Source organism: Natrinema sp. 74 (assembly GCF_046097095.1).
Classification (GTDB): domain Archaea; phylum Halobacteriota; class Halobacteria; order Halobacteriales; family Natrialbaceae; genus Natrinema.
In genome coordinates this window covers 1-112843 of the sequence record NZ_CP175698.1, presented here as the reverse complement: position 1 = coordinate 112843, position 112843 = coordinate 1, and the positions used below count along the sequence as shown (strand labels likewise).

Genomic DNA, 112843 nt, shown 5'->3' with positions numbered 1-112843 from the left:
CAGTATACGCGAGACCGAGCGGGTGAGCGAACACGGAGCCGCGACTGCCGTCGCTCGAGTGTGCGACTGCTCCCTAACCAGGCGACCGTCGATAAAAAGCCGAGATTGACAGCTCGTCGCTTAGACGGCGTGTGGCGTTACTCGAAGTGGCCGAGGCACTTCTGGTATTCCTCTTCGGCCGTCTCCCAGTTGACGACGTCGAAGAAGGCGTCGATGAACTCGCCGCGGTCCGGACCGTAGTCGTAGTAGTAGGAGTGCTCCCAGACGTCAAGCGCGAGGACGGGATGAGCCCCCCAGAGCGCGCCCTGGTCGTGCTTGTCGACCGCGAGGTTGCGTAGTTGCTTTGCGACCGGGTCGTATACCAGTAGTGCCCAACCGCCGGCGGCACCGGCAGCGGCCTCGAACTCGCCCTTCCAGCCCTCGTAGGAGCCGAAGTCCTCCTCGATGCGGTCGGCGAGGTCGCCCTCGGGTTCGCCGCCGCCGTTGGGGGACATGTTCTCCCAGAACAGCGTGTGGAGATAGTGGCCACAGCCGTTGTGGGTGACGTTGTTGAGGGCACCCGGCGTCGAGCCGAAGTCTCCATTCTCGCGGTTCTCCGCGAGGGTCTCCTCGGCGGCGTTGAGGCCGTTGACGTACCCTTGATGGTGGGTGTCGTGGTGCCAGGTCAGTACCTGCTCGGAAATCGACGGTTCGAGCGCGTCGTAATCGTACGGGAGTGGTGGAAGTTCGTGGTCAGCCATAGTATGCACCTCACTGTGTGTATCGGTATCTCGCTTGTTAAGTTTTGAGGAGTGAGACGATATCACACCTCACAAATTTGATATCGTCCTTTCGTGCGGTTTACCGACACGTCAGTGGACCTAACCACGAACTGCGTGTTAAACCTTTCAGCACGCTCAATACCTCCCGTCCTACTCCCGGTGGTCGCGGATTCGCCGAATTACGCGATCTCCTTGTGATAGGCGTGCTCGAGCCACTCCTCAAGCGACGGCTGGCTCCAGTATCGCACCGTCTCGCTTCGCCGGTCGTGTTCCAGCAGTCCCGCATCCTCGAGTTTCGGCAGGTGAATGTGCTGGAGTTCCGTCTGCACCTCCGACTCCCGCTCTGCTGGGTCTCGGTCGCCGTCCGAGCCGAGAGTCGTCGTCTCGTTCGCCTCCGTCGTGTCGGCCGTTCGCTCGAGGGCGAGCACGTTTTCGGTGAGGTTCTCGATCGATGCGACGCCGTCGGATTGCTCGTTGAGATAGTAAAGCGCGTACCGTCGACGACTGTTCGAAAGCAGTTCGAAAACGAGATCCAGCGACGGCGTCACCTCCGCTGTCAGCGCTGTCGTCTCTCCCTTCGTTTCACGCATCCGCGAACCACCTACCGTGTGTTACCATTCGAAACCACCATCACTCCATTCTACAGCCGACACATTAGATGTTACGTCTACCGGGAAACGAACCTGTGTTATATTCGTGATTATTTATCGAGAGTATAAGGCAGAAATAGCGCGTTTTACGACGGTACGGGGCCGAAAACGAATAGTGCTACTAACTACTGTCACCAGATATGAACGAGGATAACGACGTTGTAACACGCTGCGATCACTAACGCTACGCCCGGAAATCGAAATGCAGACTTTTCATCAGCTCTGTCTGAGTGAATATTTCATCATGCGAAATCGCTACCTCCCCCTCGTTAGACCGTCGCACGGTCGATCGATACCGCTCGTGACCGTCGTTTGACCCTCTCTCGGCAGACCGAAGCGATGTGTTCTCGATGGGCGAGAGCAACGGCTGTTAACCGAAAAACGAAATTCGCTCGAAGAAAGCAGTACAGAGCTGCCAATGACGCTACGTGAACCGTCGAGCCGGTCCGAACGTTACTCGTAGAGCCACTTGGCGTCGTGTTGCTCGTAGTCGATGAGCTCGTCCTCGTCAAAGTGGATCGCGATCTCGCGTTCGTTTGCGCCCTCGTCCTCGTGGTCGGCGGCGTGAACCACGTTCCGACCGAGGTCGAGTGCGTAATCGCCCCGAATCGTTCCGGGCGCGGCCTCGAGCGGATCGGTCTCGCCGATCATCTGGCGGACCTGTCGGGTCGCGTCCTGGCCCTCCCAGACCATCGGGACGACCGGTCCCGAGGTGATGAAGTCGACGAGGTCGTCGTAGAACGGCTTATCCTCGTGCTCGCTGTAGTGTTCCTCTGCCCGCTCGCGGGGCATGTTCTCGACCTTGATGCCGACGAGCTTGAGCCCGCGGTCTTCGAGTCGGGAGACGACCTCGCCCACGAGTCCGCGCGCGAAGGCGTCGGGCTTGACCATCACGAAGGTGCGTTCGTGATCGCTCATGCTTCCTCGGCCTCGGTTTCCTCGGTCTCGTCGACGGTTTCGTCCCCGGCGGGCACGTCTTCCTCGTCCTCATCGACGGCGTCGGCCTGGTCGCCCTCCTCGGTGGCGGCCGTGTCGGCCTGTGCGGGACCTTTCCCGCGACGACCTTCTTCGGTCCACTCGAGGTCGCGCGGTTCGCGCCCGAGTTTGAAGTTTTTCTCCGCCTTCGAGTCGACGAAGTGGAGTACGGTGCCGTCGTTCTGGACGTACATGATGCCCGTACCGGGCTCGATCTCTTCGCCCGTGTAGTCGCAGGTTCGTTTCTCGACCATTATTGTCCACCGATGGAGTCGGCCTCGCGGGCGGTCTCGCGAAGTTGGAGGACGTCCCCTTCGCGGACCGGCCCGAGGCAGTTCCGGGTGATGATGCGTCCCTGGTTCTCGCCCTCCTGAATTCGACACTTGACCTGCATGGCTTCGCCGTGCATGCCGGTCTTGCCGACGATCTCGATGACCTCGGCGGGCGTGGATCCAGTTTCTTCCTCTTCAGCACTCATCTCTGATCACCTCAGTCGAGGTCCTCGACCTTGTCGGCGATGTCCTCGATGTCGTCTCCCGCCTCGCCGGCGTCGACGATCGCCGCGGCGGCCGAGCCGACCTCGAGGCCGGCGGCGTGGCCGACATCGTCCTGGGTCTCGATGAAAACGACAGGAATGCCCTTCTCGTCGGCGAGCTCCGGGAGATGCATCACGATCTCCTCGGGCGAGACGTCTTCAGCGACGTAGACGAGTTCGGCGTTGCCGCGCTCGATGGCTTTCGTCGTTTCGTTGGTTCCTTTCTTTACGCGTCCGGTGTCTCGTGCGACCTCGAGCGCCTCGAGGGCGTCGTCGGCGAGGTCGGCTGGGATGTCGGTTGTGACGTATACTGACATTGGTTGTTCACCTCTCCTACGCGTGGGCTCGCGCTCCCCTGCCGTCCGGGCGCTGGAACCCGGGCCGGGTCGTTCCGGCGGAAGTCCTGTGAGGCTAGGAGCATCATCAACCCCGCGTAGGGTGTACACCCGAATAACGCTGCCCCCCTTAAAAGCGTGTTCAAACGATCGCAGGCGTGCAATCGGTCCACACAGGGTTTCGGATTGGGGCTCGAGGGAGTTTACGAGAGAACCCGAAGCAGCGCCAAAATGACAATCGGGCACACGAGGAGGAAGAAAAGCGCGCCGAAAACCGGGATCCATGCCGGGAGAACAGCGAGAGCGAGTATCGCAACGCCGACAGTCAGGAGCCCGATAATGATGTTGAGACGAAGCAGTATCGCTTCATCGGTCATTACGACCTGATTTGGATGAATACTAAAAAGAGTTTGTGATAATATATCGTTACCGCGTCGCGAGTCGATCGCTGAGCCGTCGAGTGATTCCTCGGTCAACGTACCGATGAACGGCCGTTTCGAGGAGAACTGCGACGGCGAGAACGGTTCCGGTCGTGAGCGTGAGGAGTCCGCCGCCGAAGACACAGCCCGCCGTACCCGCGTACAGCGAGTGTAGACTCGCCGTTGCGATCCATAGTGTTAGCGCGCCAAACAGCCCGACGAGTATCGAACCGATGGTGACCCCGTTACGGACTACGCCGAGAAGCGCCACGAGTCCGAGCACCCCCGGAACGACGAGTTCGGGATCGACCGGCATCGGCCCGATCGTCGGCCACGCGGGATACGGCTGCGGGAGTTGCGCAGCCATCGTGCCGACTATCAGGAGGACGAGCACTGCAAGCGTGACCGCAAGCGCTCTGAGCGCCGCTCCCATTACTGGTTATTCTTTTCACACTATCGCGGTAAGTATCGTTCGGTCGCACTATCCACGTTCCCAACATACGGGATCGCGGTTCCGTTGCCAGCCGAATTCGTTTTCCCGGTCGTACCCGAGCTATGGCCCCTCGAGCCACCAACGTATTTCCTGCCCCGATAGAATAGCGACGTATGAACGGGATCGAGGGGAGCGATCGCGAGCAGCCGGGAGACGATCCGTTGACGAGACTCCGTGAGAACGCGACCGGGATCGCATCGATGCTCGTGACGGCGATCTGGCTCGGCGCGATGTTCACGGGACAGGAGTGGTGGCTTGCAGCGCTGCTCGTCGGCTACATCGCCGTCGTGCCGCTGGTTGCGCTCCTGTTCGGCGACGAGGAGGATCGCCGTGAGTGGGTCGACGACTACACGCCCGGCGAGACGGTCTCGGACAGAGACACAGACGCCGAGCCCACCGGGAGGGACGCCGACCGTGACGCCCGCGACGCCCTCGAGACGCTCCGTGAACGCTATGCTGCGGGCGAACTGACCGACGAGCAGTTCGAGCGAAAACTCGAGCGCCTGCTCGACACAGAGACGCTCGAGGATGCTGAAGCGCGGACTCAACGCGGGAAGCGGGCCGAACGAGACCGGGAGACGGACCGCGAGCACGAATACGAACGGTGAGCCCGCTCGTGGCCACTCGAGAGCGGGTGAGCCGATTCAGTCGTCGGTCGGCTTGGTCTCCTCCGACCGGTCTGATCGCTCGACCGCCGACGCGTCCGGCCAGGTGACGCTCCCGAGGAAAGGGATGCCGATCTGCTCGGCGGCCCGGGCGATCATGTGCGAGCCGGTCGGCACCGTCAGGAAGAGGAAGACGATCCCGATGAGTGCTGTCAGTCCCTCGGATCCGGGACCGAACTCGACGAAGCCGGCCAAGAAGATCGCGGCGGTGCCAAGCGTCGTCGGCTTGCTCGTGGCGTGCATCCGGTTGTAGACGTTCGGCAGGCGAAGCAGGCCGATCGTCCCGACTGTCAGGAAGAACGCGCCGACGGCGATGAGCGCGACGATGACGATATCGTGGATCATTCGATCACCTCGCCTTCGGTGACGAACTTGGCGACCGCGACCGTCGCGATGAAGCCGATAATCGCGAGCACGAGGCTCACGGTGACGAACAGCCCGCGGCCGGTCAGCAGTGCGAACAGCACGGCGATCGCAACGACGTTCGTCGCAATGGCGTCGAGTGCGACCACCCGGTCGGGGTTGGTCGGGCCGCGGATCACGCGGTAGCTACAGAGGACACAGAGTCCGCTGACGAGGACCAGCGCCGCGCGGATCGTCGTCTCGAGAAACGCCGGGGTCGCCTCAGTCATCGTCCTTCCCTCCGTCCCGACGGTTGGTAGTACTGTCTCTTTCTCCGCCGGAGACGACGATCTCCGGCGGCGGATCGGACGGCGAGGCGTCCTCGTCGAACAGCCCGAGGGCGTAGTCCTCCCAGGTGCGGATGGGTTCGGCGATCGCCTCGGGATCGCGGCCGTTGACGCCGTGGACGTACAGCGCGTTGGTCTCTGAGTCGTAGTCCAGCGTCACCGTCCCGGGCGTGATCGTGATGCTGTTGGCGATAACGGTGATCGCCACGTCGGACTCGACCCGGAGCGGCACCAGAATGACTTCGGGCTCGATCGGCATCCCGGGCGAGAGCACCCGGTAGGCGACGTCGATGTTCGCCCGCAGGAGCTCCCACGCGAAGGCTCGGAGGTAGAGCCCGGCGTAGGGCAACGACCGAACTCCGCGCCCGAGGTCGATGCGTTCGGCGTAGAGCCGCCGGAAGATGAACGCGACCGGCAGGCCCACGAGCAGCCCCGCGAGGAAGCCGCCGACGAGTGACGACACAGTGAGCGGTAACCCGCGGACGAACACCCACAGCGTCGCGAAGACGACGCCGACGACCGGCCACGTTTTCACCTCCATCAGTGGCCACCTCCGCTCGTGCCGGCGTCGGCCACCTCGCCCGGTTCGATTGGATCGACGGCCTCGACGTACGCCTCAGTGTCGAGCGCGGCCTCGGCGGCGGCCGTCGCGAACTCGTAGACGGGGTCGAAGCCGACGCCGACGGCGAGGATCGTCGCTGCGAGGACGACGAGGACTCCAACCTGCACGCGGTCGATCGCCGCCGCTTCCACGGCGGGCGTCTGAGCACCCCAGAAGCTTCGGTTCCACAGCCGAGTCGCGTAGGCGATCGTCAGCAGCGAGCCGACGAGCAGGAGGACGATCACGGGGCCGGCCTCCGCTCGAGCCGCGGCGTCGAAGACGAGCAGTTTGCCGAAAAAGCCCGACAGCGGCGGGATGCCGACGAGTGCGAGCGAGGCGACGAACACCGTGATCGCCAACGGTGGCGACCGCTTTGCGAGCCCGCCGAGGTCGTCGAAGCTGCTCGTCCCCGTCGCCGACCGGACCGTGCCGACCGCGAGGAAGAGCAGTCCCTTCGCCAGCGTGTGGTTGAGCGCGTACACCAGCGCGGCGACGATGGCGAGCTGGCGCAGGTCCGGGCCGGTGACCGTCGCGCCGATCGCGACGGGGACGGCGATGAAGCCGACCTGCCCGATGCTCGAGTAGGCGAACACGCCCTCGAGCGAGTCGCGCCCGACGGCTCCGATCCCGCCAAGGAGGATGCTGGCTCCGGCCATGACGAACAGCGCCGCGCCGACGAAGGCAAGCGGCGAGTCGATAACGATGCCGGTGGCCGGGATCGCCAGCTCGACCGCGACCTCCGCGCCCGCGAAGACGGTAAATGAGAGCCGGATGATCGCATAGATGCCGACCTTCTTGGTCGCGCCAGCGAGCAGCGCGGCGATCTGGGGCGGTGCGGCCCGGTAGGCGGTCGGAATCCAGAATTGGAAGGGAACGAGCCCGGCCTTGATCGCGAACACCGAGAGGAGCAGGCCGAACAGACCGATCACCGGGGCTGGATCGAGACCGTACGCGGCCGGTTCGGCCAGCCGCTGTGCGAGATCGGCCATGTTGAGCGTCCCGGTCGTCGCGTAGATGCCGCCGACGCCGAGCAGGAAGACGGCGCTTGCCAGCAGATTGAGCGAGACGTACCAGAACGCGGCGCGAGTGTGCTGGGGACCGCCGCTGTAGGCGACGAAGACGTAGCTGGCCATCAGCATCACCTCGAACCAGACGAAGAGGTTGAATAGGTCGCCGGTGAGGAACGCGCCGGTGACGCCCAGCACGAGGAAATGAAAGAGCGGGAAGTAGTAGCTACGCCCCTCGCCGCCGGGGAGGTGTCTGGTCGAGAAGACCAGTGACGCCACTCCCAAGACGGCGATCATGGTCAGCATGAACGCCGAGAGGCCGTCGGCGACGAGCGTGATGCCGAAGGGAGCCGGCCAGCCGCCCACCTGGTAGGTTGCGATCCCCGGCGCGTCCGGTGCGAGAACGACGTACCAGTCGATGGCCGCCACCGCGACCGCGTAGGCCGCGCCGCCTCCGAGGCTCACCGCCGCTCGAGCGCGGGGGCGGCGGCCGAGCAGCAGCGTCGCGACGGCCGTCACGATGATGACCAGCATCGGCGCGATCACCAGTTGCGAGCCCGTGCCCAGCGGTGGTGACGGCCCGGCCGTCACCGTCGATCACCCGCCGTTTCCACCGTTGTGGTCCGTCGCCGTGGCTTCGTTGTCATTCTCGGTCACCTAACGCCGACACGTCGAGCGTGTCGTGTTCTTCGTAGACTCGGTACGACAGCACGAGCGCGAACGCGGTCATGCCGAAACCGATGACGATGGCGGTCAACACCAGCGCCTGTACAACCGGATCGGCCGTCGTCGGGACGTGCTCACCGTGGCCGGCCAGGATTGGCACCGACTCCGCCGTCGCCGGGGCGATGCCCCCCATCGCCAGCAGGTAGAGGTTCGCGGCCTGGCTGACGATCGCCAGCCCCCAGACGACGCGGATCAGGTCCCGTCGCAACAACAGGAAGGTGCCGAGAGCAAACAGCGCGCCGACCGTCGCTGCGAGGACGACCGCCGTCATTCGGCACCCACCACCGAGAGAATCGTGAGGACGCCGCCGACCACGACGCAGTAGACGCCGAAGTCAAACGCAAGCGCGCTGGCCACCTCGAGGTGGTGATAGATCGGAATTCCCTCGAGCGTCTCGTGGGTCTGTGCGAGGAACGCCTGCCCGAAGACGAGCGGTGCGAGTCCGCTCGCGACCGCGATCGCGAAGCCGTAGGCGAACAGCCGGCGGTAGGCGACGACGACGCGGTCCCGCGAGGGCTCCTTCCCAGGATCGACGTCCCGACCGAGAATCCCGCGCTCGAGGAAGTCGAGTCCGTAGGCCATGTAGACGATCGCAAAGGCCGTCGTCGTGAGGACGCCGCCGATGAAGCCGCCGCCGGGGAGGTTGTGGCCCTCGATGAACAGCGAGATCGCGACGACCAGAATAATTGGAACGATCGCCCGCGCGGTCGTGCGCATGATGACCGTCGTCACTGCTCATCACCTCGGTCGTTGTCGGTGCCTTCCGCGTTTCCGCCGTCGGCGTGCGTGCCGATCGACTCATCCTTGGTCACCTCGTCGTCGAGCAGTTCGTCGCCGGCCCGGGTATCGATCAGGTCGCTGTCGCCGCGGCCGCGCATGACGATCAGCGTCAGAATCGAAATCGCGGCCAGCGCGATCACGACGAGTTCGCCTAGCGTGTCGAAACCCCGGAAGTCGACGAGGGTCACGTTGACGATGTTTGTCCCGCCGCCCTCGGGGACCGCCCGCTCGGCGAAATACCGTGCGATGTCGGTCGGACCGGTAGGCCGTGCACTGGTCGTAACCAGCACCGTGACGAACGCCGTCGCGCCGACGGCCAGCGAGAGGACGACGTCGCGGACGCTCCGTCTGAGCCCGATCGCGGCCCCGTCGGGAATTTCCTCGATTACCAGCAGGAAGATCACGAGCACCAGCGTCTCGACGACCAGCTGGGTCAACGCGAGGTCGGGCGCGCTCGCGAGGATGTAAAAGATGGCGATCATGAACCCGAGAATCGAAAGCGTGAGCACGCCCGCGACGTGGGAATCAGCCAGGACGACGGCGAGTGCGCCCACGACCGCGACGAGCAACACGAGCGCGATCGACGGCGTGGCTTCGAGCCCCAGTTCGACCGGCTCGAGGGCTCCGGCGGCGAGGAAGCCGACCAGTGCGAGCGCACAGGTCGCGCCGAGCGTCCACGTCGCGTACGTCCGGAGCAGCCCGTTGTGGACGCGACCGGCGACCCACCGTCCTTCGATAGAGAGACTGCTGACGAGGGCGTCGTACCACCAGTTCGCGCCGATCGGCGGCGCTCGCCGCGGAATCGCGCCAATGGCATCGTGGAGCCGCTCGTAGAACGGGAACGCGGCGACCCCGGCGACGATTGTCACCGCACTCATTCCCACCGGCGTCGAGTACGACGTCGGGAGGCCGACGTGCATCTCGTGGGGGTCGACCGCCGTCGCCTCGAGGCCGGGCTGGACGACGAGGTCGACGGCGAACTGGGGGCTGACGCTGACGGCCGCGGCCAGCAGTGCCAGCAGGGCCGGCGGAACGAGCAGGGTGACGGGCGGGCTGTGGACGTGGCCGAGTTCGTCGGGCCGATCGCCGAAGAACAGGGCGAGAAAGCGCAGCGAGTAGAGGACGGTGAAGATGCTGCCGAAGACGGCGACGGCGGGGTAGAGCCAGCCGAGGGCACCGATCTCGTGGTGGTGGCTCGCCTCGACGGCGGCCTCGTAGAGGAGTTCCTTCGAGTAGAAGCCGTTGAAGGGCGGGATGCCGGCCATGCTGAGCGCGACGACCGTCGTGATCGCCGCGGTCACGGGCAGGTCGCGTCGGAGCCCGCCGAGTTTCGCAATCTCGCGGGTGCCCGCCTCGTGGGCGATGATCCCCGCGACGAGGAAGAGCGCGGCCTTGAACAGCGCGTGATTGAGGAGGTGAAAGACGCCGGTCTCCGCGCCGTAAACCGAGGTAAAGCCGAAGCCGGCGATCATCAGCCCGAGGTGACTCGCCGTCGAGTACGCGAGCAGTTCCTTGATGTCCGTCGCCGCGACGGCGAGCATCGCACAGATCGTCATCGTGGCCAGTCCGAGCGTCGCAAAGAGGAGGAGCCACTCTTCGCCGCCGAGCATCGGACGGACGCGCCCGACGAAGTAAACGCCGACCTTGACCATCGTCGCGGAGTGGAGAAACGCCGAAACCGGCGTCGGGGCCGCCATCGCGTTGGGCAACCAGAAATGCAGCGGCACCTGCGCCGACTTGGTCGCCGCACCGACCGCGAGCAATCCGAGCACCGGGAGGAACAGCCCCCGGTCGCGCAAGACCGCCTGCATCGCCTCGGGATGCTCGAGCATCGCGGCGAGGTCGAAAGCAGCGGCCGGACCGAGGACGTCACCGGCGACGACCGACAACAAGAGGAGCCCGACGAGCAAGAAGAGACCGCCGCCGACGGTGACGAGCATGGCCATTCGGGCGGCGTACTGCGAAGAGTCGTCGGCGGTGTAGTGACCGATCAGGACGAACGAACAGAGGCTCGTGAGCTCCCAGAAGAGGAAGATCGCGATCAGGTCGGCGGCGAGTGCAACGCCGACGATCGAGCCCATAAATGCGAGCAAAGCGGCGTAGTACCTGACGAGACCAGATTGGCCGTACATGTACGCGGGCGAGTAGGCAAAAACGAGCGCGCCGATCCCACAGGCGAGCAGCGCGAACAGCAGCGCCCAGCCGTCCACGTAGAACCGGAGCGCGATGTCGAGCGAGGGGACCCACTGGAGCGCGACGGTCCCCTCGGCTCCGTACTGGGTCGCGAGTAGGCCGAACGACGCCAGCGCGACGACGGATCCAGCGAACCCGGTCTCCTCGCCGAGGACGCGAAAGATAAGCGGCGTGAACGCTGCGACGACGAACGGGAGCGCGACCGCGGCGACAACCATCGCCTGGTCGGGAGACATTTAGTACGCCGAGGGTAGGGCGAGACCACCCTTAAACGATTACCTTTCGGATGGCAGAAACGTGTGGAATGCGGCGGGATCGGTCGCTCGCACGACGGGGACGCGACGGTCGTCCGCGAGTCCGACACGCTTATTCGCGAACGGCGACGAATCACGCACAGTGAGTACCGAGACGCCCGAACCGACCGAAACCGAAGCGTTCGAGCGGGTCTGCGAGACGCTCGTCGACCGGATCCTCGCCGGTGAGATCGAGCGCGACGAGGTCGAGAAAGCCAAGCTCGAGGCCTGTTCGGAACACTCAGCGCCCAAGGTGCCGAAGAACTCCGAGCTGCTGGATTATGCGCCCGAAGAGCACCGCGAGACTCTCGAGACGGTGCTTCGGCGCAAACCGGTTCGGACGGCCTCCGGCGTCTCGCCGGTCGCGATCATGACCTCGCCCGAGCGGTGTCCCCACGGGAAGTGTCTCTACTGTCCCGGCGGCCCCGACTCTGAGTTCTCGTCGTCACAGAGCTACACGGGCGAAGAGCCCGCCGCCGCCCGCGGCGTCCAGAACGATTACGACCCGTACGGGCAGGTGACGCTCCGGCTCGAGCAATTGCGCCAGATCGGCCACCCGGTCGACAAGGTCGAACTCATCCTGATGGGTGGGACGATGACCGCCCGCAGCCACGACTATCAGGAGTGGTTCGTCAAGCGCGCCCTCGAGGCGATGAACGACTTCGACGTCGACAAAGAGCCCGAGCCGGCCGAGGGAGTGAGCTTCGCGCAGGATCCCGACGAGTACGACTGGAAGTACCTCGAGGACGTTATCGCGGAAAACGAGACCGCGGACGTCCGCAACATCGGGACGACCTTCGAGACCAAGCCCGACTGGTGTGACCCTGAACAAATCGACCGGATGCTCGACCTCGGCGGGACGAAAGTCGAGGTCGGCGTCCAGACCACCTACGAGCGCATCAACCGCGAGATGCACCGCGGCCACGGCGTCCATGAGTCAATCGAGGCGAACCAGCGACTGCGGGATTCGGCGTTCAAGGTCGGCTTCCACATGATGCCGGGTCAGCCGGGCATGTCGGCGGAGATGTGTCTCGAGGACTTCCGGCGGCTCTTCGAGCAGGAGCAGTGGAAACCCGACTACCTGAAGATCTACCCGACGCTCGTTGTGCGGGGGACCGCGACCTACGACTGGTGGCATAAAGATGAGTACGAACCGCTGAGCAACGACGAGGCCGCCGAGTTGATTGCCGAGATCAAGGACATGATCCCCCGCTATACGCGGCTCCAGCGCGTCCAGCGTGACATCCCGGCGGACTTTATCGACGCCGGCGTCTGGAAGTCGAACCTACGCCAGCTCGCTCGTCAGCGGATGGACGAGCACGGCTGGTCGTGTGACTGCATCCGCTGTCGTGAGGCCGGCATGAACGACGAGGAGCCCGAGAACATCGAACTCGACGTGATGACCTACGACGCCTGCGGCGGCACCGAACACTTCATCTCGTTCGAGGACTTCGATCGGGACCTGCTCGTCGGCTTCTGCCGACTCCGGTTCCCGAACGATCCCGTCCGACCGGAACTCGAGAACGCGGCGCTGGTTCGCGAACTCCACGTCTACGGCTCAGAGGTCGCAGTCGGCGGTGAGGGTGAGACGGACCAGCATCAGCATCAGGGCTACGGCCGTCGCCTGATGGACCGCGCCGAGGACCTCGCCGCCGACGCCGGCTACGACAAGCTGAGCGTCATTTCGGGAATCGGCGCTCGAGAGTATTACCGGACCAAGCTCGGGTACCACCAGGACGGTCCCTACGTCAGCAAGCGGCTGTGAGCGCGCCGTCGGCGTGCGTTGTTCGATCGGTCACCCTCTTAGCGGCGGTTCTTCTGCCCCGTTCGGCGGACGGCGAGTAATATTCTGGCACAATTGCAAAAATTTATATCATTGGCAACGGTAATTCCGTGTGCCGACGAACGTCGGCACCGTTGTCACGTTCCCCACCACGACAGCGGCAGACCGCACCACCGCTCGAGCGCGCCGATTCCCGCTCGCCCGTTCCCCTGGGGCGATCACGGTGCGCTCGGTGCCGGACCCCTTTTGCGAGCCGATCGCCGTCGCGATAGCGATAGGTCCGTGTTTATCTGGACTCGGATTCGGTAGTCGATGCGGCATGACGGTTCTCACTGACCGGCGGCTCGACTTCGGTAGCCGCCGACGAGTTCGTACGCAAGAAGCGCGACAAACAGTCCGAGGATGAGCACCTTGACGATCAGTCGCTCGCGGCCGGTACCGGTGACAGTGATCGAACTCAGCAGAACGGTACTGTCGCGAACGAGCCGTTCGCGTCAGTCGATCGTGACCTCAAGCTCGAGCAGTCCGAGGTGGGAGGGCGCGCGGCCGCCGTTCGTGCGGAACTCTTGGGGTGTCGAGCCGATAACCTCGTAGAACTCGGCCTGGTCGTTCGGCACCAGAACGTTGCCGTCGTCGCGTTTGAGAAACGCGGGCGCGTTCGTTCCCTCGATGAACTCGAGTTGGTCTTCCCACTCCTCGTCGGCGTAGATGAAGGTGCCAAAGGAGAACCGGCCCGCGGCGAGCGCATCGTGCTTTTTGAGGAACGCTCCTGCCTCTTCGGCGTTGAACTCCTCGTCGCTCACCCAGGCGACGGCCGCGATGCCCTCGGCCTGAAGGAGGTAGAAGTCCCAGGACAGCGTCGCGTCGAACACCGCCCAGGTACTGCGCGGGCCGATGGTGTTGACCTCGGCGCTAAAGGTGGGGACGACCGCCGATCCCTCTTGCTCCGGGACGAAAGCCACGTCGTAGCCCGGGACGCGGATCCCCCGATCGTGGTAGACGACGCCGTCGAGGTCGATATCGGCGTCGATCCGGTCCACGATGCTTCGGACGGTCGCCCCGCCCTCGTCCCGGAGGTGCTCGAGGAAGTCCGGGAACTTCGTGACGTCCGTCCACGTCGGTCCATCACCGGCGCTCATGCGTCTCGATCACCCCGCTCTCGAGTGGGTCCACCGACAACGTCGTGCATGTGTGACGGTGGGTGCCGACGCGGATTAGGCCTTCCGACTCGGCCGACGGGCTGGAGTGCTTGCCATCGTCTCCCAGCGCGGAGACGGCGGTGGCGGCGGAGCGACACGCCTTTTTGACCGGACCGGCCAGTTCCGGTATGGATCCAAAGCGGGAACTCACCAGCGTCGACCTCGCCGCCCTCGTCGGGGAACTCGGGGCCTACGAGGGGGCGAAAGTCGACAAAGCCTACCTCTACGGCGACGATCTCGTCCGGCTCAAGATGCGGGACTTCGACCGGGGACGCATCGAACTTGTTCTCGAGGTCGGCGAGATCAAGCGAGCGCACACGGTCGCCCCCGAGCGAGTCCCGGACGCTCCCGGCCGGCCGCCGCAGTTCGCGATGATGCTTCGCAACCGGCTCTCCGGCGCGGACTTCGCCGGCGTCTCCCAGTACGAGTTCGACCGCATCCTCGAGTTCGTTTTCGAACGCGAGGACGGGACGACCCGGATCATCGTCGAACTGTTCGGTCAGGGCAACGTCGCCGTCACCGACGGCGAGTACGAGGTAATCGACTGCCTTGAGACCGTCCGGTTGAAGTCCAGAACGGTCGTTCCGGGGTCGCGTTACGAGTTCCCCGACACCCGGACGAATCCGCTTTCGATCTCCCGCGAGGCGTTCGACCGCGAGATGGACGATTCCGACACCGACGTCGTCCGAACGTTGGCGACACAGCTCAACTTCGGTGGCCTCTACGCCGAGGAGCTGTGTACCCGCGCCGGCGTCGAGAAGGGCCTAGATATCGCCGACGCCGACGAGTCTGTCTACGATCGCATCTACGAGGCCATCGAACGGCTCGCACTCGACATCCGGAACGGGAACTTCGAGCCGCGGCTTTACTTCGAGCGCGACGATTCGGACGGCAACGAGAGCGAGTCAAGCGACGGGGCAGACGGGGCCGACGCCGGAGAGGGCCGCGTCGTCGACGTGACCCCGTTCCCGCTCGAGGAACACGCCGACTTCGACGGCGAGCCCTACGACGCCTTCCTGGCCGCGCTGGACGACTACTTCTTTCGACTGGAACTCGAGGACGAGGAAGAAGTCGACCCCGCGGAGCAGCGACCCGACTTCGAGTCGGAGATCGCCAAACACGAGCGCATCATCGAGCAACAGCAGGGGGCGATCGAGGGATTCGAGCAGGAGGCCGACTCGTTGCGCGAGCAGGCCGAGTCGCTGTACGCCGAGTACGGGCTAGTCGACGAGATCATCTCGACGATTCAGGGGGCCCGCGAGGAGGACCGCTCCTGGGACGAGATCGAGGAGCGCTTCGAAGAGGGTGCCGACCGGGGGATCGAGGCCGCCCAGGCGGTCGTCGACGTCGACGGCAGCGAGGGGACGGTCACCGTCGAGATCGACGGCGAACGGATCGATCTCGTCGCCCGGCAGGGCGTCGAGCAGAACGCCGACCGGCTCTACACCGAGGCCAAGCGCGTCGAAGAGAAGAAAGAGGGCGCACTGGCGGCAATCGAGGACACTCGCGAGGACTTAGCGGACGCCAAGCGCCGCCGCGACGAGTGGGAAGCCGGCGACAACGAGTCGGCTGACGACGAGGGTGACGAGGAAGAGACGCAGCGCGACTGGCTCGCCGACCCCTCGATCCCCATCCGCGAGAACGAGCCCTGGTTCGACCGCTTCCGCTGGTTCCACACCAGCGACGGCTACCTCGTGATCGGCGGACGCAACGCCGACCAGAACGAGGAACTGGTCAAGAAATACCTCGAGCCTGGCGACAAAGTCCTCCACACGCAGGCCCACGGCGGCCCCGTCACCGTGTTGAAGGCGACCGATCCCAGCGAGGCCTCCTCGAGCGACATCGAACTCCCCGACTCGAGCATCGAGGAGGCCGCCCAGTTCGCCGTCTCCTACTCGTCGGTCTGGAAGGACGGCCGCTACGCGGGCGACGTCTACGCTGTCGACTCGGACCAGGTCACGAAGACCCCCGAGAGCGGCGAGTACTTGGAGAAGGGCGGGTTCGCAATCCGGGGCGACCGGACCTACTACCGCGATACGCCAGTCGGCGCGGCCGTCGGCATCCAGTGTGAGCCGTACACGCGGGTGATCGGCGGCCCGCCGTCGGCCATCGAAGACCGCGCCGAGACGACGATCGCACTCGAGCCGGGCCGGTACGCCCAGGCCGACGCGGCCAAGCGGCTCTACCGACAGTTCCGCGAACGGTTCGCAGACGAGACATTCGTCCGCAAAATCGCCAGCCCAGACCGGATCCAGCACTTCATGCCGCCGGGCGGGAGCCGAATCAAAGGGGACTGAGGCGACCCGGTCCGGCGGTTCCGACACGCCATATCCGGGCCAACGCCCAACCCTCGGGAGCGGTCTAGAGGCCCCGATGTCACTATTCGCGACACTCGCGCCGGCCGCGCTCGGCGTCCCGTCGACGGGGCCGGGCATCGTCGCCGCGGTCATCGTCGTCGCACTCGCTCTCATCATCGGCTTCATCGCGTTCCTGGCGTTTAGCCCCGGCACGCAACCGGCTCCGGTAGAAGGGACCAAGCCGTTCTCGAGCGAACCGACTGAGACGGACGAGACGGAGTCGGAACGCGAACCGACCGAGACGGACACCGGATCCGAAAGCGAGGCCCGATCCGGATCGCGATCCGAAACGGGGTAAGCCGGCCCACTGCGGTCACCACGAGTCTTACGAGCGGCCGCTCCGCCCTCGAGCGGAGGCTGCACTCGCCGGCCCCACGACTACGCGGTCGACCGTGGACGCGACGACTATGGCAGACATCGATACAGACACCGACTCGGAACCGGAACTCGGCACTGCGACCATCGTCTACGAGACGCCCGGCGAGAACGACGAGCGCGTTACCGTCGATAACGATCGACTCGCGTATTTTCAGGACCACTGGCTGTTTGCCTACGGGACCGACGACGACGGTAACGACGTCGTTCGACGGGTCCCGAAAGAGCGCGTCCACTACGTCGAACGGTCCGTCGAAGCGATCGAGGAGACGTTCGAGTCCGGCCTCGAGAAGGCGAAAGACAAGCTCGACGATATCCGGGGGTGACCGGGATGGAGTATCGTCACAACGGCGGCCCCCATTTGCACGAGCGCCGCGTCCTCACTCCGATTCCTCGGCCTCTACGGACTCGCCCGGCCACCCGCTCGAGAGACCGGGCGAGTCGTCCCGATTGCCGAACGGCACGGACTGGCCGTCCTCGAGCGCGTCGAGACATTGTTCGACGGTATACGTCCGGTCGCCGTCCGTGCAGGGCGCGACGCACTCGAGGTCGTCGTCCTCGTAGACGGCGACACAGACGACCGGGACCCGAATCTCCTCCGCCGTTGCGCCGCGACCGAACCTCGAGGCCGTCTCGCGGCGTTCGAACGCCGGGCGAAGGGTGTACCCCTCGCGGTCGGCCCAGGACTGGAACGCGTCGACCGTGACCGAAACCGACCGGCCGGAGTCGCTGAGGGACTCGATCGCGGGACACACCGACCCCCACGTTTTGATTCGCACGTCGGTATGGCCGTCCCGCTGCTCGAGACGGCGCGATCGCGCGACGGTCTCGCCGAGGGTATCGACCACGTCCGGTGACGCGCACTGTCGAAGAAAGACTTCTACCCGGACCGTTTGCGGTGAGTCGGTGGCTGAGTCCGTCATTGTACGTAGCGGACGGATGCGTCTCCGCGCGCAACCGTACTCGTCGCGGCCACTCTCACTCTCATAAAACTAGCACCGTGTAAGCGGTCTCGACTCTCGCTCAAGCGGGACGGTCGTCTCGCTTCGGGCGCGGGAATCGAGTGCTGTTAGCCGACCGCGTGTCGCGGCCGGCTCCGAATGCGGTCCGTCACTCGTCGGCGGGGGTCGTGTCCGGACCACTCCGTCGGCGAGAGCCCGCCGATGCGTCGGTATCGCCGCCGTCGTATCCCGTTGTGGTCGTACTGCGCTCGGCGGTGTCGTAGGAGGAGCCGAGCGCGATCAGGAACCCGACCATCGCGGTCACGAGGGCGACGCTTCCGATCGCGACGCTCCCGATTGCGGCCACCGTCCCTGAGAGGACTTCGCCGGCGGTCAACAGCGAAACCGCCGTCACGGCCGCGATCAGCGCGAGGAGCCTGCCCAACCGACCGGCGTCGAACCCGTGGAACGTCTTCTCACCGGTGGTGTCCAGCAACACCGGGATGATTCCGTTGTACGAGTCATCGGTTCGCGCGTTCCCAAGCGAGTGGATCGATTGCGTGATCCACGCGCCGGCCGTGAAATTGAGGAGCGCGACGAACGAGAGCAGGCCGATCTGCCCGTCGACGAACAGTCCTGTCAAGAGCGCACCCGCGAACGTAATCGCCATGATGGCGTGCGTCACCAGCGAACGGACGCCGAAGTCTTCGAAGCGGGTAGTATAGTTCTGTTCCATACCGTTAGTAGGGCAGGACCGGTAATCCGCATCGTCCCTAACTATGTTGCGCGTGAGCTATTGGCAGACGTTTACTCCCCGCTGACGGTCGTCTCGATCGCCGCGGATCGCGTTCCGCGACGGTGAGACGGTCGGCCGACTGGTCGCCGCTACCGATCGCAGTCCACTTACCGCCGCCCCGCGAACCGCCGGCCATGCAGATCAAAGACCGGGAGCAGGTCGAGGGCGGCCGCGAACGGGTGACCGTCGTCCCCGAGAGCGTCGACGACCTCTGGCACCTGCAGTACGTCCTCGAGCCCGGCGACCGCGTCGCGGGCGATACGACCCGGCGGATCCAGCGCAACGACGACCAGATGCGCGACACCGGCGGCGAGCGCGAGCACATGTGGGTCGCGATCGCCGTCGACGATATCGAGTTTCACAAGTTCGCCAACCGGCTGCGAGTCGGCGGCGAGATCGTCGCCTGCTCGCGCGAGGATCAACTCGACTTTCACCACACGTTAAACGTCGAGGCCCGCGACGAGATCTCGATCGAGAAGCGGTTCAAGCCCGATCAGGAGGCCCGCCTCGAGGAGGCCGAAGAAGCGACAGAGAACCCGGACGTGGCGATCGCGACGGTCGAGGAAGGGGAAGCCCACGTCCACACGGTCGCTCAGTACGGCACCGAGGAGCGGGCGACGATCACCGGCCCGACGGGCAAGGGCGAGTACGCCCGCGAGCGATCGGAACTGTTCTCGGAACTCGGCGACGTGCTCAAACGCCTCGAGGTCGATGCGATCATTCTCGCCGGCCCCGGATTCACGAAGCAAGACGCCTACAAACACCTCGAGCAGAACGAGCCCGAGGTCGCCGACCTGATCACGATGGTCGACACGGCGGCCGTCGGCGACCGTGGTGTCCACGAAGTGCTCAAACGCGGTGCCGTCGCGGACGTCCAAGAAGAGACGCGAATCGAGAGCGAGGCCGAGTACATCGACGAACTCACCCGCCGCATCGCCGAGGGTGCCAAGGCGGCCTACGGGCCCGAACAGGTCCAGCAGGCCGCCGAGTTCGGTGCGATCGAGCGGTTGCTCGTCCTCGACGACCGGCTCCGACAGGAGCGCGGTCCCGACGGCGAATGGGCGATCGACGTCGACGGGATCGTCCGTACGACCGAACAGAAAGGCGGCGAGGTGACGGTCTTCTCGAGCGAGTTTCCGCCCGGCCAGCAACTCGCCAATCTCGGCGGCATCGCGGCGCTGTTGCGATACCGCCTCGAGTGAGCCGCGAGCGCGGGTCAGTCGACCTCGACTCGTAGCTCGTCGCTGGCCTCGATGAGCTGGATCAGGACGGAGGCGAACACCGAGCCCGCGCTCCAGATCGCGGTCTCACCGTCTTCACCGCCGAGAACGCTTAGGAGGATGGTGGCGTCGTCTACGAGGACGATCCGTCCCGGTCGCTGATCGTCCGTTCGGTCTCCCGGCGGACTCACGACGCTGACGTCCTCGACGTCGGCGAGCCGGTCGCGGATCGCGTCCGTTCTGCTGACGACGATCACCGAGACGCCGGCCGCCGCGCGTTCCGCGAGAACCCGTTCGACCGAGTCCGAGACGAGTTCCGGGAGCCGTGTTCCGAAGACGATTCGCTCTTCGGCCTGCGAGAGAATGTCGACAGCGCGATCGTCGACGCGGTCGCGGCCGCGAACCGTCCAGATGTCTTCCCGCGTTTCCTCGCCCGCGGGTTCGTTTTTGACTGTTTCGACGTAGTCGAACGCCCGGTCCTGTTCACGCTCGAACCGGTCTCGAAGCGTCTCGCGCGCCTCGTCGACGCTGACCGGCCGGTACCGGATCGGGTTCGACTGCTGGACCTCGAGCAGGCCGTGCTCCTCGAGGCTCTCGGCGACGCTGTAAACCTGCGAGCGGGGCACGTCGGTGACGTCGGCGACGTCGCGGGCCGTCCCCGCGCCGAGGCGGTGGAGCGCGATGAACACCTTGGCCTCGTAGCTAGTGAGCCCGAGCCCCTCGAAGGCGTCGACGGCCGCGTTCTCGTCGTCGGTCACTCTTCGTCACCACCCTGCGAGGAGTCGTCGCCGGCCGTCGCCGGTGTGCCGCCGTCGCTGGCGGTCGGCGTAGGCTGGCCCAGCCCCGACGGATCGAAGGAAACGTCCGGGCCGAAGTACCGGGTCCACAGCACCAGCAGCGCCGGCAAGACGACGACGCTCGCGAAGAACGCGTACGTGATCGTCAGCGCGGTGATGATGCCGAACTGCTGGAGCGCCGGCAGGATCGCGAAGGCGAGGACGCCGAAGCCGCCAATAGTCGTCGCCGCGCTGCCCAGTAGCGCCCCGCCGGTGCCGGTCACCGTGGTCCGCAGCGCCGACCAGACGTTGCCCTGACGCTCTAACTCGAGCGAGTAGCGGTCGCTGATGTGGATGCTGTAGGCGACGCCGAGCCCGACGGTGAGGCTCGTGATCATCCCCGTGAGCACGTTAAAGGGCATGTCGATGAGGTACATCGTTCCCAAGATCCAGCTAACCGCGAACGCGACCGGTAGCAGGGTCACGACGCCCAACGTCGCGCTACTTCCCGTTAGCCGGTAGGCGAGTGTGAGGAAGAGGAAGACGGCCACGAGCGTGATCAGCAGGCTCTCGATGACCGTATCGAGCAGGTCCTGCTCGACGATGTGGCTGACAATCGGCTGTCCGGTTGCGATGGCGCTCCATTGGTCGCCGCTGCCGTCCTCGATCGTGCTCGCGATCGCGCGCATCTCCTCGGTCGTCTCGCTGTTCGAGACGTCACCCTTCACGGCGAGGACCAGTCGTGCGGAGTCATAGGAACCGTCCTCGGTCCGGTGGATCACCTGGCTCGCGGCCTCTCTGTTGACGTCGAACAACTGATCGTACAGCGCCGAGACGTTCTGTTCCGGAACGCCGTCGTCGTCGGTGTCGGCCGCGGTGAACGACTCGTTGAAGGACTCGTTTTGCGCGGCGACCGTCCGCATCGTCGACAGCGGGTCCTGTACGTCGGCCTCGCCAGTCGCGAGCGGGTAGGCGATACTGCTGTTCGTCGCCTCGGCCTGTGCGGTATCGATCCGCTCGAGTAACTCGGGGTTCGAGACGTTCCCGTCGATGAGGATCTGCGCCTGACTGTCCTCGCGTTGGAAATTCTCGTTGACGTACTCGAGGTTTTGCTTCATCGTGTATTCGCCGGGCTGGAAGGGCTCGGGAAGACTCTGCGTCCATTCGGGCGGGCTGTCGGCGATGAAGTCCTTCTGCTGGAAGCTGGTGTCGACCTGCGTCGCGCCGTACACGCCGCCTGCCGAGAGGAGCAGTGCGCCGATGAGGACGACGATCGGGGCCTTCCGGGCGGCGACCGAACCGACCGCGAGCACGTCGCTAAAGCGACCGTCGCCGGTCCCGAACGCGCGCTTCTGCCGATCGAAGCCGTGGGACTCGAGGAACTCGTCGACCTCGATCTTGGCGGCGGGGATCAACGCGCCGAAGACGATCAGCGCGGCGACGATGCCGACGGAGCTGACGATCCCGAACTGTCGAATCGGGCCGATCGGGCTAACGAGGTTCGAGAGGAAGCCGATGACGGTCGTGGCCGTCACCCAGACGAGTGCGACGCCGACGCCGGCGAGCGCGGTCGTCATCGAGCCGCGGACGCTGTCGGTCGTTCCGTCTTCCTCGCGCTGTTCGCGGTGGCGCATGAAGACGTGGATCGCGTAGTCGATCGAGAGTCCGATCAACAAGACCGGGACCGCGACGAACATCTGATTGAACGCGATCCCTGCCCACCCCATGAAGCCGAACGTCCAGACGAGGACGGCGACGATGCCGACGACCCCGAGGACGATGTCGAGCAGATCGCGGTAGGCGACGATCAGCGCGACGATAACGAACAACAGCGCGAGCGGGCCGACGATAGCGAGGCTGTCGCCCATCGACCGCTGGATCTCGTCGGTGATGACGCCGCCGCCGAAGACGAGATACTCCTGATCCTGATCGTTCGCGAGCTCCTCGATGGCGAGTTGGCTCTCGACGATGGTGTCGCTGACGGCCCCGCCCATCCCACCCATCCCGTCGGTGGTGGTCGATTGGACGATCGACGTCATCCGCGCATCGGCCGTCGTATTGCCGGGTTCGTACGAGGATGGCATCAGCGCGATCGCGAAGTTATCGTCGGAGCTGTTCCCCGACAACGTCTGCGTGAGCGTTCGCTCGTACTCCGTTGTGTTCAAGTTCTCGAGTGCGGCGATCTGGTCCTTGAGCGGCGGTCGCTCCGCGCTCTGCAGTGCCGCGTACTCTGACTCGAGGACACCGTACGTTCCGGCCCTGTACACGCCCTGTAGCTGCGAGGAGAGTTCCTGATACTCTGGCTCCGCTCGGGGGTTGTCGGACTGCGAGCGAATCTCGTATCGCTGTGATTCGATCGTTCGCGCTTGCTGGACCGCCGTGCGGTACTGTGCGGTCTGGTTGGCGGTGAGGTCGGCCGTCGCGTTCTCGACGACCGCGTCGAACCGAGCCTCGAGCGCGGCCGAGCGCTGTCGGTATTCGGACTCGCTCACCGAGCCGTTGTCGGAGGACGCGTTTAACTGCGCGTACCGGCGCTGGAGCCCGACCGTCCGATTGAGGCCGTCGCTGAGATCCGATCGAGTTTCGTTCAGTTCGGCGGCCTGTTCGCTTCTAATCGCCGAAATCGCGATGATATTTTCGACGCCGGTGATCGACTGGTTCTCGACCAACGTCGAATTGATCGTCTCGTTCGCTCGTAGCTCCTGTTGGAACTCGAGCGAGGAAATCAGCGATTCCTTCGTGAGCACGTTGTCGCCGCGCGTGATCAGCTGTACGCTGGTCGTGTTCTCCTGTTGTTCGCTCGTGAAGTTCCCGTTGATTCGGTCCAAGGCCTTCGCTTCCGACGATTCGCTCTCGAACTGGGAGAGCGAAGAGTCGTTATCGACGTTGGGCATTCCGGCCCCGACGACCACCGTCGAGAGCAGAAGAACGACGAGAACGATTCGCGTGTGCGTCGTGATTCCGTCGGCGAGTCGGTCCGGAATACTCATCCGATCACCTCACGGATAGCTGGAGAGGATTCGCTCGAAACCATTCTGTTGTTACGATCCTACAAACTCGGTGGTATAAACGTGTTCGGTATTTATGTCGAACCATCGAAACTACGAGATAGGCGTACTGACGGCTCGAGAGGTAGATTTCGGTCCTCGAGCGCTCGGATGTTCGTCGAAACCGAACCGCGGCGTCGGCAGGACTTGACCAGGTCGCGACTCAGGACGCTATTCGATCGAAACGGTCTGGAGGTCCGCGGCGAATCGAACGTCGCCGTCGTAGTGGGCCCCGATCGACTCGAGCATCTCGTCGTGGCGGCCCTCAGTGTGGGGATAGAGGTGGGTGAGGTAGACCCGGCCGATCTCTCGGCCGGCGAGTTCACGACCGAGCGCGTCGGGCGTCGGGTGGTTCGAGACATCGACGTCGTCGGGGAACGAACAGTCGTGAGCGAGAATCGCCGAGCCCTCGGCGAAGTTCGCCAGCCCCGCGAAGGCCTCACTGTCGCCACTGAAGGTAAAGCGATCGTCGAAGCGGTAGGCCAGACAGGGTACCGAGTGACGGGTCTCGTACGCCGAGACGTCAAACCCCGCGACGGAGAATTCGCCGGGGACCACCTCCCGGACCTGCAGTTCGAGTTTCTCTCGCATGTACTCGTAGACATCGAGCAGGTCGTCGACCAGCGCCTTGGTCCCTTGCGGACCGACGATCTCGAGGTGGTCTTCGCCAGCGAGCCACCGGGCCTTCATGAGCGGAAGTAGATCGGCCACGTGATCGAGGTGGTGGTGAGTCAGGAGGACCGTCGAGACGTGCTCGTATCCGACGCCGGACTGCTGAAGCCGCTGGAGTGCGCCGGCTCCGCAGTCGACCAGCAGCGTCCGTCCGCCGTCTCGGACGAGAATCCCCGCCTGAAACCGCTCTCCAGTGGGCATGGCGCTGCCCGTCCCCAGAAACGTCACTCGCATACGCAGATGTGGAACGCCCGCCCCGATAAGGATACCTCTCGTTTGCCGGGGAGCGGTCCGTCCATCCGTCGCCGGTCGCACCAACACCGACAGTCGGACGCACCCGCCTCGAGCGCCGTGTAGCGGCGGAAACTTTCAAGCAGGTGGACACTCCACCGTAGAGTATCGTTTCGATGGCATCGCATCTAATCGCTCTCGGGGGAGTCCGCCACCGGCACGGCGGCGTCGATCCGGCCGCCGTGACTCCGATAGGTCTCCGTCCAACTGGCCGCCGGTGACCGCATGCTCGGCTGCCTCGAGGACTCGTTCCCGCCGGCGGTCACGAAGACGACGCTATACCGCATCGCCGGCTGGCTGCTGCGGGCGTACGTCGCCGGATTGGCGATTCTCGGCGTCTACAGTCTCCTGTGGGTGCTTGAGATCGCCGGCGTGTTCCCCAGTCGCTGGCTGTCGACGGCCTGGATCGGAATCGCCGCGATGGGGTCGATCTTCCTCGTCCTGTCGTTCCCACTTTACTACGCCGCTCGATCGACCGAACGGTGAGCGCTCGCGTTCGGGAGACGGCGAGTACGTCCCGTAATCTCGGTCACACGTGTCGGAAGGCTTTCGGCGTCGGCTCCCGTTTCGCTATAGCGAATCGTATGGCGCGGAGCTTCATCGCCGAACTGCTCATCTCCCATCCCGACCTTCCGTTAGCCCCGACCATTCGAGCGGTTCCGAGCGTGACGATCGAAGTGGAAGCGCAGCCGCTGACGGCGACGACCGACGAGGACAGGCCGACGATCTTTTTCACCCTGATGGACGCGGCCGAGCGCTGCGACCGGGACTTCGAATCGGCACTGTCTCGCGATCGCACGGTAGACGACTGGACAGTCGTCCTCGAGCTGGCGGACTGTCGAACCTACAAGATTCGGCTCGGCCAGAACGCGAAAGTCACGTCGCCGAAGATAACGGGGCTCGGCGTCCGAATTCTCTCGATTCGAAACGCCGCGGATGACTGGCGACTCCGACTGCAAGCGCCGGACAAGGAGAGCCTCGGTGCGTACTGGCGGTACTGCCGCGACGAGGACATCCAGTTCACCCTCGAGAAGCTGTACAGCAGTCGGGCGCAAGCGCGACCCGCCGAGGATCGTCGCATCGAGGCGCGGCTCACCGATCGCCAGCGAGAAGTCGCCCGCACCGCGACTCGAATGGGGTACTACGAGTCCGACGGCGCGAGCGCCAAAGCGGTCGCCACCGAACTCGACATTTCGCGCTCGACGCTGTCGACGCATCTCCGCCGGATCGCGGCGAAACTCTTCCGAGAGACGTTCGGAGAGTGATGCGGTAACCGGTATCGCCGCCGATGAAACGCCACACCCGATATAAACGGCCGAAGAATACGACGGTAGACTTGAGGGCGTCCCGGCGGACGACCCACTGATGGAAGACGTGACCGCCTCAGTTACCGGTTCACCGCCTGCGATGAAACCGAGTCTCGAGGTCGTCGAACGCGTCGCCGAACTCGAGGACACGGACCCGGCGGCGCTAACGCCGCCGCTGTACACCGCCGTCGATCCGGACGCGCTCGATTCGCTCTGTCACCGACCGACCGTCGGAACGCAGCGGTCGGCGGGGCGAGTGTCGTTTACGTACTGTGGATACGAGGTCACCGTCAGCGGCGATGGCGACGTCTCCGTCTCGGAGCCGCGCTGAACGCCCAGCTTCCGCGAATCGGAATCCGCGCGACGGACATCGACCCTCCATCTCGTCTTTCGGGGTAACACGAGGATGGCGAACGGATCGGCGGATTTATCGCGCCACCGAACTGACCGGCGAGCAAACGCATGACGGTCGTTCTCGCCGGCATCGGCGCTGACAGCACCAATCTCGGCGCGCTGGCACCGCTGTACGACAACGGACGGTTCGAGTACGTGCCCATTCCCGAGAAGACCCGGGAAACGACCGAGGCCGAAACGCTCGGCTCGTGGGAGTTGCGGGCCGGCGACGGCGTTGCCGCGGAGCTGACGACGCGGATCACTCCCCAACCCGTTCACGACGGGACCGAAACCGTCACCGGCGACGCTCTCGCATCCTGGCCCCTCCATCGCGACCCGAACTTCGAGGCGCTGACCTACGGCGAACACCGAACGAGCGGCTACGTCTCACGGCTGTGCGCGCTCGAGCCGGGAGACATCGTCGGCTTCTACGCCGGCCTGCGTCGACCCGGCGGGGAACGCGCCCACCGCTATCTGATCGGCTACTTCACCGTCGACGACGTGGTCGTCGTCGGTCCCAAGACGCCTCCCGACGAGTTGGACGCGGTCCTCGCTTCACACCCGAACAACGCCCACGCAAAACGCGCCCGAGAGGGTGGGCTCTATCTCGAGAAGCAAGTCGTGATCGTCGACGGTCGCGAACCCGGCGGGCTGTTCGAGCGCGATCCGATTCGGCTCAGCGATTACTACGTCAAGGCGGGCAACGAGCGGCCGCAGTACTACTTGCGCGACGAGATTCGGTCGGCGTGGAACGTTCGGGCCGGCGGTGCGAACATGATGTTTAAACCGGCCTACCGCTGTGACCTCTCGGACGCCGAGTTTCGGGACTCGGTCGGCGTTCCGGGCGAGCGATCAGCGGACGATGCGTGCGTTCTGTGACCGTTAGTCGTCTACCCGCTCGAGGCAGTCAATGATCGGCTCGAGGTCGTCGAAGTTAGGGCCGGGTGTGACTTCGGCTTCGGATTCGTCGTAGTCAACGACGCCGTGCTCGGCGAGTCGGGGGAGGTGATTGTGGTGTAACGCGATCGCGGCTGTGCGCGTCCCGGCGGCATCATCGAGATCGGTTTCGCGATCGGCCGCCGTGAGATAGCGACTCAGGTCGTGCGCGGTCGTTCGGTCGACCGTTCGAAGACGAGCGAGCACTGTTCGCCGCGTCTCGCTCGCGAGGAGGGACGCGATCGTCTCGAACTCGAGAGTCTCCAACCGGTGCCGTGACATGTCCCTTCGTCGATCGCCGACCGACACGGACATTACGCCTAACTAGTTGGGCGATCCCGTCCGCCGCGTTCGATCGCTACCTCGCCCGGCAACCGAAGCCACCCCCGTCAGTTATCGGCGTTTCGGCCCGAAAGTTGATACGTTCCGAATTCGAGCGTCAAGTTAGTAACCACTATGGTCGACAGATCGGTGATCAGGCGATCACCGGCCGCCGTCGCCGCGAGCTACGCGGTGATCGGAATGGTCTGGGTCCTCGGGTCAGATGCGTTCGTCTACGCAGCTATCGAAACCCTGGGACTGGCCGTCTCCGTCGAAATTCTCAAAGGCTGTCTGTTCGTCGCCGGCACGTCGTTCGTCCTCTACGGGCTGCTGTCGTACGGCCAACAGGATATAGAGCGGACGAACGACCGGCTCGATCGGGCGCTCCAACAGACGAGCATCCTCCAGCGGATCATCCGTCATAACCTTCGTAACACGTGTAACATCATCCGCGGCAACGCCGAACTGCTCGCCGATAACGCCGCCGGTGACCGCGACAAGCGCGTCGAGACGATCACGCAGCAGACGGAACGGCTCGTGGAACTGAGCGAGAAGACCCATCTGCTTCGGGACGTCGTTCTCGACGACTCACACGTCGTCCAGCGGCTCGATCTCTCCCGGCTCCTCGAGCTCCGCGTCGAGGCGGCGCGAAACCGGTACCCGTCCGCGACGATACGCACCGACGTGCCCGATGCGATCGTCCGCGAAACCGACCCGCGCCTCGAGACGGCCGTCGACGAACTCCTCGAGAACGCGATCGAACACGACGACACGCCCGAGCCGGTCGTCGAAGTGACAATGGATGCAGAGCCGGACGGACCCGCGACGATCGGAGTTAGCGACACGGGACCGGGACTGCCCGACATCGAGCGCACCGTCTTCGAGAAGGGGATCGAAACGCCGCTGTCGCACTCGGAGGGCGTCGGGCTCTGGATCACACAGACGATCGTCGTCCAACTCGATGGATCGATTACGATCGAGGACAACGAGCCGCGAGGGACGACGGTCCGACTGACGGTCCCGTAGCCGAGTGCGATCCGGCGGTTCCGCTTCGAGCGGTTTCATATGTCGATACGTCAAAGGGAGTGTCAGTGACGGATTCCGACGATCCGACGCCGCGCCACGACCGCGTCGAACGACACGCGACGCCCGGGCCGCGTAACTCGCTGGCTCACTGGACGACCGCCCGCCGCCCCCTGCGGGTCGCGATCAACTACGTCGTTGTCTGGCTCGTCCGACTCTCGCCCAGCCTCCGGCTTAAGCGCTGGCTCCTCCGACGAATCGGCGTCACGGTCGGCGAGGGCGTCTCCTGGGGACTCGAGGCCACGCCGGACGTCTTCTGGCCCGACCTGATCACCGTGCGAGCGGACGCGATCGTCGGCTACGACGCGACGATCCTCTGCCACGAGTTCCTGCAAGACGAGTACCGGACCGGCGAGGTTGTCGTCGGCGAGCGGGCGATGATCGGCGCGGGCGCGATCGTCTTGCCCGGCGTCGAGATCGGCGAGAATGCTCGTATCGCGGCGAACTCGCTCGTCACTCGCGACGTTCCCCCCGAAACGACCGTCGCCGGCGTGCCGGCGGAACCGATGGGCGAAACGGCCGACGATCCGAACGATAGCGAGTCCAGCGACGACGGCGGAGACTGAGCACCGACGTAGGACGGCGACGCCATCGTGAAGAGAGCGTGGCCGACACGTCAAAGCGCCGCCGCTCGAGGGCGATCGAACCGACGAAAACCGAACCGACCACGAAACCGACTACAGCGACGACCAGGACTTCCGGGCGTCGTTCCAGGAGGTGATGTCGGCGATCCAGCGGGCGGCGATCATCTTCTTTAGGTTCTGGGCCGGGAAGCCGCCGAAGGTGTCGACGGGCAGCGAGATGCCAAAGGCGGGCTTGACGTCGTGGGCGACGGCCTTCTCGCCGACGGAGATGACGGTTCCTTTGTCCTCGTGCTCCCAGGTCTTCAGCGGCCGGTTCTCGATCGCACGGGCGATGTTCTCGCCGGCCACGTCCGCGGCCTGCCAGGCGGCCTGGGCCGTCGGCGGCGCGGGCTGGTCGCCCTGATCGATGATCGCGGAGTCACCGATCGCGAACACGCGCTCGTCGGAGGTCTGGAAGTTCGCCTCGGCGGTGAGCCGGTTGTGCTCGTTCTCGAGGTCGGTGCCGTCGAAGGCGTCCCGACCCGTGATGCCGCCGGTCCAGACGAGCACGTCGTGGTCGAGGGGCTCGCCCTCGTCGAACTCGATGTGATCCTCGGTGGCTTCGGTGATCGGGTCGTCCGTGTGGATGCGAACGCCGGCCTCCTCGAGGAGGTCGCGAAGCGCCTGCTGAATCTCGGGGTCGTTGCCGGGGAAGATCTCCTCGAGCGCCTCGACGAGGTGGATCTCGATGGGCGCGCGGTGGTTGTCGCGGAATTCGGCGATCTCGCCGGCGGTCTGGATGCCCGAGAGACCGGCACCACCGATGACGACCTGTGCGGGATCGCCGCGGGTCGCCTCCTGCCCAGCCTCGGTAACGGCCTCGTGGATCTCGAGAGCATCGTCTAAGCTCTTGAGCGTCAGCGAGTGCTCCTCGAGGCCGGGGATGCCGTAATAGGCGGTCTGGCTGCCCAGACCGACAAGGACGTAATCGTAGTCGACGTCGTCGCCCTCGGCGAGTTCGACGGTCTGATCGTCGGTATCGAGGTCGGTGACCTCGTCCCGGATGAACCGGGTCGAGGGGTCTGCGATCCGGTCGACCGGGAAGGTGATATCCGAGCGAACGTCCGGGTTCCGGATGACGCGGTGGGACTCGTGGAGCACGAGGTGATAGTCGACGTCGGCGATCCAGGTTAGCCGGGCGTTACCCCCCAGTTCCGACTGGAGTTTGGTGATCGCACCGGTACCGGCGTATCCAGCACCGAGCACGACGACGTTCTCAGTCATACGCCACAGTGAGAAACACTATGATACAAAGGTGTTGAAACGAGTATCTGTATGCTCGATGTTGTCATACCTCTATTTCCACTGCGTTCACAGCTCCCGGCGAGTCGACTCAACTCGCTCGTTCGTTCATACAGTCCACTAGAAGGCAGTTCCAGCGTTCCAACGACCCGCTTTTCGGGGGATGCCGGTGCCCAGTTACAGTAGACCGTCTCAGAGGATGCGCTTGCCGAACGCGCTCGCGGTCAGTTCCGCCGCCAGCGTCGCCGTTTCGTTTGCCTCGTCCAAAATCGGATTCACCTCGACCACGTCCATCGAACGAAGAAACTCAGCGGACTCGTTGCGCTTAGAGAGCGCCTCGAGCGCGGCGTGGGCCTCGCGGTACGTGACACCGCCGCGGACGGGGGTGCCGACACCAGGTGCTGCCTTGGGGTCGAGCCAGTCCAGATCGAGGCTGACGTGGACACCGTCGGTGCCGTCGGTCGCGACCGCGAGCGCGTCTTCGACGACCGCGGAGATTCCCCGTCGATCGATGTCGGACATGGTGAAGGCGGTCATATCGCTGTCGCGAATCAGTTCGCGTTCGCGCTCGTCGATGCTCCGGAGGCCGATGTAGGCGATCGACGACTCCCGAAGGCCCGGCGCGGGTGCCCACGACAGGTCGCCGAACGCACCGCGACCCAGGGCCGCGGCCAGGGGCATCCCGTGGACGTTGCCGCTGGGTGAGGTCGCCGGCGTGTTGCAGTCGGCGTGGGCGTCGAACCAGATTACACCGAGGTCGGCCTCGCGCGCCGAGCCGTTGAGCGATCCGATCGCGACCGAGTGGTCACCGCCCAGCACGAGCGGGAACTCCCCGTCGGCGAGCGTCGTCGCAACCCGATCGCTCACCCGAGTGCAGACGCCCTCGATCTCTCGGAGGAACTTCGCGCTGCCACCGATCGGCTGCTCGGCGTCCGGGTCACGCTCTTCCGCTCGCGGCATCGAGAGATCGCCGTCGTCGATCGGCTCGACGCCCGCTCGCTCGAGGCCGTCGGCCAGATCGGCGTATCGGATCGCCGACGGTCCCATATCGACGCCACGACGGTTCGCTCCGTAGTCCATCGGGGCACCGATGATTCTGACGGTCCGTCCCATACCCGAGGTACGCCGCCGACCCGTTTGGTCGTGGCGATCGGCCGCTCCGACGCGGCGATAGGTTTAGGGTTAGACGACTCTAAACCCGTCACAGAATGATGCTGAGCGACGTGATGGAAGACTACCTCAAAGCCATCTATCAGCTCCAGCGCGGGACCGACGATCGGATCAAGACCTCCGAGATCGCCGCCGAGCTGGACGTCACGTCGCCGACGGTCACCAGTATGCTCGACAAGCTCGAGGAGCGCGAACTCGTCGACCGCGAGAAGTACCGCGGGGTGACCCTGACCGACGAGGGCGAGACCGTCGCCCTCGAAATCGTTCGCCACCACCGGCTGCTCGAGGCCTACCTCACCGAACACTTAGACTACGACTGGTCGGAGGTCCACGCCGAGGCCGACCGGCTCGAACACCACATCAGCGAGAACTTCGAAGCCCGCGTCGCCGACGCTCTCAGCGAGCCGACGGTCGATCCCCACGGCTCGCCGATCCCCAGTGCCGACCTCGAGCCGCCGGAGCGACCCGCCGGCGAGGCCATCACCGAGTTCGAAGAGGGAACCGTCGTCACCGTCGCCGAGGTCGCCGACCGCGACCCCGAGGTGCTCTCCTATCTCGCCGAACACGGCGTCGAACCCGGCGTCGAACTCGAGATCCTCGAAATCGCTCCCTTCGGCATGGTGACGGCGCGCTCGAGCGAGGCCGACGAGCCGGTGTCGCTGCCCGAGTCCGTCGCCCACCACGTCCGGGTCGCCTCGCCCGCGGAAGCGAAACCGTAGCGGCGACCGAAACGTGAACCGCGGCTACGTTCCGACGAGTCGGTCGCCCACATACCCCGCCGATATCCAACGGACGCGAAGGGTTCTCGGGTGAACGACGCGAACCGCCGTCTCGTTCTCCCACCAAGCGACACATTCTCGAGGGAACGTCCGGCTCACCCGCCGGGTTTAAGGAACGCAACTACGAATATATCACTATGTCATCCATCGAACTCACCCCCAGCCAGAAGAAAATCCTTCGCGCACTGACGAATCTCCACAAGGAGTCCGAAGACGCCATCAAAGGCGAAGACATCGCCGAGCAGGTCGACCGTAATCCGGGAACAATTCGCAACCAGATGCAGAGTCTCAAAGCCCTTCAGCTGGTAGAGGGAGTACCGGGGCCGAAAGGCGGCTACAAACCCACGGCCTCCGCCTACGAGGCCCTCGAGATCCAGCAGATGGACGAGCCCGCGGCCGTGCCCATGCAACACGAGGGCGAACCCGTCGACGATACTATCATCGAAGAGATCGATCTCTCGAGCGTCCACCACCCCGAGCTCTGTCGCGCGGAGATCCATATTCAGGGCACCCTAAGCGACATCCACGAGGACGATGACGTCACCGTCGGCCCAACGCCGCTCTCGAAACTCGTTATCGAGGGCACCGTCGACGGCAAAGACGACACGAACAACATCCTCATCCTACGGATCGACGACATGACCGCACCGGCCGAAAAACCGGCTCACTGACGGCCGTCGCGCACTGCTCTCGGACGCTCTGCGCTCTGTTCTCGCTTTCGGCCGAAACACTCCTCGAGTCCGTCGCTTTTCGAACGTCGAACGCAGGTCTTACTCGGCCGCGTCGTCGCCCTCGGCGGCGTCGGCCGCCGCTGCCGGAATGACGTCGACGCTCGCGACCGCGTCGCCGTCGTCGACGGCCATCGCGATCACGCCCATCGTGTTCCGGCCGACGGTCGAGATCTCGTCGACTCGGGTGCGGACGATCTGCCCACGCTCGCTCATCAGTACGAGCTGGTCGTCCGCGGCGACCGCCTTGACGGCCGTTACCGGCCCGTTTCGATCGCCCGTCTTGATGTCGATCAGCCCCTTTCCGTACCGGGACTGCGTGCGGTATTCGGAGAGCAACGTTCGCTTCCCGTAGCCGTTCTCCGTAACCGTCAGCAGCGCACGGTCGTCGGCCTCGTCGGTCGCGACCAGCCCGGCGACCGCGTCGTCGCCCTCGAGTTTGATCCCGTTGACACCGCGGGCGTTGCGGCCCATCGGCCGGACCTCATCTTCGTCGAAGCGGATCGTCATGCCGCCCTCGGTCGCGACGACGAGATCCTGCGAGCCGTCGGTGACCTCGACGTCGACCAGTTCGTCGCCCTCCTCTAGGTCGGCGGCGATGATCCCCGTCGAGAGGATATTGTCGAACTCCTCGCCGGCGGTGCGCTTGACGTAGCCGTGGCGAGTGGCCATCGTCACGAACTCGTCGTCACCGAAGGCGTCGGTGTCGACGATGGCCGTGATGTCCTCGCCGGGCTCGAGATCGAGGATGTTGACCGCGGATTTGCCCCGTGCAGTGCGGCCCATCTCCGGGATCTCGTAGGTCTTGAGGCGGTAGACCTCGCCCTGATTCGTGAAACAGAGCAGGTAGTCGTGGGTGTTAGCGCGAAACACCGTCGCGACGCGGTCGTCTTCCTTGACGTCCGCGCCGATGATGCCCTTGCCGCCGCGACCCTGGGGATCGAACGCGTCGATCGGCATCCGCTTGACGTAGTCGTCCTCGGTCATGACGACGAACACCTCCTCCTCGGGGATGAGGTCCTCGTGGGTGACCGTCCCCTGATCCTCGATGATCGAGGTCCGGCGCTCGTCGTCGTACTCGGCTTTGATCTCGCGGAGTTCCTCCTTGATGACCGAGAGTAGCTCTTCTTCGCTCTCTAAGATCTCCGTGAGCCGCTCGATCTCGGCCTGGACCTCTTCGTACTCGTCTTCGATCTCGGCGGCTTCCATCGAGGTGAGGCTGCCGAGTTGCATCCGGACGATGTGATCTGCCTGATCCTGTGAGAAGTCGTAGGCCTCCCGTAGCGCTTCCTTTGCGGCCGACCGGTCCTCGCTGTCGCGGATCAGTTCGACGACGTCGTCGGCGTTCTCGACGGCCGTCAGCCGTCCCTCGAGGATGTGGGCCCGGTCTTCTGCCTCGGCGAGGTCGTACTCGCTGCGCCGCCGGACGACCTCGCGGCGATGAGAGACGTACTCCTCTAAGGTCTCCTTGAGCGAGAGTACTTGGGGCTGGCCGTCGACCAGCGCGAGGTTGATGACGCCGAAGGTGCGCTCTAAGTGATTCTCGAGCAGTTTGTTTTTGACGACCTCGGCGTTCGCGCCGCGTTTGAGTTCGATGACGATGCGGACGCCGTCGCGGTCGGACTCGTCGCGCAGATCTGAGATGCCTTCGATTTCGCCATCGTTGACGTCCTCGGCGATGCGTTCGACGAGGCGGGCCTTGTTGGCCTGGTAAGGGAGTTCGGTGATGACGATCCGCTCGCGGCTGTTTTTCCACGCTTCGACCTCGAACTCGGCGCGGACGCGGATGCGGCCGCGGCCGGTCTTGTACGCCGAGTAGATGGCGTCGCGACCGACGATGTTCGCGCCGGTGGGGAAATCGGGACCCTTGACGTGTTCCATCAGATCGTCGACGGTCGCGTCGGGATCGTCGATCAGTTCGATCGTCGCGTCGATCACCTCGCCGAGGTTGTGCGGCGGGATGTTCGTCGACATCCCGACCGCGATCCCCGAGGAGCCGTTCACCAGCAGGTTCGGGAACGCCGCGGGCAGCACGTCGGGTTCCTGCAGGCGGTCGTCGTAGTTCGAGGAGAAGTCGACCGTGTCCTTCTCGATGTCCTCGAGCAGTTCCTCGGAGATGGGGGACATCCGCGCCTCCGTGTACCGCTGTGCGGCGGCCGGATCGCCGTCCATCGAGCCGAAGTTCCCCTGCCCGTCTACGAGGGGATACCGCATCGAGAAGTCCTGGGCCATCCGGACCAGGGTGTCGTAGATCGCGCTGTCGCCGTGGGGGTGGTAGTCACCCATCGTCTCCCCGACGATCGAGGAGGACTTGCGGTGGCTACTCCCGGAGGAGACGCCCATTTCGTGCATCGCATAGAGGATGCGTCGGTGGACGGGCTTGAGCCCGTCTTCGACGCGCGGGAGCGCGCGCCCGGCGATGACACTCATTGCGTAGTCGATGTAGCTTTGCTCCATCTCGTCTTCGATACGGACGTTTTCGACCGATCTGGCCTCTACGTCCGTCGGATCTGGTACGTCTGAACTCATTCGTTCATTTCGTTTGGTAAGTTAGTTGTCGCGGTTCGGTTGACAAGCACTGCATCCGTGAGCGAGTTCGCGACGCGAACTCGCGAGCAGGCCGACGACTGACCCGCAGGGGAGGGAGGAGTGCTTTTGATCGAAATTTTGCCGAGGGCGCGGCAGAGCCACGTCCGCAGAGCAAAATTTCGTTAGATATCGATCCATTCGGCTTCGGGCGCGTGGTCCTTGATGAACTGCTTGCGGGGTTCGACGGCGTCGCCCATCAGGACGGAGAACATCTTATCCGCCGCGGCCGCATCCTCGATGGTGATCTGTTTCAAGATGCGGTTGTCGGGGTTCATCGTCGTCTCCCAGAGCTGTTCGGGGTTCATCTCGCCTAAGCCCTTGAATCGCTGGACCTGCGTCGGGTTCCCGTCGCAGGTCTCCCGGACGATCTCGTCGCGCTCGGCGTCGGTCATCGCGTCGTAGGTCTCGCCGCGATAGCGGATGCGATAGAGCGGGGGCTGGGTCGCGTAGACGTAGCCGCCCTCGAGCAGCGGGCGCATGTGGCGGTAGAAGAACGTCAACAGCAGCGTCCGGATGTGCGCGCCGTCGACGTCGGCGTCGGTCGCCATGATGATCTTCTTGTAGCGGACGTCGTCGACGTCGAACTCGTCGCCGATCCCCGCGCCGATGGCGGTGATCATGTTCCGGATCTCGTCGTTCTCCAAGATGCGATCGAGCCGGTGTTTCTCGACGTTGAGGATCTTCCCCTTGATCGGGAGGACGGCCTGGAACTCGGGATTGCGGGCCTGTTTGGCGCTGCCGCCTGCAGAGTCACCCTCCGCGATGAACAGTTCGGCTTTCTCGGGGTCTTTGGTCTGGCAGTCGGCCAGTTTCCCGGGGAGCGAGGTCGACTCGAGGGCGGACTTCCGGCGGGTGAGTTCCTCGGCTTTCTGGGCGGCCATGCGGGCCTTCGCGGCCTCGACGGCCTTCATCACGATCGCCTGCGCGGTATCTGGGTGTTCCTCGAAGTACGTTCCGAGCCCCTCGTGCATGGCGCTCTCGACGATGCCTCGTACTTCGGAGTTGCCGAGTTTCGTCTTCGTCTGGCCCTCGAACTGCGGGTCGGGGTGTTTGACAGAGATGACTGCCGTCAGCCCCTCACGGATGTCCTCGCCCTTGAGGTTGTCCTCGAGGTCCGAGAGCAGGTCGTTTTCGTTGGCGTAGTCGTTGACCGTCCGAGTGAGTGCGGTCTTGAACCCGGTGAGATGGGTCCCGCCCTCGCGGGTGTTGATGTTGTTCGCGAAGGCGTGGATCGAGCCCTGCAGTTCCTCGGTGGCCTGCATTGCGACCTCGACCTGGATGTTTTGCTCTTCGTCCTCGAAGTAGATCACCTCCTCGTGCATTGCCGAGCGCGTCTCGTTGAGATACGTGACGAACTCGCGGATGCCGCCTTCGTACGCGTAGGTGTCGGTGACGGGACCCTCCTCGTCGCCCGCGTCCTGGCGCTCGTCGCGGAGCGTGATGCGGACGCCGGAGTTGAGGAAGGCCAGTTCGCGGAGCCGGTTCGCGAGCGTCGAGAACGAGAACTCGCCGGTCTCGAAGATGCCGGTGTCGGGCCAGAACCTGACCTCGGTGCCCGTCTCCTCGTCGGGCTCCATGTCGCGGACCCGCTCCATGTCGCCGACAGGTTCGCCCCCCTCGAAGGCGTGGCGGAAGACGCCGTCGTCGCGTTTGACCTCCGCCTCGAGCCGCTCGGAGAGGGCGTTGACGACGGAGACGCCGACGCCGTGGAGGCCGCCGGAGACCTGATACGACTTGTTGTCGAACTTGCCGCCGGCGTGGAGGACCGTGAGGATGACCTCGAGCGCGGGGCGGTCGTACTCCTCGTGTGTATCGACGGGGATGCCACGGCCGTCGTCCGCGACGGTGATCGACCCGTCGTCGTTGATCGAGACGGTGATCTCGTCACAGTAGCCAGCCAGTGCCTCGTCGATCGAGTTGTCCACCACTTCGTAGACCAGATGGTGGAGACCTCGAGAATCGGTAGAGCCGATGTACATCGCCGGCCGCTTTCGCACAGCCTCCAGGCCCTCGAGGACCTGAATTTGTCCGGCGCCGTACTCGCTTTCCTGGGACATGTAAAACCTGCTTTCGGCTAGCAGTCCACCACTAATAAAAGTCACGTGTACGCGCGCGAGCGCGAGCTGACTCGGTCCAGACCGAGTTGCTGGATCGCAGAGACGACCCGCGTTTACAAGAGGTCGTCGAACGACTCGTGGCCCTGAATCTCGACGCCTTCCCCTGTGACCTCGGCGAGAAAGACGCCGTTACCGGAGCCGGTGTCGCGCTCGACGGCGCTCTTGACCGCGCGGGCCGCCGCCGACCGCGCGTCGGACAGCGTGAGACCCTCCTCGTACTCGTTCTCGAGGACGCCGTAGGCGAGTTGCATCCCGGAGCCGGTGACGGTGTAGTCGTCCGCCATGACGCCGCCGGCGGGGTCGATGCTGTAGACGTGGCTTCCTTCCTCGTCAACGCCGCCGAGAATCGGGTTGATCGCCCGGAACGGACCGCCGCGGGCGAAGTTGCCGGCAAGCGTCGCGAGCGCGTCAATGTTCATGGTCTCGTCGCGTCGAGACTCGTAGAGGTTGACCTCGGCGCGCAGCGTCTGGATGAACGACTGTGCGCCGCCGACCGAGCCGACGAGCGTGAGCGCGCCGGTGGGGTGGATCTGCTCGACCTTCTGGACGTTCTTGTTCGAGACGAACCGCCCGCCGAGGCTGGCGCGCATGTCCGTCGCGATGACGACGCCCTCGTCGGTCGTGATACCGACGGTGGTCGTCCCGGTCTTGTTCACGGTATCGTCGTGTTCGCCGGCGTGCTGGCCGTTGTCGGGAAGCGAGCCCAACTCAGGCTCGTACGGCGACGGGCCGCCGTCGCCCTGCGGGGCCGACGGGTTCCAGTTACTCATCGGTCTCCTCCGCGTCGAGGTCGCCGATGATCGACTCGAGGCGGTCCTCGTCGACCGAACGGAACGACTCGTCGTCGGTCGTGATCGTCGCGACGTCGATGTCTTCGGCGGCGACGACGCCGTCTTCGGGCTCGCTGAGCGCGCGGACGGCGAGTTCGATCCCGCCGTCGATATCGAGGTCCTCGCGGTAGTGCTCCTCGAGGTACCCCTGGATGGTGTCGCGGTCGCCGCCGACGGCGGCCGCCTGCCACTCGTAGTCCGTCCCCGAGGGGTCGGTCTCGAAGAGACGGGGTTCGCCGTTCTCGACGCCACCGACGAGGAGGGCGACGCCGAACGGGCGTGCGCCGCCGGTCTGGGTGTACTCCTGAATGTGATCGGTGACCGAACGCGTCAGCGTCTCGACGCCAATCTCCTGGCCGTAGCGGAGCTGCTCGCCCTGTGCACGACGGCGGGCGAGATCGATTAGCTGGCGCGCGTCGGCGACGTGGCCGGCACTGGCGATGCCGACGTGATCGTCGGCTTTGTGAATCTTCTCGACGCTCGAGCGCTCCATGAGCGGCGAACTGACCTGCCGATTCGCGGCGAGAACGACGCCGTCGGGCGTGCGGAGACCGACGCTCGCGGTTCCGCGCTTGACGGCCTCGCGGGCGTACTCGACCTGATAGAGGCGTCCGTCCGGGGAGAAGATGGTGATCCCCCGGTCGTAGGCCTGCTGTTGGGATTGTCCTTGCATTGATTTCAGCCTTCACCTCGGGTAAGGGATAGAAATATATAGGCCTTCTTCTGAAGGCAACGTCGTCGGACAGTCTCGGCGTGTCGCTGCTGGTAGTGAAACGCCGTCTGCCATCTCAAGCTTTCCGCTCAACCGAGTCGCCGCCGTTCGTTCTGGTACGGCATTCCGAACTCCAGTATACGGATGTGTTCGCGTCGAACGAACCCCCCTCGAGTGACGCGCCGGCCGCAGTCTCGAGGGGCGAACCATCCGTGGCTGTGGGAGCTACCAGCATATGGACGACTACAGTATTTCGACGGCCGGTCGTGTTGAATTGGCAAGTGACTCAGTTAGTCAGGGTGGATCCGATGCCCTCCTCGTAGCGAACGGTTCCAGCACCGATTTCGCCGTGCGTTCGGGTCTTCGCCCTGATACGGCCACTCAGAGAGGTCCACGTGGTGAGAGCGCATGAGCAGACAATCGGCGTCGGCGTCGACGTCCACGTCGGCGGTCGTCGACGCGGTACCCGGCGGTGAGGCGATCCACGGGGCGCTCTACAGATACGGGCTGGGCGTGCTATTCGCCGCGAACGTCTTCGGAGCGGGATCGGTCTACATCCTCGCAGATACGGGGGCAAACTTCGCGTTCTCCCTGCTGTGGGTGTTGCCGCTCGCATTCCTCGTCGACATCGCGCTCCACGATATGAGCGCGCGCCTCGCCGTCGCCGACGAGCCCCTGGCGGACTACATCGCCGACGCGCTCCCGATCGGTGGCTCGACGCTGTTGATCGGTATCTCATTGATGTCCGGGCTCTGGGCCGTCTCGAACTACGCGGTCGCGGGCGCGGCACTGGCCTGGTTGATCCCCGGCCTCGACAACGTCCTCGTCGGGATCGTCCTTGCGGCGGGAATCGGCATCGCGATCGTTCAGATGAAGGTCTACGACCGGATCGAAGCGGCGATCGCTGCGATGGTATTCGCCGTGTTCAGTTCCTACGGCCTGTTGCTGCTCGGCCTCGACGTGCCCTGGCAGTCGGTCGCCGCCGGTCTGCAGCCGGTCTTGCAGACCGAAATCGGCTACCTCACCGCGGTCATCGCCCTGCTCGGAACGACGGTCTACTGGCCGAACTTCTTCATCCAGTCGAGCATCCAACCGACGAAGGAGTGGACCGACATCTGGGAATACCGCCGAGACAATGCGGCCGGGATTGCCACGACGCTCGTCATCGGCAGTTTCGTGATGATCGTCTCCGCGGTCACGCTCTCCGGCGGCGAGATGTCGCTGACGACCCCCGGCGAACCGCTCGCGACGATCCTCGGCGAGTACGCGCTCGTCGTGTTCATCCTCGCGGCCTTCCTCGCCTCGATCTCCTCGGCCACCGGGACGCTGTTCGGGGCCGGTTTCATGATCCCGCAGGCGCTCGGGCGGGACACGGTCTTCGGCGACACCGCCTTCCGGCGAACCGTCGTGGCGCTGATCGTCCTCGCGGCGGTCACCGCACTCCCGATGCTCAGATACACCGGCTTTGGCCCCGTCGAGATGGCGATCGTCATGCCGGCCGTCAACGGCGCGGTCGGCCTGCCGGTCACCGTCTTCGCGCTCATCGGCGCGGTCAACCGGTTCCGCGACGTCGACTGGTACGAGAACGTCGCGTTCGTCGCCGCGGGGATCGTCCTGCTCGTCGGCAGTCTCCTGACCGTCCGGTCGCTGTATGAGACGATCCTGAACATCCTCTGACGGCTCGAGCACTCGCTCGCTCCTATCGACCTCGGCGGAATCTCCGTGCCAATCGCGCTGCATTCGCTACCGTTTCCGGCGAGGCGACCACCGGCGAGAACCACACGATCGCGGTCGTTCTCGACATCGCGAGCGGAGGTCCCCGTCGGCGCTCGCCCTGATCTCAGTCACCGCGGTCTGGTACCAGCCCGCGGACCGAGCCGCCGGCAGCGAACAGTCGAGACCACACCCTGCACTGACGGGCAGGGAACTCTTGCGCTCAAGGGGCTGACCTCGAGACGAGAGACGATGAGCGAGTACGACGGGACCGACAACCCCGATACCCCCTGGCGGGAAGACGGCACGAGCGAGGAAGACAACCGCGGCGACGAGGCGATGACCGGCCGCGACAGGATCGCGTTCGAGCCGAACCCGGGCGAGCGCGGCAAGCGGCGTTCGGCGGCCGTGGGACTGCTCGGGCTCGCGTTGCTCGCCGCGGCCGTCGTCTTCGATCCGGTCGCGAGCCAGTTCTGGAACGACGTGCTGATCGGCGTGACCCTGGTCACCGCGGGTGCGTACAACTACGACCGGCGGTCGAACGCGGAACTCGGGAGCCTCGGCGTCGCGATCCTCGTCGCCCTCCTGGGGCTCTGGCTGGTCGCGTCGCCGTTCCTGTTCGGCGAGGACGCCGGCGTCGGAGCGGCGACTGGCCTCGGTTTCTGGACCGAAATCATCGCCGGACTGCTCGCGCTCGGTCTGGGGACCGACAGCGCCGTCAGGATCCGCAGTCGTCGCCGGGACGCGAGCGTTCGGGACACGGCGGTCTGAGCCGCCCGGCGCTCGGAGCGGCCGGGTATCCTCCCGTCGTTCTCGAGATGGCAGCTTCCGGCAGAACCCCCATTGTGCGCGTCCCGATAGGGTGAAGCGATGCTTCCGCTCGTCATGATGGCGCTCGCTGTTGCCGGTGGTGTGGTGGTACTCGAGTATGGGTCCCATCGAGCGCTCGAACGGATCCCCTCCGTGGCGACCGAGGAGTTCCCCGAGATCGATCGAGAGTTACTGGGGAAGTTCAGCAGCTTCGATCCCGAGCTCGGCTGGGTGCCCCAGCCGAACCGGGAGAAACAGAAGGATACGGGCGACCACCTGCCGGGCGAAGAGGTCCGAACCACGGTCACGTACTCGACTGACGAGTACGCGAGCCGGGTCTGTCCCGCGAAGGAGCGGGCCGAGAGCGCCGACGTCACGGTCTCGACGTACGGCGACTCCTACTGTTTCTGCCGGGAGGTCGACGACGACGAGACGTTCCAAAACTACCTCGCGAAGGACCTCGACACCCACGTCGCCAACTACGGCGGCGGCAACTATGGCCTCGATCAGGCGCTCATGCGACTCAAGCGTACGTACCCCGAGGACCCGACCGATCACGTCTTCATGGTCGTCACCGCTTCCTCGATCGCACGCATCTTGAGCGTCTGGAAACACTACCAGGAGTTCGGCAACATCTTGGCGGTCAAACCCCGCTACGTCCTCGAGGATGGCGAACTCGAACGCGTCGAGAGCCCCGTCGACGAGAAGGACGAATTGCTCGACCTTGAGTCGAAGGCCGACTTCCTCCGGACGTACGACTTCCACTACGAGCACTGGTTCACGCCCCACTTCGCGACACGGCCGTACACGGCGGACTTCCTCGAGAAGAACGAACACCTCCGGTACGCCGGGTACACGGCCGGAAAGGAACTCGAGCGCCGGATGGGACGGTCGATTCCGGGGATCGACTTCGATCAGGCCCAGACGCGGTCTGCGTTGCGGCTGGAACAGCCCCGTGTGCGGTACCACGAGCGGTTGTTCGAGACGCACGAACCCCTCTTCGATGCGCTCATCCAGGAGTTCGTCGACTACGCCGACGAGCAGGACTTCGAGCCGGTGTTCGTGATGGTCCAACAGCTCCGGTACGCGAAATACGAGTCCGAACACGGCCCGATTTACGGCGACCTGATCGACCGACTGGACGATCGGTACGACGACCTGACGACGGTCGACATGGCGCGACACCTCTCTCCCGACGACGGCGACGTCGAGTCGCTGTACGTCGAGCGCGGTGAGGGCGGCCACTACAGCCCCGAGACCAACGCGGCGATCGCGGACGTGTTGGCGGATGTCATCGAGGCGCGAGCGGTCGCGCGATGAAGCTGCTCTACCTCGTCGTCGGCATCGCGCTGCTGGTCGGCGGGGTCGTCGACATCCTCTGGACGACGCTCTGGGTCGACGGCGGCTCGGGGCCGTTCTCGGGCCGACTCACCACCGCCGTCTGGAAAGGGCTCCGGAAGGCGACCCGGGATCACAACAAGTCGCTCAGTCTCGCCGGCCCGCTCACCCTCACGCTGACGCTTGCGATGTGGATCGCGTTCATCTGGGTCGGCTGGACGCTCATTTTCTCGAGCGTTCCGAACGCCGTCGTCAATACGCGAACCGGCGGCCCGGCGGACTGGTGGGGCCGATTCTACTACGTCGCCTACACCATGTTCACCGACGGCAACGGCGACTACACCCCGCTGTACGGTGGCGATGTCTGGGAAGTCATCAGCGGGTTCACGACGGCCTCGGGCATGGCCTTCGTCACCCTCGGCGTCTCGTACGTGCTGACCGTTCTCGGGGCCGTCTCCGACAAACGCGCCTTCGCCAGTTCCGTCACGGGACTGGGCCGTCGGAGCGAGGCGTTCGTCCGAGCCGGCTGGAACGGCGAGAACTTCGACGGCCTCGAGCGGACGCTCGAGTCCCTCGGCTCCGATCTCAGTCTGCTCGCCGAACAGCACAAGTCCTACCCAATCTTGCACTACTACCACAGCGAGCAGGGTGAACGGGCGTCGGCCGTGGCCGTGCCCATCCTCGACGAATCGATCTTGCTCTTTCGACACGCCGTGCCGGACGAGCACGCCCCCGATCCCGCGATCGTCGAGACCGTCCGCGCGAGCAGCGAGAGCTTCCTCGAGACGCTCGACGAGTCGTTCATCGAGCCCGAGCCCGCGGTCCCCCGGTCGCCGAATCTCGAGCGACTCCGCGAGGACGACATCCCGACCGTCTCCGACCGGGAGTTCGCCGAGGCCCTCGCCGAGGAGACCGATCGCCGCCGTCGCCTGCTCGGCGTGGTCGAAGCCGACGCGTGGGAGTGGCCGCCGCTCGAGGAGTGAGCCGGCCTGCTATTCATGGCGCTTCGCAACGGGAATCCCCCTATGGAGGAGTACGACTTCATCGTGATCGGTTCCGGCTCCGGGCTCGACGTGGCGAACGTGGCGGCGAATCAGGGGCTCTCGGTCGCAGTCGTCGAGAAAGGGCGACTTGGCGGCACCTGCCTCAACCGCGGCTGTATTCCCTCGAAAGACCTCCTCTATCACGCCCACGTCATGGAGACGGTCGAGCACGCCGACGAGTTCGGAATCGACGCGTCGGTCAACGACGTGGCGTTCGCCGACATCGTCCGCGAGGTGAACGACGACGTCCACGGGAGCTCGGACTCGATCCAACGCGGCCTCCGCACGTCGGACGCCATCGACCTGTACGAGGCCGAGGCCCGGTTCGTCGACGACCGGACGCTCGAGCTCTCCGACAGCGCGGCCGACGGCGAGCAGTTGCGCGGGGAAACCGTCCTCGTCGCGGCGGGGACGCGACCGGCGATTCCCCCGATTGACGGGCTCGAGACCGTCGAGTACCTCACCAGCAAAGAGGCATTACAGCTCGAGACGCGGCCGGATCACCTGCTCATCGTCGGCGGTGGCTACATCGCCGCCGAACTGGCGCAGTTCTTCGGCGCGTTCGGCAGCGAGGTTTCGATCGTCGGCCGCCGACCGAGGCTACTGCCCGACGCCGACGAGGAGGTGGCCGCGGCGTTCACGGAGCGGTACGCCGACCGGTTCGACGTCTACACCGGATACGAGGCCGCCAGCGTCTCGGTCGCGGACGGGTCGCTCACCGTCGAAGCACGCCCCTTCATGTACGGAGAGGGGAGCGAGGCGAACACCGACGGCGGTGAGGCGACCGCGGCCGAAGCGCCCGTTACCGTCACCGGCGACGAACTGCTCGTCGCGGTCGGCCGCGTTCCGAACACCGACGCACTGAACGTCGAGGCCGCAGGTATCGAGACGGACGCGGACGGATTCGTCGAGACCGACGAGTATCTGCGAACGACCGCCGAAGGCGTCTGGGCCCTCGGCGATATCGTCGGCGAGTACCTGCTGAAGCACAACGCCAACCACGAGGCACAGACCGTCGCCCGGAATCTCTTCGGCGAAGCCCTCGAGCCGGTCGATTACTCGGCGATGCCCTTCGCCGTCTTCGGCTCCCCGGAGGTTGCCGGCGTCGGACTGACCGAGCAGGAATTGCGCGCGATGGATCGCGAGTACGCCAAACGCACCTACCGGTACGAGGAGACGGCCCGCGGCAGCGCGATGCACGCGGAGGGATTCGTCAAACCGCTCATCGACCTCGAGGGTGAACTCCTCGGCTGTCACATCATCGGTCCGGAGGCGTCGAATCTGATCGAAGAGGTGGTCGTCGCGATGACGGCCGGCACCGGGACGGTCCACGACATCCGGGACTCGGTCCACATCCACCCCGCGCTCTCGGAGGTCGTCCAGCGCGCGTTCACCGGACAGTTCACGCGCGGCGGTGGCCACGGGCACGAACACGGCCATACGCACGACCACAGCCACGGCGACGGTCGTGATCACGACCACGATCACAGTCATAACCATGATCACGATCACGACCACTGAGCGCCGCCCGACCTCGTCGCGCTGTCTCGTTCGCCGGATCCGCACACACCGCACACGACCGCCGTCGCCTTTTGCGGCCCTGACCCTCATTTCCGGTCGCAATGGTAAACGCAGCAGTCGTTATTTTGGCAGGCACCGAATCGCACAGCGACCTCGGCCGGCTCGTCAACGGCCTCGAGGCGGCGCGGAGTTCGACGAGAACCCCGACGACGAACTGGAACTGATCTTCGACGGCGCGGGCACGCAGTGGATCCCAGAACTCGAGGACGAAGAGCACGATTACCACGAGCTCTACCAGTCGGTCAGCGATGACGCGGCCGCCTGTGAGCACTGCTCGAACGCGTTCGGGGTCAGCGACGCCGTCGGCGACGCCGGCGTGGTCACCGTCGACGAGAACGACGGCCATCCGAGCATCCGCTCGCTGGTCGACGACGACTACGAGATCATCACGTTCTGACGCGACGGTTGCGTCGCGGTCGCCGGCCGTCGGCGTCGGGCCGCTTAGCGACGGCCACTTTATTCACTTTCACTTTGGTAGCGCACACCTTTTAGCCCCGCCGTTAGTACAGGGTGACGATGACGTCGTTCCAGTCGACACTCGGTGACGAGCCGGGGATCGCCGAGGAGCTGGCCGAAAGCCAGCAGTCGATCTCCATCGCCGAGTTCTTCGAGAAGAACAAGCACATGCTCGGCTTCGACAGCGGCGCTCGAGGCCTCGTCACGGCCGTCAAGGAGGCCGTCGACAACGCCTTAGACGCCGCCGAGGAGGCGGGCATTCTCCCGGATATCTATGTCGAGATTCAGGAGGCCGGCGACTACTACCGGCTGATCGTCGAGGACAACGGACCCGGGTTGACGAAGGAATCGCTGCCGAAAGTCTTCGGGAAGCTGCTCTATGGCTCTCGCTTCCACGCGCGCGAACAGTCCCGCGGCCAACAGGGGATCGGCATCTCCGCCGCCGTTCTCTACTCGCAACTGACGAGCGGCAAACCCGCCAAGATCACCAGCCGTACCCAGGGCTCGAGCGAGGCGGAGTACTTCGAGCTCATCGTCGACACCGACGAGAACGAGCCCGAGATCAGCGTCGAGGAGACGACCACCTGGGACCGCCCCCACGGGACGCGCATCGAACTCGAGATGGAGGCGAACATGCGTGCCCGCCAGCAACTCCACGACTACATCAAGCACACGGCGGTCGTCAACCCCCACGCCCGCCTCGAGTTGCGCGAGCCAAACGAGCACTTCAAGTTCGAGCGCGCGACCGACCAGCTCCCGGAGGAGACCGAGGAGATCCGGCCCCACCCCCACGGCGTGGAACTCGGCACAGTGATGAAGATGCTCACGGCGACGGACTCACAGACCGTCTCCGGGTTCGTTCAGGAGGAGTTCACTCGCGTCGGAAAGAAGACGGCAGATTCGATCATCGACGCGTTCCGCGACCGCCACTACGGCCGCGAGATGCGCTGGCGACCGCCTGCGAGCCACGAGAGCGCGGATGTCGAGGCCGCGGCCGAGGCCGCCACGGCGAACAAGGGAGCCGACGCGACCAGCGCCTTCGCCGAGGCCATCGCCGACGCGGTCGACGACTACGACCGCATCGCCCACCACGAACTGCTCGCGGCCGTCGACGCGGCCGCCGACGAGGTCGAAGCCGACCACGGAACGACGTTCGGCGACACCGTCCGCGAGAACGCCGTCGAAGCCGTCTGGCTCGAGTTGATCGATGCCGCCGACGCGGAACTCGAGGCCGCCGTGGACGCAACCGACGAGACCGGCGAGGACGCCGACTCGCGGCTCACCACCGACCTCTACGACCTCGCCGACGACGCGACGAGCACCCGCAAGGACGACGAGACCATCCACGCCTTCGCCGACCGGCTCGCGGCCAAGTTCGAGGACGAACGCGCGGCCGAGAACGTCCGCCACCGACTCACGCGCGCCCGGCTTCGGGAGTTCGTCGACCGGGCGGCCGACCTCACCGAGGAGTACGACGACGTCTCCTTCGGCGAGACGGCCCGCGAGAACGTCCTCGAGGCCGTCTGGAACGTGATGGCGACCGTCCCCGACGACCCGCCGCTCGTCCGCGAACTCAACGGCGACCGCGACGCCACCAGCGATCTCGTCGACGCCATGCGCGCGACCGACATCATGGCACCGCCGACGCGGTGTCTCTCCCCCATCTCGGAGGACCTCATCACCGCCGGTCTCGAGAAGGAGTTCGACGCCGACTTCTACGCCTCCGCGACCCGCGACGCCGACGTTTCCGGCGGCGATCCGTTCATCGTCGAGGCCGGCATCGCCTACGGCGGTGACCTCGAGGCGGAGGGGACCGGCGAAGTCATGCGCTTTGCGAACCGCGTTCCACTCGTCTACCAGCGCGGAGCCTGTGCGACGACGGACGTGGTCAAGACGATCGGCTGGCGCAACTACGGGCTCGACCAGCCCGGCGGCTCCGGCCTGCCGAACGGGCCGGTCGTGATCATGGTCCACGTCGCCTCGACGAACGTCCCCTTCACCAGCGAATCGAAAGACGCCATCGCGAACGTCCCGGAGATCGAAGACGAGATCGAACTCGCCATCCGGGAGGCCGCCCGCGACCTCAAGAGCTATCTCAACAAGCGCCGGTCGATGCAACAGCGCCGGAAGAAACAGAACGTCCTCGGGAAGATCCTCCCGGAGATGGCCACGAAGGTCGCCGAGGTTACCGGCCGCGACGAGCCCGACATCGACGACGCGATCGCCCGTATCATGAACAACATCCTCGTCGAACGCCAGGTCGAGGCAAACGGCGACGGGACGGCCGTCTCGCTCGTCGTCGAGAACAACTCGAGTACGAACGAGTCCCTCGAGATTACCGACATCGTCTCTGCCGAACCGACCGGTCTCTCGGACGGCGCGACCGTCGTCGAGATGGACGGCGAGTGGTTCGTCAAGTGGGAACCCGAGATCGGGAGCGACGGCGAGGCGACCCTCGAGTATGAGGTACCGGACGACGCGACGTTCGATCTGGACGTCAAAGGCGTCGAGGGCGAGAAACTTACGGTGTCATCATGAGCGTGCGAATGATTGCTCGTGATGAGCGAAGCGAAATCACGGTGACTGACCAATGAGCGCAGACGATACCCAACAGGCCAGAGAGCAGTTGCTCGATCTCGCGGCGCAGTTCTACGACCAGTTCGAACTGGGCGAGATCCCCCACATGTCCGTGCCGACGCGGACGAAGAACAACATCGAGTACGACGAGGAAAAAGACGTCTGGGTCTACGGCGACCGCGAGTCGACCCGGTCTGCCAACTCCGTCCGCGGGGCGCGCAAGCTCCTGAAGGCGGTCTACACCATCGAGTTCCTCGCCGACCAACTCGAGGAGGATCGCTCGTCGACCCTTCGTGAACTCTACTACCTCTCGGAGAGCTGGGACAACGACGAGGCCCAGTTTTCGGATCAGGACGAGTCCAACAGCATGGTCGAAGACTTGGAGATCGTCTCGGGGGTCACCCGCGAGGACTTCCACATGCGCCCGGAGGAGTCCGGCGCGACAATCATGGGGCCGCTACATCTGCGAGAACAGACCCGCCGCGGCGAGCGCGAGATCCACTGTCAGGAGGATGTCGGCGAGGGCGGCTACCAGATCCCGAACAACCCCGATACGATCGACTTTCTGGACTGCGACGCCGACTTCATCCTCGCGGTGGAGACCGGTGGGATGCGCGACCGGTTAGTCGAGAACGGCTTCGACGACGAGTACAACGCCCTGATCGTCCACCTCAAGGGCCAGCCTGCGCGGGCGACCCGACGGATCACCAAACGGCTGCACGACGAACTCGACCTTCCGGTGACCGTCTTTACGGACGGCGACCCGTGGTCGTACCGCATCTTCGGCTCCGTCGCCTACGGCTCGATCAAGTCCGCCCACCTTTCGGAGTACCTCGCGACGCCCGAAGCGCAGTTCATCGGCATCCAGCCCGCCGACATCGTCGAGTACGAACTGCCGACAGACCCGCTCTCGGACTCGGACACCAACGCCTTAGAGAGTGAACTCGAGGACCCGCGCTTCCAGACCGACTACTGGGAGGAACAGATCGAACTGCAACTCGATATCGAAAAGAAGTCCGAACAGCAGTCGCTGGCGTCTCACGGCCTCGATTTCGTGACGGACACCTACCTCCCCGAACGACTCAGTGAGATGGGCGTCCTCTAACCCGGTCGGAACGAGTTGCCCCGCCTCGAGACGGCCGTCGGAACCGCCACGGCCGCGAACGCCCGCGTTAGACGTAAATTGGACCAAACCGAGAGGTTAGCCGATTACGCCGAGCCGGACGGCCGCCCCCATTGCGCCGAACAGCAACACGAGCGCGAGGCTGACGACGTAGTAGGCGTGCCAGGCCCGCGACGGGCGGAACGGTTCGGGCAGATTCTTCTCGACGACGTACCAGTTGGCCGGATAGAAGAAGATCTCGGTGACGGCGAGTACCGCAGCGACGAAGAGCAACAGCGTCACCGGCACTTCGCCGAGCGCGACGACCATCGCGCTGCTGACCGCGACGACGCCGAGGACGACCAGCTTCCGTATCCGCTCGCTGTCGATGTCGTCGTTCTCGAGCGCCATCGGCAGGATGTCACCGGTGGCTCGCGCGGCACCGTCGAGCAGCGTGATGACAGTGGAGTACAGCGCTGCGAAGCCACCGAGCAGCATGGCATAGTACGACCAGTCGCCGAACGACTCGCTCAGGATCGATCCGATCGCGACAGCGAGATTCGCGTTCGTCGGCGGGTTCGGATAGAGCACGTTCGAGGCGAGTACCACCATCGCGACGATCAGCAGGAAGCTGAAGACGTAGCCGATGTTGAAGTCGCGGCGACCGGTTCGGATCCACGCGCGGATGTACTCGTGGTGTTTCGGGTCGTCCGGGTCGAGCCCCCGCTCCTCGAGTTCGCTCGCGCCCTCGCCTTTCGCCATGCTCCAGCTCCCGATCAGGATGCTCGTGCTGAAGCCGGTCGGGGCGAAGCCCGCGGCCGCGGCGAACAGGCCGATGAACGCTGGGCCGGTCAGATCCGGCACCGCAAACAGCGTCCCGGCGACGACCTCGCCCGACGGCGGGCCGACGATTACACCTAGAAGGACGAGCACGCCCAGCGCCACGGTGAAGCCGACTAAGATCGTCTCGAGCAGGCTGTAGCGCGAGACGATGACGAGCAGCCCCGCCCCGCCGATGAACGTGACGTACGCCGTGGTGGCGGTGAACCAGCCGGGGGTTAATGCGGCGACGAACGCCGCGGTGCTCATGCCGACGCTGGCGGTGATGAACGTGTACATTCCCGTAAACACGAGGACGGTCACCCACAGCGCCCAGTTCTTCGGCCCGGGGAGTTGATCGTACGCCTCGATCGGGTTCGCGCCGGCACCGTAGTTGTACCGGATCCCCAGCTCCCAGGCCCCGTACTTCGCGGCGTAGATGAGCCCGAACATCCAGATCGCGACGAGCCCGAAGGTCCCGCCGAGGGTCGGTGCCAGCACGATGTGGCTGCCGCCGATACTGATCAACGCCCACAGCATCGACGGCCCGAAGTGCTCCTTGAAGAACCCGAGCCAGCCCCGCTCGGGGTACTCGAGGTCCGGTTCGGTGACCGTCGTCCGCTCACCGCCCATCGGCATCACCGACGGATCGTGTCGCTATCGGCCCGGCGAACGACGCGGGCCGTGCTGTTGACAGTCCTGTGATAACAGTGCGCATCATCGATAGCAGAGAATCCGCCACCGATCACTTATACTGTACGAATTACGCACCACCGGATGATCGCTGGCAAACATTTTATTTTTGCCATACTGCTGGAACCGGTGGCCATCGACTCGCTCGAGGGCGTCAGCAGTCGTCCACCGAGCGAGCACCCCGTCGCCCTGTGTCTGCAGGTGCAACCGGTTCCCGTCTGCACCGATTCCCTCCGGCTAGAATAGTGACATGGCTGACGATACCGATGACAAACGGCCGATGCACAGCGATCCGGACCAGGAGGCGATCGACGAGCCGACGACTTCCGGGGCGCAGGAGGCCGACGAGACCGCCTGGATGATGAAAGAGGGGGTCGCGGTCGGCCTCATTTCCATCATCGCCGTCCTCGTCCTCGCGTTGGGGCTGTTACAGGCGTCCGGCCTCGTCAACATCCTCGCGCCGTTCGCGGCGGGCGGCCTCCTCCAGTGGGCCGCGTTTGCCGTTCTGGTGCTCGTCGTCCTCGGGGCGTTCGCCTGGACGCGCGTCGGCGTCTGAGGACGGTCGACGAGCAAGGGACGAACCGACTCGTCGAGAACGACCGGACGCCGGCGTGTGACACCGGCGACGAACGCGTCCAGCCCGTTCTCGATCGCGCCGCACGTCTCCGGCGGACCTGCGCGATCGGATCGTACTCGAGGCGCGCGGCCAGCGTCGCCGCGTCGTGGCGATCAGGGAATCCGAACTGAGTGCTCGAGCGTGCCCACACCCTCGACCTCGATTTCGACGTCGTCGCCGTCCGAGAGCGGGCCGACGCCCTCGGGCGTGCCGGTCGCGATCACGTCGCCCGGCTCGAGGGTGAGATAGGTCGTGATCTCTGCGATCAGTTCGGGGATCGAGAAGATGAGTTGTTCGCGGGAGCCGTCCTGTTTCGTCTCGCCGTTGACGCGGGTCTGGACGGACGCGTCCGCCGGGACCTCGTCGGGAGTCGCCACGACCGGGCCCATCGGCGCAGCGCCGTCGAAGGCCTTTCCGCGGACCCAGTTTTGCTCCTGTCGCTGGTCGTCGCGGTTAGAGAGGTCGTTGACGCAGGTGAACCCGGCAACCGCGTCCATCGCGTCGTCCTCGGAGACGTGGCGACACTGCTCGCCGATGACGACGCCGAGTTCAGCCTCGTGGTCGAGCCGTTCTTTCCCCGCCGGCAGCGTGACGGTGTCGCCGTGGGCGGCCAGCGTGTTCGGCGGCTTCAAGAAGAGCATCGGCCGATCGGGGAGGTCCGACCCCATCTCGTCGGCGTGGTCGGCGTAGTTGCGTCCGATACAGACGATCTTCGACGGCTCGGCAGGAGGCAGAACGTCGATCTCGTCGCTCTCGAGATCGTAGCGCTCGTTGGCGAACTGGACCGTGCCGTCGTCGTACTCGCCGCGGCGGACCGCGCCGGCCGGGTCGCGAAAGCGGACGTATTTCATGCTCGATTGAATGGACGCAGGGGATAAAAAGGATTGAGAAGCCGGTGAGCGCGAAGGGATCCGTGCGAATTCATGGCTTACATGTAGGGCTCGAGCGCGTCGGCGGCTTTCCGGGCCGCCCAATCTGGCTCGTCGGGGTAGGTGTATAGCTCGAGCGTGGCGAAGCCGTCGTAGCCGATCTCCGCGAGCGCGTCGAAGATCGGGCCGAACTCGAGGTCGCCCTCGCCGGGAATCCGGTGGTAGTGCTTGCCGCGCCGGCCGCCGACGATGTCCTCGACGTGGACGCCCGTGATCGAGCCCGCACAGCGGCGGACGCTCTCGGCGACGTCCTCGCCGTAGACGGCCGCGTGGCCGATATCGAGATTGACGCCCAGCGAGTCCCGACCGACGTCGTCGATCAGCGCGAGTACTTCGTCGGTGTTCTCGACCAGCAGTTCGGGCTCGAACTCGATGCCTACCTCGACCCCGCGGGGCTCGGCGTAGTCGAGGATCTCGCCCAGCGACTCGCGGAGATAGTCGCGGGCCTCTTCGGGCGGCGTCCCCGGCAGCGGGCGGCCGGTCGCCAGACACACCGCCGGCGAGTCGACCGCCTCGGCGAGGTCGATCGCCCGCTTCGTGTACTCGACGCGCCACCCGCGGGCCGCCTCCTCGGCGCGGATCACGCTCGGCTCGAAGAAGGCGGAGGGTGGCGCGTCGTCGTAGTACCCCATCGCCGTGTTGGCGTTGATATTCGAGACGGCGAGGCCCGTGTCGGAGAGGGCCTCGAGCACGGCGTCACGGTCCTCGTCGCCGAACTCGGGGAAGTACGCGTGGGGCTCGTCGCCTAAGAGCTCGACGCCGGCGTAGCTGTGGTCGGCGATCCGGCGCACCGCCTCCGGTAGGTCGTAGTCCGTGTAGGCATTCGTCGAGAAAGCGAGGTCGACCATCGATCTGTACGTCGTACACCGAAGCACCACTAATTCGTTCGCCCGTCATCGGTAACGGTCGCCCATCGCTCAGTTGGATTCGTGCGGTGGCGCGCGCGGAAATCACGTCACGTCGAAGACGCGAGCGAGCCCGACCGCCGGAAGGAGGAAGGCCCCCGCCGTGAACCCCCAGCCGACCCCGACGGCCGAGGCGAACGCCGCGTCGAGCAACGCGAGTCCGAGGACGCACGCGCCGACGGCCGGCCCGACGGTTTCCGGCACCGGATCGGCGTACGCCGCTCGCAGGGGTCGCCCGACCCACCAGCCGAACGCGGCGGCGAACGCGAGCGCGAGCGCCGCCTCGAGCCTCGGCGGCTCGACCACCATGAGGTACCAGCCGACGACGAAGGCCGCCGCGATCGCACCCCCAGCGGCGACTGCGACGGCACCCCGATTCTCGCCCTCGGTTTCTCGAGCCGCCATGAACGTGACCGCGGCGACGTAGCCGGTGACGACTACTGGAACGGCGAGCGATCGGAGGGGGAACTCGAGGACGACGCCGCCGGCCGCGGTCGTCCCGAGCACGACGTTCAGCCCGCGGGTCGCGCCCATCGCGAGGAAGCCGCCCGCGGAGCCCTTCAGGAGCCCGTCGTAGGCGACGATCGCGGCGGCGATGAGGCCGGCGGCGACGGCGGCGGGGACTCCCGCGACGACGAACGCGAGTCCGACGGCGGCGAGCAGGAATCCGGTTCCGAGCCCGAACGCCGCGCGCCGGGAGACGCGGCCCGAGGGGATCGGGCGCTCCGGTCGCTCTCGAGCGTCGGCGGGCGCGTCGAAGGCGTCGTTGAGCGTCGTGCCACCGGCATAGAGGAGGGCGGAGGCGACCGCCAGGCCGCCGACGCGGAGAAGCGACGACTCGACACCGATATCGGCGACGGCCGCCAGCGACGCGCCGAGGATCACGTCCGGCGGCGCGGTAAAGAGGTTCGGGACGCGGACCAGCTCGGCGTACGCGCCGGCCGTGGTCCGCAGCCCGTCCGCCGACCCGGGGGTAGCCGCGCCCGCGCCCTCGGTGTCGCTGTGATCCGACGACGCGCCGCCGGCCACCCTACGCCCACCCGCGTTCCTCGAGGAAAGCCATCGCCTCCCGCGCGGTCTCGATCGGCGTCTCCTCGTAGGGGTAGAGTTCGACGGTGACGAAGCCGTCGTAGCCCCGCTCCTCGAGTTCGCCGAGGAAGGCGTCGATATCCATCGCGCCATCGCCGAGTCGGGTGTGCTCGTGGGTGCGGTCGGCCGGGATGTCCTCAAGGTGGTAGTGGCTCGTATGCTCCCAGAGCGGGTCGACCAGTTCGGCGGGGTCCTCGCCGACGCAATAGAAGTGGCCGGCGTCGAAGTTGCACCCGATACGGTCAGAGTCGACGCGCTCGAGCAGGGCGAGAAACTGGTCGCTTGTCTCGATCAGCAGATCGGGCTCGGGCTCGATGAGGAGGTCGACGCCGCGTTCCTCGGCCGCGGGAACGATCTGCTCAAGGCTGTCGACGAAGACGTCCATCGCCCACTCGCGGGATTTTCCCTCGGGGATCGGCCCGCCGGGCTCGATCGAGATGTGAGGCAGTCCGAGGTCGGCGGCGGTCTCGAGTGCCGCGAGGGTGTAGTCGACCCGTTTCTGGCGGTCGTCCGCGTCCGGCTCGATATAGGAGGGGTGATGAAAGCCCTCGATCGCGGTCAGCATGAACGCGTTGCCGTTACTGACCGCGATGTCGTGTCGCTCGAGGACCTCCGCGACGCGGTCGCGCTCCGAACCGGTCGCGTTCGGCGGGTAGAGATGTGGCTCGTCGAGCAGCAGTTCGACGCCGTCGTAGCCCGCGTCTGCGATGGCCTCGATGGCGTCCTCGAGTTGGTACTCGCGAAAGGCGTTGGTGGAAAAGCCAACCTGCATTTCAGGCCTCGTAATCGAAGTTCGGCGACTGATCGAAGAACTCGTAGGGGTTCTCGAAGACCACCTTGCGGACCTTCTCGCGGTCCCAGCCCCGGTCGATCATCGCGTCGCGGGCTTTCGGGACCGCGAGCGGATCCGACGGGTCCCAGTCGGCGGCGCTGTTGAAGATCATGTTGTCGGTGCCGTACTCCGCCAGGAGGTCGATCGCCGACTCGGCCTCGATCTTGCCGGGGTAGAGGGTGAAGCCGATCCAGCAGTCCGTCCGCGTCGAGATATCGATCGTGTTCTCGGTGTTGTGATCGATGATAATCCGGTCCTGCGTGACGCCCATCTCCTCGATGATCTCGACGATACGCTCGGTGCCCGACGGCTTGTCGGTGTGGGGCGTGTGGATGATAACCGGCAGTTCGCGATCCTCGGCGAGCTCGAGTTGGCGGCGGAACGCCCACTCCTCGTCGTCGGTGACCTGATCGAAGCCGATCTCGCCGACGCCGACGACGGGGTCGCGGTCGAGATACTCTGGAAGTCGGTCGACGACCTCCTCGGCCATCTCGCGGTAGTTGGCCTCCTTTGGCTCGAGGCCGATCGTCACGTAGTGGTCAACGTTAGCGGCCCGCTCGGCGCGATCGGTCTCGTGGTCGATGATCTGCTCGAAGTAGTCGAAGAAGGCACCCGCGTTGTGCTTATCCTGTCCGCTCCAGAACGCGGGCTCGATGCAGCACTCGACGCCCGCTCGCCGCGCTCGCCGGTAGTCCTCGGCTGAGCGCGATACCATGTGCATGTGGGGATCGATAATCCGCATACGGGCAGTCCACGGACGAAACAGTTTGGTGGTACCGGTCGTTCGATCGGCAAACCCGCGGTTGATGATACGAGATTGACCGATCCTGACGGCGGAATACGGCGTTGTGTGGGACTAATCTGGAGTTACTTCCGCTACGGAAGTCATAACGAAAGCCGTCTGGTCCCGACCCTCGAGCGATGCACCGCATCGAACGAGCGACGGCAGTGATACGCTCGCGTGCCGTCGGCCCTCACGGCCGCGGCCGGCTAGGTCAAAGCGCGTCGGCGACACACCCCGACCGTACGGCAAGAGAGATCGATGCCCGATGAGCGAGGGGGCCGAACTCGCGGCCGACGAGCGGACTGGTGTCTGGCTGGTGGGAGCACGCGGGAACGTCGCGACGATGTCGATCGTCGGCGCTCGCGCCATCGCCCGAGGGGCGACCGACACGACTGGCATGGTCACCGAGCGCGAACCGGTTTCGCACCTCGAGCTCCCGCCCGTCGAGGGACTCGTCTTCGGCGGCCACGACATCGAATCCGAGCCGCTCGTCGCCCAGGCAGAACGCCAGCGCGACCGCAACGGCGTCCCCGACGGCGAGACGCTCGCGGCGGTCCGCGACGATTTGGCCGCGATCGATGACCGAATCGAGGTCGGCACGGCGGTCAACTGCGGGGCCGCCGTCTCCGAGGAGAGCGAGCAGATCGACGAGAACCTCGCCGTCCGTGACGTTGTCGACCAGATCCGCGACGACTACGAGGCGTTTCGCGACCGCCAGAACGTGGAGCGACTGGTCGTCGTCAACGTCGCCTCGACGGAGCCCGAACTGGCCGAGCCGGAACGGTACGAGCGCCGCGACGCGCTCGAGCGGGCGATCGACGAAGACGACCGCGATCTGCCTGCAAGCGTGCTCTACGCCTACGCCGCGATTTCGGCGGGCCACCCGTTCGTCAACTTCACGCCGAGCACGGCGAACGCGCTGGGCGGCGTCCGGGAACTCGCGGCCGAAAACGACGTGCCGCACATGGGCCGCGACGCCAAGACCGGCGAGACGCTCGTCAAGTCCGCGCTCGCGCCGATGTTCGCCGGCCGAAACCTGCGAGTCATGAGCTGGGAGGGCCACAACATCCTCGGCAACAAGGACGGGCTCGTACTCGAGGACGAGGCAAACGCCGCCGGCAAGCTCGCGAGCAAGGGCGACGTGCTCGATTCGATCCTGCCCGAGATCGAGCACAACCGCGTGCGGATCGACTACACGCCGTCGCTGGCCGACTGGAAGACCGCCTGGGATTACATCCACTTCGAGGGCTTCCTCGAGACCGAGATGACGATGCAGTTCACCTGGGAGGGCTCAGATTCGGCGCTGGCCGCGCCGCTGGTCCTCGATCTAGTGCGCCTGATCGCCCACGCCGACGAGCGCGGCGACGGTGGACTCCAGCCCCAGCTCGCGTCGTTCTTCAAGGCCCCGCTCGAGGTCGACGAGCACGATCTCTCCCAGCAACTGAATCGCCTGTCCGAGTACGCCGAGCAGCACCGCTGACGACGACTGTCCGCTTCCACGCGTCCCCGTAATCCAATGAGCGAACCCACGATTTCCGAGTCGACCGACCCCGGCCGAACGATCGTCCTCGACGTCGTCGGCCTCCAGCCCGACCACGTTGACCCCGAACGAACCCCGACGCTCGCGTCGCACTTCTCGACCGACTCCCTGACCGACCTCCGGCCGCCGTTTCCCGCCGTGACGGTCCCCGCCCAGACGACGCTCGCAACGGGGCAGCGCCCGTCGACGCACGGCGACGTCTCGAGCGGCGAGTACGACCGAGACCGTCAGACTGCGGAATTCTGGGAGCGCGACCGCGACGGCCGTCAGCGAATCTGGGAGGCCGCCAGCGACGAGGCGGGGTTGACCACCGGCGCGTTCAACTTCCAGCATCTGATCGGGACCAGCGCCGACGTGGCGGTCACTCCCTCGCCGATCGAGGACGAGAACAACGATTTGATCGAAATGAACTGCTGGACGAACCCCGACGGCTTCTACGACGACCTCTACGAGGATCTCGGCCACTTTCCGCTGCACAACTACTGGGGGCCCGGCGCGAACGAGGAGGGCACCCGCTGGATCCTCGCGGCCGCTCGCGAGGCGGTCGACCGGTTCGATCCCGACCTGCTCTGGATCTACATCCCGCATCTGGACTACGTCGGCCAGAGCGACGGCCCCGAGAGCGACGCCTTCGGCGAAGAGCTGGCCGTGGTCGACGACCTGCTCGAGACGTTCCTCTCGCATCTCGCCGAAACGGACCGCTGGGACGAGACGCTGCTCGCTCTCGTCAGCGAGTACGGCTTTCACGAGGTCGATCGGCCGCTGTTTCCGAACCGCGCGCTTCATGAGGCAGGCTTGCTCGAGACGGACGCGGACGGCGACGCCGACATCGCCGGCTCGGACGCGTTCGCGATGGTCGACCACCAGATCGCACACGTCTACGCCGACGAGGGGGCAATCGACGCTGCCCGCGACGCGCTCGCGGGACTCGAGGGGATCGACGCCGTACTCGACGACTCGGGGAAGGCCGACTACGGCGTCGACCACCCGAACGCGGGCGACCTCGTCCTCGTCGCGGAGTCCGACGCCTGGTTCCAGTACTACTGGTGGGCCGACCGCGCTGATGCGCCGCCGTACGCGACCGAGATGGACATCCACGCCAAACCCGGCTTCGACCCCTGCGAGCTGTTCTTCGGCGACGAGGGACTCGTCTCGCTCGATCCCTCGAAGATCAGCGGCTCTCACGGCCGCGTCGACGAGTCGGCCTTCGGCTGTTTCGGCCTCGGCGGCCCGGCGGCACCCGCCCTTGAAGGCGACGGGCCAGTCGACGCGACCGACGTAACGCCGACGCTGGTGGACCTGCTGGGGCTCGAGGGGCAACTCTCGATGGCGTTCGACGGCAGGCCACTCCGAAACGGTCCAGAGTGAGCGCTCGAGTGGAGAACGTCGCGCACAGTGGTCTGCGGTCGCTGGCGGTAAGATGGCGGTTGGAACCTCCATGACCGTACAAAAAGACCTCAAAGCTGCACAGAGCCACCTCCGGCACCAAAGTCAATACACCACCATGCAGTACGACCAACCCCCAGAAGATGTTCGCCGTGACGGACAACCATCATAATAACAAATATAATTCATTCTCTCTGAAGTTTAATAAGCCAGGCTACTAATAAGTGAGAATATAAAATATACCAAATATAAAGTAGGTCCATACAGAAAGTATTTATATCTATCCCTTGTCCCATTTAATAATGAAACGACGGAAATTACTCTCGGCAATTTCCCTTCTGGGTGTTTCGGGATGTATAGGTAACAATGGTTCTAACGACAGTAAAGAGAAAAATAAATCTAATTCGGGCAAAAGTGGAAGTAATAGAAAAGTTACGGCAGTAGGATCAGATATAGTGGAAGTAACTGTCCACCAAGAATTCAATAAAAGCATTATTTTCAAAACCGATTGTCGAAATAAAGGTTTTACGATTGACTCTGGGGAAACTTACGCACTCACGCGAAAAGAGGATGATCGGTCATGTCCTATCCGCCTTCTTATTGATGGCGAAGAATCGTATAGTGCTAATATTAGCACTACAAGCACACATTATTTAACTGTCACAAAAGACGGTAAAGTTGAGTCAAGTGTAGCAATCGCATAGCTTATAACTTAAAATTGTAATAGAGGGGTTTCTTGAATGATATATGGTGCGTATGAACTTTTCTCACCTCTCTTAGAACTCTACTACCTCCTCAATCTTAGGGATGTTGAGTGTGTCCGGGGGCTGTTTCATCTAACGAGCTTCAAGGATGAACTTCAAATACAGCTTATCGTCGTTACTCAGTTCGTGAGCCTCATCAGGGTGAGGAGTGTAGCCGTAAGTGACTGCGTTATTCGAAATCCTCGTACAGCTGCAGCGGCGTTGGGCTGGACTGACCGTTGTACTTGCTTCCGTTATACTCACTGTATGCCACTTCCGGTGCCGTCCGGTGTTTGGGAAACATCAACTGCGCCACACGCATACCAGACTTGAGCTTGACCGGGTACGATTCAGCATTGAGCAACTCGAGGGTAATCCGGTTCTCGTCTTTGGATTCGATCTGCTGGTGTTGTTTCCACTCAATATCCTGTTCGACGCGACCGAGGATCTCAGCCGCTGTGTTTCGATCTCTCGTTTTAGAAATGCGATATGTCGGCATTAATATTAGTGTGTGGAATACGACACCACTATGTATTAATAATGAAGGCTACAGGAGCAGGAAAAATTCTCTTGAGCGCACACAGAGTTAGTTAAGTCGAATTCGTTGGGGCGACGATAAGGTAGAACTTCATAATGAACAAACTCTTGATCTAATACAAGATAGAGAATTTAGGATGAATCGGCAGTGTAAGATATCCGAAGAACTTCCAAACATTCAGAAACGGTGAGTTTCGGGTGTTGTTACTACGCACAGTCGGTTGATTTCGATGGGTTCATGTCCGAGCGTCGAATTAGTAGCAATTGCGCGGCGACGGAGGCTGATAACGTCGCAGACGTTAGCTCCGTTGGTGTAGTCCGGCCAATCATTTCGGCCTTTCGAGCCGATGACCTGGGTTCAAATCCCAGACGGAGCACTATGGTTCGAGAGGTGCCTTCGGCGTCTTTCGAACGACAGCGAACGCAGTGAGCGAAGCGCACGGATAAGATTTGACACGGAACTTCGACCGACGTGAAGATTTGCACCGTTCAAATCCCAGCCAAAGCACATTTCTGAGCGAATAACGCGACCGAGAGAGCGTACGCTAAAGAACGCAACCGGAACGCAGCCGCGTGAGACACAGCGACGACGGCCGGACGCGGGTCGATCTCGGACGGACACGCCGACGACCACGAATCCGGTCGTGGATCCGATTGTCCGATCTATGCACGACTGATTACCGACGTAGGTCCGTGAGAAACGGTCACTTGTGCGCCCGACTGCGATTCTAAGTGCGTATTGTGCGTACCTATCTAATCGTGTACCTATATTGCCCAAATGCAGGCGGTCGTTCCGTCCGAAGAAATATATTCCAACGGTAAAACAATGGAAACCGATAATGAGGGGACTCGCGTTGTTCAGCAAGCGCCATGGTATATGGTACCAATCCGGAAGAGCGATACAGCTACGGGGAAGTTAGCGACGAGAACCGTCGCGAGTTCCTGAAGGCGCTCGGCGTCGTCGCCGGCGGTGCCGTCGCCGGTGCGACGTTAGACGACCTCCGCACGGAGGTCTCGAGCAGCGCGGCCGAGGGGCTCGCCGAGATGGGACAGGCGGTCCAGGACGGACTGACCGGGACGCTCGACGAGGCGCTGTTGGCCGAGCAATTGGCGGCGCTCGAGGGGAGCTTCGGCATGCTCTCGGACCTCGAGGCGATGGGCGTGCCCGAACGGGACGCGTCGGCGTATCAGGAGCTGACGACGGCGGCGTGGGCGATCAACGACCATCTGTCAGAGGTGGGGTTCTTCGCGAGCGCGGAGGCGAATCTGCCGGCGTTCACGGCCGATCACATCGAGGAGACGACGCGACAGCTGTTGCACATCAACGCTTTGCCGGCGACGCTGTCGGAGGTCGGCTTCTCGGAGCAAGAACAGACGGCGCTGGTCGTTAATATCGTCAACGCACGCGAGCAGCTCTCGTGGTGGATGAAGACGCCGGATTATCCGCCGGCGGACGCCGTCGACGACGGCGTCGTCCACGAGTACGTCGCGCCGCTACACCAGCGGGCGGCCGAAGGGTCGTTGCTATGGATCGACGGGCTCGATCACTTCCTGTGGCAGCGGAAACCGCTGGTCACCGACGAGATGATCGATCGCGGGCTCTGGGACGTCAAGTCGATGCTCGGCGGCTACTACCTGCTGGCCTCGGCCGCACGCGACCTCGCGGCCGGTGATATCGCCGACGACCATCTCACGACGCTGACGACCGCCAGTACCGCGCTCACGATCATCGGTCAGGAATTCCTGATCGGCGATGTCGTCCGGATCACCGACGACAAACGCGCGCCGCGAAGCCCTGCGGGCGACTGACGAGGGTGACCAGCAATGACCTACGAATCTCACCTCATCGAACTGCCGGAAGATGCACCGTGGCACGAAAAGCCGGGCGAATCGATCGTCAGACAGGGGGACATCAGCCAGATCCCCGACGTAGACGTCACCGAACAGGACCTCGGCGGGACGGGCGAGGATCCGACGAACTGGCTCGTCGCTGGCGGCTCGTATCAGGCACAGCGCCACACGACCGCCGACGTCATCACGCCGGAGAACGTCGACCAACTCGAGACCGAGTATCGACTCGAGGTCGCGGACCACCCGAATGACTTCCAGGGGTCGCCGGTCCTCGTCGACGGCGATCCGCCGATCATGTACGCGACGGTCGGTCCGGACCTGCTGTACGCGATCAACGCGCGCACGGGCGAAGTCCTGTGGCGACACTTCTATCGACCGCTCGTTGGTGCGTCCGACTCGACGCCGCCCGCCGAGCGGGGACCCGCCGTCCTCGGCGATACGGTCTACAAGAGCACGCTCGATCTAGGGGTCATCGCGATCGACCGTTACACCGGCGAGGAGCAGTGGTATTACAACGGAGCGGCCGCATACCGCGGCGAAGTCGCCGAGGACGGCCCGATGCACGAGGAACTGATGTGGGAACGTTCCCGCGGGACCACGTCCTCGTTCCCGCCGCTGATCTACGACGGAATGCTGATGAAGGGCAGCTTCGGCGGCGAATTCGGCGTTAGCGGCTTCTTCGACGGCATCAGCCTCGAGGACGGGAGCCCACAGTGGCGCGTCAACATGACGCCGCCCCACGAGTGGGTCGGCGAATCCTGGCAACACGGCGGCGCGACCGCCTGGGCGTCGGGGGCGCTCGAGCCGGAATCGGGGACGGTCGTCATCCCGTCGGCTAACCCGGGCCCGTGGTACGGCACCGTCAGGCCGGGGTACAACCCCTACTCCTGCGGGAAGGTCGCCGTCAACGCCGAAGACGGCGAGTACCAGTGGCACCACCAGGACTCGCCCCACGACTGGTGGGACTACGACTCGCCGAGCCCGCCGGTCGTCTTCGAGGCGGACGTCGAGGGCGAGACGCGGACGTTCGCGACGTGGCCGGGCAAGACCGGCTGGGTGTACACGGTCGACATGGAGACCGGCCAGCTGCACCAGCGCAGCGACGAGTACGTCCAGCACTTGAACACGTTCAACCTGCCGCCCTACGACGACCTCGAGAGCGCGCCCTGGATCATGCCGGACCTCATCGGCGGGACGAATCCCCAGCCGAGCGCGTACGATCCCACCACGCAGACGCTGGTCGTTAAGGGGACGAACTACCCGATCAAGTTCTCCTGGTTCGAAGTGGAGTACCAGGCGGGCGAGACCTTCATCGGGATGGACACCGTCCGGCGGACGGAACCGGTACAGCCCCAGCAGCAAGACGCCCCCGAAGTGGCAGACGAACCCGAGGCGGAGATCGGCGAACAGCGCGAGGGCGGCGCGGTCGGTAACGAGACGGAGACCATCGGTAACGAAACCGGAGCCGGCAACGAGACGGTGGAACCGGGTGCCCAGCGGGAGGGCGACGAAACGACAAACGAGACGACCGCCGTCAACGAAACGGCAAACGAGACGGCCGGCAACGAGACGGCCGGCGACGACCTCCACGAAGCGCGCGACGACGGCGGTGACGGGGACGGCGGCGAAGAGGAGGACGAAGAGCAACCGATCCCGCAGTTCAACGAGGAACCGGTCGAGGAGTGGAACCAGAACGCCGGCGTGATCGCCGGCATCGATCCGCTCACCGGCGACGTGAAGTGGCAAAACTGGTTCAGCTGGCGGCTCGGCCCGCCGTGGGGCGGCTCGCTGACGACCGCGACGGGCGTGACCTTCGCCGGCGGCCCCGGCGGCTACCTCCACGCGTTCGACACCGAGTCCGGCGAGCGCTTGACGACCAAGGTGGTCGGCAACCACGGCGTCGACGGCGCGCCGATTAGCTGGTACGACCCGAACGAAGGCAAGCAGTACGTCGCGATCACCGGCGGTGGTGGCAATCAGGTCGAGGAAGAAGGCAACACGATCGCCGTCTACTCGCTACAGGAGTAGCGCCGCGGAATCGCAATCACCGGCGTTATTTTTCCCGTCGAAATCGAGGCCCGCAAACGGCGACCGTCGCGTCGGAATGCGACGGCTCGAGAACGACTCGAACCGAAGTCGAGTTACTCGTCCGTCTCGTTGCCGCCGGTTTCCGTCTCGTTGCCACTTGCTTCCGTCTCGTTGCCACCAGCGTCGCCGTCTGTCGTACCATCACCGTTGTCCGATTCCTCGCCGTCGGCGGGGACGAGCCGGTGGACCGCGCCGTCACCTTCGACCGTCGCCGTGGTGGTCGTGAGGACGTAGATCTCGCCGTCGGCACCCTCCCCGAAGGCGTACACGAAGCCGCTCGGGCGACCGTCCTGGGCGGCCTCGCCCTGAAGCTGGATCTGTTCGATGGGCCACAGGCCGGCCTGGGCCGATTCCTGCGCTCCGCCACCGTCGCCGCCGTCGTCGCGCGCTTCGTGGAGGTCGTCGCCGGCCGTCTCGTTACCTCCCATTTCGTCGTCAGCCGTCTCGTTACCGGCCGTCTCGTTGTCAGCCGTCTCGTTGTCGGCCGTCTCGTTGTCAGCCGTCTCGTTGTCAGCCGTCTCGTTGTCAGCCGTCTCGTTGTCAGCCGTCTCGTCGTCACCGTTTTCGGTCGGCGGCTCGAGAAACAGGTCCTCAAGGTCGTCGCTGCCGGCGTCCTGCCAGTCCTCCGCCGGCCGGGCGAGGAAGACCGTCCCGGGGCTCTCCCCGTCTAAGCTCCAGTCGCCGAAGACGTAGGTCCCCTCAAGTTCGCTGATCGCACCGCCCTCATAGAGGTAGCCGCCGGTGACTGAGACGCCGATCTGATCGCCGACGACGCCACCATTTTGTCGCGTGCCGCTGGCCGCCGATTCGCCGGTGGTGTCGCCGTTCTCGGTCGCGTTACCGGTGGTGTTGCCGCCGGTATCGGTCGTGTTCACGGTCATATTGCCGCCGTCGTCAGTCGCGTTGGCAGTGGTGTTGCCGCCGTTGCCGCCGTTGCTGCCGGCGTCGGGCGGGGACTGGATGATCCCGAGCTCGTGGGGGTACTCGAGCACCGGATCGCGAAGGTCTTCGCCGCCTCGGACATCGTCGGGAGTGGTCTCCGGACACTCGTCAGGCGGCGTGTTCGGGGTTTCCGTGCTGAAGCAGTAGGTTCCCTCTTTGACGTTCCAGCTGTAGTTGCCGCCCGACTCGACGTAGTTGACGCTCTCGATCAGGTTCTGACCGACGTCCGCCGCGAGGAGTTCCCCGCCGGAGGTAAAGGACATCCCCCAGGGGTTCCGGAATCCCCAGGCGAAGTATTCGTCGCTGTGGCCGTCCATATCGACGAGTGGGTTGTCATCGGGGATGGCGTACGGTTGTCCCTCCGATTCCCCGTCGACGTCGAGCCGCAGAATACCACCGAGGAGATTCTCTTCGGTGTCCTGGCCGTTACCGCCCTCGTTATCTTCATACCAGTCGGAGACGTGGCCGAGGCCGACGTCGTTCGCCGCACCGCCGTCACCGGTTCCGACGTAGAGGTAGCCGTCGGGGCCGAACGCGAGCGACCCGGAGTTGTGGTTAAACTGGGGCTCGGGGAGCTCGAGCAGCCGACGCTCCGAATCCGGGTCGGCCGTCGCGTTGTCGTCGCTCGCGGTCTGGTACTCCGCAAGGACGAACGTGTGGTCGTAGTCGTCAGGCATGTCGTCCTGTAACGGCGCGCTGTACCGGATGTAGAAGCGGCCGTTCTCCGCGAAATCTGGATGGAACGCCAGCCCAAGTAGGCCGCGCTCGTCGAAGTCCATGAACTCGATGAGCCGGTCCGAGACGTCGAGGAACGGCTCCTCCTGAAGGCCGTCCGGGCCGTGAACGTAGATCTGTCCCGTCTGATCGGTGATGAACCGCCGGTCGGAATCGTCGTTGGGAACGGTCAGGCTCGTCGGCGCGGTCAGCCCCTCGGCGACCGTCTCGATGCCGACGGTCGGTCCCGCGCCGATGTATTGCCTCGGCTGTTCGGCCGCCCCGCCGCCGCCCGCCTTGTCGGCGAAGACGATGTCGCCGCGCATCGAGACCGGGTGCGGGCCGCAGTAGTACTGGGCCATCCCCTCCTGGGCGGTGAACTCGACCGTCTGGGTCGTGCCGGCTCCCGCGACGATCTCGGTCGAGACGAACTGTTCGTCGCCGCCCTCGCTCTCGATGTTGAAGTTATGCCCCGCACCGTCGAGATTCTCCCACGTGAGCGTGTACGTCTCACCTTGTACGAGGGTGAGGGTCGGATTTCGCTCGTCAGCGATCGCCTCCGGTTCGATGCCGATCCACCCGCTGATCCGGCCGCCAAGCCGAATCTCGCTGGGAAGCCCCTCCTCTTGGGCCGCTCCCGGCAACGCCAGGCCCGCAACGGAGAGCGCCACGGACGAGCGGAGAACGTTTCGCCTCGAAATCGCCGATTTGTCGCCGTCGTTTCGTGTCATAGTATTACAGTACGCCACACCGGACAGCGGTCCGGATCACCCCGCGTACCGGATATCGTAGTGTCCATATCGGGCAATAAACCGACTCGATCGTTCCCCGCTCAAGATCGACTTGTCAGCACTCCGTCTCCCCAACGCGCATTTATCGCATCTCAACGCTGTGTTTCGATAGACAGGTCACACGTCGTCGACCGTCCCCACGTCTTAGACCCCGGACGGAAACGGGCGTGACCGTCACAGGTAGTTCGCGACCCAGTAGGCGACGTACCAGCCGAGCAGGATGACACCGCCGATCCGGCTGACGCGGCCCCGCTCGAGCAGGACCGTCACGACGAGCAGGCTGCCGGCGAAAAACGGCCAGTGGAGCGCCAGCACGTCGCCGCCCGTGGCGACGGGGTGAAGCACCGCGATGAGGCCGACGTTGGCGGTCATATAGAAGACCGTGCTCCCGACGACGTTCCCCACGGCGAGTTCCGGTCGCCCCTGCCGGACCGGTTCGACGGTGAGCGCCAGTTCCTCGAGCGAGGCGATGAAACTCAACACGGTCGCGCCGAAGGCCAGCCCCGAGATGCCAAGCGCCACGAAAATCCCCTCGGCGCTGTACACCGTCAGCCCCGAACCGATCGTCATCCCGACCGCCGCGAGCACGGCCACGCCGAGCGTGACATACCCGCTCTGGCCCTCGAGCGAGGGAACGAACTCGTCGAGATCGAGGTCGAGATCCGGGCCGCGCTCCCGCGTCTGCCGGCTCGCCCTGCCGCCCCCGTCGGCGGCTTCCGTGCTCGGTTCGGGCTCGAGGTCGACGACCTCCTGTACTTCCTCGGAGAGCAGATACCGCGTCTCGGTGCGGCGCTCATACCAAAAAATGAAGGCCAGCAACGGGACGAACAGGGCGACGAGGGCACCGCCCTCGAGGGTGCTGATCGTCCTGCCGATCGACAGCGCGAACGCCGGAACGGGCGCGAGCACGAGTACGAGCAGGTATGCGCGAGGAACGTCCATCCGGAACGGCACGAGGAGCCCCGCGAGCCCGACCGCGACGGTGAGGACGAACAGCGACTCCCCGAAGACGGTCCCGAGTGCGAGCCCCGGCAGGGAGACGACCGCCGCTGTCACCCCGAGTACGGCGTTCTCGAGGTCGACACCGGCCAGTACGACCGCGAGGAAGAAGCCCGAAATCCCGAGCGAGACGGCGCTCTGCGCGACCGCCTCGATGAACACCTCGACGCACCAGATCACCAGCGCGACGCCGACGAGAAACACGCCGGCGAGCACCACCGGCGAACTCGGGGCGACCATGTCCGCGACCTACCTCGGCAACGTACTTAGATCCCGACCGCTGTCGCGTCGAGCGGGCGTTAACCGCCGATCGGGACGCCGCCGAACATGGCGATCGCGACCAGCCAGTAGACGACATAACAGCCCCCGAGCAGGTAGCCGTGCCACCGCTTTAGTTCACCCGTAGAGAGGAAGTACGCGGCGAGTGCCGTCACGACGATCACTGACGGGAGGTGAAACACCAGCACGGACCGGGAGACCTCGAGTTCGCTCAGGAGCATGACGACGCCGACGTTGCCGGTGACCGAGAAGAGGACGCTCCCGATGACGTTTCCGACGCCGATTTCGGGGACACCCCGTCGGACCGGCTCGATCGTCAACATTACGTCCTCGAAGGTGAGGATCACCGTGAGGACGGTCGCGCCGAAGACGGTTTCGTCGATGCCGAAGCCGTCGATGGCGGCCTCCGAACCTGTCTCGAGTAGCATCGAGGCGAGGACGATGCCGGCCAGTGCGAGAACGGAGAGGCCGAGCCAGAGCCACCCGGCGCGCCCGTCGGCGAAGCGGTCCTCGGGAATGTCGGAGAGCGAGGCCGGGACGGCCACCCCGCCGTCTGCCATCCCACCGTCGGCCTGTATCTCTTCGCCGAGTTCGGTGTTCCGAAACACCGGCGTCTCGCGCTGGGACTCGCGAACGACGATGTATCCAAACAGCAGGACGAACGAACCGAGCAATAAGAGCCCGTGACCGAACGTCAGCGTTCCGGCGAGGACGAACGGGAGCAACAGGAACGGGGCCAGCGCGAACAGGGCGACGTAATCGGTCGGCAGATCGACCGGGAACGGGCTGACGATCGCGGCGAGCGCGAGCGTCGCGCCGATGATCGCCAGGCCGGTTCCGAGCGCCGTCCCGAGCGCGGCCCCCTCCAGACCGCCGGCCGACAGCACGAGCGCGAGCACCGTATCGTCAAATTCGAACCCCGTGAACACGATCGCGAGCGCGAACAGCGACACCTGCAGTCCGAACGCCGCGCGAGTGAGATAGCCGATCAGCTTCTCGACACAGACCGTCAGCACGATCCCACCCAGCGCGAGGACGACTATCGCACCGACCAGTCCCCGACCCTCGACGAAACTCTCGATGACCCCCTCGAGACCGCCCTCGCTTTCGGCGTCGTCACCCGTCGCAGCGCCATTGCCGTCACTCTGAGCGAGAGCGGGCGCGGCCGGAATCGAGACGACGAGTAGCGCGACCACCACGAGGGGAAGGAGCCACCGTGTCGGTCGATGAACGACGGTCTCGATGCGGGATCGAAACATGTGGATAATTCATGGGAACCACTGGCATATATCTAACAGTCCGAAGAGAGACGTTCACGGGAGATCCATACACGCGTTTTGCGGGAGACGTCTACACGGACGCCTCGAGAAACGAACTCGAACGCAATCTGTGGCTATCCGTCACCGGAATCGTCGAGGTCGGCGGCCTGCAACACGAACGTTCGCTCCGGCGGCGGGGCGATGCGCAACTCGATCGCCGCGTCGAGTTCGTAGTACTTCCGGTTCCCCCGCCTGTAATGGGTAACCAGCCCCTCCGATTCCAGCGTTGAGAGGTGGTAGACGGCGGTCTTGCCGTCCATACCGACCGTCTCCGCGAGTTCCGAGACGTACCTCGGTCCCCGCGAAAGCTCCCTGAGAATTTCCAGGCGGTTTCCGTTTCCCAGGGCGTCGATGAGGCTCATGACCGTCGATTTCGCGATCCGGATCAAGAAGCGTTTCGCCGATGGCCGCCCCGGTCGGTGAGCGACGATCGCCGTCCGACGATCGCCGCCGCACGTTCACGAGACCGTCGCACTCGGCGATCGAGTCACGTATCGCGTCCCGTGAACGCAGTTTTATCGGCGTCGCCGTGGCACAATCACGCATGGGTGACCGCGTCAACGTTCCCGACGACCGGATCGGTGACCGCCGGACGATCACGAGCGGCTTCTTCGAACGGGAGGTCTACCTCTCGAGCGAGGAGACGGCGGCCTTCCTCCACGATCTCGCCGACCAACTCGAATCGGGGTCGTCGTTTACCGTCTCCGCCTCGGAGTGGGAGATTCCCTTCGACTACCGCGATCCCGTCGAGGTCGAGATCGAGTTCTCTCAGCAACGCGAGCGCGAACTCGAGATCGAACTCGAGTTTACGGAGCCAAGCGGCGGCGACGAGCTGTCGGTCCGCGAGGGATAGGCATACGAGCCACTAGACTGCAGTTACGGCAACCCTGGGACCCGCTTTCCGGGGGACGCCGGTACCCAGTTACGGCAGCCGCATCAGTCGGCGACGATGCCGCCCTGCGCGAGCGCGTCGCGGAGGTTCCGCCAGTCGTCCGGCGAGTGCCACCCCCACCCGCGCCGGCGGACCGCGTCGCCGCCGAACCGGTCGACCGCCGCTTCGAACGTCCGTGCGATCCGCTCGGGGGAGTCGTCCGTCTCGCTCGCGAACTCGCTCGCGGCCGCTGCGGTCTCACGGGCCGCGTTTGCCCGGCCGGCAATCGTCGCAACGAGGACCGCCTCGACGCGAGCGCGTCGCCGTTGCAGCGTCTCCTCGGCCGCGATCAGCGCCGGACCGTACGCGGGATAGGCGTCCGAGACGGCGACGACCTCCACCTGCCGCTCTGCGACCTCGAGCCGATCCGGGTCTGGAACCATTCCCGTCACGGCGTCGACCTCACCGGACTCCAGCGCCGCGCGTTCCTCACCGCCGACGTCGACGAGGTCGACGCGCTCGCTGAGATCGGCCTGCTCGAGGAGGAGTCGCCCGAGCAGGCCCGTTTCGGTGCCCGGCCGCAACCCGATGCGCCGGCCTGCGAGTTGCTCGAGTCGCTCGAACGGACCGCCGAAGGCCGCCCGCGTCGTGTAGAGGACGACCATCGAGCGCTGGAAACAGACCGCGATCGGGACGATCGGTCGGCCGCGAGTTCGCTCTCGGAGGATCGTTGCCGCGCCGGCGACGCCGACATCGCAGTCTCCCGACGCGACGGCGGCCGCGGCCGCTCGGGAGCCGTCGTACTCCGCGAACGCGAGCGAAATGTCGCTCTCGTCGGCCGACCGCGCGGCGAACAGCGGCAGATGAAGCGCGTTCGAACGCCAGTTCAGGCCGACGGAGACGCACTCGGGTCCTGCTCGCTCGCCACCCGAGTCGTCGGTTTCGGGAGTCGACTCACGGTCGCCGGCCTCCGGCGACGCGGACGGATCCGTCTCGAGGGCCGCCGCGGTGCGCTCGCCCTGCTCGATCAAGCGATCAGCGTGGTACACGTACGTCCGGCGGACGGTCTCGGACAGTGGAGCGACGGCGTGCCAGGCTTTCGGCGGCCGACCGGGGTCGGCGGTCGACGCCGTCGTCTCGGCGACCAACTCCGCGGCGACCAGTTCCTCGAGCGCTGCCGCCGCCGCGTTCTTGCTCACTCCCGCGCCGATGTGGACGGCCGTTCGAGTGGCTACGTCGGCCAGGTCAGGATCGCCCAGCCGGCACAGCAGATACGCGAGGACGCGGGCCGCGTTCTCGCCGAGCCCGACCGACAGCCGTTCGACGAGCGCCTCGTCCTCGTCGGTCAGGACCGGAAACGTCCGGACGTCCATCGGAGCGTAGTACCGCACCGAGCGCCATAAACCAGCGGTGGCCTCGCTTCGCTCTCGGCCGTTCGGTCCCGTCGGCGGACCCACCGTCTGACCGGCGACCCCGGCTCGAGCCGACGCCGTCACGGGCGGCGATAATCCTTCGTGAGTCATACCCAACACGAATTTCCGCCCGTGTAACGGTTGGTAACAGTCCGATTTGTCGGGAAACGATGCGCGTTCTTTACCCGATGCCGGGTGGTGTCGTCAGCCGTCGAATTTATGACACGTAATAGCACGAACGGTTCGAGATCCGAACGGAGCACTCAAGCACTCCCGTCCAGACGCTCGTTTCTGGGAAGCGTCGCCGCGGTTGGCGCACTCGCTGGAGTTCCGACCGGCGTCGTCGGCCGGCAAGACGAGGCGGCAGTGAAGAACCTCGAGATCGTGACCGAGTTCGAACCGCCGGCATTGCCAGAAAACCTCGCGATCGCCGATCAGGGGACGGTCTACGGGAGTATGGGACCGTCGGGGCAGATTCTGGCCGTCGACCCGCAGGGGAGCCAGTCGACCGTCGCGACGATCCATACCGGCGACCAAGGGCTCTTGCTCGGGATAACGATCCTCGGTGGCGCCATCTACGCCGCGAACGGCTCGGGCCAGCAGGAGACACACGGCATCTGGCGTGTCGAACTGGACGGCGGCGAGCCCGAGCGGATCACACCGCTGCCGCCTCAGGAATCGATGCCGAACGGAATTATACCGGATCCGACCACGTCGGACGCGTTGCTCGTCTCCGATCATCTGGCCGGCGCGATCTGGCGGGTGACGACCGACGGCCAGGCCGAGGTCTGGGTCGAAGATCCGTTACTGGACCCGAACGCGGAGGCACAGACGCCGGTCGGCGCGGACGGGCTGGCCGTTCATCCGGACGGCGACGTGTACGTCGACAACCTCAACGCGGGCTCGGTCATGCGAGTACCGGTCGCCGACGACGGAAGCGCCGGGCAGGTAGAGCAGGTCGTTCAGGATCAGGGACTCGTCGGCGTGGACGGGATGACGATCGATCAAGACGGCGGGATCTATCTCGCGGTGAACGCGCAGAACAAGATTTCCCTCGTCACGAGCGATGAGGAGATCGAGACGGTCGTCAGCGGATCGCCCCTCGATTTCCCCGCCGACGTGCACTTCGGAACGACCGAGGAGACGGCGACGAGGCTCTACATCGCCAACTTCGCGTACGGGACTTTCCTCCAGGAGCCGGGGGCCGCCGAGCCGAGTCTCGCGCGGATCGATGTCGGCACACGCGGTTACGTCCCCCAACCCGCCGACGATTAACCGCCGGCTGGCAGACCACCGATGGCTTCCCGAATCGGATCGCCGTCGGTCGGTCGATCTCCGTTCCGACCGCTTGGCCGCAGTCCCGCCTCCCTCGGCGACCGTTCCAACGGTAGCGAGGCGACCGCCGACGGCTCCCCCATAGATGTGGGCGAGAGCATTGGCTCCGTCGTCACGTCCCCGTCCTCGCGTCACCGACTCGAGCCCGCGATGGCCGATCGCAACAGCCATGCATACGACCGTTTCGAAAGTTATTAATATAGTAGTGTGGCGGTAAATAGCGATGGAACAGACCCTCGCGGTCGACACCGACGAGGTGTCAGAGCGAATCGTCACAGGGGTAGCAGCGCTCGAGGGAACCGATCCGATGGAGTTACCGCCGCTGTTCGAAGCGATCGATCCCGATGCACTGACTGCGATCTTCGCGACGACGGAATCCGGCGGATCCCGGAGCGGCAACGTCGCGTTTACGTACGCGGATCACCGGGTGACGGTGGAGTTCGACGAGGACGATGAACCGGTCGTAACGATCGAGTGAGCGCGGCGTCGACCGTACGACCGTCGTTGCAATCTACTCCCGTTCGAGCGAAAACTACTAGCTTGACGGTCGAGAGGTAGCGCCAATGGCACGACTCAGCCGACTCCGTGCGTATCCGGTCAAGGGACTCGACGGTATCGATCTCGAGACGGCCGCGATACGCGAGGGCGGGACGATCGCCCGCGACAGGGAGTTCGCCCTGTTCGACGCCGACGGCGAGGTCGTAAACGGCAAACGGACCGACCGCGTCCACGATCTGAACACCGATTTTGATCCCGACACCGGCGATCTCACGGTCGAGACCGCCGACGGCGAACGTCGGCAGTTCGCGCTCGAGCGCGAGCGCGAAGCGGCCGCGGAGTGGTTCAGCGAGGTTTTCGATGCGGACCTCTCGCTCGAGCGCGATACCACGCTCGGCTTCGTCGACAGACGCGAGATGGGGCCGTCGGTGATCAGCACGGCGACGCTCGAGACCGTCGCCGACTGGTTCGACGACCTGACCGTCGACGGCGCGCGGCGACGGTTGCGAGCGAACATCGAAGTAAGCGGCGTCGACCCCTTCTGGGAGGATCGGTTCGTCGGCACCGACGCGCCGGCGTTCGAACTTGGCGACGTTCGACTCGAAGGGGTGACGCCCTGCGGTCGCTGCGTCGTTCCCCAACGTGATCCTGACACCGGCGAACCGACGCCGGAGTTCCGGAACCGGTTCATCACGAAGCGCGAGGAAACGTTCCCGGAGTGGGCCGACGCGGACGCGTTCGACCACTACTACACGGTAATGGTCATCACGCGCATCGCCGAGCGTGACCGCGGCAAGGCGCTCTCCGTCGGCGATTCGGTCGAAGTCGTCGACCCCTGATTTTCAGTGATCGATACCCGGTCGCTGGAACGTGGTCTCGGCACTGCCTCGCTCGTCGGCTGGCTCCGAAAGCACTGACTCGAGTTCCGGTGCGGCCAGGATCTCGTTTCGCTCGGGCTCGTCGGGCCGCCGGAAGTAGTAGGTATCCGCACAGCCGGCGACTAGCTCCGAGAGCGGTTGATCTTCGTCGTGGACGACCGAGACGAGGTCCCCCGTGACCGCGATCAGCGCCGCATCGTCGGGTTTGTAGAGTGCGTCTCTCAGTTCACAGACGGTACAGTCGGCGGGTAGCTCGAGGGTGACGCCGTCGACGGTCGCCCATCGCGTCTCCATGGGCGGTCGTTCGTGGCTAACCGGTTATACGGTTGTGCCCGCAGACACAGGCCGGTCAGGTCGCGGTCGATACGCGGTGACGGGTCGCCGGCCGCGACCGGCCCGCCGACGGGAAACGCGGCAGCCGAGCAGTGTCACGACGTGCATAGGGCCGATGAGATAAAGTGGCGGTATCCGAACGTATCGATTCGGATGAGTGATTGGGGACCGAACGCGATCGAGACGCTCGAGTTCGTGGCGCGATCGCCGTGTCGAGTGCGACTCCTCGAGACGCTCCGCGGTGGGGAACTCGTTTCGCGGGACTCGTTGCAGGCCGAGGTCGATGTCGTCCGAACGACGCTGCAACGAAACCTGACGGGACTGGCAGATCGCGGGCTGATCCGCGAACGGAATCGCTGCTACGAGATCACGCCGGCGGGATCGCTCGCCGTCGACGGGGTATCGATGGCCCTCGAACGAGTCGGCGCGGCGGACCGACTGCGTCCCGTTCTCGAACGCGTGCCGGCGAGCGAACTCGAGTTCGGTATCGAGCGACTGCTCGACGCGACAGTGGTCGAAGCGACGACGGCTAACCCGTACGCGCCGGTCGACTACCACGTAGACAGCCTGACGAACATGGACCACGCCAGGCTGTTGTTGCCGGCGACGGGGGCTGAGCCGCTTAGCTCGTCTCGAAGTGCGATCGAATCGGGAGCGACGTTCGAGCTCGTTGTCACCGAATCGGTCGCCGAGACCCTGCAAACGGAGCCACCGGTCGCAGACGAGTTCGCGGCGATCGCCGATTACGACGGCGTCTCCCTGTCGGTCATCGATGACGACCTTCCCTTCTACCTGGGGGTCGTCGACGACGCCGTCCAGATCGGCGTTCACGACGACAGCGCGCTGCCGACGGCGCTCCTCGAGACGACCGACGACCGCGTCAGGGAGTGGGCGATCGACCGGTTCGAGGCGGCGAAGCGACGAGCGACGCCGGTCGACGGCCGGGAGTGACGGGCGACCGTCGTTCGGCGTGCATACCGTGCACACCGTGTGCGGGATACACTGATATCGTCTCGCGGCCGCAGTGCCAATGCGGTAGGTGGTGCAACAGTAACCGCACGGCGCTGTGGCGCAGACGGCTGACGGATGGGGGAGGTGGTCCCGCGCGGATCACGACGCGTCCACGGCGTGACGCCCGCTTTCGGTGCCGACTCGAGCCGAGACGGGGATCTCGTCATCGACGACGCCGGTATTGCGAGGCCGGAAGCGGGGCATTCGATTCGGGAAACGCTTAGGGGGTGGCGCCCGATACTGCGAGTGTGAGCGAGAATCGCGTCGTTCAGGGGCGAATGGTCACGGCCAAAAAGCTCGCCGAACTGGTCGAGGGCGACTCGGTGATGGAAGTCGACTCGATCGAGGAGGCCGACGAGGCGTGTCCGGAGTGTGGTGGGAACGTTCTGAAAGTGACCTACATGCCGTCGGTCACCGAACTCGTCACCGGCTGGAAGTGCCAGGACTGCGACTGGAGCGACGCCGACCGAGACTGACCGCGCCCGTACTCGACTGATTGTAGCCGACCTATAGCAGTTGCACTCTTCGGCGGGTCTGGGTCACCTGTCGTCTCTTATACGGGACAAGTCTCACTCCAGTGCCGACCGGGCAGACGCCGTTGGACGTCGACGTCACTGCCCTTGGCCCCCTTCCTCGTGGGGCTGGATGACGACGAAGCCCTCCGAACCGGTGAACTCCATCTGTATCGCTTCGCCGGAGGTCTGGCCGATCTCGAAGGTCTTGTTTGTGGCGACCGACGGCGAGAGGTTGGTGCTCCACGCGACGGTCGCGTCCGGGTCGGTGAAGACGGGTGGCGTCATCACCAGCGGATCGCCGTGGGTCGTGATCGCGATTTCGCCGGGACCGGAGAGGTAGACGTTCGTTAGCCCCCCAGCGGCCGCTCCCGAGAGACTGTCGATCGTGTTGATTTCGTAGTCGACGGCGGACTCGAACGCGAGCACATCGTCGCCGCTGACCGAGATCGATTCGTCCGCATCGAGCTCGAGCACCTGGACCTTCTTGCCCCGCTCGGCGACGTAGAGGTGGCCCTGGCCCTCGGCTTCCATGATCGGCGTCCCCTCGCTGCTTACCGCCTCCTTGACGAAGCCGGTGAGCCCACCCTCGGCCGACGACTTGCCCGTGAACGTCATATCGCCGGTGTAGGCGACCATCGAACCGGCCTTGATCATGACCGTCCCGTTGATTGGGATATCGAGCAGCCGCTTGTTCTCTTTTTGAAAGCCCTCTCCTCCGTCGGTCGGCGCGTTGGATTCCGTGAAGTCTTCAAGTTCCATGGTGATCAGGAGCCGCCGGATCGACGACTCAGTATTACTGTCAACTTGCTATACTTAAAGACGCTGGGTTCGTCACAGCCACGTCAGCCACTCGAGCGCGAGAACGACAGCGGCCAAAAAGACGTGTTCGCCGTCGACGACGAACCCGTAGTACAGCGGCCCGCGGTCGGGGGTCGCGAAGGGAATGTACGCGAGGACGTAGGCGTTCATTGCGAGGACGACGAGGAACTCGGTCGGGACGACGGCGCTCGCGACGAGCGCGATGACCGCGGCGGCGACCGCGGCGGTGGCGACCAGCGAGGCGATCCGGGTCGCTCGCGGGCCGAACAGGTTGGGAACCGTCGGGATGTTCTCTGCGCGATCGCCCTCGATGTCTTTGACGTCGAAGATCACCGCAGCGATGGTGATCATGACCGTCACGTACGCAAACAGAAACAGGATCTCGACGGAGCCGAGCCGATCATAGTAGTAGCCGACACCCAGCGGGATCGCACCCCAGGCGAAGCCGACGACGAGGTTCTTCACGAGGAACACTTGCTTGACCCCGCCGACGGAGTACAGCAGGACCACCACGAGCGGGAGAAGCATGTATATCGCGCCCGGCAATCCCAGTGCGACGGCGATCCCAGTCGCAGCGACGTAAAGCGCCACGCCCGCCGCCAGCCAGAGCCGGCCGTAGCGCTTGGTAAACGCCGCGCGACGGGGGACGTTTTGCTCGTCTTCCTCGAGATCGGTGAACCGGTTGACCGTGTAGACGAACATCGTCGCCGCGAAAACGATGAACAGCGGCAGGGGCTCGAGCGGGAGTTCGGCGAGACGGACCGTCGTGACGGCGACGCTAACCGTCGCCGCCGAGATGAAGAGGTTGCTGTGGACCAGAAACCGGAGGACGGTCGCTATCGACGACACCCACGGCGGCGTTCGGTGCGTCGTAGCTTGGTTCGTCACGAGGATGGCCTCGTGTGAGGTAGGGACAGGCGGGGTTTGAATGCTGTGTTGGCCGCAACGAGCCGACCGGTCCGACGTCGCGATTATGTCCCAACCCGCTTCAGTTGACGGTTCACACAAATAAAGGCGAAGCCGAAACGGTGTGGCGGCTGCGAACCCGATGACGTCGATACACGTCGACGGAAGTCCCGTGGCGAGTGGAAACTGGCAGGATTTAAGCAAGGGCGGAACGGCCGTTCGAATGGTATGAAATTACACGAGTACCAGGCGAAGCAGGTCTTCGCTGATGCCGGGGTGCCGACGCCGGATTCCCAGCTCGCGGACGACGTCGACGGCGTCGTCACCGCGGCCGAGGAGATTGGGTATCCGGTAGCGGTCAAGGCGCAGGTACAGGTCGGCGGCCGCGGGAAGGCCGGCGGGATCGAGCTCGCCGAGGACGCAGACGAGGCTCGAGACGCGGCCGACTCCATCCTCGGGATGGACCTGAAGGGGTACCATGTGGATCGGGTCCTCGTCGAGGAAGCGGTCGACTTCGTCAACGAACTCTACGTCGGAATCACGATGGACCGCGGCGAGGGCAAGCCCGTCGCGATGGTCTCGACCAAGGGCGGGGTCGACATCGAGGCGGTCGCCGAGGAGGACCCCGAGGCGATCGCCCGCGAACACATCGATCCCTCCTTCGGAATGCATCCCTATCAGGCCCGCAAGGCCGTCTACGACGCCGGCGTCGACCAGTCGGTCGCGCGCGACGTCTCGAGCGTGCTCACCACGCTCTACCAGCTCTGGGACGAGAAGGACGGCGCTGACGCCGAGATCAACCCGCTGATGGTCACCAGCGACGACGAGGTCATCGCGGCCGACGCCGTGATGAACATCGACGAGGACGCGCTGTTCCGCCAGCCCGAACTCGCTGAGATGGAAGAGGAGGCCGCCGGCGGCGACGAACTCGAGCAGAAGGCCGACGAGTACGGCTTCGACTACGTCCGGCTCGAGGGCAACGTCGGCATCATCGGCAACGGTGCCGGACTCGTGATGACGACGCTCGACCTGGTCGACCACTACGGCGGCGAACCAGCCAACTTCCTCGACGTCGGCGGCGGCGCGAAAGCCGCTCGCATCGCGAACGCACTCGACATGGTGTTCTCCGACGACAACGTCGACTCGGTCGTCTTCAACATCTTCGGCGGTATCACCCGCGGTGACGAGGTTGCCCGTGGGATCAACGAAGCGCTCGAGCAGTTCGACGAGATCCCCAAGCCGGTCGTCGTCCGACTGGCCGGCACCAACTGGGAGGAAGGCATGGACATTCTCAACGAGGACCTCGTGACGGTCGAACAGACCGTAGAGGATGCGGTTCAGCGTGCCGTCGAGTACGCTGGGGAGGTGAACGAATAATGAGCGTACTAGTCGACGACGACACGCGCGTCGTGGTACAGGGCATCACCGGCGGGGAAGGCAAGTTCCACGCCGAACAGATGATGGAGTACGGCACCAACGTCGTGGCCGGCGCGGTCCCCGGTAAGGGCGGTCAGGAAGTCAGCGGCGTCCCCGTCTACGACACGGTCCACGAGGCCGTCGACGAGGAGAACGCTGACACCTCGGTCATCTTCGTCCCGCCGGCCTTCGCCGGCGACGCGATCTTCGAATCGCTCGACTCCGATCTCGACCTCGCGGTCGCGATCACGGAGGGCATCCCGACCCAGGATATGGCGCGAGTCAACAAGCGCCTGACCGAGACCGACACGCGACTCATCGGCCCGAACTGTCCCGGCCTCATCACCCCCGGCGAGGCCAAACTGGGCATTCTCCCTGGCAACATCTTCGCGGAGGGGAACGTCGGGCTGGTCTCGCGCTCGGGCACCCTGACCTACCAGGTCGTCGATAACCTGACCAACCGCGGCATCGGCCAGACCACCGCGATCGGCATCGGCGGCGACCCGATCATCGGCACCGACTTCGTCGACGCCCTCGAACTCTTCGAGAACGACCCCGAGACCGACGCCATCGTCATGTGCGGCGAGATCGGCGGCGAAGACGAGGAGGAAGCGGCGGCATTCATCGACGAACACGTCGACACGCCGGTCGCCGGCTTCATCGCCGGCCGTACCGCGCCGCCGGGCAAGCGGATGGGTCACGCCGGCGCGATCGTCTCCGGCTCCGGGACGGGGACCGCCGAGAGCAAGATTTCGGCGTTGAACGACGCCGGTGTCCCCGTCGGCGACACCCCCGAGGAAGTCGCCGACCACATCGAAGAGTTCCTCGGCTAACGCCACGTCTCATACTCGCGTCGGCCCCGTGATCTGAGCCGCGGGCCGACGATTTTCATCTGTTGCTCGAAGTGACGGCTCTCGAATTCGGGCCTCGAGCCACGGATTCGTCACGATCACTCAGTTCCTGCCCGACCCGTCGCTCTCTCGCAGTGGCATCATACGGGCGTCGCTCGTAGGTATCGTATGCCCGCTTGGCTCGAGTGCGACAACTGCGGGGCCGAACACACGATTCCGGAACGGGCCGACGAACCCGGCGGCGGCACGGTCTGCCCGTCCTGTGGTGAGTTCCCGTACACGGTTCGGCGACGCGGACTCGCGTGGCATCCCGATCCGTGACCCGCTCGAGGCTGACCGACGGCGTTCAAACCGTGTCGAGTCAGACGCCGCCGACGCGACGGTCGATTACGGTCGAGTCACTGATAGAAATCTGCGCCGGTGCCGTCAGAAGAGACCGCCGATGATCGAGAGGAGCCGACCGACGAATCCTGACGACGGCTTGTCGGTCGGTTCGGACCCGTCCGCCGCGTCCGTCGCCTCGATCGTGCCTCCACTCTCTGCGCCCCCGGTCGCGGGTCCGTTGTCGGCGTCGACGGTCGCGTCTCCCTCGCCGTTCCGGGTCGAGACGGCGATGCTCGAGTTCGACGGCGAATCGGTCTCGGTGTCAACATCGGCTTCCGAAGCCGCGGCGCGATCGAGATCCGGGTCGTCCTCGTCTCCGAAGAGTCGGTCGACGAGTTCGTCGTATTCGTCGGCAGCACCGTCGCGATCGCCGTCGGAGTCAGTGTCGGTGGTCGGCGACTCGGTCTCGACGTTCGCCTCACCGGTCTCGTCGATGTCGCCCGCATCGTCGGCGTCGGTGGGTTCGTCGATAGTACCTGTATCGGCGGCGTCGCTCGAGTCGTCCGTTTCGACCCAGAGGAACTCCCGGTCTTTCGTGCGGCCAGTGAGCAGGAGGTCCGCGAGTTCGTCCTTGTCGGCCAGTAACTCGTCGTCGACCGGCGTGTCTGGTTCGGGATCCGGTTCGTCCGCGCTGGCGATGATGTCCGCCGGGCTCTCGTCGGCCAAGAGGTCGTCGGCTCCCGCCTCGTCATCGGAGTCGCTGCGGAGCTGTTCGAAGACAGCGGCAGCCGTCTGATCCTCGACACCGTCGGTGTCCGATTGCCTCGTCGTCACCGTGTCGTCGGCCGCCGCAGTCCGGCGCTCGTCTCCCCATTCGCCGCCGGTCTCGAGGTCTCCGAAGAGTTCGTCGACGCTCGAGCCCACGTCGAACGCGCCGTCGCCCGAACCGCTGTCTGTCGTACTGTCTGTCATGCCCCGTTCACTCCTAGTGGATAATCACATGACTTTAATTTTTGGAATTTTTTCAGTCAGGATAGATGATATCGATGACGTATTAGTGTGATGGCCGTCCGGGGGCGATGACGGTCACGGAGGTTGACAAATGACCACTTCCTCACCGTATCGGACGGTGGTCGGCAAAATTACGGTTCGAGACCGGTCCAACAACCGCCTCAGTGCGTGGGATGTCAGACCGATGTTGGGACGAACTGGCGTGACCGGTCGGTTGCTCGAGGCGCTCAGTACCGACCGTCCGATCACCCGGAGCCGGCGACGGCGCTCGAGACGTGGGATGCGGAGACGCCGCGGTGACGTGAGGTTCATCATCTCTCACACGTCAGCACGACCGATCAGCGGCGCTAGTCTAGAAAAAATAGACATTCGTCTAGAAGTTAGATAGATATTTATAAATGTAGTTGAAGTATTCGATAATGGCATATGGACAGTCACGCCGAAGGGACAGTCCGTCGCCGGTGACCGTTCTCACTACGGTGACGGCCGCCCTGATCGCCGGGGCGGCCCTCGGTGGCGTATTATACGCGACCGGAAACCTCCGGATTGTGGCCGACGTGTACGGACTCGGGGGAGTGGTAAACGAGTGGACGTTGGTCTTCTGTCACAGCCTCCTTGCGGGCGCGCCGTTCGTCGCGATCGTCACGGGGTTCTCGCGAGGGCAACGCGTCCCGCGGCCGCTCGCGGAGAGTCATCGAAGCTCGTTCCTCTGTGCCTGTGTGGGGCTTTCCTACGGTGCGCTGCTTTGGGTAACCGTCGTCGCCTACGGGGCTCCGTTCGCGTTCGGGTTCATCACCGGGAACGCGTATCCCGTCCCTGTCCACCATCGGGAGAGTTTCTACGCCCTGTTGCTGTTCGGGGCCGTCTTCGGGGCGTGGTATCCGCTGCTCCGGTCGTTCTTCGACGAACGGCGCTGACTCGCGGTCCGCGACGGGCGGTTTCGGTCTCGAGTCGCCTGTCGTTACTCGGACGGCGACGTTCGATCCACGAAGTCGACGATGCGCTCGGCGATCTCCTCGCCGGCGTCTTCCTGGAGGAAGTGTGCGGCCTCGTCGATCCAGACGTCGGGCTGGTCGCTCGCGGTCGGGATGAGCCCGCGTAGCGGATCGCGGTTGTCGGCGGTGATCGGATCTTCGCTGGCGAACAGGACGAACGCCGGCTTTTCCCACTCGGCGAGGCGATCCTGCGCGTCGGCGAAGCGATCCGCGCCCGGGTCGTCGGGCGACTGCGGAATGAGGCCGGGGAACGTTCGCGCTCCGGCCATGTGTCGCTCGTCCGGGAAGGGCGCGCGGTAGGCGTCGACCACCTCTTCGGAGAGGTCGCGATAGCAGCCGTTCGCGACCAGTTCACCGATATCGAGGTCTTCGGCGGTTGCGACCATCTCGGCGAACGCGTGCCACGTCTCTGTCATTTCTTGTGTCCCGTCAGGAAGGCCGGTGTTCATCGGCACGAGGCGGGCGAAGCGCTCGGGCTGTTCGGCCGCCAGCGAGAGCCCGAGCAAGCCGCCCCAGTCCTGACAGATGAGCGTGATATTCGTCAGGTCGAGTTCTTCGACGAACGTCTCGAGTGCGTCGTAGTGCATCTCGACCGTGTACTCGTCGCGGTCCTCGTACCGATCCGAGCGCCCACAGCCGATCAGATCGGGGACGACGACGCGGCCGCGCTCGGCCAGCGTGGGCATCATCTTCCGATAGAGGAACGACCACGTCGGCTCGCCGTGCAGACAGAGGAACGTCTCCTCGGCTTCGCCGTCCTCGTTCCCGCCGGTTTCTACGTACGCCATGTCCAACTCGCCGACGTCGACGTACTGCGGTTCGTAGTCAAACTCCGGCACGTCCTCGAATCGCTCCACCGAGACGCTAAGAACCATATGCCGTGATACCGTATACCACTATTCAAAGATTTGGGAACCGACGTGAACCCGTCGAGCGTTGCTCGAGGCCGGAACTCCGGCCGTGAACGGGTCTGGATCGACGATGCATGACGCGACCGTCGACCGATTCGGTGTGCCTTCCACCTATCGCGACTATCCAAAAACGTTATATTCTCGTCAACCAGTTCTAGGTCCGTGGTTTACGAGACTGGAAACGAGACGGTCGACGACGCACTCGAGCGGATACTGGCCGGCGAGCGCCTCGACCGGACCGACGGGCTGGCGCTGATCGCCCAACCGGTCGACGCGCTCGCGGCGGCCGGCGCGGCCGTGCGCGATCGCTTCGGCGACGGCACGGTCGACGCCTGCTCGATCGTCAACGCGAAGGCGGGCAACTGCGCCGAGGACTGTGGCTTCTGTGCGCAGTCGGTCCACTTCGACACCGGCATCGACACCTACGGCTTCCTCGGCCCCAAGAAGATCCTCGAGGCCGCCAAGCGAGCCGAACGCGACGGCGCGCAGCGTTTCGGCATCGTCGTCGCCGAGAAGGGCGTCTCGAAGGAACGGCGGCCGGAGGAGTGGGAAGAAGTCCTCGAGTCGATCCGACTCGTCCGCGACGAGTGCGACCTCGAGGTCGACGCCTCGCTTGGCATCCTGACCGAGGAGGAGGCCGCGATCCTCGCCGCGGAGGGGATCAACCACTACAATCACAACATCGAGACTTCCCCGAACTACTTCCCCGAGATCGTCGACTCCCACAGCTTCGCGGACCGCGTAGAGACCCTCGAGGTGGCCAAGGCGGCCGGGATGGATCTCTGTGCCGGCGTCATCCTCGGAATGGGCGAGACGCCGACCGACCGCGTTGAGGCCGCGATCGCCTTACAGGACATCGGGATCTCCTCGCTGCCGGTCAACGTCCTCAATCCGGTCGCGGGAACGCCGCTGGCCGAGCAGGGCGTCGACATCACGACTGAGGAGATCGTCAAGACGGTCGCGGTGTACAAGCTGCTCCACCCGGAATCGCGGGTGCGACTCACCGGCGGCCGCGAGGTCAACCTTGCTCCTGACGAGCAGCACCTCCCCCTCGAGGCCGGCGCGGACGGTATCCTCACCGGCGACTACCTCACGACCGAGGGCCAGTCGCCCGGCGAGGACATCGAAATCATCGAGCGCGCCGGACTCGAGCCCAATCGGGAGACCAACGACTTCGATCCCGAGGAGGTCAAGGCCCGCCACGGCGGGGCCGCGGAGTCGTCGACCGAGACGGCGAGTACGGGCGCGGAACCGAGCGACGACTGACGATACGCGATTCACCACCGAACTATGGACGACATCACGTTTGCGGTACTCGGAACCGGAGGCATCGGCCGACGAGCGCTCGAAGTGAGCCAGCACAAGGACGCCCTGACGCCCGTCGCGGCCTGTGACCGCCACGGCGTCGCGTTCGACATCGACGGCCTCGACGTCGACGAACTGCTGGCGGCCACGGAGGGCAATATCGATAACGAAGTCGCGACTGATGGTGGAACCGGCGCGACGGCCGCCGAAAACGGCGTCAAACAGCACGGCGAAGACAGGGGCGTCGTCGCCTCGAGTCAGGCCCGACCCAGCGAGGACCCGATCCAAGAGATTATCGACCGCGGCGACCGGATCGACGCGGTCTTGCTCGCCTTGCCGAACTACGAACACGACTTCATTCCGCGGACCGCCGACCGCTTCGTCGAAGGAGACTACTCGGGAGTCATGATCGACGTGCTTAAGCGCTCGCGCGTGATCGACATGCTCGACGATCGCCGCGACGAGTTCGCCGAGACCGGTATCACCTTCATCTGTGGCGCGGGCGCGACGCCCGGTCTGCTAACCGGCGCGGCGGCGCTGGCCGCCCAGTCGTTCGTCGAGGTCACGGACGTCGACATCCACTGGGGCGTCGGTCTCAAATCGGGCTACGAGGACAACCGCGGCACCGTCCGCGAGGACATCGCTCACCTCCCTGAGTACGACATCGAGGCCGCTCGCGACCTCTCCGAGGCCGAGATCGAGGCGATTATCGACGATCACAACGGCGTCATCGAGTTCGAAGACATGGAACACGCCGACGACGTCTTGCTCGAGCGCGCGGGCGTCTGTGACGCCGAGGACGTCTCCGTCGGCGGGATTCTCGACGTGCGCAACGACGAGAAGCCGACGACGACCACGGTCCGCGTGACCGGGCGGACCTTCGACGGCGAGACCGCGACGAACACGTTCCGACTCGGCGATGAGACGAGCATGGAGGCCAACGTCAACGGTCCCGCGCTGGGCTACCTGAAAGCCGGCGTCCGTCGGAACCGCGCCGCCGAATACGGCGTCTTCGGCCCCGCCGATCTGATGCCCGGCTTCTGACCGCGACGCCCCCTCGTCTTTTCAATTATCGTGAACATTGATGAAGTCAATACTGCCACAGATCCCCTCCTCGAGCCTCCACAGAGCCGAACCGACCGAGAGAGCCGAACCGTGAGAGTGAAACCGTGGCGTTGAGTCCGTCTAGCCGAATGGCCGACCGCGGGTTCGACCTCGAGGACCGACTCCGGACGCTCGAGGAGAACGACTTGAAACGCGTGTTATCGCCCGTCGACCGGGTCGCAGAGCGCGGTTACTTCGCCGACCCCTCAGGCGGCGAGTTGCCCGTTCTCGATTCGGCGGAGGCGCTGGTCTTCGCCTCGAACAACTATCTGGGGTTGACCGACGACCAGCGGGTCCAAGACGCGGCCCGACAGGCGGCCGCGACCGTCGGCACTGGGGCGGGCGCGAGTCGCCTCGTCACCGGCGATACGATGGTCCATCAAGACCTCGAGCGCTTGCTCGCGGAGACGAAGGGTACCGAGCGCGCGCTGGCCTTTTCCTCGGGGTACGCCGCTAACGTCGGGACGATCACGGCCCTCGAGCCGGACGTCGTGTTCTCCGACGAACTCAACCACGCCAGCATCATCGACGGCTGTCGGCTCGCAGACACCGAGACCGCCGTCTACGACCACTGCGACGCGGCGAGCCTGTGGGCGACACTCGAGGAGCATGCCGAGCGTGCAAGCCGAGCGGGACGGGAGCCGGCCGACGAGTCCTGGCTGATCGTCACTGATTCGGTGTTCAGCATGGATGGCACCGTCGCGCCGCTCGAGGAGATCTGTGACGCCGCCGAGGAGTTCGGCGCGTGGGTGATGGTCGACGAGGCCCACGCGACGGGCCTCTACGCGAACGGCGGCGGCGTCGTGCAAGCAGAGGGGCTCGAGGATCGGATCCAGATCCAGTTGGGGACGCTCTCGAAGGCGCTGGCCAGCCAGGGCGGCTACGTCGCCGGCAGTTCGGAACTGATCGAGTGCTTGTGCAACGACGCCCGCTCGTTCGTCTTTTCGACCGGGCTTGCGCCGCCGGCCGCCGCGGCCGCCAGCGAGGCGTTGCACGTCGCCCGCCACGGCGATGCGCGTGAGCGACTCTGGGAGAACGTCGCTCACCTCCGCGACGGCCTCGAGTCGATGGGGTTCGAGGTCTGGGGCGACTCGCAGATCCTGCCCGTCGTCGTCGGCGACCGTCGAGACGCAATCGCACTCGCGGACGGGATCCGTGAGCGCGACGTCGTCGCGCCGGCGATCCGGCCGCCGACGGTCCCCGAGGGCACCAGTCGCCTCCGCGTCGTCCCGCTGGCCACCCACGAGCAGGGCGATATCGTCTCCTGTCTCGAGGCGTTTCGCGCGGCCGGCGAGGAGGTTGGCCTGCTGTGAGCCGGCCGATCGCCGTCGTCGGCACCGGCACGGGCGTCGGGAAGACCGTCGTGACGGCCGGGCTCACGCGGCTGCTCCGCGCGGCCGGTTACGACGCGCGGGCGATCAAACCCGCACAGACGGGGCATCCGCCCGACGACGACGCCGGATTCGTCGCTGCCGCCTGTGACGACCCCGACGCCGCGACCTGTCCACGCTATCTCGAGCCAGCGCTGGCTCCCCGCGTCGCGGCCGAGGTCGCGAACGAAGCACTCTCGTACGAGTCGATCCGCACAGCCTGCGAGCGCGAGATCGAATCGACGCCGGTCCCGATCGTCGAGGGGATCGGCGGGCTACGTGTGCCACTGGCCGGCGACCGCGAGGTGATCGACCTCGTGGCCGATCTCGACGCCGCGGCGATCGTCGTCACGCGCTCGGGACTGGGAACGCTCAACCACACCGCGCTCTCGATCGACGCACTCGAGGCCCGCGGTATCGACGTCTGCGGGATCGTCGTCAACGAGTACGCCGACGAGACCATCGCCGAGCGGACGAACCCCGACGAACTCGAGCGGATGACCGGGTACGCGGTCGAGACGGTGCCACCGCTGGGCGAGGCAGACGACGAAACTGACCCACGCAAACTGGCTGCCGGCGTCGGTGACGCGGTATCGCCGGCGTTTCGCGACGTGATTCCGCTAGAAGGCGTCTAATCGTCGGTATCGGCGCTCAGGCCGACGGTGCCGGTCGCTCTTCTTCGTCCGTTGGCTGGTCGCGCTTCGGCGAAACGGGCGTTACCTCGGCGTCGCGGTCGACGAGGCAGGAGACGACTTCGGATTTCCGGTGTTCCACCTCGAGGTGGACCCGAAGCTCGTTGCGGTCGTCGTACGTTTCGGTGCAAAGCGGGCAGCTATGTGGGTACGTCATTCGGCCGGACACCACGTGAAGCTCACACCATTCACCGACGTAATAGTGTCGATTATTCAATACGTGAATATATCGCGATAGCACACAGATCAGGAATCGGCCGGAAACGAACCGTCCGTCTATCCGTCACATGAAGTCGCTCAGCCCCGACTGGTCGTCGTCGGGTTCGTCGGCCGACGACTCGTCGTCGGCCGCCGCCGGGTCCGAGGCGCTGTCGGCGTCTGCGTCCGCTGCCATGAGCGTTTGTTGGTCGTCCGAATTGTCGTCGGGAGTCGGCTCGTGGCCGTCGCTCTCGCTCGAGCGCTCGGCCTCGAAAAAGGCGTTACCGGAGTGCTCGACCGCTTCCTCGGCTTTTCGTTCCTCTGCGTCTTCGACGATCGACTGGACTTTGTTGGTGGTTTTCCCGCTGCCGGTGACAAACGAGACCTCGGATTCGTCGAGGTCGTAGGTGGCGGCCATACGAACGGTCAGGTCGCGGTTCTTGCAGTGGTGGGTCATCGCCGAGAGGAACGGGAGAATTTCGCGGCGAGCCGTGGCGACGCTCGCGCCCTCGCGTTCGGCGATGCGCTCGGCGATCGAATCGCGGGTGTTCCGGGTTCCCTTCGTGCGGCCGAGTTTCGACCAGTAGCTTGGCGGGCCGTAGCGGGTCCAGCCGCCTTTGTCCCCTCGCCGGGAGGCGGCGACGCCGGCGGTCATGTTGTCCGTCGCGTACCGCCAGAACGAGTAGTCCTGCGTGGCCCGCACGCGACCGAGCCAGCGGTCGGCATTCGAGAGGAACTCGTAGGCGTCGGCCAACTCCGCGCCCGCGTAGTCCTTCGGGACGTTGTCCTCGATCCAGTTGAGCAGGTCGTCCGGCGTCTCGTCGACGTCGTAGGAGGCCCGCAACGCGCCTTCGGCGTCTTCCTCCTTGATGAGCGCGTCGAGAAAGTCGAAGATCCCCTCGGTGGTGTCGCGCTGGCCGGTCACCACGTCCTCGACGGTCAGGCGCTCCGTCTCCTCGGCGACCGCCTGCAGGTCGTTGACCGCCGACCGCAGGTCGCCGCTGGTCGCCTCGGCGATCTTCTCTAAAGCGTCCTCCTCGAATTCGACGCCCTCGCGGCGGCAGATATCTCGGAGGACGGGGACGATCGAGCGCTTCGAGACGTCGCGGAACTCGATCGTCTCGCAGGCGTTGCGCAGCGACTGGCTCATGTCGTAGAACTCGTTTGCCACGAGGACGATCGGCTGGTTGGCGTCCTTGACGACGCGGGTGACCTCCCGCGAGCCGCCGTAATCGGCGTTGCCGTGGAAGTTGTCCGCCTCGTCCAGGATGACCAGCCTGCGACCCGCGCCGCCGGCGGTGAGCGTCCCGCTTTTCGAAGCCTCGCCGGCGACGCGTTCGATCACGTCGGCACCGCGGCTGTCGCTGGCGTTGAGTTCCATCACCGGCCAGCCCATGTCCTCGGCCAGCGCGTGGGCGGCGGAGGTCTTCCCGACGCCGGGGCTGCCGTGGACGATCACCGACTTTCGGTGCTCGTCCCAGCTCTCGGCCCACTCCTCGAGTTGATCGCGGGCCTTGTTGTTGCCACGCACCTCCGACAGCGTCGTTGGGCGGTACTTCTCCGTCCAGTCGGTCATTGAACAGTGGTAGGGGTGAGTCGCGTTTAGTGGTTGCGGAGCGTCACTCCTCGGTGACCGACTTCAGATCGAGACGGGACGTAACGTCCGCATACGTGTCGTCGCTCGAGACGCCTCACACCCCACTTCTATGCGACTGGTTCGCGTCGATCCGGTAATGGCGGACCTCGTCGAACTCGTCCATCGATCACTTCGCGACGAGACGCGACGCGAGTTCGACCGCCGCGTCGACGAGCAGGCCGCGCGATTAGCGGACGCCCTCCGCGCAGGCCGACTCGACAGCCCCGGTTTCGGGCTGGGGATCGAACTCGAGGCCTACGCGGTCGACGAGGATGGGAGGCTCATCAGGGTGCCGGAGACCGTCCTCGAGAGCGACTGCGAGGCGGAACTTGGGAAACAGAACGTCGAGTTTCACACCGACCCGTCGTCGTTCGACGAGAACGGCATCGCCGAGCAGGCGGCGGCGCTCCGGCGGCGCTATCGGCGCGTCCAACAGGTGGCCGACGGGGAAGGCGCGTCGATCGCCCTCGACGCGATGTGGACGATTCCGCCCGCGGAAGGCAGCTACCAGTACCTCGCCGACATCACCGAACGCGAGGGTGTTTCGATCGCCGAAAACATGACGCCGTCGGCGCGGTACTGCGCGATCGATAACGACGTGCTGGCGCGAACGGGCGGGACGGTCGCGCTCGAGGTACCGGGCGTCGAGCGGCAATTCCCGTCGATCCTGTTCGAGTCGCTGGCGAGTTCGATCCAGCCCCACGTCCAGATCCCCGACGCCGAATCGTTTCCGCGCTACTACAATGCCGCGATTCGAACGCTCGGGCCGGTGCTCGCGCTGGCGACGAACTCGCCGCTGTTGCCCCCGGATCTGTACGATATCGACGAGCCGTTCCGACTGCTCGAGGAGACCCCCCACGAACTGCGGGTTCCGGTGTTCGAACAGTCGATCAACCGGGCGTGGGAGAAGGTCCGCTTCCCCGGCGATATCGACGGTGCGGCCGATACCCTCGAGCGACTCGCCGCCGATCCGACGTGTGCCCCGTTTCTGCGCGAGTGGCTCGAGGGCGGCGACCGCGAGTCGTTTTCGGAGCGGTTCTGGGAACTCGACCACAAGCGCGGGACCTACTGGCGGTGGCTTCGGGCCGTCGCCGGCGGCCAACCGGTCGGGCGAGGGGACCGCTGGTCGATTCGCATCGAGTACCGCCCGCTCCCGACCCAGCCCACGGTCGCGGAGGCCATCGGCTTCCAGTGTCTCGTCGCCGGCCTCCTCCGCGGACTGGACGTGGCCGACCACCCGCTCGCGGATCTCGAGCACGAGGCGGCCGAACGGAGCTTCTACGCGGCGGTCGCGAACGGACTCGAGGCCGACCTCGCATGGGTCACCGCCGATGGCGACCGGACGACCGACTCGAGCGTGATCTACGACGAGGTCTTCGCGTTCGCCCGCCGCGGCCTCCGCGAACAGGGCGTCGGACCGACGACGATCGAGGAGCACCTCGGGCCGCTCGAGGCGCGCTGGGCCGAGCGGACGACGCCGAGCCGGTGGAAACTCGATCGGGTCGCCGACGGCCTCGAGGCGGGCAACTCGTTTGCGGATGCGGTCCACGAGATGCAACGCGAGTATCTCGATCGGTCGGCGTGCGACGAGCCGATCGCAACGTGGTCCTGAACCGATCCGTTCGGGTTCGGTTATCTCGACACCGGTCGGGGCCGTTAATCGGACGTCTCTTCGGCTTCGGCCTCCGGGACGGCCTCGCTGACGATCACCCGCGAGACCCGCGACCCCTCTACCGCCTCGACGGTCATCTCGTAGCCGCCGGCCTCGATCGCGTCGCCGACCTCGGGCGGGCGACCCAGCCGGCTCAGGACCAGCCCGCCGACGGTGTCGAACGCGTCGCTTTCGAACGCCGTCTCGAGGGCGTCGTTGGCTGCCCCGAGCGAGACGCCACCGTCCATGGCGTAGCGGCCGTCGCTGAGTTCGTCGATCGAGGGCTCCATGTCGGCGATGTCGAACTCGTCTTGGATCTCGCCGACGACGACCTCGATGACGTCCTCGATCGTGAGGATACCCTCGAACGCGCCCCACTCGTCGATGACGATGGCCAACTGGACGTTTTGCCCTCGAAATTCCGCGAGGATCTCGTCGATCCGGCGGGTTTCGGGCACGATGAGCACGTCTCGAGCGAGGTCGCGTGCGGTCGGCTCCTCGGCCGGCGGCTCAGCGGTCCGATCCGTCGTCTCGATCGCGTTGAGGACGTCTTTGGCGTGGACGAAGCCGACGACAGGCTCGTCGGCGTCCTTGTCGACGACCGGGAAGCGGGTGTAGCTCCCGCTCGCGGCGACGCTCCGGAGTTCAGAGAGGGGCATGTCGGCGCGGACGGTGACCACGTCCGGGCGGGGGACCATGACCTCGCGGGCGTTCGTATCACCCAGCTCGAAGACGGCCTCGATCATCTCGGCTTCGTCCGTGTCGACGGCTCCCTGCTCGCCGGACTGGGAGACGATGCGCTTGATCTCCTCCGGACCGTGGCTCTCGTCGCGCTCGGAGGCCGGCTCGACGCCGACCAGCCGGGTGAAGAAGTTCGCCGTCCCGTTGAAGACGATGATACCGGGGATGAAGACGTAGTAGAACCCCTTCATCGGCGCGGCGACCAGCAGGGCGATCCGCTCGGCCTCGGCGATCGCGAGCGTCTTCGGCGCGAGTTCGCCGAAGACGACGTGCAGGAAGGTGATGACGCCGAAACCGACCGCCACGGACACGATGTGGATCGATCCCTCGGGGAGCACCGACCCCAGCGCGGGCTCGAGCAGCGACGCGACGGCCGGTTCGCCGACCCAGCCCAGTCCCAGCGAGGCGATGGTGATACCCAACTGGCTGACTGCGAGGTAGTCGTCTAAGTTGTCGGTGGCCTCCTGGACGAGCCGTGCCGACGACCGTCCCTCCTCGACGAGCGTCTCGATCTTGGTCGCGCGGATCCGGACGTAGGCGAACTCCGCCGCGACGAAGAACCCGTTTAGAAGGACTAAAAAGAGGGCAAAGAGGAGCCGTCCGAGCGAGAACGCGAGGTCTACCATCGGTCCCACCTCGAACGAGACCCAACCGCTAGCGACACTATCACGACGGTACCACCCCACGCTCGTCGAGCGATTCGACGGGTCCGCCCACTCGAGCCGTCGGGCCGACCGACGATGCTCGGCGACGGTAACGGAGTACCGATCCCGCCGCCGGTAAACGCGACCATACGGTCACTTGGCACACGACTTACAAAACCGTAGCGCTGGTGAGCGGCCGCGGTACGGGCGGCCACTCGTCCGAAGCCACCGTCGGCCGATACCGACGGCGACACCGATGACGGGTCACTCGACGACGGTCGGGTCCGGAGCCGATAACTGTCCGTGACTCCAACGGCGATCATGAACGTCGCGATCGTCACCGTCGGCGACGAGATCCTCGCGGGATCGACGACCAACACCAACGCGGCGTGGCTGGCCGAGCAGATCACCGCACGCGGCAGCACCGTCGGCCGAATTCTGACGATCCCCGACGACCGCGACCTCATCGCCGACTACGTCGCCCGCTGGAGCGACGACTTCGACGCCGTCATCGTCACCGGCGGCATCGGCGGCACGCCCGACGACGTGACCGTCGAGGCCGTCGCCGACGGCCTCGAGCGCGAATTCGTCGTCCACGGCGAGATCCGCGAGCGGCTGGGCGAGAAGGCCGCCGCCTTCCGCGACGAGAACCCCGAGATGGTCGAGGAGTACGACCTCCAACTCGATATCGACGCCGCGGCCTCGATCCCCGAGGGCGCAACGCCCATCGTCGTCGACGAAGGGTGGGCTCCCGGCTGCGTCGTCGAGAACGTCTACGTCTTCGCCGGCATCCCCGACGAGATGCAGGCCATGTTCGAGTCGGTCGCCGACGAGTTCCGGGGCGACGCGGTCGCTCGGACGATCTACACGCCGGCCCCCGAGGGGTCGCTCCACGAGACGCTCGAGGAGGTGAGCCAGCAGTTCGACGTTTCGGTCGGCAGCTATCCCCGCAGTGAGCACCGACCGGGTCGGATTCGGGTCTCGAGTACGGATCTCGAGACGGTCGACGCGGCGATCGACTGGCTCCGAGAGCGCGTCGAGACGACCGAACCGCCCTCTGCGAGCGATGCCGGTGACGAGTCGACGTAGCGGCGAGTCGACGCGTTACTCGGCGTGCCGATCCTCGAGAATCCGCACGCCCACCGCGGTCAGCCCGGCGACGGTGAGTACGAATCGCTCGCCGGTCGCCGCGACGGGGAAGATGCGCTCGACGCCCGTCGCGGGTTCGCCGCGGGTGGGGTCGAAGCCGGTTCTGTAGTGGGTGTTCTCGGTCGTCCCGCGGGCCGTCGACTCGGCGAGTCCGCTCCCCTCGAGTTCGACGAACGTCTGGACGAGCCCGCGCTGGTCGCTGACCAGTAGCGAGCCAGAGAGGTCGTAAAACCGGTCGTGAAGCGGCCAGAAGAGGTTGACGCCGTTGAAGAAGGCGTCGAACAGAATATGCGCGAACAGCAACGCCGCCAGCGTCGTCCACGCGACTCGAGGAGCGCGATCGCCCCACCGCCGTCGAACGATCGATTCCTCGCGAATCGCGCCGTCCCAGCGGAGGACGGCGGCGGGGACGAGGACGATCCAGAGGTTGTGCAACGCCGCGCGGTGGGTACCGGGGACGACGATGCCGATCAGCGTATCGAGGTCGAGGACGGCGACACACCCCATTACGATCAGGATCGCTCGCGTGTCGAACTCGTCGCCGAGCAGCGCGACGCCGAGCAGACCCGCGAACGCGACGTGGACGACGGTCGATGGCACGTTCCGCCGACTCGAACCGCGAGGGCTTGACTGTTGGGGCGCTCGGGTGGGCTCTTCCGACTCGTCACAGCGGTCCGTCTCCGGTAGGTACTTGAGTCGACCGGGCGACCGACGGATATGGGCGGGCGCGGACCGAAACGGGAACTCGCGGAGAAGATCGCCGGAGAGATCACGCTGAGCGACGACCCCGGGGCGACGCTGCGGAAGTGGCGCACCGACTTCGACGTCTCGCAGACCGATCTCGCGGCCGAACTCGACGTCTCGTCGTCGGTCATCTCGGACTACGAGAGCGGTCGCCGGGAGAGTCCCGGCATCGGCGTCGTCGGCCGGCTCGTCGAGGGACTGCTCGTGATCGACGAACGCCGCGGCGGTGAGCGCATTCGGCAGTACGGCCGGGTCCTCTCGGCGGGCTTTGAGAGCGATGTCGTGTACGACCTCCGGGAGTACGCCACCTCGCTTCCCCTCACGCGGCTCTACGACGATATCGAGGCGACCGAGGTGGCCTCGAGCGGCACCGAGCAGGTCAGCGGCCACACGGTTATCGACAGCATCGAAGCGATTACACGGCTCTCGAGCGAGGAGTTCTTCCGCCTCTACGGGCAGAGCACGAACCGCGTCCTCGTGTTTACAAACGTCACGCAGGGTGAGGGCGTCGGCATCGCCCTCCGGATGGTGAATCCGACGCCGAACGCCGTGATCCTCCACGGGATCGAGGAGGAGGACCTCTGGGATCACGCAGAGGAACTGGCGCGTATCGACGGCTACTCGCTGGCCGTCACGTCGGCACCGCTTGACGACGTACTCGAGCACCTCGTCACCCTCGAGTGAGGGTGCAGGGGCGAAAGAGCGGTCGAGAATCGACTCTCAGGCGATCTGTTCCTCGTATCTTACTCGCACAGATGAATACTTGCCTCGCGCGCGGCCGTCATCACGATGCTCCCTGCGGCCTAGTACACGTTCTACGCGCGACCCCGTATCGACCGCGCTGGGATCACCGTCAACACGGCCCGGCGGAGTACCGGCCGCTCGGCCGGACTGAGGATGTCCTCAAGCCGAGATCAGACGATAGATATAAGGATTCAGGATCTAGCACCGATACAGACAGTATTTGCATGACACTAGTATAGCCTCGAAAATTCGTTAGTATTACTAATAATCAGAATATGATCAAATATTCTTAGACCTAATATTATTTTGAAACCACCAAACTACTGGATCCATCATCCTCAGTTGTCGTGGATTCACTATCTACATAACTACTTGTTGTGTAGGTAATCCCAATTGATTTTGGGAAAGAGGCAGTGACACCAAATTTCGAATAGGTACCACTCCACGTATGATCATATATACCTAGAACCCTTGTATCGCTATCGTCATAGCAATCTGGATGATTTCGTGCATTCAGATACACACCGCCCCAGTAATAATCAGAGTATGTTTCACACGAATATCCCGCGCATGAGCCATTATCACCATATCCAGTATTTCGTGAAATATCTAGATCATTAACTGTAAATCCAAATGAGCCAAAACCTGCTGCATCATCATCGTAGTCAACATACTCACTAGATGTCGATGTTTCAGATAAGCCACTCCATGCCCGCTCCCAGCAAGTGTCTTTCCATGCAAACCCAATGGTATCAAGCGGATCTTCACCATAACTATCAGATGACGTTCCCTGTTTCAAGTAATATCTCCAATATAGTTCAACATAATATGCTGGGACATTTATCGAAGGACTACTTAGCGACATCACAATATCAATCCCAGAGGTGTCGATATTATCTATATTTTGAGTTGAGATACCATCAGTTACATTTGATTCCTTTGTATTCCTGAAAGGATACCTTCCTTTACTACTAGTCGTTTTTATGCCATTTTCTTTGAGGTATTTTTTGTAGGTCGCTACTCCACTTTCTCTCCGTATTTTTGTTGCGGTTTGTATTCTTTCCTTAAACTTCTCTATTTCAGAGGTTCGAGCAGAACCAACTGTTGAGAGTCCAGTAAGAGCTGTGCCCGTTCCAATCGCCTTCAGTACGTTCCGTCGAGATCGGAACTCTGGTTTTCTAACCATATTAAGAATTAGTGTTCCAACCTATATAAAGTTAACTACTGGACTATATTAGTTATAATATAATGGCCAAAGTCAGAATTAGGGTATGAATGGGGAATATCGGCACTGTCTAGTTAGGTATTTCTGGCGTCGAATCGACGCTTCAGCGGCTGTCGTAGCACTACTGCTAAAGGATGAGATACTCACTCTTTGTGAGAAGTGTGCTGAAGGTGCTGAATGTTCGCTGCTCGTCGCTCGAGTCTCTACTTGTGTCAGAGACTAGATGACGATGTCACAGGAGCCATCACGTCTTCACCGGTTCCACGTCTTACGGTTTCCCTTATCTAGACAGTGCCGGAATATCAGTAGCATAAATATAGAGTATTTTCATGGTAGGCGTATTACTCGGCACAGTACTGTGTAGTGCACTCAGTACAGAGTGCGATCAAGAGGCATAACTGACGAAGTAGGGACGGGATGACAGTGCAAAATGGCGACGATTAACAGATCATGTTAGACGTGTCTTTCCTAAACAAGGAATGAGAATCCATATTTACGACTCGGTATACGCTAGACCCCAGAAAAGATGACAAATCAAATGATTCACCAGAAACTGGAATTCGTCTATGAGGTTGTAACTGAGATAGCAGTAACGGTCACCGAATTCACTGGGGACGCGCACTTCGGAACACGAAGTAACCCCATCGCGATTGAAGACAATCAAGATAGAGAGACTTACATGGGATTCGCTTGTTGAGTGGTGTTCTAGTTCCGTCTTAACCAATTCGCATCACGCGATCTGCTCCTCGTACTCGTTCGCAGAAAGCAGCGCCTCGAGTTCGTCGAGGTTGTCGGGCTCGATCTCGAGCATCCAGCCCTCGCCGAAGGGGTCGTCGTTGACGAGTTCGGGCGCGTCGAAGAGGTCGTCGTTGATCGCGATGACCTCGCCGCCGACGGGTGCGTAGAGGTCAGAGACGGCTTTGATCGACTCGACGACGCCGAACTCGCCCTCCTGAGAGAGGTCGTCGCCCACGTCGGGGAGTTCGACGAAGACCACGTCGCCGAGTTCGTCCTGTGCGAAGTCGGAGATGCCGACTCGAACGGTGTCGTCGTCCGTCTCGAGTGCCCACTCGTGTGATTCCAGGTACCGTCTGTCGTCGGGAACGTCGAAGCTCATGTTATACTGTGTCGATGAATGGTGTTGTTTCGACTCTTGCCTTTTTGGACTGGCCGCGGACGACGATCTGCAGCGTCGTCCCCGGTTCGGCGTACTCGACGGGGACGTAGCCGAGGCCGATCGGCCGCTCGAGGGTCGGGCTCATCGTGCCGCTGGTGACGGTGCCGACGACTCGGCCCTCGGCGTTCGTGATGTCGTAGCCGTGTCGGGGGACGCCGCGGTCGATTAGCTCGAAGCCGACGAGTCGCTCCGCGACGCCCGCCGCCTCGACCTCGGTCAAGGTGTCTCGGCCGACGAACTCGGTCTCGAGTGCGACGGTAAAGCCGATCCCGGCCTCGTAGGGCGTCCGCGGGTCGACCTCGGGGTCGAAGTCCTGCCCGGCCAACAGGAGGCCGGCCTCAATGCGGAGCGTATCGCGAGCGCCGAGCCCGCAGGGCTGACAGTCGAAGGTGGCCCAGATCTCTTCGGCTGTGGCCCACGGGACGATCAGTTCGAAGCCGTCCTCGCCGGTGTAGCCCGTGCGGGCCGTCCAGCACTCGACGCCGTCGATCGTCGCGTAGCGGGCCTCGAAGCGCTCGAGATCGGCGACCGATTCGTCGGTCGCGTCCTCGACCAGACCGACCGCGTTCGGCCCCTGAACGGCGAACATGGCGTACTCGTCGGTCCGGTTGTCGACGGTCGCCTCGAGCCCCCACTCGTTGCGGTACTCGAGCCACCGCTCGTGGGTCGCCTCGTCGGTGCCGGCGTTAGGAACGAACAGATAGGTCGCGCCGTCGCCGTCACCTCGAGACGCTGTAGTCGTTTCGCCGTCCTCGCCGGGCAGCCGATAGACGACGGTGTCGTCGAGGATGATCCCGTCCTCGTCGGTGATGGCGGCGTACTGGGAGTCGCCCACCGCGAGCCGGGAGACGTCGTTCGACGTGAGCCGCTGCATCAGTTCCGTCGCGTCCGGACCGGAGACGTGAATCTGGCCCATGTGCGAGACGTCGAAGATGCCCGCGTCACCCCTGACGGCCGCGTGCTCGGTCCGGATCGAATCGAACTCGACCGGCATGTCCCAGCCGCCAAACTCCGTGAACTTCGCCCCGCGCTCGTCATGAATCCCACGTAACGGCGGCGTCTGAAGCGGCATATCCGGAACGTCATCCGCGGAGTAGTAATGTCTTTTCGTCGCCCCAATCGGCCGCAGTCGCGAATCGTCCGGCGGCCCTCGAACCGCACGGGCCTCCGTCTCCGCGATCGGGTCGCTTCGCGGCTAGCGTAACCGTGTGTGGTTACAACTGATCGACCCGGCGTCTCCGGTTGCCGAAAGTATATCCCAAAACCTACCGTAACCGTGTGCGTATGAGCGCCCCGAAACTCGAGCCACAGGCGGCGTGGGATCGGATTTACATCGACGGCGAGTGGCGTGCGGCCGCGAGCGGCGAGACGCTCTCCGTCGATAACCCGGCGAAACAAGAAGCGTTTACCGAAGTGCCGGCGGCGACCGAGGAGGACGTCGACGCGGCCTACGAGGCGGCCGAGGCCGCCCAGCCCGACTGGGAGGACACACCCCGCGAGGAGCGCAACGAGATCGTCCAGAATCTGCTGGACGAACTCAACGCCCGCTTCGAGGAGATCGCGGGCCTGCTCGCCACCGAGGCCGGAACCCCCGGCTACCGCGCGATGGGCGAGTTTGCCACTGCGACCGGCGACGTCGAGATGGCGCTGGAACTCGAGCCACCGGAGGAAGAAGTCCGGCCCTCGTCGTCGATCGACGACAAGGACAACCACATCGTCTACGAGCCGGTCGGCGTCGTCGGCGTCATCTCGCCGTGGAACTTCCCGCTCCACCTCTCCTTGCGCGCCGTCGCGCCGGCGATCGCACTGGGCAACACCGTCGTCCTGAAGCCGGCGACGGACACCCCGATTACCGGCGGGCTGCTCATCGCGAAGCTCTGCGAGGCCGCGGGCGTCCCCGACGGCGTCGTCAACGTCGTCACCGGCCGCGGATCGGACATCGGCGATCGGATGACCAGCCACCCGACGCCGCGGGTCGTCTCCTTTACCGGCTCGACGGCCGTCGGCAAGGGCGTCGCCGAAAACGCCGCCGGAAACCTCGCGCTGCCGGCCCTCGAACTCGGCGGGAACGCACCCTTCATCGTCACCGACGAGGCCGACCTCGAGCGGGCCGCCCGCGCCGGCGCGTTCGGCTCCTTTTTCCATCAGGGGCAGGTCTGTATCTCGATCAATCGCCACCTCGTCCATGAGTCGCTGTACGACGAGTACGTCGATCTGCTGGTCGACCACGCCGAATCGCTCGTGATGGGCGACCCCTCGGAGAACGAGGATGTCACCTTCGGCCCGGTCCAGAACGAGACCCAGCGCGACGATCTGGTCTCGTTCATCGAGGAGACGATCGAGGCGGGCGCGACCCTCGAGACGGGCGGCGAGGCGGACGGCCTGTTCGTCGAGCCAACTATCCTCTCGGACTGCACCAACGACATGCCGACGGCCTGTAACGAGCACTTCGGCCCCGTCGCGCCCGTAATCCCGTTCTCGGACGACGACGAAGCCATCGAACTGGCAAACGACACCGAGTACGGCCTCTCGGCGGCGGTCTTCTGCGAGGACGAGGAGCGCGCTCGGGACCTCGCCGACCGGGTCGAGGCCGGCATGGTCCACATCAACGACCAGCCGATCAACGAGGACCACAACGCGCCCTTCGGCGGCGTCAAAAGCTCGGGCCTCGGCCGCTACCACGGCGAGTGGATCGTCCAGGAACTGACCGAGCCCAAGTGGATCTCGGTGCAAGGCGAGGAGCGCGACTACTTCATCTTCGAGTAACGCGGTGGTCGATCGGGCAGACGGCCGCCGCCCCATCCGCGCTCGAGCCGTCAATTACCGCCCGCGTTCCTCGAGCCGCAGCGTGTACTCACCGGACCCGCTTTTCGCGTGGACCTGCAGCCCGAGGTCCTCTCCGCCCTCGAGCGCGAACGTGACCGACTCGGTCGTGCCCGACCCGGTCGAGGCCTCGTCGTGGTCCCACCGGCCGGGCGAGCGGCCGTCGGTGGTCACGTAGAGGTTGAAGTCGCCGCTCGAGGGCCCCTCGAGCGAGACCGTGATCGAGCAGGGGTCGGCCGTCTGCAGCGCGTAATCGTACCGGTCGCTCTCGCCCCACCAGCCGCTGCCGTCGAGCGAGCCGTCGGCGCTCGCGGTGACGGTCTCGTCGCCGCACTGACTCGTCGAGTCCGCACCGGACTCGCCGCTGCCGGTCTCGCCGTCGCCGAACGGGTCCGTCTCGACCGCCCGGGCCGCGTCGACGCGGCCGTCCCCCTGTTCGGTCTCGCCGAGACCCACGTCGACGGCGGTCTCGCGGAGATGGTGGCGGAGTTCCGACCGCGTGAGGTCGGGGTACGCCGAGAGCGCGAGTCCGGCGACGCCGGCGACGACCGGCGACGCCATCGAGGTGCCCGACATCCGCGCGTAGCCGTCGCCGGTGACGCTCGAGACGAGGCGGTTCCCCGGCGCGGCGAGTTCGATCTCCGGGCCGGTATTCGAAAAGGAGGCGATCGAGTCGTCGTCCGCGAGCGCCGAAACGGCGACGACGGTGTCCTCGGAGGCGGGCGAGAAGACCCGGTCGGTTCCGGAGTTGCCGGCCGCGGCGACGAGCAGGACGCCCCGGTCGGCCGCGTATTCGCAGGCCGAGCGCATGGTCTCGTAGGAGCCGTCGACGCCCAGCGAGAGGTTGACGATATCCGCGCCGGCGTCGGCAGACCACTGAATCGCGTCGACGATGTCCGAGAGCGACCCCTGTCCGGTCTCGTCCAGGGCGCGCGCGGAGAGCAGCGAGCAGTCGCTGATTCCCGCGTGGCCGGTACCGTCGTCGGTGCCGCCGGCGGCGATGCCGCCGACGTGTGTGCCGTGGTCCTCGTCGGTCGCGGGGTACGGATCGCCGTCGTCGTCGGCGAAGTCCTCGCCGATTCGATCGTCGACGACCGACTCGAGCGCGGGGTGGTCGTATTGGATCCCCTGGTCGATGACGGAGATAACGACATCCGAACTGCCACGCGTCGTCTCCCACGCCCGTTCACAGCCGATCTGCTGGGGTGCGTGTTGGGAGTCGTAGTAGGGATCGTCGGGCGTGAGCAGCGACTGGACCGTGACGTTGGGCTCTGCGTACTCGACTGCCGGCGAGCGCGTGATCGCTTCGATGAACTCCTCGCGGGCGTGGTCGGAGGCCGCCGACGGGAAGGAGACGACGGCGTAGCGAATCGTCTCGTTGCTGTGGACGACCTCGGCGTCACCGGGGACGGCGGCCCGCGCTTTCGCGGCCACGTCGTCGGCGTCTGGATCGATGCCGACGATAATTTCGTCTTTCTTCGGACCCGGGTCGCGGCCGGGCGTCGCGCTCGTGACGCCGCTCGAGCCGATCAGTCCGCCGAGGGCGATCGAGCCAGCACCGGTTAGCATCGTCCGCCGATGGTACGTCCGATCGGCGCTGTCGTCGGGGGGACTGTTCTGTGTCATGGGACGACGGTCACACTCCGATGAAAGTAGTAAACTCTTATCGAACACTGAGTTGTTTATTCACGAATATTTCAGAATGGGGGAGAGAGTACGAAATTCAGAACGACTTAACCTGAGAATCTGTGCAGCCGTCGGATGAAGGGGCGGCACCGAACGGGACAAACGGCGGGAGCGTTTTCGACGGCAGACGCCGCGCTCGAGCGTCAGCGGGGGCGACGCGATCGGCGCTCCGTTTCGTCACACCTATCCCCCGGCCGCGGAAATCCCCGCGCATGTTCGACCGCGTTCGCGCCCGTCTCGGCCGTCTCGACGATTCACAGCCTCCCGCGGAGCCGTCGGTGGGGCTGTTCGTCGACGGGCCGAACGTCCTCCGCGACGAGTTCGACGTCGACTTAGACGACCTCCGCGACGCGGCCCGCGACCTCGGCCGAGTCGGCGTCATCAGACTCTACCTCGACGAACACGCCACGCCGGGGCTCATTCAGGCCGCCGAAGCCCGCGGCTTCGAGGTCGTCGTCACCAGCGGCGATGTCGACGTGAAACTCGCCGTCGACGCGACCGCACTCGCCGGCGATGCCACCATCGATCGACTCGCGATCGCCTCTCGAGACACGGACTTCAAACCGGTCCTCGAACACGCGGGGACCGTCGGCGTCGAGACGATCGCCATCGCGCCGGGCTCGTACGGCCGCTCGGACGCGCTACGGAACGCGGCCGACGAGGCGGTGACGATCGATCCCTAAAAGCAGTCAGCCGCTATAGGAGCTCTCGCCGACGATCTCGAGGAGTTCGCCGCGGCCAGACGCGGTCGTCTCGTCGAAGTCGGTCACACGGACGCGAACCTGTTTCTCGACGGCATCCGGGCCGGCACCGTCGACGACCAGTTCCGTGTCGCCGATGAACGCTCGACCGCTAGTGCCGTTGGTCTCCGCAACGAAGACGTCGATTTCAGCGCCTTCCTCGAGCGAGGGGTGGTTCGCCCGGAACCGCCACCCCTTGAGGTATTTGCTGAGGAGGCTCATACGCGTGCCACCTCCTCGCTCTCGCGGTCGATGACGTATTCGCGGCCGAAGCCGGTCAGTGCGGCGACGACGAACACCGCGACGAGCAACCAGCCCTGAAAGACGAACGGAACGACATCGATCGGCGTGACGACCATCGACTGATCGAACCACTCGTAGTCGTCGGGGAGTTCCTGCATCGCGCTGTAGCCAGCCAGCACGCCGCCCGACCACGGGAAGATGTAGCCAAGCGCCGCGGTCTGACCGTCCAAGATGTTCGCGCGCCGGTAGCCGTTTAAGTTGAACCGCTCGCCGATCTTCGAGATATAGGGGCCGATCGCCACCTCGGCGGCGGTGTTGATCGTGATGATCGCGTTGATCAGCGCCGCGGAGCCGACCATCGTGAGCTCGGCGTTGCGAACGCTCGTCGCGAGGTTCTCGATCGACCACTCGAGCAGCACCTCGAACGCGCCGCCGCGGATCATGATCTGGGCCGCGCCGATGATCAGCAAGACGAGGATCGAGAGCTCGAGGAAGCCGGCGACGCCGGTCATGAGGCTCCCGGTGACGCCGACCGCGTCGGGGTTGTCGACGATCGTGAGGAAGGGGAGTCCAGCGAGGGGCTCGGAAAGCGGTGCGTCCGGCGGCGCGTTGAACATGACGATGTCGCCGACGCCCGCGAGGCCGAAGGAGAGGTTGAAGACGACGGCGATGACGATGCCCCATGAGATCGCCTCGACGATGTGACGGCCGGCGACCGCCGCGCCGATGACGGCGAGCATCGAGACGACGTGGATGAGGCCAATCGCCTCGCTCCCGGAGAGGAAGATTGCCTGGGCTTGGGCACCGACCTCGAGGCCGTCCATCGCGCCGCCGGCGACGACGTAGCCGACGAACGCGATCGCGGCGGCGATGATCACGTACTTGAATCGGGAGGCGACGACGCCGCCGATGTCGGCGTCTTGCGTGACGGCACTGACGATCGTCGTGTCGCTGACGGGCGCTAAGTTATCGCCGAAGATCGCGCCCGAGAGGATCGCGCCGAACAGCAAGACGGGGTTGGCACCGAGCAAGACCCCGGCCGGGAAAAAGAGGCCGACGAAGGCGACAGTCGCGCCGTAGCCGGTACCGATCCCGGTCGTGAAGACGGCTGCGAGGACGAACGTGATCGCCGGGAACAGCGCCGCACCGACGCCGGCGGTGTCGGCCAGCCAGACGAGGCCGCCGACGAAACCGCCGTCCTGAAGCAGTTGCGCGAACATCCCGGCCCAGATCCACGCGACGATCGCCGTCACGGCGACGGGCTGGGTCATCCCCTCGAAGATCGTATTGGCGTAGGTCCGCCAGGTCCCCCGGACGAAGAACATCCCGAGGATGAGCCCGATCAGGATTCCAACGATGAGCCCGCCAGTGTCGCCGATCCGCCAGAGGGCGGTCTGTACGATGGCCCAGACGATGAAGAATGCGATCGGAACCGCGCTCATCCCCCGACCGCCGTAGAACTCGACGGTCGGTCCGCTCTCACGATCCGGCTGTGCGAACCTGTCGCCCGGTTCGTCGCCGGGCGATCCGTCGCCGACATCACTCATGCTGGATCACGAACATTGCTATGCGCTACCGCTATCCATACCCACCATAATAGCTATTGCTGACAGGATCGATCATGTCGATTGTCGTTACTATCGCTGGCCGGCAGTGTTCGGGTGAGCGAGTCCCGCACAGAGTGGTTCCCGCGCAGCACGGCACCGTCTAGATGAGGCGACCGCACGACGTAACGACGGTCGAAACCGACGGTTCCGCGGATTTTCACGCCCGGAAGCGGGTAGAGATAGCCTTTTCGCTCGCGGCGACCTACCCGTCGCATGATTCCACGTTCTTCATCCAGTGCCGGATCGAAACGCGACCGCGCGATTCGGGCGCAACTGGCCGCGCTCGGCGAGCGACTCGAGGAGAGCGAGCAACGCCATCGCCAACTGCACAACACCGTCGCGGCCCTGGGTCGCGAAGTCGGGGTGTCGGTCGGTGCCCCGTGTAGCCGGTGTGCCGAGAGTCACACGCTCATCGCGGACGGCTACATGTACTGCCCGCGGTGTGGCCACCGACGCTCGCTGTGACCGGTCGAGTCGGGTTCGCAGCCACGCTCGAGCAGCGTTCTCAGACGAGGCTGCCGATCGGATCGAACCGCACTGCGGCGACGAGCACGGCGAGGAAGACGTAGGAGCCGCGGATGAGTAACATGGTCGCGAGTTCGGGGTCGGCCCGGCGTGCGACGAGTGCGACGGCGGCGAACGCGACGGCCGCAAGCAGCGACGTGACCGGGAAGACGTGCGCGAACACGAGGGCGGCGACGGCGATCAGTGCGAGGGTTATCAGGCCGTAGGCGACGCCGTAGGCGCGATCGGGGCCGACCGTCACGGCGACGGTCCGCTTTTCGATCGAGCGATCGTACGCGTAATCCTGGGCGTCGTCGATCACCTTGATCCCCGAGAGAAGGAGCAAGAAGACGAGCGCGAACGCGATCGGAGCCGCGGTGAGCGTCACCGCCTGCACGTAGTAGCCCCCGACCACCGAGAGGGCGATTCCGAGCGGGTAGCCCGTCGTCGCCGTCACGGGGTTCATATCGAGCTGTGGCGCGTGACAGTAGGCGATCAGCCACGTCGGGAGCACTAACACGACGGCGAACGGACCAACGAGGATGCCAAGGGCGATACAGCACAGTGCGAACGTCCCCGTCGACAGGGCGAGTGCGACCCGACAGCCGGTCGCGGTCAGCGGGTGGTCGTCGTCCTCGCCGCGGACGTGGAAATCGACGTAGCCGTCCTTGACGTGGGCCGTGTAGACCGCCGCGAATATCGCGATGACGTGGACCGCCGCGACCGATGGATCGATGTTCCCGGCGAGGATCGCACCGAACAGCGACGCGGCGAGGGGCGGGGTCATAAACACGGGATGGACCTGCGACCGGAACGCTCGAACCGTCGCGTCGATGCCCGTCTCGTTTCTCGCGAGGGCCATGTTCGAGCGACAACGAACCGATGTATAATACCCGGGCCGGCGCCGCAGACGCTCGATTCCGGGTTCCGAAACACACAGTTTGATGTGAGGTGGCGTGCCACGAGGGAGCATGACGGATGACTACACCGGTGCGGATCTCTTCACTGACGCTCTCGAGTCCTACGGCGTCGACTACGTTTTCGGAAACCCGGGGACGACCGAACTGCCGATCGTGGACGCGATCGGCGACAGCGACCTCGAGTACCGGCTCGGGCTCCACGAGGACATCGCGGTGGGGATGGCCTCGGGCTACGCCCAGCGCCGGCGGTATCACTCCCATCACGACGACTCGGTCACGCCGGTCGGCGTCGCGAATCTCCACATCGCGCCCGGGCTGGCCCACGGGCTAGGCAACCTCTATGCGGCCAAGATCGCCGGCGCGCCGCTGGTCGTGACGGCGGGCAATCATAGCACCGACTTCCGCCACGAAGAGCCGATCCTCTCAGGTCGGCTCGCGGACATGGCTCGGCAGTTCTGTAAGTGGTCCGATGAAGTGCTCAATGTCTCGACGCTGCCGACCATGCTCCGCCGGGCGTTTCGCGTCGCGATGACGCCCCCGACGGGGCCCGTCTTCCTCGGATTGCCACTCGACGTGACGATGGCTGAAACCGACGCCGAACCCGAACGGCTCGGCGAAATTCCCAACGCCGGCAGCGGCGATCCGGTGCAACTCGAGCGCGCCGCCGACCTGCTGGCCGAGGCCGAGAACCCGGTGCTGGTCGTCGGCGACCACGTCGCCCGATCCGGCGCTGACGCCGTCGCCGCGGCGGTCGACCTCGCGGAGGCGACCGGCGCTCGCGTCCACGGGGAGATCCTCTCTTCGGAGGTCGACTTCCCGACGGATCATGAGCAGTGGGTCTCGTATCTGCCGACGAACGAGGGGCTCACCTCGATGCTCATGGACACGGACACGCTCGTCTTCGCGGGCTGTTCGACGAACACGACGCTGACCCGCCACGAGGAGGCGCTGGTCGACGCCGACACGACCTGCATCCATCTCAGCGACGACGCCTGGCAGGTCGGCAAGAATCAGCCCGCCGACGCGGCCATCGTCGGCGATCCCGGCCTCGTCCTACAGGGACTCACCGAGCACGTCCGGGAGCGCCTCTCCGACGACGTCGTCGCCGACCGGCTCGAGGACGTCGCCGACGTGAAAGCGATGGTCGACGAGAAGATGGCCGGCTACGGCGAGGGCGACGAGAACGGCGATCCTCGCGCCTCGAAGGCCGAACTCGTCGACGCGATGGAGCGCGTGGCCGGCGACGCCGCCATCGTCGACGAGGGTGTCACCTCGAAGTACGCCATGTTGACCCGGTGGGACCTCGGCCCCGAGCAGTACATGTCGAACAAGGGCGGCGGCCTCGGCTACGGGCTACCGGCCGCCGTGGGTGCCGCCGTCGCCGAAGCGCAACTCGAGGAGCCCCGCGACGTGGTCGGCTTCATCGGCGACGGGTCCTATCAGTACTACCCGCACTCGATCTACAGCGCCGCCCGCTACGATCTCGATCTGACGGTCGTCGTCTCCGACAACCGCAACTACCGCATCCTCAAGGACAACACGCTCCACCTCATGGGCGGCGAGGAGGAGGACTACGACTTCGTCGGTATGGACTTCGAGCCCGCGGTCGACCTCGTGAAAAACGCCGAGAGCCACGGTGCGCGCGCCGAACGTGTCGAAACCCCCGACGGGATCGAAGGCGCACTCGAGGACGCGCTGACCCGCGACGGGACCGACGTGCTCGACGTGCTGGTCCACGACTGAGACGATCCACTGGACGGCAGTTCCGGCGTTCAGGGACCCATCCGGGGGATGCCGGTACCCAGTGACACCAGCCCGTATGAGCCGTCGGAGCCACCCGTCTCCGTCGGAGTCGTCATTACGACCGCCAGTACGCCGGCGTCAGGACGACCAGCACGGAGAGGATCTCGAGCCGGCCGATCCACATCAGGAAGACCATGTACAGCTTCGCGGCGTCGGAGAACGGTTCGTAGCTGTTCATCGGGCCGACCGCGCCGACGCCCGGGCCGACGTTGCCAAGCGTCGCGATCACGGCGCTTGCCGCCTCGAGCGCCGACAGCGAGAGCCCCGGCGTGCGATGGGCGTCGACGAGGAGGACGACGGTCGAGACCGCAAATAGCGTCAGGAACAGCGCTACGAAGACGAAGATGCCGTGGATCGTCTCCTCGTCGATGACCTCACCGGTGCCGCCCAGTCGGATCGGACGCACCGCCTGCGGGTGGACGAGCCGAAAGAGTTCGCGACGTATGGACGTCCGGACGACGTACCAGCGGACGATCTTGATCGAGCCGGCCGCCGAACCGGCCGAGCCACCCAGAAACATCGCGAAGATGAGGATCACCTGGGCCGACTCGCTCCACGTGTTGAAGTCCATGCTGGCGTAGCCGGTCGTCGTCACGATCGCGATCGCCTGAAAGAGCCCGTGGCGCAGCGAGCGCTCGAGGCTGCCCGGAATTGGAGCGACGCCGTCGGGGACCGCCGCGAGGCCGGCCCCGAGGAACAGCAGGACCGAGAGGAGCCCGCCGACGAATCCCATCGCGAGGAGGTACGTCCGGAACTCGGCGTTCTCGCTCAGCCGATCGGGGCGGCCCCGCCAGGCGTACCAGTAGAGCGCGAAGTTCGTCCCGGCGACGACCATGAAGCCCATGACCGCCCACTGGACGATTGGCTCGAAAGCCTCGACGCTGCGCCCCTCCGGGGAGAAGCCGCCGGTCGGCAGCGACGTGAGCGCGTGGGCGACGGCGTTGTAGAACGTCATCTCCGGAGCCAGCCCCGCGAGGTGGAGACCGTAGTAGACGACCACGGCGACGAGCGTGAACGCGGTGTAGATCAGCCAGAGCGCTCGCGCCGTCTCCCGAATGCGGGGCGTCAGCTTCTCTACTTGTAGACCGGGCGCTTCCTCCTGGATGATCTGGGTCCCGCCGACGGAGAGCTCCGAGAGGATCGCGACCATGAGCACGAGAATTCCCATGCCGCCGAGCCACTGGGTAAACTGTCGCCACAGCATGATCGACCGAGAGTGCGTCTCGACGGAGATATCGCCCATGACCGTCGCGCCGGTCGTCGTAAAGCCGCTCATGCTTTCGAAAATGGCGTTGACGGGAGCCGCGATCGTCCCCGTTCCGGCGACGAGATAGGGGAGCGTTCCGACCAGCGGGACGACGAGCCACGTCAGGGAGACGAGCAGGAAGGCCTCGCGGTGCTCGAGAACGGGTTCGGCCGCGAGGCGCTCCAGCCCCGCGCCGAGCGCGACGGCGACGACCAGCGTGACGAGAAACGGCAGCGGGGACTCCCGGTAGTACAGCGCGATCAGCGTTGGGAACAGCAGCGTCAACGAGAGGTATTTCACCACCGTACCGAGGAGGCTGCAACTGGCTCGAACGTCGACGTGAATCCTGCCTCTCATGGTCATTCGCGACCCGGACCGCGAGTCGGTCGGCCGCTGACCGAACTGACACTATCTCCGATAGATTCGATGTTAAAAACTGCCCCCGAACCGATGTCCATCGGTCGTGGGTCGACATTGGCACGTGTGCCGTCGGCGGACGATATCTCGGTCGCGCGCTCTCGAGGACTACGAAAAGAACTGCCGGTAGTGTGCGGCCATCGCCGCTCGAGCCGTCTGTGAGAACCGGGGGATGTAGTCCATATTAAAATACGACCGGGCTTCGTCGACCGGCTCGACGGCCTCGCCGAGTCTCCCCTGTTCCGTCGCGAATCGGTGGTCTCGCGGGGTGTTTCGGCTCTCGCGCGCCGAATAGCCCGTCGCCATCGGCGTGATTCCGTGGCGGACGAACAGACCGCTCGCCGCGGGGTGGTCCTGTGCGCCGCAACTGTGGGCACGCAGCCCCGGTGACGGGTCGCGGTGGGTCTCGTCGGCCGGGTAGTGGGGGAAGTCTGCCCAGCCGAGCACCGCGTGGCCGCATTCGTGGGCGGCGAAGTTCCGTATCAAGTCGGGCGGCATTCCGATGCGCACCCCGAACAGGCCGCCGAGCGCGGTGTTGACGTAGCCGTACGCGCCCGGCTCGGTCGTCTTCGTCCCGTCGTGTCCTGCGTACGACCGCATCGCACCCGCCGTAGTCGATCCGTCGATGATACATAGCGTCACCGTTTCTGCCGTCCGATCGGACTCGAGGGCGTCGTCGGCTGCGAGCGCGTCGAGGGTCTCGCGGTAGGACGGACTGATGTCGAAATCGGCGACCGTCGTCGGATCGGGTCGCACCTCGGCCGACCCCGGCGTCGCGTCCGTCCACGTCTCCGCGAACAGGCGTACGCCCGCGAGTACGGACCCGATCGCGCCGTCGGTCGGGCTGACCGACGCGTGGGGAACGACCTCTATCGTGAGGTGGCCTTCGCCGCCGGCGGCCGTGACGGTCCCCGCCAGGCCGACGGTCCCGGCGGTAACAAGGGACGCGTTCGCGAGAAACGTCCGGCGGTTCATTGGCGACGTGATTCGACGGCGGGGTGATAACGGTTGTGGGCGTCTCGACTTCGAGAGGGTAGTGCCGATCCTGAAACGGGGACTCGAGCCGGCTCAGCGGTCCGGGTCGCGCACGCGTTCGCCGTCGGCCGTCTCGGGGAAGATCTTCCCCGGGTTGAGCGTATCGGTCGGGTCGAGCGCCCGCTTGATCGTCCGCATGGTCTCGACCGCGCCGGCCCCGTGTTCCGGCTCGAGGTACTTCTGTTTCCCCTCGCCGACGCCGTGTTCGCCGGTGGCCGTGCCGCCGCGGTCGATCGCGAGTTCGACGACCTCCCGGTAGAGGCGCTCGCCGCGCTCGAGCTGGTCCGGATCGCTCGGGTCGACCATGACGCTGTAGTGGAGGTTGCCGTCGCCCGCGTGGCCGAAGCAGGGAACCAGGAGATCGTACTCGTCGGCCAGTCGCTTCGCCTCGCGGACGACCTCGGGGTAGTCGCTGATCGGCACCGTCACGTCGCCGGGGTGGAGCGGCTGGAGGTCCGGGTCGTACGTCGAGACGGCGTATGCCAGCTCCCGGCGCGCTTTCCAGAGTGCGTCCATCTCGGCGTCGTCGTCGCTCATCTCGAAGCGAGCGACGTCGTGGTCCTCGAAGATCGCCCGGCAGAGGTCGATCTCCTCGTCGACGCCGTGGTTTGCGTGGAACTCGAGGAAGACCATCGGCGCGTCGGGCAGGTCGCTGCCCAAATAGTCGTTGGCCATCGTCGCGCTCAGACCGTCGAGGAGCTCGATCCGGGCGACGGCGATCTCGGTTCGGATCGCGTCGAAGACGGCCTCGGCCGCGTCCTCGAGCGTCTCGAAGATCGCCCGCCCGCCGCGGATCTGCTCGGGCCGGCCCGCGAGTTCCAGCGTGGCCTCGGTGACGACGGCCAGCGTCCCCTCGCTGCCGACGATGAGGTCGGTCAAGTTGTAGCCGCTCGAGGTCTTGCTCGCTCGCGACCCGGTCTGGACGACGGTGCCGTCGGCGAGCACCGCCTCGAGACCGAGCACCCAGTCGGCGACCTCGCCGTAGCGGACCGTCTGCATCCCGCTGGCGTCGGTCGCGATCATCCCACCGATCGTCGAGATGTCGCCCGAGGAGGGCAGTGGCGGGAAGAAGAGCCCATCCGCAGCGACGTGTTCGTCGACGGCCGAGCCGATGATGCCGGGCCCGACGTCGATCTGGAAGTCGTCGGGCCGATAGTCGACCACGTCGTCCATGTGCATGAGATCGAGGCTGATCCCGCCGTGGGCCGGGACGGCGTTGCCCTCGAGTCCCGTGCCGGCCGCGTAGGGCGTGACGGGAACGCCGTGCTCGGTCGCTGCGGCGAGCACCGCCGATACGTCGTCGGTGGTGTCGGGCCAGACGATGGCATCGGGAAGCACACCGTCGTCGTCAGTGCGTTCCAAACTGTAGTCGGTCGCGTGCGATTCCAGGCGGCCGTCCGCGAATGAGACCTGATCGTCCGCGAGGTCGAGGTCCTCGAGGAACGAACAGTCGTGTGTCATACGACCA

107 protein-coding genes, 1 tRNA gene and 1 pseudogene are annotated in these 112843 nt (G+C 65.0%); 50 read left to right on the top strand and 59 right to left on the bottom strand.

Going from position 1 to position 112843, the window contains the following annotated elements:
* Window positions 1-137: 137 nt before the first annotated feature.
* The 8 genes from sod to ACJ70B_RS00510 all read right to left on the bottom strand — a co-directional run bounded on the left by sod (window position 138) and on the right by ACJ70B_RS00510 (window position 4108).
* Complete coding sequence (sod, locus tag ACJ70B_RS00545) at window positions 138-740, bottom strand: superoxide dismutase (RefSeq protein ID WP_408958473.1); 603 nt, start codon at window positions 738-740, stop codon at window positions 138-140.
* Between the two features lie 200 nt (window positions 741-940).
* Window positions 941-1351, bottom strand: a complete 411-nt coding sequence (locus ACJ70B_RS00540) for a hypothetical protein (protein ID WP_408958472.1) — start codon at window positions 1349-1351, stop codon at window positions 941-943.
* Between the two features lie 513 nt (window positions 1352-1864).
* On the bottom strand, window positions 1865-2329 hold the full coding sequence (gene ndk, locus ACJ70B_RS00535) for a nucleoside-diphosphate kinase (RefSeq protein ID WP_408958471.1): 465 nt from the start codon (window positions 2327-2329) through the stop codon (window positions 1865-1867).
* Window positions 2326-2640: a 50S ribosomal protein L24e gene (locus ACJ70B_RS00530; RefSeq protein ID WP_408958470.1), complete on the bottom strand. Its 315-nt coding sequence runs from the start codon at window positions 2638-2640 to the stop codon at window positions 2326-2328. The genes ndk and ACJ70B_RS00530 overlap by 4 nt, the downstream gene beginning before the upstream one ends.
* Window positions 2640-2864: a 30S ribosomal protein S28e gene (locus ACJ70B_RS00525; protein WP_008894573.1), complete on the bottom strand. Its 225-nt coding sequence runs from the start codon at window positions 2862-2864 to the stop codon at window positions 2640-2642. Before ACJ70B_RS00525 ends, ACJ70B_RS00530 begins: the two co-directional genes overlap by 1 nt.
* Window positions 2865-2875: 11 nt before the next feature.
* On the bottom strand, window positions 2876-3238 hold the full coding sequence (rpl7ae, locus tag ACJ70B_RS00520; protein ID WP_408958469.1) for a 50S ribosomal protein L7Ae: 363 nt from the start codon (window positions 3236-3238) through the stop codon (window positions 2876-2878).
* Window positions 3239-3459: 221 nt separating this feature from the next.
* Complete coding sequence (locus ACJ70B_RS00515; protein ID WP_408958468.1) at window positions 3460-3633, bottom strand: hypothetical protein; 174 nt, start codon at window positions 3631-3633, stop codon at window positions 3460-3462.
* Between the two features lie 49 nt (window positions 3634-3682).
* Complete coding sequence (locus ACJ70B_RS00510) at window positions 3683-4108, bottom strand: hypothetical protein (RefSeq protein ID WP_408958467.1); 426 nt, start codon at window positions 4106-4108, stop codon at window positions 3683-3685.
* Between the two features lie 173 nt (window positions 4109-4281).
* Between ACJ70B_RS00510 and ACJ70B_RS00505 the strand changes: the two genes are divergently transcribed.
* Window positions 4282-4776, top strand: a complete 495-nt coding sequence (locus tag ACJ70B_RS00505) for an SHOCT domain-containing protein (protein ID WP_408958466.1) — start codon at window positions 4282-4284, stop codon at window positions 4774-4776.
* A gap of 36 nt (window positions 4777-4812) precedes the next feature.
* Here ACJ70B_RS00505 and mnhG read toward each other — a convergent pair whose 3' ends face one another.
* The 7 genes from mnhG to mbhE form a co-directional block, all read right to left on the bottom strand.
* Complete coding sequence (mnhG, locus tag ACJ70B_RS00500; protein ID WP_408958465.1) at window positions 4813-5178, bottom strand: monovalent cation/H(+) antiporter subunit G; 366 nt, start codon at window positions 5176-5178, stop codon at window positions 4813-4815.
* On the bottom strand, window positions 5175-5465 hold the full coding sequence (locus tag ACJ70B_RS00495) for a monovalent cation/H+ antiporter complex subunit F (protein WP_408958464.1): 291 nt from the start codon (window positions 5463-5465) through the stop codon (window positions 5175-5177). Before ACJ70B_RS00495 ends, mnhG begins: the two co-directional genes overlap by 4 nt.
* Window positions 5458-6063 carry a Na+/H+ antiporter subunit E gene (locus ACJ70B_RS00490; protein ID WP_408958463.1) on the bottom strand — a complete coding sequence of 202 codons (606 nt, stop codon included), beginning with the start codon at window positions 6061-6063 and terminating at the stop codon, window positions 5458-5460. The genes ACJ70B_RS00495 and ACJ70B_RS00490 overlap by 8 nt, the downstream gene beginning before the upstream one ends.
* The gene (locus ACJ70B_RS00485; RefSeq protein WP_408960137.1) at window positions 6063-7664 is read right to left on the bottom strand and encodes a complex I subunit 5 family protein; all 1602 of its coding nucleotides are present in this window, start codon (window positions 7662-7664) and stop codon (window positions 6063-6065) included. Before ACJ70B_RS00485 ends, ACJ70B_RS00490 begins: the two co-directional genes overlap by 1 nt.
* A 109-nt stretch (window positions 7665-7773) precedes the next feature.
* The gene (locus ACJ70B_RS00480; RefSeq protein ID WP_408958462.1) at window positions 7774-8127 is read right to left on the bottom strand and encodes a sodium:proton antiporter; all 354 of its coding nucleotides are present in this window, start codon (window positions 8125-8127) and stop codon (window positions 7774-7776) included.
* Complete coding sequence (locus tag ACJ70B_RS00475; protein ID WP_408958461.1) at window positions 8124-8588, bottom strand: MnhB domain-containing protein; 465 nt, start codon at window positions 8586-8588, stop codon at window positions 8124-8126. Before ACJ70B_RS00475 ends, ACJ70B_RS00480 begins: the two co-directional genes overlap by 4 nt.
* Entirely contained in the window at window positions 8585-11065 is a 2481-nt protein-coding gene (gene mbhE, locus ACJ70B_RS00470; RefSeq protein ID WP_408958460.1) for a hydrogen gas-evolving membrane-bound hydrogenase subunit E, read from the bottom strand. Before mbhE ends, ACJ70B_RS00475 begins: the two co-directional genes overlap by 4 nt.
* A gap of 160 nt (window positions 11066-11225) precedes the next feature.
* On the opposite strand from mbhE, the gene ACJ70B_RS00465 reads away from it, so the two are divergent.
* Complete coding sequence (locus tag ACJ70B_RS00465; RefSeq protein ID WP_408958459.1) at window positions 11226-12887, top strand: tRNA uridine(34) 5-carboxymethylaminomethyl modification radical SAM/GNAT enzyme Elp3; 1662 nt, start codon at window positions 11226-11228, stop codon at window positions 12885-12887.
* A 512-nt stretch (window positions 12888-13399) separates the two neighbouring features.
* Here ACJ70B_RS00465 and ACJ70B_RS00460 read toward each other — a convergent pair.
* Window positions 13400-14044: a hypothetical protein gene (locus ACJ70B_RS00460; protein WP_408958458.1), complete on the bottom strand. Its 645-nt coding sequence runs from the start codon at window positions 14042-14044 to the stop codon at window positions 13400-13402.
* A gap of 188 nt (window positions 14045-14232) precedes the next feature.
* Between ACJ70B_RS00460 and rqcH the strand changes: the two genes are divergently transcribed.
* The 3 genes from rqcH to ACJ70B_RS00445 all read left to right on the top strand — a co-directional run bounded on the left by rqcH (window position 14233) and on the right by ACJ70B_RS00445 (window position 17162).
* A complete protein-coding gene (gene rqcH, locus ACJ70B_RS00455; protein WP_408958457.1) occupies window positions 14233-16401 on the top strand; it encodes a ribosome rescue protein RqcH in 2169 nt (722 codons plus the stop codon).
* A 76-nt stretch (window positions 16402-16477) separates the two neighbouring features.
* Window positions 16478-16759 carry a hypothetical protein gene (locus tag ACJ70B_RS00450; protein ID WP_408958456.1) on the top strand — a complete coding sequence of 94 codons (282 nt, stop codon included), beginning with the start codon at window positions 16478-16480 and terminating at the stop codon, window positions 16757-16759.
* A gap of 109 nt (window positions 16760-16868) precedes the next feature.
* Entirely contained in the window at window positions 16869-17162 is a 294-nt protein-coding gene (locus ACJ70B_RS00445) for a hypothetical protein (RefSeq protein ID WP_408958455.1), read from the top strand.
* A gap of 54 nt (window positions 17163-17216) precedes the next feature.
* On the opposite strand, the gene ACJ70B_RS00440 is transcribed toward ACJ70B_RS00445, so the two are convergent.
* Together ACJ70B_RS00440 and ACJ70B_RS00435 are read right to left on the bottom strand one after the other, a co-directional pair.
* The gene (locus ACJ70B_RS00440; RefSeq protein ID WP_408958454.1) at window positions 17217-17759 is read right to left on the bottom strand and encodes an HTH domain-containing protein; all 543 of its coding nucleotides are present in this window, start codon (window positions 17757-17759) and stop codon (window positions 17217-17219) included.
* A gap of 187 nt (window positions 17760-17946) precedes the next feature.
* Entirely contained in the window at window positions 17947-18513 is a 567-nt protein-coding gene (locus tag ACJ70B_RS00435; RefSeq protein ID WP_408958453.1) for a hypothetical protein, read from the bottom strand.
* Between the two features lie 194 nt (window positions 18514-18707).
* Between ACJ70B_RS00435 and ACJ70B_RS00430 the strand changes: the two genes are divergently transcribed.
* Window positions 18708-19775 carry an mRNA surveillance protein pelota gene (locus ACJ70B_RS00430; protein WP_408958452.1) on the top strand — a complete coding sequence of 356 codons (1068 nt, stop codon included), beginning with the start codon at window positions 18708-18710 and terminating at the stop codon, window positions 19773-19775.
* A 14-nt stretch (window positions 19776-19789) separates the two neighbouring features.
* Here the strand turns inward: ACJ70B_RS00430 and ACJ70B_RS00425 are convergent, their stop codons facing one another.
* The 3 genes from ACJ70B_RS00425 to ACJ70B_RS00415 form a co-directional block, all read right to left on the bottom strand.
* Window positions 19790-20551 (bottom strand): TrmB family transcriptional regulator, encoded by a 762-nt coding sequence (locus ACJ70B_RS00425; protein ID WP_408958451.1) that lies wholly within the window; start codon window positions 20549-20551, stop codon window positions 19790-19792.
* Window positions 20548-23559 (bottom strand): MMPL family transporter, encoded by a 3012-nt coding sequence (locus ACJ70B_RS00420; RefSeq protein WP_408958450.1) that lies wholly within the window; start codon window positions 23557-23559, stop codon window positions 20548-20550. Before ACJ70B_RS00420 ends, ACJ70B_RS00425 begins: the two co-directional genes overlap by 4 nt.
* Before the next feature lie 228 nt (window positions 23560-23787).
* The gene (locus tag ACJ70B_RS00415) at window positions 23788-24522 is read right to left on the bottom strand and encodes an MBL fold metallo-hydrolase (protein ID WP_408958449.1); all 735 of its coding nucleotides are present in this window, start codon (window positions 24520-24522) and stop codon (window positions 23788-23790) included.
* Window positions 24523-24804: 282 nt separating this feature from the next.
* On the opposite strand from ACJ70B_RS00415, the gene ACJ70B_RS00410 reads away from it, so the two are divergent.
* The 4 genes from ACJ70B_RS00410 (at window position 24805) to ACJ70B_RS00395 (ending at window position 27158) form a co-directional block, all read left to right on the top strand.
* Window positions 24805-25065, top strand: coding sequence for a hypothetical protein (locus tag ACJ70B_RS00410; protein WP_408958448.1), 261 nt, complete (start codon window positions 24805-24807; stop codon window positions 25063-25065).
* Window positions 25066-25163: 98 nt separating this feature from the next.
* Entirely contained in the window at window positions 25164-25844 is a 681-nt protein-coding gene (locus ACJ70B_RS00405) for a helix-turn-helix domain-containing protein (protein WP_408958447.1), read from the top strand.
* A 100-nt stretch (window positions 25845-25944) separates the two neighbouring features.
* Window positions 25945-26217 (top strand): HalOD1 output domain-containing protein, encoded by a 273-nt coding sequence (locus ACJ70B_RS00400; protein ID WP_408958446.1) that lies wholly within the window; start codon window positions 25945-25947, stop codon window positions 26215-26217.
* A 131-nt stretch (window positions 26218-26348) separates the two neighbouring features.
* Window positions 26349-27158: a hypothetical protein gene (locus ACJ70B_RS00395; RefSeq protein WP_408958445.1), complete on the top strand. Its 810-nt coding sequence runs from the start codon at window positions 26349-26351 to the stop codon at window positions 27156-27158.
* Window positions 27159-27161: 3 nt separating this feature from the next.
* Here the strand turns inward: ACJ70B_RS00395 and ACJ70B_RS00390 are convergent, their stop codons facing one another.
* Entirely contained in the window at window positions 27162-27497 is a 336-nt protein-coding gene (locus ACJ70B_RS00390; protein WP_408958444.1) for a hypothetical protein, read from the bottom strand.
* A 174-nt stretch (window positions 27498-27671) separates the two neighbouring features.
* Here ACJ70B_RS00390 and ACJ70B_RS00385 point away from each other — a divergent pair, with 174 nt between their 5' ends.
* A complete protein-coding gene (locus tag ACJ70B_RS00385; protein WP_408958443.1) occupies window positions 27672-28562 on the top strand; it encodes a sensor histidine kinase in 891 nt (296 codons plus the stop codon).
* A gap of 65 nt (window positions 28563-28627) precedes the next feature.
* Window positions 28628-29185: an acyltransferase gene (locus ACJ70B_RS00380; protein WP_408958442.1), complete on the top strand. Its 558-nt coding sequence runs from the start codon at window positions 28628-28630 to the stop codon at window positions 29183-29185.
* Window positions 29186-29296: 111 nt separating this feature from the next.
* Here ACJ70B_RS00380 and ACJ70B_RS00375 read toward each other — a convergent pair whose 3' ends face one another.
* Together ACJ70B_RS00375 and rocF are read right to left on the bottom strand one after the other, a co-directional pair.
* A complete protein-coding gene (locus tag ACJ70B_RS00375) occupies window positions 29297-30466 on the bottom strand; it encodes an NAD(P)/FAD-dependent oxidoreductase (RefSeq protein ID WP_408958441.1) in 1170 nt (389 codons plus the stop codon).
* 210 nt (window positions 30467-30676) lie between these two features.
* Window positions 30677-31597, bottom strand: coding sequence for an arginase (gene rocF / locus ACJ70B_RS00370; RefSeq protein ID WP_408958440.1), 921 nt, complete (start codon window positions 31595-31597; stop codon window positions 30677-30679).
* Between the two features lie 95 nt (window positions 31598-31692).
* On the opposite strand from rocF, the gene ACJ70B_RS00365 reads away from it, so the two are divergent.
* Together ACJ70B_RS00365 and ACJ70B_RS00360 are read left to right on the top strand one after the other, a co-directional pair.
* Window positions 31693-32373, top strand: a complete 681-nt coding sequence (locus ACJ70B_RS00365) for a metal-dependent transcriptional regulator (RefSeq protein ID WP_408958439.1) — start codon at window positions 31693-31695, stop codon at window positions 32371-32373.
* A gap of 197 nt (window positions 32374-32570) precedes the next feature.
* On the top strand, window positions 32571-33104 hold the full coding sequence (locus tag ACJ70B_RS00360) for an Rrf2 family transcriptional regulator (RefSeq protein WP_408958438.1): 534 nt from the start codon (window positions 32571-32573) through the stop codon (window positions 33102-33104).
* Window positions 33105-33203: 99 nt separating this feature from the next.
* On the opposite strand, the gene gyrA is transcribed toward ACJ70B_RS00360, so the two are convergent.
* The 4 genes from gyrA to psmA form a co-directional block, all read right to left on the bottom strand.
* Window positions 33204-35690: a DNA gyrase subunit A gene (gene gyrA / locus ACJ70B_RS00355; protein WP_408958437.1), complete on the bottom strand. Its 2487-nt coding sequence runs from the start codon at window positions 35688-35690 to the stop codon at window positions 33204-33206.
* A 182-nt stretch (window positions 35691-35872) separates the two neighbouring features.
* Window positions 35873-37807: a DNA topoisomerase (ATP-hydrolyzing) subunit B gene (gene gyrB, locus ACJ70B_RS00350; RefSeq protein ID WP_408958436.1), complete on the bottom strand. Its 1935-nt coding sequence runs from the start codon at window positions 37805-37807 to the stop codon at window positions 35873-35875.
* A gap of 113 nt (window positions 37808-37920) precedes the next feature.
* On the bottom strand, window positions 37921-38637 hold the full coding sequence (gene psmB / locus ACJ70B_RS00345; protein ID WP_408958435.1) for an archaeal proteasome endopeptidase complex subunit beta: 717 nt from the start codon (window positions 38635-38637) through the stop codon (window positions 37921-37923).
* Entirely contained in the window at window positions 38630-39370 is a 741-nt protein-coding gene (gene psmA / locus ACJ70B_RS00340; protein WP_408958434.1) for an archaeal proteasome endopeptidase complex subunit alpha, read from the bottom strand. The genes psmB and psmA overlap by 8 nt, the downstream gene beginning before the upstream one ends.
* 447 nt (window positions 39371-39817) lie before the next feature.
* On the opposite strand from psmA, the gene ACJ70B_RS00335 reads away from it, so the two are divergent.
* The 8 genes and pseudogenes from ACJ70B_RS00335 to ACJ70B_RS00300 all read left to right on the top strand — a co-directional run bounded on the left by ACJ70B_RS00335 (window position 39818) and on the right by ACJ70B_RS00300 (window position 50032).
* On the top strand, window positions 39818-41086 hold the full coding sequence (locus ACJ70B_RS00335; protein ID WP_408958433.1) for an NRAMP family divalent metal transporter: 1269 nt from the start codon (window positions 39818-39820) through the stop codon (window positions 41084-41086).
* Between the two features lie 288 nt (window positions 41087-41374).
* Window positions 41375-41893: an SPW repeat protein gene (locus ACJ70B_RS00330; protein ID WP_408958432.1), complete on the top strand. Its 519-nt coding sequence runs from the start codon at window positions 41375-41377 to the stop codon at window positions 41891-41893.
* Window positions 41894-41992: 99 nt separating this feature from the next.
* Window positions 41993-43252 carry a hypothetical protein gene (locus tag ACJ70B_RS00325; RefSeq protein WP_408958431.1) on the top strand — a complete coding sequence of 420 codons (1260 nt, stop codon included), beginning with the start codon at window positions 41993-41995 and terminating at the stop codon, window positions 43250-43252.
* Complete coding sequence (locus tag ACJ70B_RS00320; RefSeq protein ID WP_408958430.1) at window positions 43249-44253, top strand: two pore domain potassium channel family protein; 1005 nt, start codon at window positions 43249-43251, stop codon at window positions 44251-44253. The genes ACJ70B_RS00325 and ACJ70B_RS00320 overlap by 4 nt, the downstream gene beginning before the upstream one ends.
* Window positions 44254-44295: 42 nt before the next feature.
* Entirely contained in the window at window positions 44296-45834 is a 1539-nt protein-coding gene (locus ACJ70B_RS00315) for a dihydrolipoyl dehydrogenase (RefSeq protein ID WP_408958429.1), read from the top strand.
* 101 nt (window positions 45835-45935) lie between these two features.
* Window positions 45936-46291 (top strand): annotated as a pseudogene (locus tag ACJ70B_RS00310) (hypothetical protein).
* Between the two features lie 119 nt (window positions 46292-46410).
* The gene (locus ACJ70B_RS00305) at window positions 46411-48888 is read left to right on the top strand and encodes a DNA topoisomerase VI subunit B (protein WP_408958428.1); all 2478 of its coding nucleotides are present in this window, start codon (window positions 46411-46413) and stop codon (window positions 48886-48888) included.
* A gap of 52 nt (window positions 48889-48940) precedes the next feature.
* Window positions 48941-50032 carry a DNA topoisomerase IV subunit A gene (locus ACJ70B_RS00300; protein WP_408958427.1) on the top strand — a complete coding sequence of 364 codons (1092 nt, stop codon included), beginning with the start codon at window positions 48941-48943 and terminating at the stop codon, window positions 50030-50032.
* Window positions 50033-50128: 96 nt separating this feature from the next.
* Here the strand turns inward: ACJ70B_RS00300 and ACJ70B_RS00295 are convergent, their stop codons facing one another.
* A complete protein-coding gene (locus ACJ70B_RS00295; protein ID WP_408960136.1) occupies window positions 50129-51481 on the bottom strand; it encodes an Nramp family divalent metal transporter in 1353 nt (450 codons plus the stop codon).
* A gap of 310 nt (window positions 51482-51791) precedes the next feature.
* On the opposite strand from ACJ70B_RS00295, the gene ACJ70B_RS00290 reads away from it, so the two are divergent.
* A complete protein-coding gene (locus tag ACJ70B_RS00290) occupies window positions 51792-52097 on the top strand; it encodes a hypothetical protein (protein WP_408958426.1) in 306 nt (101 codons plus the stop codon).
* A 173-nt stretch (window positions 52098-52270) separates the two neighbouring features.
* Here ACJ70B_RS00290 and ACJ70B_RS00285 read toward each other — a convergent pair whose 3' ends face one another.
* From ACJ70B_RS00285 to ACJ70B_RS00265, 5 genes are all read right to left on the bottom strand, one after another.
* Window positions 52271-53008, bottom strand: coding sequence for a fumarylacetoacetate hydrolase family protein (locus ACJ70B_RS00285; RefSeq protein WP_408958425.1), 738 nt, complete (start codon window positions 53006-53008; stop codon window positions 52271-52273).
* Window positions 53009-53085: 77 nt separating this feature from the next.
* Window positions 53086-53934, bottom strand: coding sequence for a sugar phosphate isomerase/epimerase family protein (locus ACJ70B_RS00280; RefSeq protein ID WP_408958424.1), 849 nt, complete (start codon window positions 53932-53934; stop codon window positions 53086-53088).
* Window positions 53935-54036: 102 nt separating this feature from the next.
* On the bottom strand, window positions 54037-55020 hold the full coding sequence (locus tag ACJ70B_RS00275) for a UbiA family prenyltransferase (protein WP_408958423.1): 984 nt from the start codon (window positions 55018-55020) through the stop codon (window positions 54037-54039).
* Between the two features lies 1 nt (window position 55021).
* Window positions 55022-55852, bottom strand: a complete 831-nt coding sequence (locus ACJ70B_RS00270) for a sugar phosphate isomerase/epimerase family protein (protein ID WP_408958422.1) — start codon at window positions 55850-55852, stop codon at window positions 55022-55024.
* A gap of 1 nt (window position 55853) precedes the next feature.
* Entirely contained in the window at window positions 55854-56654 is an 801-nt protein-coding gene (locus tag ACJ70B_RS00265) for a TatD family hydrolase (protein WP_408958421.1), read from the bottom strand.
* Between the two features lie 307 nt (window positions 56655-56961).
* Here ACJ70B_RS00265 and ACJ70B_RS00260 point away from each other — a divergent pair, with 307 nt between their 5' ends.
* The 3 genes from ACJ70B_RS00260 (at window position 56962) to ACJ70B_RS00250 (ending at window position 60326) form a co-directional block, all read left to right on the top strand.
* Window positions 56962-58176 carry an inositol-3-phosphate synthase gene (locus tag ACJ70B_RS00260; RefSeq protein ID WP_408958420.1) on the top strand — a complete coding sequence of 405 codons (1215 nt, stop codon included), beginning with the start codon at window positions 56962-56964 and terminating at the stop codon, window positions 58174-58176.
* Window positions 58177-58212: 36 nt separating this feature from the next.
* Window positions 58213-59604, top strand: a complete 1392-nt coding sequence (locus ACJ70B_RS00255; RefSeq protein WP_408958419.1) for an alkaline phosphatase family protein — start codon at window positions 58213-58215, stop codon at window positions 59602-59604.
* A gap of 320 nt (window positions 59605-59924) precedes the next feature.
* Window positions 59925-60326, top strand: coding sequence for a hypothetical protein (locus ACJ70B_RS00250; RefSeq protein ID WP_408958418.1), 402 nt, complete (start codon window positions 59925-59927; stop codon window positions 60324-60326).
* Window positions 60327-60555: 229 nt separating this feature from the next.
* Here ACJ70B_RS00250 and ACJ70B_RS00245 read toward each other — a convergent pair whose 3' ends face one another.
* Window positions 60556-60864: a hypothetical protein gene (locus tag ACJ70B_RS00245; protein WP_408958417.1), complete on the bottom strand. Its 309-nt coding sequence runs from the start codon at window positions 60862-60864 to the stop codon at window positions 60556-60558.
* A gap of 340 nt (window positions 60865-61204) precedes the next feature.
* Between ACJ70B_RS00245 and ACJ70B_RS00240 the strand changes: the two genes are divergently transcribed.
* The 3 genes from ACJ70B_RS00240 to ACJ70B_RS00230 all read left to right on the top strand — a co-directional run bounded on the left by ACJ70B_RS00240 (window position 61205) and on the right by ACJ70B_RS00230 (window position 64781).
* Window positions 61205-61279: transfer RNA gene (locus tag ACJ70B_RS00240), tRNA-Glu, on the top strand.
* 493 nt (window positions 61280-61772) lie between these two features.
* A complete protein-coding gene (locus ACJ70B_RS00235) occupies window positions 61773-62711 on the top strand; it encodes a twin-arginine translocation signal domain-containing protein (protein ID WP_408958416.1) in 939 nt (312 codons plus the stop codon).
* Between the two features lie 15 nt (window positions 62712-62726).
* A complete protein-coding gene (locus tag ACJ70B_RS00230; RefSeq protein WP_408958415.1) occupies window positions 62727-64781 on the top strand; it encodes a PQQ-binding-like beta-propeller repeat protein in 2055 nt (684 codons plus the stop codon).
* A gap of 113 nt (window positions 64782-64894) precedes the next feature.
* On the opposite strand, the gene ACJ70B_RS00225 is transcribed toward ACJ70B_RS00230, so the two are convergent.
* The 4 genes from ACJ70B_RS00225 to ACJ70B_RS00210 form a co-directional block, all read right to left on the bottom strand.
* Entirely contained in the window at window positions 64895-67168 is a 2274-nt protein-coding gene (locus ACJ70B_RS00225) for a PQQ-dependent sugar dehydrogenase (protein ID WP_408958414.1), read from the bottom strand.
* A 294-nt stretch (window positions 67169-67462) separates the two neighbouring features.
* Window positions 67463-68527 (bottom strand): sodium:calcium antiporter, encoded by a 1065-nt coding sequence (locus tag ACJ70B_RS00220; protein WP_408958413.1) that lies wholly within the window; start codon window positions 68525-68527, stop codon window positions 67463-67465.
* Between the two features lie 59 nt (window positions 68528-68586).
* Window positions 68587-69825, bottom strand: a complete 1239-nt coding sequence (locus ACJ70B_RS00215; protein WP_408958412.1) for a sodium:calcium antiporter — start codon at window positions 69823-69825, stop codon at window positions 68587-68589.
* A gap of 134 nt (window positions 69826-69959) precedes the next feature.
* Window positions 69960-70247: an ArsR/SmtB family transcription factor gene (locus tag ACJ70B_RS00210; RefSeq protein ID WP_408958411.1), complete on the bottom strand. Its 288-nt coding sequence runs from the start codon at window positions 70245-70247 to the stop codon at window positions 69960-69962.
* Between the two features lie 182 nt (window positions 70248-70429).
* Between ACJ70B_RS00210 and ACJ70B_RS00205 the strand changes: the two genes are divergently transcribed.
* Window positions 70430-70738 carry an amphi-Trp domain-containing protein gene (locus ACJ70B_RS00205; protein ID WP_408958410.1) on the top strand — a complete coding sequence of 103 codons (309 nt, stop codon included), beginning with the start codon at window positions 70430-70432 and terminating at the stop codon, window positions 70736-70738.
* Window positions 70739-70821: 83 nt separating this feature from the next.
* Here ACJ70B_RS00205 and ACJ70B_RS00200 read toward each other — a convergent pair whose 3' ends face one another.
* Entirely contained in the window at window positions 70822-72129 is a 1308-nt protein-coding gene (locus ACJ70B_RS00200) for an ABC transporter substrate-binding protein (RefSeq protein ID WP_408958409.1), read from the bottom strand.
* A 258-nt stretch (window positions 72130-72387) separates the two neighbouring features.
* On the opposite strand from ACJ70B_RS00200, the gene ACJ70B_RS00195 reads away from it, so the two are divergent.
* From ACJ70B_RS00195 to ACJ70B_RS00185, 3 genes are all read left to right on the top strand, one after another.
* Window positions 72388-73443 carry an SMP-30/gluconolactonase/LRE family protein gene (locus tag ACJ70B_RS00195; RefSeq protein ID WP_408958408.1) on the top strand — a complete coding sequence of 352 codons (1056 nt, stop codon included), beginning with the start codon at window positions 72388-72390 and terminating at the stop codon, window positions 73441-73443.
* A 283-nt stretch (window positions 73444-73726) separates the two neighbouring features.
* Window positions 73727-73981: a HalOD1 output domain-containing protein gene (locus ACJ70B_RS00190; protein ID WP_408958407.1), complete on the top strand. Its 255-nt coding sequence runs from the start codon at window positions 73727-73729 to the stop codon at window positions 73979-73981.
* Window positions 73982-74066: 85 nt separating this feature from the next.
* Window positions 74067-74840: an MOSC domain-containing protein gene (locus ACJ70B_RS00185; RefSeq protein WP_408958406.1), complete on the top strand. Its 774-nt coding sequence runs from the start codon at window positions 74067-74069 to the stop codon at window positions 74838-74840.
* A gap of 3 nt (window positions 74841-74843) precedes the next feature.
* Here the strand turns inward: ACJ70B_RS00185 and ACJ70B_RS00180 are convergent, their stop codons facing one another.
* A complete protein-coding gene (locus ACJ70B_RS00180; RefSeq protein WP_408958405.1) occupies window positions 74844-75173 on the bottom strand; it encodes a hypothetical protein in 330 nt (109 codons plus the stop codon).
* 192 nt (window positions 75174-75365) lie between these two features.
* Between ACJ70B_RS00180 and ACJ70B_RS00175 the strand changes: the two genes are divergently transcribed.
* Both ACJ70B_RS00175 and ACJ70B_RS00170 read left to right on the top strand, forming a co-directional pair.
* Entirely contained in the window at window positions 75366-76163 is a 798-nt protein-coding gene (locus tag ACJ70B_RS00175) for a helix-turn-helix transcriptional regulator (RefSeq protein WP_408958404.1), read from the top strand.
* A 308-nt stretch (window positions 76164-76471) separates the two neighbouring features.
* Window positions 76472-76699, top strand: a complete 228-nt coding sequence (locus tag ACJ70B_RS00170; RefSeq protein ID WP_408958403.1) for a DUF5795 family protein — start codon at window positions 76472-76474, stop codon at window positions 76697-76699.
* A 135-nt stretch (window positions 76700-76834) separates the two neighbouring features.
* On the opposite strand, the gene ACJ70B_RS00165 is transcribed toward ACJ70B_RS00170, so the two are convergent.
* Together ACJ70B_RS00165 and ACJ70B_RS00160 are read right to left on the bottom strand one after the other, a co-directional pair.
* Window positions 76835-77497 carry an AIM24 family protein gene (locus tag ACJ70B_RS00165; protein WP_408958402.1) on the bottom strand — a complete coding sequence of 221 codons (663 nt, stop codon included), beginning with the start codon at window positions 77495-77497 and terminating at the stop codon, window positions 76835-76837.
* Between the two features lie 72 nt (window positions 77498-77569).
* A complete protein-coding gene (locus ACJ70B_RS00160; protein WP_408958401.1) occupies window positions 77570-78445 on the bottom strand; it encodes a UbiA family prenyltransferase in 876 nt (291 codons plus the stop codon).
* A gap of 246 nt (window positions 78446-78691) precedes the next feature.
* Here ACJ70B_RS00160 and sucC point away from each other — a divergent pair, with 246 nt between their 5' ends.
* From sucC to ACJ70B_RS00145, 3 genes are all read left to right on the top strand, one after another.
* On the top strand, window positions 78692-79840 hold the full coding sequence (gene sucC, locus ACJ70B_RS00155; RefSeq protein WP_408958400.1) for an ADP-forming succinate--CoA ligase subunit beta: 1149 nt from the start codon (window positions 78692-78694) through the stop codon (window positions 79838-79840).
* A complete protein-coding gene (sucD, locus tag ACJ70B_RS00150) occupies window positions 79840-80712 on the top strand; it encodes a succinate--CoA ligase subunit alpha (protein ID WP_408958399.1) in 873 nt (290 codons plus the stop codon). The genes sucC and sucD overlap by 1 nt, the downstream gene beginning before the upstream one ends.
* 186 nt (window positions 80713-80898) lie before the next feature.
* Window positions 80899-81051 (top strand): hypothetical protein, encoded by a 153-nt coding sequence (locus ACJ70B_RS00145; RefSeq protein WP_408958398.1) that lies wholly within the window; start codon window positions 80899-80901, stop codon window positions 81049-81051.
* 105 nt (window positions 81052-81156) lie between these two features.
* Here ACJ70B_RS00145 and ACJ70B_RS00140 read toward each other — a convergent pair whose 3' ends face one another.
* Window positions 81157-82026 carry a hypothetical protein gene (locus ACJ70B_RS00140; RefSeq protein WP_408958397.1) on the bottom strand — a complete coding sequence of 290 codons (870 nt, stop codon included), beginning with the start codon at window positions 82024-82026 and terminating at the stop codon, window positions 81157-81159.
* 458 nt (window positions 82027-82484) lie between these two features.
* Here ACJ70B_RS00140 and ACJ70B_RS00135 point away from each other — a divergent pair, with 458 nt between their 5' ends.
* Window positions 82485-82982 (top strand): hypothetical protein, encoded by a 498-nt coding sequence (locus ACJ70B_RS00135; RefSeq protein ID WP_408958396.1) that lies wholly within the window; start codon window positions 82485-82487, stop codon window positions 82980-82982.
* A 44-nt stretch (window positions 82983-83026) separates the two neighbouring features.
* Here ACJ70B_RS00135 and ACJ70B_RS00130 read toward each other — a convergent pair whose 3' ends face one another.
* Entirely contained in the window at window positions 83027-83935 is a 909-nt protein-coding gene (locus ACJ70B_RS00130) for a haloalkane dehalogenase (protein ID WP_408958395.1), read from the bottom strand.
* Window positions 83936-84133: 198 nt separating this feature from the next.
* On the opposite strand from ACJ70B_RS00130, the gene bioB reads away from it, so the two are divergent.
* The 4 genes from bioB to bioD all read left to right on the top strand — a co-directional run bounded on the left by bioB (window position 84134) and on the right by bioD (window position 88385).
* Entirely contained in the window at window positions 84134-85237 is a 1104-nt protein-coding gene (gene bioB / locus ACJ70B_RS00125) for a biotin synthase BioB (protein WP_408958394.1), read from the top strand.
* 24 nt (window positions 85238-85261) lie between these two features.
* Window positions 85262-86320: a transcriptional regulator gene (locus ACJ70B_RS00120; protein WP_408958393.1), complete on the top strand. Its 1059-nt coding sequence runs from the start codon at window positions 85262-85264 to the stop codon at window positions 86318-86320.
* A gap of 149 nt (window positions 86321-86469) precedes the next feature.
* Window positions 86470-87693, top strand: a complete 1224-nt coding sequence (locus ACJ70B_RS00115) for an aminotransferase class I/II-fold pyridoxal phosphate-dependent enzyme (RefSeq protein WP_408958392.1) — start codon at window positions 86470-86472, stop codon at window positions 87691-87693.
* On the top strand, window positions 87690-88385 hold the full coding sequence (gene bioD, locus ACJ70B_RS00110) for a dethiobiotin synthase (RefSeq protein ID WP_408958391.1): 696 nt from the start codon (window positions 87690-87692) through the stop codon (window positions 88383-88385). The genes ACJ70B_RS00115 and bioD overlap by 4 nt, the downstream gene beginning before the upstream one ends.
* A 16-nt stretch (window positions 88386-88401) precedes the next feature.
* Here bioD and ACJ70B_RS00105 read toward each other — a convergent pair whose 3' ends face one another.
* Together ACJ70B_RS00105 and ACJ70B_RS00100 are read right to left on the bottom strand one after the other, a co-directional pair.
* A complete protein-coding gene (locus ACJ70B_RS00105; protein WP_408958390.1) occupies window positions 88402-88599 on the bottom strand; it encodes a hypothetical protein in 198 nt (65 codons plus the stop codon).
* 126 nt (window positions 88600-88725) lie between these two features.
* Window positions 88726-90216 (bottom strand): replication factor C large subunit, encoded by a 1491-nt coding sequence (locus ACJ70B_RS00100; protein WP_408958389.1) that lies wholly within the window; start codon window positions 90214-90216, stop codon window positions 88726-88728.
* Window positions 90217-90373: 157 nt separating this feature from the next.
* Between ACJ70B_RS00100 and ACJ70B_RS00095 the strand changes: the two genes are divergently transcribed.
* Window positions 90374-91888, top strand: a complete 1515-nt coding sequence (locus ACJ70B_RS00095) for a hypothetical protein (protein ID WP_408958388.1) — start codon at window positions 90374-90376, stop codon at window positions 91886-91888.
* A 44-nt stretch (window positions 91889-91932) separates the two neighbouring features.
* Here the strand turns inward: ACJ70B_RS00095 and ACJ70B_RS00090 are convergent, their stop codons facing one another.
* The gene (locus ACJ70B_RS00090; RefSeq protein WP_408958387.1) at window positions 91933-93294 is read right to left on the bottom strand and encodes a hemolysin family protein; all 1362 of its coding nucleotides are present in this window, start codon (window positions 93292-93294) and stop codon (window positions 91933-91935) included.
* 339 nt (window positions 93295-93633) lie between these two features.
* On the opposite strand from ACJ70B_RS00090, the gene ACJ70B_RS00085 reads away from it, so the two are divergent.
* On the top strand, window positions 93634-94401 hold the full coding sequence (locus tag ACJ70B_RS00085) for a competence/damage-inducible protein A (RefSeq protein WP_408958386.1): 768 nt from the start codon (window positions 93634-93636) through the stop codon (window positions 94399-94401).
* A gap of 15 nt (window positions 94402-94416) precedes the next feature.
* On the opposite strand, the gene ACJ70B_RS00080 is transcribed toward ACJ70B_RS00085, so the two are convergent.
* Window positions 94417-95061 (bottom strand): metal-dependent hydrolase, encoded by a 645-nt coding sequence (locus ACJ70B_RS00080; RefSeq protein ID WP_408958385.1) that lies wholly within the window; start codon window positions 95059-95061, stop codon window positions 94417-94419.
* Window positions 95062-95178: 117 nt separating this feature from the next.
* Here ACJ70B_RS00080 and ACJ70B_RS00075 point away from each other — a divergent pair, with 117 nt between their 5' ends.
* A complete protein-coding gene (locus ACJ70B_RS00075; protein WP_408958384.1) occupies window positions 95179-95889 on the top strand; it encodes a helix-turn-helix domain-containing protein in 711 nt (236 codons plus the stop codon).
* A 361-nt stretch (window positions 95890-96250) separates the two neighbouring features.
* Here the strand turns inward: ACJ70B_RS00075 and ACJ70B_RS00070 are convergent, their stop codons facing one another.
* From ACJ70B_RS00070 to gcvT, 3 genes are all read right to left on the bottom strand, one after another.
* Window positions 96251-97135 (bottom strand): hypothetical protein, encoded by an 885-nt coding sequence (locus ACJ70B_RS00070; RefSeq protein WP_408958383.1) that lies wholly within the window; start codon window positions 97133-97135, stop codon window positions 96251-96253.
* Window positions 97136-97904: 769 nt separating this feature from the next.
* A complete protein-coding gene (gene gcvH / locus ACJ70B_RS00065; protein WP_408958382.1) occupies window positions 97905-98291 on the bottom strand; it encodes a glycine cleavage system protein GcvH in 387 nt (128 codons plus the stop codon).
* A 1-nt stretch (window position 98292) separates the two neighbouring features.
* On the bottom strand, window positions 98293-99423 hold the full coding sequence (gene gcvT / locus ACJ70B_RS00060) for a glycine cleavage system aminomethyltransferase GcvT (protein ID WP_408958381.1): 1131 nt from the start codon (window positions 99421-99423) through the stop codon (window positions 98293-98295).
* A gap of 212 nt (window positions 99424-99635) precedes the next feature.
* On the opposite strand from gcvT, the gene ACJ70B_RS00055 reads away from it, so the two are divergent.
* Entirely contained in the window at window positions 99636-101117 is a 1482-nt protein-coding gene (locus ACJ70B_RS00055; RefSeq protein WP_408958380.1) for an aldehyde dehydrogenase family protein, read from the top strand.
* A gap of 54 nt (window positions 101118-101171) precedes the next feature.
* Here the strand turns inward: ACJ70B_RS00055 and ACJ70B_RS00050 are convergent, their stop codons facing one another.
* On the bottom strand, window positions 101172-102800 hold the full coding sequence (locus tag ACJ70B_RS00050; RefSeq protein WP_408958379.1) for a S8 family serine peptidase: 1629 nt from the start codon (window positions 102798-102800) through the stop codon (window positions 101172-101174).
* A gap of 272 nt (window positions 102801-103072) precedes the next feature.
* Here ACJ70B_RS00050 and ACJ70B_RS00045 point away from each other — a divergent pair, with 272 nt between their 5' ends.
* Window positions 103073-103543 (top strand): NYN domain-containing protein, encoded by a 471-nt coding sequence (locus tag ACJ70B_RS00045; RefSeq protein WP_408958378.1) that lies wholly within the window; start codon window positions 103073-103075, stop codon window positions 103541-103543.
* A 6-nt stretch (window positions 103544-103549) separates the two neighbouring features.
* On the opposite strand, the gene ACJ70B_RS00040 is transcribed toward ACJ70B_RS00045, so the two are convergent.
* Both ACJ70B_RS00040 and ACJ70B_RS00035 read right to left on the bottom strand, forming a co-directional pair.
* Window positions 103550-103822 (bottom strand): TRAM domain-containing protein, encoded by a 273-nt coding sequence (locus ACJ70B_RS00040; RefSeq protein WP_408958377.1) that lies wholly within the window; start codon window positions 103820-103822, stop codon window positions 103550-103552.
* Entirely contained in the window at window positions 103819-105390 is a 1572-nt protein-coding gene (locus tag ACJ70B_RS00035) for a Na+/H+ antiporter NhaC family protein (RefSeq protein WP_408958376.1), read from the bottom strand. The genes ACJ70B_RS00040 and ACJ70B_RS00035 overlap by 4 nt, the downstream gene beginning before the upstream one ends.
* Before the next feature lie 273 nt (window positions 105391-105663).
* On the opposite strand from ACJ70B_RS00035, the gene ACJ70B_RS00030 reads away from it, so the two are divergent.
* The gene (locus ACJ70B_RS00030) at window positions 105664-105915 is read left to right on the top strand and encodes a hypothetical protein (RefSeq protein ID WP_408958375.1); all 252 of its coding nucleotides are present in this window, start codon (window positions 105664-105666) and stop codon (window positions 105913-105915) included.
* Window positions 105916-105955: 40 nt separating this feature from the next.
* Here ACJ70B_RS00030 and ACJ70B_RS00025 read toward each other — a convergent pair whose 3' ends face one another.
* The gene (locus ACJ70B_RS00025) at window positions 105956-106816 is read right to left on the bottom strand and encodes a UbiA family prenyltransferase (protein ID WP_408958374.1); all 861 of its coding nucleotides are present in this window, start codon (window positions 106814-106816) and stop codon (window positions 105956-105958) included.
* A 109-nt stretch (window positions 106817-106925) separates the two neighbouring features.
* Here ACJ70B_RS00025 and ACJ70B_RS00020 point away from each other — a divergent pair, with 109 nt between their 5' ends.
* Entirely contained in the window at window positions 106926-108617 is a 1692-nt protein-coding gene (locus ACJ70B_RS00020) for a thiamine pyrophosphate-binding protein (RefSeq protein ID WP_408958373.1), read from the top strand.
* Window positions 108618-108732: 115 nt separating this feature from the next.
* On the opposite strand, the gene ACJ70B_RS00015 is transcribed toward ACJ70B_RS00020, so the two are convergent.
* The 3 genes from ACJ70B_RS00015 to ACJ70B_RS00005 all read right to left on the bottom strand — a co-directional run bounded on the left by ACJ70B_RS00015 (window position 108733) and on the right by ACJ70B_RS00005 (window position 112836).
* Complete coding sequence (locus ACJ70B_RS00015) at window positions 108733-110280, bottom strand: TrkH family potassium uptake protein (RefSeq protein ID WP_408958372.1); 1548 nt, start codon at window positions 110278-110280, stop codon at window positions 108733-108735.
* A gap of 168 nt (window positions 110281-110448) precedes the next feature.
* Window positions 110449-111315 carry a hypothetical protein gene (locus tag ACJ70B_RS00010; RefSeq protein WP_408958371.1) on the bottom strand — a complete coding sequence of 289 codons (867 nt, stop codon included), beginning with the start codon at window positions 111313-111315 and terminating at the stop codon, window positions 110449-110451.
* A gap of 93 nt (window positions 111316-111408) precedes the next feature.
* On the bottom strand, window positions 111409-112836 hold the full coding sequence (locus ACJ70B_RS00005; RefSeq protein WP_408958370.1) for an FAD-binding oxidoreductase: 1428 nt from the start codon (window positions 112834-112836) through the stop codon (window positions 111409-111411).
* Window positions 112837-112843 lie beyond the last annotated feature (7 nt).

Coding starts and splice junctions, on each gene's coding strand:
- sod (WP_408958473.1), bottom strand. CDS start 740: ATGGCTGACCACGAACTTCCACCACTCCCGTACGATTACGACGCGCTC.
- ACJ70B_RS00540 (WP_408958472.1), bottom strand. CDS start 1,351: ATGCGTGAAACGAAGGGAGAGACGACAGCGCTGACAGCGGAGGTGACG.
- ndk (WP_408958471.1), bottom strand. CDS start 2,329: ATGAGCGATCACGAACGCACCTTCGTGATGGTCAAGCCCGACGCCTTC.
- ACJ70B_RS00530 (WP_408958470.1), bottom strand. CDS start 2,640: ATGGTCGAGAAACGAACCTGCGACTACACGGGCGAAGAGATCGAGCCC.
- ACJ70B_RS00525 (WP_008894573.1), bottom strand. CDS start 2,864: ATGAGTGCTGAAGAGGAAGAAACTGGATCCACGCCCGCCGAGGTCATC.
- rpl7ae (WP_408958469.1), bottom strand. CDS start 3,238: ATGTCAGTATACGTCACAACCGACATCCCAGCCGACCTCGCCGACGAC.
- ACJ70B_RS00515 (WP_408958468.1), bottom strand. CDS start 3,633: ATGACCGATGAAGCGATACTGCTTCGTCTCAACATCATTATCGGGCTC.
- ACJ70B_RS00510 (WP_408958467.1), bottom strand. CDS start 4,108: ATGGGAGCGGCGCTCAGAGCGCTTGCGGTCACGCTTGCAGTGCTCGTC.
- ACJ70B_RS00505 (WP_408958466.1), top strand. CDS start 4,282: ATGAACGGGATCGAGGGGAGCGATCGCGAGCAGCCGGGAGACGATCCG.
- mnhG (WP_408958465.1), bottom strand. CDS start 5,178: ATGATCCACGATATCGTCATCGTCGCGCTCATCGCCGTCGGCGCGTTC.
- ACJ70B_RS00495 (WP_408958464.1), bottom strand. CDS start 5,465: ATGACTGAGGCGACCCCGGCGTTTCTCGAGACGACGATCCGCGCGGCG.
- ACJ70B_RS00490 (WP_408958463.1), bottom strand. CDS start 6,063: ATGGAGGTGAAAACGTGGCCGGTCGTCGGCGTCGTCTTCGCGACGCTG.
- ACJ70B_RS00485 (WP_408960137.1), bottom strand. CDS start 7,664: ATGCTGGTCATCATCGTGACGGCCGTCGCGACGCTGCTGCTCGGCCGC.
- ACJ70B_RS00480 (WP_408958462.1), bottom strand. CDS start 8,127: ATGACGGCGGTCGTCCTCGCAGCGACGGTCGGCGCGCTGTTTGCTCTC.
- mbhE (WP_408958460.1), bottom strand. CDS start 11,065: ATGTCTCCCGACCAGGCGATGGTTGTCGCCGCGGTCGCGCTCCCGTTC.
- ACJ70B_RS00460 (WP_408958458.1), bottom strand. CDS start 14,044: ATGAGCGCCGGTGATGGACCGACGTGGACGGACGTCACGAAGTTCCCG.
- rqcH (WP_408958457.1), top strand. CDS start 14,233: ATGGATCCAAAGCGGGAACTCACCAGCGTCGACCTCGCCGCCCTCGTC.
- ACJ70B_RS00450 (WP_408958456.1), top strand. CDS start 16,478: ATGTCACTATTCGCGACACTCGCGCCGGCCGCGCTCGGCGTCCCGTCG.
- ACJ70B_RS00445 (WP_408958455.1), top strand. CDS start 16,869: ATGGCAGACATCGATACAGACACCGACTCGGAACCGGAACTCGGCACT.
- ACJ70B_RS00440 (WP_408958454.1), bottom strand. CDS start 17,759: ATGACGGACTCAGCCACCGACTCACCGCAAACGGTCCGGGTAGAAGTC.
- ACJ70B_RS00435 (WP_408958453.1), bottom strand. CDS start 18,513: ATGGAACAGAACTATACTACCCGCTTCGAAGACTTCGGCGTCCGTTCG.
- ACJ70B_RS00430 (WP_408958452.1), top strand. CDS start 18,708: ATGCAGATCAAAGACCGGGAGCAGGTCGAGGGCGGCCGCGAACGGGTG.
- ACJ70B_RS00420 (WP_408958450.1), bottom strand. CDS start 23,559: ATGAGTATTCCGGACCGACTCGCCGACGGAATCACGACGCACACGCGA.
- ACJ70B_RS00415 (WP_408958449.1), bottom strand. CDS start 24,522: ATGCGAGTGACGTTTCTGGGGACGGGCAGCGCCATGCCCACTGGAGAG.
- ACJ70B_RS00410 (WP_408958448.1), top strand. CDS start 24,805: ATGCTCGGCTGCCTCGAGGACTCGTTCCCGCCGGCGGTCACGAAGACG.
- ACJ70B_RS00405 (WP_408958447.1), top strand. CDS start 25,164: ATGGCGCGGAGCTTCATCGCCGAACTGCTCATCTCCCATCCCGACCTT.
- ACJ70B_RS00400 (WP_408958446.1), top strand. CDS start 25,945: ATGGAAGACGTGACCGCCTCAGTTACCGGTTCACCGCCTGCGATGAAA.
- ACJ70B_RS00395 (WP_408958445.1), top strand. CDS start 26,349: ATGACGGTCGTTCTCGCCGGCATCGGCGCTGACAGCACCAATCTCGGC.
- ACJ70B_RS00390 (WP_408958444.1), bottom strand. CDS start 27,497: ATGTCACGGCACCGGTTGGAGACTCTCGAGTTCGAGACGATCGCGTCC.
- ACJ70B_RS00385 (WP_408958443.1), top strand. CDS start 27,672: ATGGTCGACAGATCGGTGATCAGGCGATCACCGGCCGCCGTCGCCGCG.
- ACJ70B_RS00375 (WP_408958441.1), bottom strand. CDS start 30,466: ATGACTGAGAACGTCGTCGTGCTCGGTGCTGGATACGCCGGTACCGGT.
- rocF (WP_408958440.1), bottom strand. CDS start 31,597: ATGGGACGGACCGTCAGAATCATCGGTGCCCCGATGGACTACGGAGCG.
- ACJ70B_RS00365 (WP_408958439.1), top strand. CDS start 31,693: ATGATGCTGAGCGACGTGATGGAAGACTACCTCAAAGCCATCTATCAG.
- ACJ70B_RS00360 (WP_408958438.1), top strand. CDS start 32,571: ATGTCATCCATCGAACTCACCCCCAGCCAGAAGAAAATCCTTCGCGCA.
- gyrA (WP_408958437.1), bottom strand. CDS start 35,690: ATGAGTTCAGACGTACCAGATCCGACGGACGTAGAGGCCAGATCGGTC.
- gyrB (WP_408958436.1), bottom strand. CDS start 37,807: ATGTCCCAGGAAAGCGAGTACGGCGCCGGACAAATTCAGGTCCTCGAG.
- psmB (WP_408958435.1), bottom strand. CDS start 38,637: ATGAGTAACTGGAACCCGTCGGCCCCGCAGGGCGACGGCGGCCCGTCG.
- psmA (WP_408958434.1), bottom strand. CDS start 39,370: ATGCAAGGACAATCCCAACAGCAGGCCTACGACCGGGGGATCACCATC.
- ACJ70B_RS00335 (WP_408958433.1), top strand. CDS start 39,818: ATGAGCAGACAATCGGCGTCGGCGTCGACGTCCACGTCGGCGGTCGTC.
- ACJ70B_RS00330 (WP_408958432.1), top strand. CDS start 41,375: ATGAGCGAGTACGACGGGACCGACAACCCCGATACCCCCTGGCGGGAA.
- ACJ70B_RS00325 (WP_408958431.1), top strand. CDS start 41,993: ATGCTTCCGCTCGTCATGATGGCGCTCGCTGTTGCCGGTGGTGTGGTG.
- ACJ70B_RS00320 (WP_408958430.1), top strand. CDS start 43,249: ATGAAGCTGCTCTACCTCGTCGTCGGCATCGCGCTGCTGGTCGGCGGG.
- ACJ70B_RS00315 (WP_408958429.1), top strand. CDS start 44,296: ATGGAGGAGTACGACTTCATCGTGATCGGTTCCGGCTCCGGGCTCGAC.
- ACJ70B_RS00305 (WP_408958428.1), top strand. CDS start 46,411: ATGACGTCGTTCCAGTCGACACTCGGTGACGAGCCGGGGATCGCCGAG.
- ACJ70B_RS00300 (WP_408958427.1), top strand. CDS start 48,941: ATGAGCGCAGACGATACCCAACAGGCCAGAGAGCAGTTGCTCGATCTC.
- ACJ70B_RS00295 (WP_408960136.1), bottom strand. CDS start 51,481: ATGGGCGGTGAGCGGACGACGGTCACCGAACCGGACCTCGAGTACCCC.
- ACJ70B_RS00290 (WP_408958426.1), top strand. CDS start 51,792: ATGGCTGACGATACCGATGACAAACGGCCGATGCACAGCGATCCGGAC.
- ACJ70B_RS00285 (WP_408958425.1), bottom strand. CDS start 53,008: ATGAAATACGTCCGCTTTCGCGACCCGGCCGGCGCGGTCCGCCGCGGC.
- ACJ70B_RS00280 (WP_408958424.1), bottom strand. CDS start 53,934: ATGGTCGACCTCGCTTTCTCGACGAATGCCTACACGGACTACGACCTA.
- ACJ70B_RS00270 (WP_408958422.1), bottom strand. CDS start 55,852: ATGCAGGTTGGCTTTTCCACCAACGCCTTTCGCGAGTACCAACTCGAG.
- ACJ70B_RS00265 (WP_408958421.1), bottom strand. CDS start 56,654: ATGCGGATTATCGATCCCCACATGCACATGGTATCGCGCTCAGCCGAG.
- ACJ70B_RS00260 (WP_408958420.1), top strand. CDS start 56,962: ATGAGCGAGGGGGCCGAACTCGCGGCCGACGAGCGGACTGGTGTCTGG.
- ACJ70B_RS00255 (WP_408958419.1), top strand. CDS start 58,213: ATGAGCGAACCCACGATTTCCGAGTCGACCGACCCCGGCCGAACGATC.
- ACJ70B_RS00250 (WP_408958418.1), top strand. CDS start 59,925: ATGAAACGACGGAAATTACTCTCGGCAATTTCCCTTCTGGGTGTTTCG.
- ACJ70B_RS00245 (WP_408958417.1), bottom strand. CDS start 60,864: ATGCCGACATATCGCATTTCTAAAACGAGAGATCGAAACACAGCGGCT.
- ACJ70B_RS00235 (WP_408958416.1), top strand. CDS start 61,773: ATGGTATATGGTACCAATCCGGAAGAGCGATACAGCTACGGGGAAGTT.
- ACJ70B_RS00230 (WP_408958415.1), top strand. CDS start 62,727: ATGACCTACGAATCTCACCTCATCGAACTGCCGGAAGATGCACCGTGG.
- ACJ70B_RS00220 (WP_408958413.1), bottom strand. CDS start 68,527: ATGGTCGCCCCGAGTTCGCCGGTGGTGCTCGCCGGCGTGTTTCTCGTC.
- ACJ70B_RS00215 (WP_408958412.1), bottom strand. CDS start 69,825: ATGTTTCGATCCCGCATCGAGACCGTCGTTCATCGACCGACACGGTGG.
- ACJ70B_RS00210 (WP_408958411.1), bottom strand. CDS start 70,247: ATGAGCCTCATCGACGCCCTGGGAAACGGAAACCGCCTGGAAATTCTC.
- ACJ70B_RS00205 (WP_408958410.1), top strand. CDS start 70,430: ATGGGTGACCGCGTCAACGTTCCCGACGACCGGATCGGTGACCGCCGG.
- ACJ70B_RS00200 (WP_408958409.1), bottom strand. CDS start 72,129: ATGGACGTCCGGACGTTTCCGGTCCTGACCGACGAGGACGAGGCGCTC.
- ACJ70B_RS00195 (WP_408958408.1), top strand. CDS start 72,388: ATGACACGTAATAGCACGAACGGTTCGAGATCCGAACGGAGCACTCAA.
- ACJ70B_RS00190 (WP_408958407.1), top strand. CDS start 73,727: ATGGAACAGACCCTCGCGGTCGACACCGACGAGGTGTCAGAGCGAATC.
- ACJ70B_RS00185 (WP_408958406.1), top strand. CDS start 74,067: ATGGCACGACTCAGCCGACTCCGTGCGTATCCGGTCAAGGGACTCGAC.
- ACJ70B_RS00180 (WP_408958405.1), bottom strand. CDS start 75,173: ATGGAGACGCGATGGGCGACCGTCGACGGCGTCACCCTCGAGCTACCC.
- ACJ70B_RS00175 (WP_408958404.1), top strand. CDS start 75,366: ATGAGTGATTGGGGACCGAACGCGATCGAGACGCTCGAGTTCGTGGCG.
- ACJ70B_RS00165 (WP_408958402.1), bottom strand. CDS start 77,497: ATGGAACTTGAAGACTTCACGGAATCCAACGCGCCGACCGACGGAGGA.
- sucC (WP_408958400.1), top strand. CDS start 78,692: ATGAAATTACACGAGTACCAGGCGAAGCAGGTCTTCGCTGATGCCGGG.
- sucD (WP_408958399.1), top strand. CDS start 79,840: ATGAGCGTACTAGTCGACGACGACACGCGCGTCGTGGTACAGGGCATC.
- ACJ70B_RS00145 (WP_408958398.1), top strand. CDS start 80,899: ATGCCCGCTTGGCTCGAGTGCGACAACTGCGGGGCCGAACACACGATT.
- ACJ70B_RS00140 (WP_408958397.1), bottom strand. CDS start 82,026: ATGACAGACAGTACGACAGACAGCGGTTCGGGCGACGGCGCGTTCGAC.
- ACJ70B_RS00135 (WP_408958396.1), top strand. CDS start 82,485: ATGGCATATGGACAGTCACGCCGAAGGGACAGTCCGTCGCCGGTGACC.
- ACJ70B_RS00130 (WP_408958395.1), bottom strand. CDS start 83,935: ATGGTTCTTAGCGTCTCGGTGGAGCGATTCGAGGACGTGCCGGAGTTT.
- ACJ70B_RS00120 (WP_408958393.1), top strand. CDS start 85,262: ATGGACGACATCACGTTTGCGGTACTCGGAACCGGAGGCATCGGCCGA.
- ACJ70B_RS00115 (WP_408958392.1), top strand. CDS start 86,470: ATGGCCGACCGCGGGTTCGACCTCGAGGACCGACTCCGGACGCTCGAG.
- ACJ70B_RS00105 (WP_408958390.1), bottom strand. CDS start 88,599: ATGACGTACCCACATAGCTGCCCGCTTTGCACCGAAACGTACGACGAC.
- ACJ70B_RS00100 (WP_408958389.1), bottom strand. CDS start 90,216: ATGACCGACTGGACGGAGAAGTACCGCCCAACGACGCTGTCGGAGGTG.
- ACJ70B_RS00095 (WP_408958388.1), top strand. CDS start 90,374: ATGGCGGACCTCGTCGAACTCGTCCATCGATCACTTCGCGACGAGACG.
- ACJ70B_RS00090 (WP_408958387.1), bottom strand. CDS start 93,294: ATGGTAGACCTCGCGTTCTCGCTCGGACGGCTCCTCTTTGCCCTCTTT.
- ACJ70B_RS00085 (WP_408958386.1), top strand. CDS start 93,634: ATGAACGTCGCGATCGTCACCGTCGGCGACGAGATCCTCGCGGGATCG.
- ACJ70B_RS00075 (WP_408958384.1), top strand. CDS start 95,179: ATGGGCGGGCGCGGACCGAAACGGGAACTCGCGGAGAAGATCGCCGGA.
- ACJ70B_RS00070 (WP_408958383.1), bottom strand. CDS start 97,135: ATGGTTAGAAAACCAGAGTTCCGATCTCGACGGAACGTACTGAAGGCG.
- gcvH (WP_408958382.1), bottom strand. CDS start 98,291: ATGAGCTTCGACGTTCCCGACGACAGACGGTACCTGGAATCACACGAG.
- gcvT (WP_408958381.1), bottom strand. CDS start 99,423: ATGCCGCTTCAGACGCCGCCGTTACGTGGGATTCATGACGAGCGCGGG.
- ACJ70B_RS00055 (WP_408958380.1), top strand. CDS start 99,636: ATGAGCGCCCCGAAACTCGAGCCACAGGCGGCGTGGGATCGGATTTAC.
- ACJ70B_RS00050 (WP_408958379.1), bottom strand. CDS start 102,800: ATGACACAGAACAGTCCCCCCGACGACAGCGCCGATCGGACGTACCAT.
- ACJ70B_RS00045 (WP_408958378.1), top strand. CDS start 103,073: ATGTTCGACCGCGTTCGCGCCCGTCTCGGCCGTCTCGACGATTCACAG.
- ACJ70B_RS00040 (WP_408958377.1), bottom strand. CDS start 103,822: ATGAGCCTCCTCAGCAAATACCTCAAGGGGTGGCGGTTCCGGGCGAAC.
- ACJ70B_RS00035 (WP_408958376.1), bottom strand. CDS start 105,390: ATGAGTGATGTCGGCGACGGATCGCCCGGCGACGAACCGGGCGACAGG.
- ACJ70B_RS00030 (WP_408958375.1), top strand. CDS start 105,664: ATGATTCCACGTTCTTCATCCAGTGCCGGATCGAAACGCGACCGCGCG.
- ACJ70B_RS00025 (WP_408958374.1), bottom strand. CDS start 106,816: ATGGCCCTCGCGAGAAACGAGACGGGCATCGACGCGACGGTTCGAGCG.
- ACJ70B_RS00020 (WP_408958373.1), top strand. CDS start 106,926: ATGACGGATGACTACACCGGTGCGGATCTCTTCACTGACGCTCTCGAG.
- ACJ70B_RS00015 (WP_408958372.1), bottom strand. CDS start 110,280: ATGAGAGGCAGGATTCACGTCGACGTTCGAGCCAGTTGCAGCCTCCTC.
- ACJ70B_RS00010 (WP_408958371.1), bottom strand. CDS start 111,315: ATGAACCGCCGGACGTTTCTCGCGAACGCGTCCCTTGTTACCGCCGGG.
- ACJ70B_RS00005 (WP_408958370.1), bottom strand. CDS start 112,836: ATGACACACGACTGTTCGTTCCTCGAGGACCTCGACCTCGCGGACGAT.